111 protein-coding genes, 1 tRNA gene and 5 pseudogenes (2 of these 117 running past the window's edge) are annotated in these 111,201 nt (G+C 61.1%); 74 read left to right on the plus strand and 43 right to left on the minus strand.

From position 1 onward, the window contains the following. Together AAEQ75_RS00830 and rpoE are read right to left on the minus strand one after the other, a co-directional pair. Nucleotides 1-283, minus strand: the beginning of a protein-coding gene (locus AAEQ75_RS00830) for a sigma-E factor negative regulatory protein (protein WP_179576046.1). 290 nt of this gene lie to the left of the window's left edge; the window shows 283 of its 573 coding nt (coding positions 1-283); the start codon lies at nt 281-283; the stop codon falls past the left edge of the window. Between the two features lie 30 nt (nt 284-313). Next, the gene (gene rpoE, locus AAEQ75_RS00835) at nt 314-895 is read right to left on the minus strand and encodes an RNA polymerase sigma factor RpoE (RefSeq protein ID WP_017677768.1); all 582 of its coding nucleotides are present in this window, start codon (nt 893-895) and stop codon (nt 314-316) included. Between the two features lie 367 nt (nt 896-1,262). Between rpoE and nadB the strand changes: the two genes are divergently transcribed. Continuing rightward, nucleotides 1,263-2,894, plus strand: coding sequence for an L-aspartate oxidase (gene nadB, locus AAEQ75_RS00840; protein WP_125835665.1), 1,632 nt, complete (start codon nt 1,263-1,265; stop codon nt 2,892-2,894). Here nadB and AAEQ75_RS00845 read toward each other — a convergent pair. Together AAEQ75_RS00845 and AAEQ75_RS00850 are read right to left on the minus strand one after the other, a co-directional pair. Next, nucleotides 2,848-3,315 carry a protein YgfX gene (locus tag AAEQ75_RS00845; protein ID WP_343350594.1) on the minus strand — a complete coding sequence of 156 codons (468 nt, stop codon included), beginning with the start codon at nt 3,313-3,315 and terminating at the stop codon, nt 2,848-2,850. The genes nadB and AAEQ75_RS00845 overlap by 47 nt on opposite strands. Next, the gene (locus tag AAEQ75_RS00850; protein ID WP_343350595.1) at nt 3,299-3,553 is read right to left on the minus strand and encodes a succinate dehydrogenase assembly factor 2; all 255 of its coding nucleotides are present in this window, start codon (nt 3,551-3,553) and stop codon (nt 3,299-3,301) included. Before AAEQ75_RS00850 ends, AAEQ75_RS00845 begins: the two co-directional genes overlap by 17 nt. 145 nt (nt 3,554-3,698) lie before the next feature. Here AAEQ75_RS00850 and AAEQ75_RS00855 point away from each other — a divergent pair, with 145 nt between their 5' ends. The 4 genes from AAEQ75_RS00855 to AAEQ75_RS00870 all read left to right on the plus strand — a co-directional run bounded on the left by AAEQ75_RS00855 (nt 3,699) and on the right by AAEQ75_RS00870 (nt 6,418). Then, nucleotides 3,699-4,640, plus strand: a complete 942-nt coding sequence (locus tag AAEQ75_RS00855; RefSeq protein WP_343350596.1) for a YgfZ/GcvT domain-containing protein — start codon at nt 3,699-3,701, stop codon at nt 4,638-4,640. Between the two features lie 46 nt (nt 4,641-4,686). Then, a complete protein-coding gene (locus AAEQ75_RS00860; protein WP_179576044.1) occupies nt 4,687-5,523 on the plus strand; it encodes an HDOD domain-containing protein in 837 nt (278 codons plus the stop codon). A gap of 139 nt (nt 5,524-5,662) precedes the next feature. Beyond that, nucleotides 5,663-6,145 (plus strand): substrate-binding periplasmic protein, encoded by a 483-nt coding sequence (locus AAEQ75_RS00865; protein ID WP_343350598.1) that lies wholly within the window; start codon nt 5,663-5,665, stop codon nt 6,143-6,145. Between the two features lie 30 nt (nt 6,146-6,175). After that, the gene (locus AAEQ75_RS00870) at nt 6,176-6,418 is read left to right on the plus strand and encodes a hypothetical protein (RefSeq protein WP_343350599.1); all 243 of its coding nucleotides are present in this window, start codon (nt 6,176-6,178) and stop codon (nt 6,416-6,418) included. On the opposite strand, the gene AAEQ75_RS00875 is transcribed toward AAEQ75_RS00870, so the two are convergent. Together AAEQ75_RS00875 and AAEQ75_RS00880 are read right to left on the minus strand one after the other, a co-directional pair. Next, nucleotides 6,401-7,798, minus strand: a complete 1,398-nt coding sequence (locus tag AAEQ75_RS00875) for a sensor histidine kinase (RefSeq protein ID WP_343350600.1) — start codon at nt 7,796-7,798, stop codon at nt 6,401-6,403. The two genes, AAEQ75_RS00870 and AAEQ75_RS00875, sit on opposite strands and share 18 nt — an antisense overlap. Beyond that, the gene (locus AAEQ75_RS00880) at nt 7,795-8,466 is read right to left on the minus strand and encodes a response regulator (protein WP_041769705.1); all 672 of its coding nucleotides are present in this window, start codon (nt 8,464-8,466) and stop codon (nt 7,795-7,797) included. The genes AAEQ75_RS00875 and AAEQ75_RS00880 overlap by 4 nt, the downstream gene beginning before the upstream one ends. A 268-nt stretch (nt 8,467-8,734) precedes the next feature. Between AAEQ75_RS00880 and AAEQ75_RS00885 the strand changes: the two genes are divergently transcribed. From AAEQ75_RS00885 to AAEQ75_RS00905, 5 genes are all read left to right on the plus strand, one after another. Next, the gene (locus tag AAEQ75_RS00885; RefSeq protein ID WP_343352480.1) at nt 8,735-10,000 is read left to right on the plus strand and encodes an OprD family porin; all 1,266 of its coding nucleotides are present in this window, start codon (nt 8,735-8,737) and stop codon (nt 9,998-10,000) included. A 32-nt stretch (nt 10,001-10,032) separates the two neighbouring features. Further along, complete coding sequence (locus tag AAEQ75_RS00890; RefSeq protein WP_104727086.1) at nt 10,033-11,013, plus strand: Bug family tripartite tricarboxylate transporter substrate binding protein; 981 nt, start codon at nt 10,033-10,035, stop codon at nt 11,011-11,013. Between the two features lie 91 nt (nt 11,014-11,104). After that, the gene (locus AAEQ75_RS00895) at nt 11,105-11,548 is read left to right on the plus strand and encodes a tripartite tricarboxylate transporter TctB family protein (protein ID WP_343350601.1); all 444 of its coding nucleotides are present in this window, start codon (nt 11,105-11,107) and stop codon (nt 11,546-11,548) included. 1 nt (nt 11,549) lies between these two features. Next, a complete protein-coding gene (locus AAEQ75_RS00900; RefSeq protein ID WP_104727084.1) occupies nt 11,550-13,070 on the plus strand; it encodes a tripartite tricarboxylate transporter permease in 1,521 nt (506 codons plus the stop codon). Beyond that, on the plus strand, nt 13,054-14,076 hold the full coding sequence (locus AAEQ75_RS00905) for an AbrB family transcriptional regulator (RefSeq protein ID WP_343350602.1): 1,023 nt from the start codon (nt 13,054-13,056) through the stop codon (nt 14,074-14,076). Before AAEQ75_RS00900 ends, AAEQ75_RS00905 begins: the two co-directional genes overlap by 17 nt. 215 nt (nt 14,077-14,291) lie before the next feature. Here AAEQ75_RS00905 and AAEQ75_RS00910 read toward each other — a convergent pair whose 3' ends face one another. After that, nucleotides 14,292-15,173 (minus strand): RluA family pseudouridine synthase, encoded by an 882-nt coding sequence (locus AAEQ75_RS00910; RefSeq protein WP_343350603.1) that lies wholly within the window; start codon nt 15,171-15,173, stop codon nt 14,292-14,294. Between the two features lie 256 nt (nt 15,174-15,429). Between AAEQ75_RS00910 and AAEQ75_RS00915 the strand changes: the two genes are divergently transcribed. The 4 genes and pseudogenes from AAEQ75_RS00915 to AAEQ75_RS00930 all read left to right on the plus strand — a co-directional run bounded on the left by AAEQ75_RS00915 (nt 15,430) and on the right by AAEQ75_RS00930 (nt 19,373). Then, nucleotides 15,430-16,101: a COG3650 family protein gene (locus AAEQ75_RS00915; protein ID WP_343350604.1), complete on the plus strand. Its 672-nt coding sequence runs from the start codon at nt 15,430-15,432 to the stop codon at nt 16,099-16,101. A 159-nt stretch (nt 16,102-16,260) separates the two neighbouring features. Beyond that, a pseudogene (locus tag AAEQ75_RS00920) lies at nt 16,261-16,368 on the plus strand (NADP oxidoreductase); the annotation flags it as partial. 68 nt (nt 16,369-16,436) lie between these two features. Continuing rightward, nucleotides 16,437-17,594 carry an MFS transporter gene (locus AAEQ75_RS00925; RefSeq protein ID WP_343350605.1) on the plus strand — a complete coding sequence of 386 codons (1,158 nt, stop codon included), beginning with the start codon at nt 16,437-16,439 and terminating at the stop codon, nt 17,592-17,594. 165 nt (nt 17,595-17,759) lie between these two features. After that, nucleotides 17,760-19,373 carry an NAD(P)/FAD-dependent oxidoreductase gene (locus AAEQ75_RS00930; protein ID WP_343350606.1) on the plus strand — a complete coding sequence of 538 codons (1,614 nt, stop codon included), beginning with the start codon at nt 17,760-17,762 and terminating at the stop codon, nt 19,371-19,373. A gap of 224 nt (nt 19,374-19,597) precedes the next feature. On the opposite strand, the gene AAEQ75_RS00935 is transcribed toward AAEQ75_RS00930, so the two are convergent. The 15 genes from AAEQ75_RS00935 to AAEQ75_RS01005 form a co-directional block, all read right to left on the minus strand. Further along, nucleotides 19,598-20,113, minus strand: a complete 516-nt coding sequence (locus AAEQ75_RS00935) for a GNAT family N-acetyltransferase (protein ID WP_256834966.1) — start codon at nt 20,111-20,113, stop codon at nt 19,598-19,600. A 99-nt stretch (nt 20,114-20,212) separates the two neighbouring features. After that, the gene (locus AAEQ75_RS00940; RefSeq protein WP_041769702.1) at nt 20,213-20,551 is read right to left on the minus strand and encodes a Na+/H+ antiporter subunit G; all 339 of its coding nucleotides are present in this window, start codon (nt 20,549-20,551) and stop codon (nt 20,213-20,215) included. 13 nt (nt 20,552-20,564) lie between these two features. Next, nucleotides 20,565-20,834 carry a K+/H+ antiporter subunit F gene (locus AAEQ75_RS00945; RefSeq protein ID WP_343350608.1) on the minus strand — a complete coding sequence of 90 codons (270 nt, stop codon included), beginning with the start codon at nt 20,832-20,834 and terminating at the stop codon, nt 20,565-20,567. Continuing rightward, the gene (locus AAEQ75_RS00950) at nt 20,819-21,316 is read right to left on the minus strand and encodes a Na+/H+ antiporter subunit E (protein ID WP_143506734.1); all 498 of its coding nucleotides are present in this window, start codon (nt 21,314-21,316) and stop codon (nt 20,819-20,821) included. The genes AAEQ75_RS00945 and AAEQ75_RS00950 overlap by 16 nt, the downstream gene beginning before the upstream one ends. After that, entirely contained in the window at nt 21,313-22,824 is a 1,512-nt protein-coding gene (locus AAEQ75_RS00955; protein WP_343350609.1) for a monovalent cation/H+ antiporter subunit D, read from the minus strand. Before AAEQ75_RS00955 ends, AAEQ75_RS00950 begins: the two co-directional genes overlap by 4 nt. Next, entirely contained in the window at nt 22,821-23,150 is a 330-nt protein-coding gene (locus tag AAEQ75_RS00960) for a Na+/H+ antiporter subunit C (RefSeq protein ID WP_099522068.1), read from the minus strand. Before AAEQ75_RS00960 ends, AAEQ75_RS00955 begins: the two co-directional genes overlap by 4 nt. A gap of 1 nt (nt 23,151) precedes the next feature. Then, entirely contained in the window at nt 23,152-25,944 is a 2,793-nt protein-coding gene (locus AAEQ75_RS00965; RefSeq protein WP_343350610.1) for a monovalent cation/H+ antiporter subunit A, read from the minus strand. A 356-nt stretch (nt 25,945-26,300) separates the two neighbouring features. After that, nucleotides 26,301-26,762 carry a hypothetical protein gene (locus AAEQ75_RS00970; RefSeq protein WP_125835638.1) on the minus strand — a complete coding sequence of 154 codons (462 nt, stop codon included), beginning with the start codon at nt 26,760-26,762 and terminating at the stop codon, nt 26,301-26,303. 114 nt (nt 26,763-26,876) lie between these two features. After that, entirely contained in the window at nt 26,877-28,010 is a 1,134-nt protein-coding gene (locus AAEQ75_RS00975) for a glycerate kinase (protein WP_343350611.1), read from the minus strand. Nucleotides 28,011-28,211: 201 nt separating this feature from the next. Further along, complete coding sequence (locus AAEQ75_RS00980) at nt 28,212-29,579, minus strand: GntP family permease (protein ID WP_343350612.1); 1,368 nt, start codon at nt 29,577-29,579, stop codon at nt 28,212-28,214. A gap of 185 nt (nt 29,580-29,764) precedes the next feature. Further along, entirely contained in the window at nt 29,765-30,895 is a 1,131-nt protein-coding gene (locus AAEQ75_RS00985; RefSeq protein WP_343350613.1) for a sugar diacid recognition domain-containing protein, read from the minus strand. A gap of 100 nt (nt 30,896-30,995) precedes the next feature. After that, on the minus strand, nt 30,996-31,514 hold the full coding sequence (locus AAEQ75_RS00990) for a ProQ/FinO family protein (protein ID WP_106732964.1): 519 nt from the start codon (nt 31,512-31,514) through the stop codon (nt 30,996-30,998). A gap of 104 nt (nt 31,515-31,618) precedes the next feature. After that, nucleotides 31,619-32,266 carry a pyridoxamine 5'-phosphate oxidase gene (gene pdxH / locus AAEQ75_RS00995; RefSeq protein WP_099522075.1) on the minus strand — a complete coding sequence of 216 codons (648 nt, stop codon included), beginning with the start codon at nt 32,264-32,266 and terminating at the stop codon, nt 31,619-31,621. Between the two features lie 80 nt (nt 32,267-32,346). Next, nucleotides 32,347-33,000 (minus strand): OmpA family protein, encoded by a 654-nt coding sequence (locus AAEQ75_RS01000; RefSeq protein ID WP_099522076.1) that lies wholly within the window; start codon nt 32,998-33,000, stop codon nt 32,347-32,349. Nucleotides 33,001-33,242: 242 nt separating this feature from the next. Next, nucleotides 33,243-34,388, minus strand: coding sequence for a serine hydrolase domain-containing protein (locus tag AAEQ75_RS01005; protein WP_343352483.1), 1,146 nt, complete (start codon nt 34,386-34,388; stop codon nt 33,243-33,245). 220 nt (nt 34,389-34,608) lie between these two features. Between AAEQ75_RS01005 and mbhE the strand changes: the two genes are divergently transcribed. From mbhE to mnhG, 6 genes are read left to right on the plus strand one after another with little or no spacing between them, the layout of a single operon-like run. After that, nucleotides 34,609-37,329: a hydrogen gas-evolving membrane-bound hydrogenase subunit E gene (gene mbhE / locus AAEQ75_RS01010; RefSeq protein ID WP_343350614.1), complete on the plus strand. Its 2,721-nt coding sequence runs from the start codon at nt 34,609-34,611 to the stop codon at nt 37,327-37,329. Continuing rightward, nucleotides 37,329-37,733, plus strand: coding sequence for a Na+/H+ antiporter subunit C (locus AAEQ75_RS01015; RefSeq protein ID WP_017677807.1), 405 nt, complete (start codon nt 37,329-37,331; stop codon nt 37,731-37,733). The genes mbhE and AAEQ75_RS01015 overlap by 1 nt, the downstream gene beginning before the upstream one ends. Further along, a complete protein-coding gene (locus tag AAEQ75_RS01020; protein WP_343350615.1) occupies nt 37,730-39,226 on the plus strand; it encodes a proton-conducting transporter membrane subunit in 1,497 nt (498 codons plus the stop codon). Before AAEQ75_RS01015 ends, AAEQ75_RS01020 begins: the two co-directional genes overlap by 4 nt. Further along, nucleotides 39,226-39,723, plus strand: a complete 498-nt coding sequence (locus tag AAEQ75_RS01025) for a Na+/H+ antiporter subunit E (RefSeq protein WP_296232972.1) — start codon at nt 39,226-39,228, stop codon at nt 39,721-39,723. The genes AAEQ75_RS01020 and AAEQ75_RS01025 overlap by 1 nt, the downstream gene beginning before the upstream one ends. Then, entirely contained in the window at nt 39,720-40,031 is a 312-nt protein-coding gene (locus AAEQ75_RS01030) for a monovalent cation/H+ antiporter complex subunit F (RefSeq protein ID WP_004423813.1), read from the plus strand. The genes AAEQ75_RS01025 and AAEQ75_RS01030 overlap by 4 nt, the downstream gene beginning before the upstream one ends. Further along, nucleotides 40,028-40,369 (plus strand): monovalent cation/H(+) antiporter subunit G, encoded by a 342-nt coding sequence (mnhG, locus tag AAEQ75_RS01035; protein ID WP_004423812.1) that lies wholly within the window; start codon nt 40,028-40,030, stop codon nt 40,367-40,369. Before AAEQ75_RS01030 ends, mnhG begins: the two co-directional genes overlap by 4 nt. Nucleotides 40,370-40,374: 5 nt before the next feature. Here the strand turns inward: mnhG and dinG are convergent, their stop codons facing one another. After that, on the minus strand, nt 40,375-42,519 hold the full coding sequence (dinG, locus tag AAEQ75_RS01040; RefSeq protein WP_296232977.1) for an ATP-dependent DNA helicase DinG: 2,145 nt from the start codon (nt 42,517-42,519) through the stop codon (nt 40,375-40,377). Between the two features lie 140 nt (nt 42,520-42,659). Here dinG and AAEQ75_RS01045 point away from each other — a divergent pair, with 140 nt between their 5' ends. Continuing rightward, the gene (locus AAEQ75_RS01045) at nt 42,660-43,124 is read left to right on the plus strand and encodes a CopD family protein (protein WP_256834942.1); all 465 of its coding nucleotides are present in this window, start codon (nt 42,660-42,662) and stop codon (nt 43,122-43,124) included. A gap of 49 nt (nt 43,125-43,173) precedes the next feature. Here the strand turns inward: AAEQ75_RS01045 and AAEQ75_RS01050 are convergent, their stop codons facing one another. From AAEQ75_RS01050 to AAEQ75_RS01060, 3 genes and pseudogenes are all read right to left on the minus strand, one after another. Then, complete coding sequence (locus AAEQ75_RS01050) at nt 43,174-43,935, minus strand: hypothetical protein (RefSeq protein ID WP_099522085.1); 762 nt, start codon at nt 43,933-43,935, stop codon at nt 43,174-43,176. After that, nucleotides 43,928-44,230: a DUF1145 domain-containing protein gene (locus AAEQ75_RS01055; protein WP_279921424.1), complete on the minus strand. Its 303-nt coding sequence runs from the start codon at nt 44,228-44,230 to the stop codon at nt 43,928-43,930. Before AAEQ75_RS01055 ends, AAEQ75_RS01050 begins: the two co-directional genes overlap by 8 nt. A 291-nt stretch (nt 44,231-44,521) precedes the next feature. Continuing rightward, a pseudogene (locus tag AAEQ75_RS01060) lies at nt 44,522-44,875 on the minus strand (OmpA family protein); the annotation flags it as partial. A gap of 439 nt (nt 44,876-45,314) precedes the next feature. Here AAEQ75_RS01060 and AAEQ75_RS01065 point away from each other — a divergent pair. The 6 genes from AAEQ75_RS01065 to AAEQ75_RS01085 all read left to right on the plus strand — a co-directional run bounded on the left by AAEQ75_RS01065 (nt 45,315) and on the right by AAEQ75_RS01085 (nt 49,386). Continuing rightward, nucleotides 45,315-45,812 (plus strand): DUF6231 family protein, encoded by a 498-nt coding sequence (locus tag AAEQ75_RS01065; protein WP_343350620.1) that lies wholly within the window; start codon nt 45,315-45,317, stop codon nt 45,810-45,812. A 227-nt stretch (nt 45,813-46,039) separates the two neighbouring features. After that, nucleotides 46,040-47,323 carry a site-specific integrase gene (locus AAEQ75_RS01070; protein WP_343350622.1) on the plus strand — a complete coding sequence of 428 codons (1,284 nt, stop codon included), beginning with the start codon at nt 46,040-46,042 and terminating at the stop codon, nt 47,321-47,323. Between the two features lie 52 nt (nt 47,324-47,375). Then, nucleotides 47,376-47,768: a hypothetical protein gene (locus AAEQ75_RS01075; protein WP_343350623.1), complete on the plus strand. Its 393-nt coding sequence runs from the start codon at nt 47,376-47,378 to the stop codon at nt 47,766-47,768. Nucleotides 47,769-47,821: 53 nt separating this feature from the next. After that, entirely contained in the window at nt 47,822-48,334 is a 513-nt protein-coding gene (locus AAEQ75_RS21860; RefSeq protein WP_430523436.1) for a BRO-N domain-containing protein, read from the plus strand. Further along, nucleotides 48,261-48,896, plus strand: coding sequence for a hypothetical protein (locus tag AAEQ75_RS01080; protein WP_343350624.1), 636 nt, complete (start codon nt 48,261-48,263; stop codon nt 48,894-48,896). The genes AAEQ75_RS21860 and AAEQ75_RS01080 overlap by 74 nt, the downstream gene beginning before the upstream one ends. A gap of 160 nt (nt 48,897-49,056) precedes the next feature. Next, nucleotides 49,057-49,386, plus strand: a complete 330-nt coding sequence (locus AAEQ75_RS01085; protein WP_343350625.1) for a hypothetical protein — start codon at nt 49,057-49,059, stop codon at nt 49,384-49,386. A 145-nt stretch (nt 49,387-49,531) separates the two neighbouring features. On the opposite strand, the gene AAEQ75_RS01090 is transcribed toward AAEQ75_RS01085, so the two are convergent. Continuing rightward, on the minus strand, nt 49,532-50,263 hold the full coding sequence (locus tag AAEQ75_RS01090) for a hypothetical protein (RefSeq protein ID WP_343350627.1): 732 nt from the start codon (nt 50,261-50,263) through the stop codon (nt 49,532-49,534). Nucleotides 50,264-50,416: 153 nt separating this feature from the next. Between AAEQ75_RS01090 and AAEQ75_RS01095 the strand changes: the two genes are divergently transcribed. The 6 genes from AAEQ75_RS01095 (at nt 50,417) to AAEQ75_RS01120 (ending at nt 56,477) form a co-directional block, all read left to right on the plus strand. Next, entirely contained in the window at nt 50,417-50,782 is a 366-nt protein-coding gene (locus tag AAEQ75_RS01095) for a hypothetical protein (RefSeq protein WP_343350628.1), read from the plus strand. 617 nt (nt 50,783-51,399) lie between these two features. Next, on the plus strand, nt 51,400-51,870 hold the full coding sequence (locus tag AAEQ75_RS01100) for a Rha family transcriptional regulator (RefSeq protein ID WP_343350629.1): 471 nt from the start codon (nt 51,400-51,402) through the stop codon (nt 51,868-51,870). A gap of 389 nt (nt 51,871-52,259) precedes the next feature. Further along, nucleotides 52,260-52,763 (plus strand): YchJ family protein, encoded by a 504-nt coding sequence (locus AAEQ75_RS01105; RefSeq protein WP_343350631.1) that lies wholly within the window; start codon nt 52,260-52,262, stop codon nt 52,761-52,763. A 146-nt stretch (nt 52,764-52,909) separates the two neighbouring features. Continuing rightward, nucleotides 52,910-53,659, plus strand: a complete 750-nt coding sequence (locus AAEQ75_RS01110; protein ID WP_343350632.1) for an OB-fold protein — start codon at nt 52,910-52,912, stop codon at nt 53,657-53,659. A 729-nt stretch (nt 53,660-54,388) separates the two neighbouring features. Further along, on the plus strand, nt 54,389-54,871 hold the full coding sequence (locus AAEQ75_RS01115) for a hypothetical protein (RefSeq protein ID WP_343350633.1): 483 nt from the start codon (nt 54,389-54,391) through the stop codon (nt 54,869-54,871). Between the two features lie 349 nt (nt 54,872-55,220). Beyond that, entirely contained in the window at nt 55,221-56,477 is a 1,257-nt protein-coding gene (locus AAEQ75_RS01120; RefSeq protein WP_343350634.1) for a hypothetical protein, read from the plus strand. Between the two features lie 350 nt (nt 56,478-56,827). Here the strand turns inward: AAEQ75_RS01120 and istB are convergent, their stop codons facing one another. Further along, nucleotides 56,828-57,631 carry an IS21-like element ISPst3 family helper ATPase IstB gene (gene istB, locus AAEQ75_RS01125; protein WP_013983152.1) on the minus strand — a complete coding sequence of 268 codons (804 nt, stop codon included), beginning with the start codon at nt 57,629-57,631 and terminating at the stop codon, nt 56,828-56,830. Next, nucleotides 57,624-59,127, minus strand: a pseudogene (gene istA, locus AAEQ75_RS01130) (IS21-like element ISPst3 family transposase). Before istA ends, istB begins: the two are co-directional and overlap by 8 nt. Nucleotides 59,128-59,304: 177 nt before the next feature. Here istA and AAEQ75_RS01135 point away from each other — a divergent pair. Further along, nucleotides 59,305-60,418 (plus strand): annotated as a pseudogene (locus AAEQ75_RS01135) (hypothetical protein). A 67-nt stretch (nt 60,419-60,485) separates the two neighbouring features. Here AAEQ75_RS01135 and AAEQ75_RS01140 read toward each other — a convergent pair. Next, complete coding sequence (locus tag AAEQ75_RS01140) at nt 60,486-61,040, minus strand: hypothetical protein (RefSeq protein WP_343350635.1); 555 nt, start codon at nt 61,038-61,040, stop codon at nt 60,486-60,488. 192 nt (nt 61,041-61,232) lie between these two features. On the opposite strand from AAEQ75_RS01140, the gene AAEQ75_RS01145 reads away from it, so the two are divergent. The 4 genes from AAEQ75_RS01145 to AAEQ75_RS01160 all read left to right on the plus strand — a co-directional run bounded on the left by AAEQ75_RS01145 (nt 61,233) and on the right by AAEQ75_RS01160 (nt 65,081). After that, nucleotides 61,233-61,730 (plus strand): LEA type 2 family protein, encoded by a 498-nt coding sequence (locus AAEQ75_RS01145; protein ID WP_343350636.1) that lies wholly within the window; start codon nt 61,233-61,235, stop codon nt 61,728-61,730. 17 nt (nt 61,731-61,747) lie between these two features. After that, entirely contained in the window at nt 61,748-61,942 is a 195-nt protein-coding gene (locus AAEQ75_RS01150) for an SEC-C metal-binding domain-containing protein (RefSeq protein WP_039964455.1), read from the plus strand. Between the two features lie 7 nt (nt 61,943-61,949). After that, nucleotides 61,950-62,414, plus strand: a complete 465-nt coding sequence (locus tag AAEQ75_RS01155; protein ID WP_343350637.1) for a DUF2489 domain-containing protein — start codon at nt 61,950-61,952, stop codon at nt 62,412-62,414. Between the two features lie 153 nt (nt 62,415-62,567). Beyond that, nucleotides 62,568-65,081 (plus strand): penicillin acylase family protein, encoded by a 2,514-nt coding sequence (locus AAEQ75_RS01160; RefSeq protein WP_343350638.1) that lies wholly within the window; start codon nt 62,568-62,570, stop codon nt 65,079-65,081. A 265-nt stretch (nt 65,082-65,346) separates the two neighbouring features. Here the strand turns inward: AAEQ75_RS01160 and AAEQ75_RS01165 are convergent, their stop codons facing one another. Then, entirely contained in the window at nt 65,347-66,039 is a 693-nt protein-coding gene (locus AAEQ75_RS01165) for an NUDIX domain-containing protein (protein ID WP_343350639.1), read from the minus strand. Between the two features lie 142 nt (nt 66,040-66,181). Between AAEQ75_RS01165 and AAEQ75_RS01170 the strand changes: the two genes are divergently transcribed. The 3 genes from AAEQ75_RS01170 to nadE are packed head-to-tail and all read left to right on the plus strand — an operon-like array spanning nt 66,182 to nt 68,860. After that, nucleotides 66,182-66,826 (plus strand): nicotinamidase, encoded by a 645-nt coding sequence (locus AAEQ75_RS01170; RefSeq protein WP_343350640.1) that lies wholly within the window; start codon nt 66,182-66,184, stop codon nt 66,824-66,826. Further along, nucleotides 66,823-68,022, plus strand: a complete 1,200-nt coding sequence (pncB, locus tag AAEQ75_RS01175; RefSeq protein WP_256834926.1) for a nicotinate phosphoribosyltransferase — start codon at nt 66,823-66,825, stop codon at nt 68,020-68,022. The genes AAEQ75_RS01170 and pncB overlap by 4 nt, the downstream gene beginning before the upstream one ends. A 10-nt stretch (nt 68,023-68,032) precedes the next feature. Then, on the plus strand, nt 68,033-68,860 hold the full coding sequence (gene nadE / locus AAEQ75_RS01180; RefSeq protein ID WP_343350641.1) for an ammonia-dependent NAD(+) synthetase: 828 nt from the start codon (nt 68,033-68,035) through the stop codon (nt 68,858-68,860). A 62-nt stretch (nt 68,861-68,922) separates the two neighbouring features. Here the strand turns inward: nadE and dcd are convergent, their stop codons facing one another. Further along, nucleotides 68,923-69,489, minus strand: a complete 567-nt coding sequence (gene dcd, locus AAEQ75_RS01185; RefSeq protein WP_343350642.1) for a dCTP deaminase — start codon at nt 69,487-69,489, stop codon at nt 68,923-68,925. A 300-nt stretch (nt 69,490-69,789) separates the two neighbouring features. Here dcd and AAEQ75_RS01190 point away from each other — a divergent pair, with 300 nt between their 5' ends. Continuing rightward, nucleotides 69,790-69,999 carry a cold-shock protein gene (locus AAEQ75_RS01190; protein WP_004423761.1) on the plus strand — a complete coding sequence of 70 codons (210 nt, stop codon included), beginning with the start codon at nt 69,790-69,792 and terminating at the stop codon, nt 69,997-69,999. Nucleotides 70,000-70,397: 398 nt separating this feature from the next. On the opposite strand, the gene apbC is transcribed toward AAEQ75_RS01190, so the two are convergent. Further along, nucleotides 70,398-71,486, minus strand: a complete 1,089-nt coding sequence (apbC, locus tag AAEQ75_RS01195) for an iron-sulfur cluster carrier protein ApbC (protein WP_343350644.1) — start codon at nt 71,484-71,486, stop codon at nt 70,398-70,400. 162 nt (nt 71,487-71,648) lie between these two features. On the opposite strand from apbC, the gene metG reads away from it, so the two are divergent. From metG to AAEQ75_RS01245, 10 genes are all read left to right on the plus strand, one after another. Next, nucleotides 71,649-73,685: a methionine--tRNA ligase gene (gene metG, locus AAEQ75_RS01200; protein WP_343350645.1), complete on the plus strand. Its 2,037-nt coding sequence runs from the start codon at nt 71,649-71,651 to the stop codon at nt 73,683-73,685. A gap of 21 nt (nt 73,686-73,706) precedes the next feature. Beyond that, complete coding sequence (locus tag AAEQ75_RS01205) at nt 73,707-74,474, plus strand: DUF4349 domain-containing protein (protein WP_343350646.1); 768 nt, start codon at nt 73,707-73,709, stop codon at nt 74,472-74,474. 133 nt (nt 74,475-74,607) lie between these two features. Next, complete coding sequence (gene rsxA / locus AAEQ75_RS01210; RefSeq protein ID WP_013714594.1) at nt 74,608-75,192, plus strand: electron transport complex subunit RsxA; 585 nt, start codon at nt 74,608-74,610, stop codon at nt 75,190-75,192. Further along, nucleotides 75,189-75,764 (plus strand): electron transport complex subunit RsxB, encoded by a 576-nt coding sequence (gene rsxB / locus AAEQ75_RS01215; RefSeq protein WP_013714593.1) that lies wholly within the window; start codon nt 75,189-75,191, stop codon nt 75,762-75,764. Before rsxA ends, rsxB begins: the two co-directional genes overlap by 4 nt. After that, on the plus strand, nt 75,761-78,205 hold the full coding sequence (gene rsxC, locus AAEQ75_RS01220) for an electron transport complex subunit RsxC (protein WP_343350647.1): 2,445 nt from the start codon (nt 75,761-75,763) through the stop codon (nt 78,203-78,205). Before rsxB ends, rsxC begins: the two co-directional genes overlap by 4 nt. Nucleotides 78,206-78,346: 141 nt before the next feature. After that, nucleotides 78,347-79,378: an RnfABCDGE type electron transport complex subunit D gene (locus AAEQ75_RS01225; RefSeq protein ID WP_343350648.1), complete on the plus strand. Its 1,032-nt coding sequence runs from the start codon at nt 78,347-78,349 to the stop codon at nt 79,376-79,378. 2 nt (nt 79,379-79,380) lie between these two features. Next, nucleotides 79,381-80,016 (plus strand): electron transport complex subunit RsxG, encoded by a 636-nt coding sequence (rsxG, locus tag AAEQ75_RS01230; RefSeq protein ID WP_343350649.1) that lies wholly within the window; start codon nt 79,381-79,383, stop codon nt 80,014-80,016. Further along, nucleotides 80,013-80,720 carry an electron transport complex subunit E gene (locus tag AAEQ75_RS01235; protein WP_115297867.1) on the plus strand — a complete coding sequence of 236 codons (708 nt, stop codon included), beginning with the start codon at nt 80,013-80,015 and terminating at the stop codon, nt 80,718-80,720. The genes rsxG and AAEQ75_RS01235 overlap by 4 nt, the downstream gene beginning before the upstream one ends. Beyond that, entirely contained in the window at nt 80,717-81,355 is a 639-nt protein-coding gene (gene nth / locus AAEQ75_RS01240) for an endonuclease III (protein ID WP_084341346.1), read from the plus strand. Before AAEQ75_RS01235 ends, nth begins: the two co-directional genes overlap by 4 nt. Before the next feature lie 111 nt (nt 81,356-81,466). Continuing rightward, nucleotides 81,467-81,646, plus strand: a complete 180-nt coding sequence (locus tag AAEQ75_RS01245) for a PA3496 family putative envelope integrity protein (RefSeq protein ID WP_017677837.1) — start codon at nt 81,467-81,469, stop codon at nt 81,644-81,646. 129 nt (nt 81,647-81,775) lie between these two features. Here the strand turns inward: AAEQ75_RS01245 and AAEQ75_RS01250 are convergent. The 4 genes and pseudogenes from AAEQ75_RS01250 to AAEQ75_RS01265 all read right to left on the minus strand — a co-directional run bounded on the left by AAEQ75_RS01250 (nt 81,776) and on the right by AAEQ75_RS01265 (nt 86,045). Further along, a pseudogene (locus AAEQ75_RS01250) lies at nt 81,776-83,197 on the minus strand (IS1182 family transposase). Nucleotides 83,198-83,303: 106 nt separating this feature from the next. After that, nucleotides 83,304-83,696 (minus strand): lactoylglutathione lyase, encoded by a 393-nt coding sequence (gloA, locus tag AAEQ75_RS01255; RefSeq protein WP_106732996.1) that lies wholly within the window; start codon nt 83,694-83,696, stop codon nt 83,304-83,306. 68 nt (nt 83,697-83,764) lie between these two features. Further along, a complete protein-coding gene (locus AAEQ75_RS01260) occupies nt 83,765-84,982 on the minus strand; it encodes an argininosuccinate synthase (protein ID WP_143506765.1) in 1,218 nt (405 codons plus the stop codon). 115 nt (nt 84,983-85,097) lie between these two features. Next, nucleotides 85,098-86,045 carry a flagellar protein MotY gene (locus AAEQ75_RS01265; protein WP_343350650.1) on the minus strand — a complete coding sequence of 316 codons (948 nt, stop codon included), beginning with the start codon at nt 86,043-86,045 and terminating at the stop codon, nt 85,098-85,100. Between the two features lie 153 nt (nt 86,046-86,198). Between AAEQ75_RS01265 and pyrC the strand changes: the two genes are divergently transcribed. The 3 genes from pyrC (at nt 86,199) to AAEQ75_RS01280 (ending at nt 88,311) form a co-directional block, all read left to right on the plus strand. Continuing rightward, on the plus strand, nt 86,199-87,245 hold the full coding sequence (gene pyrC / locus AAEQ75_RS01270) for a dihydroorotase (RefSeq protein WP_343350651.1): 1,047 nt from the start codon (nt 86,199-86,201) through the stop codon (nt 87,243-87,245). Further along, nucleotides 87,242-87,916 (plus strand): ribonuclease T, encoded by a 675-nt coding sequence (gene rnt, locus AAEQ75_RS01275; protein ID WP_099522109.1) that lies wholly within the window; start codon nt 87,242-87,244, stop codon nt 87,914-87,916. The genes pyrC and rnt overlap by 4 nt, the downstream gene beginning before the upstream one ends. A gap of 176 nt (nt 87,917-88,092) precedes the next feature. Continuing rightward, nucleotides 88,093-88,311 carry a bacterioferritin-associated ferredoxin gene (locus AAEQ75_RS01280; protein WP_004423711.1) on the plus strand — a complete coding sequence of 73 codons (219 nt, stop codon included), beginning with the start codon at nt 88,093-88,095 and terminating at the stop codon, nt 88,309-88,311. Between the two features lie 71 nt (nt 88,312-88,382). Here AAEQ75_RS01280 and AAEQ75_RS01285 read toward each other — a convergent pair whose 3' ends face one another. After that, nucleotides 88,383-88,754, minus strand: a complete 372-nt coding sequence (locus tag AAEQ75_RS01285) for a DUF5064 family protein (RefSeq protein WP_343350652.1) — start codon at nt 88,752-88,754, stop codon at nt 88,383-88,385. 90 nt (nt 88,755-88,844) lie between these two features. Beyond that, nucleotides 88,845-89,162 carry a DUF2288 domain-containing protein gene (locus AAEQ75_RS01290; protein WP_343350653.1) on the minus strand — a complete coding sequence of 106 codons (318 nt, stop codon included), beginning with the start codon at nt 89,160-89,162 and terminating at the stop codon, nt 88,845-88,847. Nucleotides 89,163-89,456: 294 nt separating this feature from the next. On the opposite strand from AAEQ75_RS01290, the gene AAEQ75_RS01295 reads away from it, so the two are divergent. The 6 genes from AAEQ75_RS01295 to AAEQ75_RS01320 all read left to right on the plus strand — a co-directional run bounded on the left by AAEQ75_RS01295 (nt 89,457) and on the right by AAEQ75_RS01320 (nt 95,460). After that, nucleotides 89,457-90,575: a branched-chain amino acid ABC transporter substrate-binding protein gene (locus AAEQ75_RS01295; protein WP_143506772.1), complete on the plus strand. Its 1,119-nt coding sequence runs from the start codon at nt 89,457-89,459 to the stop codon at nt 90,573-90,575. Nucleotides 90,576-90,691: 116 nt separating this feature from the next. Then, nucleotides 90,692-91,615: a high-affinity branched-chain amino acid ABC transporter permease LivH gene (livH, locus tag AAEQ75_RS01300; RefSeq protein ID WP_143506773.1), complete on the plus strand. Its 924-nt coding sequence runs from the start codon at nt 90,692-90,694 to the stop codon at nt 91,613-91,615. Continuing rightward, nucleotides 91,612-92,883, plus strand: coding sequence for a high-affinity branched-chain amino acid ABC transporter permease LivM (locus AAEQ75_RS01305; RefSeq protein WP_218893407.1), 1,272 nt, complete (start codon nt 91,612-91,614; stop codon nt 92,881-92,883). The genes livH and AAEQ75_RS01305 overlap by 4 nt, the downstream gene beginning before the upstream one ends. Then, nucleotides 92,880-93,647 (plus strand): high-affinity branched-chain amino acid ABC transporter ATP-binding protein LivG, encoded by a 768-nt coding sequence (livG, locus tag AAEQ75_RS01310; RefSeq protein WP_079784284.1) that lies wholly within the window; start codon nt 92,880-92,882, stop codon nt 93,645-93,647. Before AAEQ75_RS01305 ends, livG begins: the two co-directional genes overlap by 4 nt. A gap of 3 nt (nt 93,648-93,650) precedes the next feature. Then, entirely contained in the window at nt 93,651-94,352 is a 702-nt protein-coding gene (locus AAEQ75_RS01315) for an ABC transporter ATP-binding protein (protein WP_100547400.1), read from the plus strand. A gap of 247 nt (nt 94,353-94,599) precedes the next feature. Continuing rightward, nucleotides 94,600-95,460 carry a DUF6279 family lipoprotein gene (locus AAEQ75_RS01320; protein ID WP_343350656.1) on the plus strand — a complete coding sequence of 287 codons (861 nt, stop codon included), beginning with the start codon at nt 94,600-94,602 and terminating at the stop codon, nt 95,458-95,460. Nucleotides 95,461-95,482: 22 nt separating this feature from the next. On the opposite strand, the gene ung is transcribed toward AAEQ75_RS01320, so the two are convergent. Then, nucleotides 95,483-96,172, minus strand: coding sequence for a uracil-DNA glycosylase (ung, locus tag AAEQ75_RS01325; RefSeq protein WP_099522114.1), 690 nt, complete (start codon nt 96,170-96,172; stop codon nt 95,483-95,485). A 146-nt stretch (nt 96,173-96,318) separates the two neighbouring features. Between ung and AAEQ75_RS01330 the strand changes: the two genes are divergently transcribed. Beyond that, a complete protein-coding gene (locus AAEQ75_RS01330; protein WP_343350657.1) occupies nt 96,319-97,134 on the plus strand; it encodes an HDOD domain-containing protein in 816 nt (271 codons plus the stop codon). 89 nt (nt 97,135-97,223) lie between these two features. Here the strand turns inward: AAEQ75_RS01330 and AAEQ75_RS01335 are convergent, their stop codons facing one another. Then, nucleotides 97,224-98,099, minus strand: coding sequence for an AraC family transcriptional regulator (locus AAEQ75_RS01335; protein WP_430523437.1), 876 nt, complete (start codon nt 98,097-98,099; stop codon nt 97,224-97,226). Between the two features lie 130 nt (nt 98,100-98,229). On the opposite strand from AAEQ75_RS01335, the gene AAEQ75_RS01340 reads away from it, so the two are divergent. From AAEQ75_RS01340 to mmsB, 6 genes are all read left to right on the plus strand, one after another. Beyond that, on the plus strand, nt 98,230-99,726 hold the full coding sequence (locus AAEQ75_RS01340; protein ID WP_343350659.1) for a CoA-acylating methylmalonate-semialdehyde dehydrogenase: 1,497 nt from the start codon (nt 98,230-98,232) through the stop codon (nt 99,724-99,726). A 91-nt stretch (nt 99,727-99,817) separates the two neighbouring features. Beyond that, nucleotides 99,818-101,065 (plus strand): ABC transporter substrate-binding protein, encoded by a 1,248-nt coding sequence (locus AAEQ75_RS01345; protein ID WP_143506779.1) that lies wholly within the window; start codon nt 99,818-99,820, stop codon nt 101,063-101,065. A 6-nt stretch (nt 101,066-101,071) separates the two neighbouring features. Continuing rightward, nucleotides 101,072-102,235 (plus strand): acyl-CoA dehydrogenase family protein, encoded by a 1,164-nt coding sequence (locus tag AAEQ75_RS01350; RefSeq protein ID WP_343350660.1) that lies wholly within the window; start codon nt 101,072-101,074, stop codon nt 102,233-102,235. A 78-nt stretch (nt 102,236-102,313) separates the two neighbouring features. Then, a complete protein-coding gene (locus AAEQ75_RS01355) occupies nt 102,314-103,132 on the plus strand; it encodes an enoyl-CoA hydratase (RefSeq protein ID WP_273257412.1) in 819 nt (272 codons plus the stop codon). A 113-nt stretch (nt 103,133-103,245) separates the two neighbouring features. Further along, nucleotides 103,246-104,349, plus strand: coding sequence for an enoyl-CoA hydratase/isomerase family protein (locus AAEQ75_RS01360; protein WP_343350661.1), 1,104 nt, complete (start codon nt 103,246-103,248; stop codon nt 104,347-104,349). Between the two features lie 96 nt (nt 104,350-104,445). Next, nucleotides 104,446-105,330 (plus strand): 3-hydroxyisobutyrate dehydrogenase, encoded by an 885-nt coding sequence (gene mmsB, locus AAEQ75_RS01365; protein ID WP_343350663.1) that lies wholly within the window; start codon nt 104,446-104,448, stop codon nt 105,328-105,330. A gap of 105 nt (nt 105,331-105,435) precedes the next feature. Here the strand turns inward: mmsB and AAEQ75_RS01370 are convergent, their stop codons facing one another. Next, nucleotides 105,436-105,846 carry a hypothetical protein gene (locus tag AAEQ75_RS01370; protein WP_343350664.1) on the minus strand — a complete coding sequence of 137 codons (411 nt, stop codon included), beginning with the start codon at nt 105,844-105,846 and terminating at the stop codon, nt 105,436-105,438. 333 nt (nt 105,847-106,179) lie between these two features. Between AAEQ75_RS01370 and AAEQ75_RS01375 the strand changes: the two genes are divergently transcribed. From AAEQ75_RS01375 to AAEQ75_RS01400, 6 genes are all read left to right on the plus strand, one after another. Then, complete coding sequence (locus AAEQ75_RS01375; protein ID WP_343350665.1) at nt 106,180-106,434, plus strand: hypothetical protein; 255 nt, start codon at nt 106,180-106,182, stop codon at nt 106,432-106,434. Continuing rightward, the gene (locus AAEQ75_RS01380) at nt 106,434-106,637 is read left to right on the plus strand and encodes a cysteine-rich CWC family protein (protein ID WP_343350666.1); all 204 of its coding nucleotides are present in this window, start codon (nt 106,434-106,436) and stop codon (nt 106,635-106,637) included. Before AAEQ75_RS01375 ends, AAEQ75_RS01380 begins: the two co-directional genes overlap by 1 nt. A gap of 3 nt (nt 106,638-106,640) precedes the next feature. Then, complete coding sequence (locus tag AAEQ75_RS01385) at nt 106,641-107,333, plus strand: pseudouridine synthase (protein WP_106733023.1); 693 nt, start codon at nt 106,641-106,643, stop codon at nt 107,331-107,333. A gap of 391 nt (nt 107,334-107,724) precedes the next feature. Then, the gene (locus AAEQ75_RS01390; RefSeq protein ID WP_343350668.1) at nt 107,725-108,612 is read left to right on the plus strand and encodes an alpha/beta fold hydrolase; all 888 of its coding nucleotides are present in this window, start codon (nt 107,725-107,727) and stop codon (nt 108,610-108,612) included. Nucleotides 108,613-108,697: 85 nt separating this feature from the next. Continuing rightward, nucleotides 108,698-108,771, plus strand: a tRNA-Gly gene (locus AAEQ75_RS01395). 91 nt (nt 108,772-108,862) lie between these two features. Further along, complete coding sequence (locus AAEQ75_RS01400; protein ID WP_343350669.1) at nt 108,863-110,278, plus strand: PIN-like domain-containing protein; 1,416 nt, start codon at nt 108,863-108,865, stop codon at nt 110,276-110,278. 257 nt (nt 110,279-110,535) lie between these two features. On the opposite strand, the gene AAEQ75_RS01405 is transcribed toward AAEQ75_RS01400, so the two are convergent. Continuing rightward, on the minus strand, nt 110,536-111,201 hold the 3' portion of the coding sequence (locus AAEQ75_RS01405; protein WP_343350670.1) for a hypothetical protein. The gene runs 27 nt beyond the window's last position; 666 of the gene's 693 nt are visible here — the last part of the coding sequence; the start codon falls outside the window, past its right edge — the gene reads right to left on this strand; its stop codon occupies nt 110,536-110,538.

Consider the following 111,201-nt stretch of genomic DNA (forward strand, 5'->3'; position numbering starts at 1 on the left):
CAGTCACCGACGCTGCTACGGCTACACGCCCGACGCTACGCCAGATGGGTGCTTTGCGTGTTGGAACTGCTTCGTCGGCCAGCGCCGCAGACACCGCAGATGCGATATCCAGTTGCGGCACCAACAGTTCACGATGCATGGCTGCACGGGCGACCTGGTAACGCGACCAGGTGCCACGTAGCTCGCCATCTTCGCTGGCTGCGAGCACACGCCGCAGTTCCAGTTCGTCCGCTTCGTTATCCATCACCGCGGACAGCGATTCCTGCAGGGTTTCACGACTCATGGCGTTCCTCTCTTGGCTGTCGCCGCTGCCTTAGGTTTCCTGCAGCAGAGGCTGCAGGGACTTATCAATTGCCTCACGTGCACGGAAGATCCGTGAACGCACTGTTCCTACCGGACACTGCATGACACCGGCAATGTCCTCGTAACTCAGACCTTCAAACTCACGCAAGGTCAGAGCCGTGCGTAGGTCATCTGGCAACTGGGCGATGGTTCGATGCACGGTGGCTTCGATCTCGTCGCGCAGCAATGCCCGCTCCGGTGACTCGATGTCCTTGAGGCCGTGATCGCCATCGTAGAACTCCGCGTCATCGCTACTTACATCACTATCCGGTGGCCGCCGACCGCGGGACACCAGATAATTCTTCGCCGTGTTGATGGCGATGCGGTACAGCCACGTATAGAACGCGCTGTCCCCGCGAAAGTTTCCAAGCGCTCGGTAGGCTTTTACGAACGCCTCCTGAGCGACATCCTGAGCCTCGTGGGTGTCGTGCACGAATCGCACGATCAAACCGAGGATCTTGTGCTGATACTTCAGCACCAACAGATCGAAGGCACGCTTGTCACCACGCTGCACTCGCTCGACCAGTTGCTGATCATCTTCCTGGGTTAGCATGCACGCTCCTCATTAGGCTTGGAGGAGGCTTGCGCCCGTAAGCGAATCAGCTTGCCAAGATAGACTCGGGTCTTACGCAAAAGTTCTCCCCTCCAAGCAAGCTTCCCGCAAAGATTACTTTTCTCTGCCGGGAATGGCGCCAGCGGAACCTTTCCGCTCGCGCAAATAATCTTATCGCCGCTCATTTCCCACACCCTCCGCTGACTTCAGATGCAGGCACGCGCAAGCGCTCTCCCTTATATGGGCGACCCTCTATGGAACCTTAATGACTAAGAAAGTTCCCGAGCACCACGGTCGGTCATAAGCCACCTATTGTGCCGCTGCCCCTCTCTATATACTAGGGCTCGCTTTCACGCGGAACTCGGACATGAGCCAACACTTCCAGCACGACGTTCTGGTTATCGGCAGCGGTGCCGCCGGCCTGACCCTCGCCCTTACCCTTCCAACCCACTTGCGCATCGCGGTCTTGAGCAAAGGCAATCTTGCCAACGGCTCGACCTACTGGGCGCAAGGTGGTGTAGCGGCAGTCCTGGACGACACCGACACGGTCGAATCCCATGTCGCCGACACCCTCGACGCAGGCGCCGGCCTGTGCCGCGAAGACGCAGTGCGATTCACGGTAGAACACAGCCGCGAAGCCATCCAGTGGCTGATCGACCAGGGCGTGCCTTTTACCCGCGACGATGAAACCGCGCGCGAGGATGGCGGTTTCGAGTTCCACCTGACCCGCGAAGGTGGCCATAGCCATCGACGCATCATTCACGCAGCCGACGCTACCGGCGCAGCGATCTTCAATACGCTGCTGGAGCAGGCCCGGCAACGCCCGAACATCGAACTACTGGAGCAACGCGTCGCCGTCGACCTGATCACCGAACGCAAACTCGGCCTGGATGGTGAGCGCTGTCTGGGGGCTTACGTACTGGATCGTGCTCGCGGTGAAGTGGACACCTTCAGCGCGCGCTTCGTGATTCTCGCCACCGGCGGCGCAGCCAAGGTCTACCTCTATACCAGCAACCCGGACGGCGCCTGCGGCGACGGCATTGCCATGGCCTGGCGGGCCGGCTGCCGCGTCGGCAATCTGGAGTTCAACCAGTTCCACCCCACCTGCCTGTATCACCCACAAGCCAAGAGCTTCCTGGTCACCGAAGCCGTACGTGGCGAAGGCGGCTTGCTCAAGCTGCCCAATGGCGAACGCTTCATGCAGCGCTTCGACGAACGCGCCGAACTGGCACCGCGCGATATCGTCGCCCGCGCCATCGACCATGAAATGAAGCGTCTGGGTGTCGACTGCGTCTATCTGGACATCAGTCACAAGCCCGCCGAGTTCATCAAGAGTCACTTCCCCACCGTCTACGAGCGCTGCCTGGGCTTTGGCATCGACATCACCAGGCAGGCCATCCCAGTCGTCCCCGCAGCGCATTACACCTGCGGCGGTGTGGTGGTCGATCAGCATGGCCGTACCGACGTACCAGGCTTGTATGCCATCGGCGAAACCAGCTTTACCGGCCTGCATGGCGCCAACCGCATGGCCAGCAATTCGCTGCTCGAATGCTTCGTCTATGCGCGCTCGGCCTGCGCGGATATCACCGAGCAGTTGAACACGATCGAGATGCCCAGCGACCTGCCGGACTGGGACGCCAGCCAGGTGACCGACTCGGACGAGGACGTGATCATCGCCCACAACTGGGACGAGCTGCGCCGCTTCATGTGGGACTACGTCGGCATCGTGCGCACCAACAAGCGCCTGCAGCGCGCGCAACATCGCGTGCGCCTGCTGCAGGACGAGATCGATGAGTTCTACTCCAACTACAAGGTCAGTCGCGACCTGATCGAGCTGCGCAACCTCGCCCTGGTCGCCGAGCTGATGATCAGCTCGGCCATGCAGCGCCATGAGAGCCGCGGGCTGCACTACACCCTCGACTACCCCGAGCAGTTGGCCGAAGCCCGCGACACTATTCTGACGCCGACGCCCCAGGCTCAGCCCAGCGCCGCCGGCTGAACTTCAGACGCAAACGCAGGCGCCGGTGCTGCTCCGGCGCCAACGCGTCACACGGAATGCACGAGCCGCGACTGAAGCACTGGCCTGGCAAGCGATAGCGCAGCACCACGACCAGCGGCAAGGCCAGGCTGTCAGGACGTAGTTGCACCGCCTGCCAGCCAGTTGCAGCGCTGTATAGATGCCAGCCGAATCCATCACGGCGCAGTCCGGTGATGGCCTTCGGCGCCGTCAGCAGAACGTGTCGCGGCAGCACCCAGGCGGCATGCGCAAGGCACGCCACGAATGACAGCAGCTTCGACCAGGTGGGAATGTCGGCCAGCCACGGCGCCAGCAAGGCCAACGCCAGGACCGACAGATAGAGCCTCAGCAGCCAGCGTGATGGCTGCCAACGGCACTCGAAAACATCACTTGGGTTGGACACGGTCCAGGATCATGCGCACGATGTGACGCAGATCGGCATCCTCGGGCTCGCCGCGCTGCATGAACCAGCCGAACATGTCCTGATCCTCGCATTCCAGCAGTTTGCGATAGCGCGCCTGGTTCTCGACATCCAGGCTCGGGTACACCTCCTTGACGAAAGGTACCAGCAGCACATCCAGCTCCAACATGCCACGGCGGCTATGCCAGAACAGGCGATTCAGTTCACTTTGCTCAACCATGCAACGGACTCCTCGAACGAGGCCGGCAGTATAACGGCGAATTGCGTCGCTGTTCACCGCGACGCTGCGCAATTGCGCTGACAAGGCCCTGCCCTGCCCACTATGATGATGCCCCTGACCTTTATTCAGTGACTCGATTTGCATCATGGCCGATAGCGCTTACTTCACCCTCCTCGATCACGAAGGCCTGCTCGCCGTTCGCGGCGCGGACGCAGCCAAGTTCCTGCAGGGCCAAGTGACCTGCAACCTCAATTACCTCAGCGCCAGCCAATCCAGTCTTGGCGCCCGCTGCACGCCCAAGGGCCGCATGTTGTCGAGCTTTCGCATCGTCGCGGTGGAAGACGGCTATCTGCTGGCCATGGCACGCGAACTGATCGAGTCGCAGCAGGCCGATCTGCAGAAATATGCGGTGTTCTCCAAATCCAAGCTCAGCGATGAAAGCGCCGCCTGGGTCCGTTTCGGCCTGGCCGGCGGCGACGCCGTGCTCGGCGAGCTTGGCCTGCAATTGGGCTCTGCCAGCGACTCCATCACCAGCGCTGGACCGTTAATTGCCGTGCGCCTGAGCGATGGCCGTGCCGAGTTGTGGGCTCCGGCCGCCGAAACAGAACAACTGCAAGGCCGCCTGGCCGCCGCGCTGCCGCAGGCGCCGCTGAACGACTGGCTACTGGCTCAGGTTCGTGCCGGCGTGGGCCAGGTGTTCGGCGCCACACGTGAGCTGTTCATTCCGCAGATGATCAACCTGCAGGCCCTCGGCGGCGTAAGCTTCAAGAAGGGCTGCTACACCGGCCAGGAGATCGTCGCGCGCATGCAGTACCTGGGCAAGCTCAAGCGTCGCCTGCAGCGGCTGCGCCTGGTCGGCTCCGAGCTGCCGGCCGTCGGCATCGAATTGTTCTCCCCGGTCCATGGCTCCAGCGTCGGTGAAGTGGTGCTGGCGGCCCAGGCCGGCGACGCCATCGAGTTGCTCGCCGTGCTGCAGGAAGATGCCGTGAACGACGGCCGTATTCACCTCGGCAGCAGTGAGGGCCCGACGCTGACCCTGCTCGATCTGCCTTATCAGCTGGATGCCGACCAGGAAATCCAGCGCTGACTAAACTTCCCCGGCGCCGCATCGGATCGCCTAAGAGAGCTATTTCATGAGCAAGCTTGCCGAAAAAGTCCAACAGGAACTGATCCACGCCATCGAGAACGATGAGCTGGTACTGCCCACCTTGCCCGAGGTGGCATTGCGGGTGCGTGAAGCAGCGGAAGACCCGGATGTGGGCATTCCGCAGATCAGCAAGGTAATCGGTAACGACGCAGCCCTCACCGCGCGCATCATCAAGGTGGTCAACAGCCCGCTGCTGCGCAGCAACAAGGAAATCACCGACCTGCAGATGGCCGTCAGCCGTCTGGGCATCAATTACACCTGCAACCTGGCCACCGGCCTGGCCATGGAGCAGATGTTCCAGGCCACCAGCGACGTGGTCGACCGCAAGATGCGCGAGGTGTGGAACAAGAGCACCGAGATCGCCGGTATCTGTCACGTGTTGTGCCGTCACTACACCCGCCTGATGCCGGACCAGGCCACCCTCGCCGGCCTGGTGCACCAGATCGGCGTGCTGCCGATCCTCACCTATGCCGAAGAACACAACGAACTGCTGGCCGACTCCATCAGCCTCAATCACGTGATCGAGCAGATTCACCCGATCATCGGCGACAAGATCCTGCGTACCTGGGAGTTCCCCGAGCCCATCGCCATCGTGCCGAGCCAGTATCTGGATTTCACCCGCGACTCGGCCAAGGTCGATTACGTCGATATCGTTCAGGTCGCCACGCTGCAAAGCTACCTGGGCAGCGAGCACCCCTACACCCAGCTGGACTGGAGCAAGGTACCGGCATTCTCCAAGCTTGGCCTGGACCCGCAGGTCGACATGCAGGCCGACGAAGACCTCTCCGCCGCCATGGAAGCAGCCATGAGCATGCTGCAGTAAAAGCATCTCGCCATGGATGGCAAAAAATTGTCGGGAGCAATTTTTGACGTCGCTGCGCGACGGCCCGAAGGGTGATCTACAGGGACGCAGATCACAAAATGCCTCTACACTCGAGCCATTCGCTTGAGGAAGTAGAGCCATGCGTTACGCATTTCTCCTGCTCGTCCTGATGCTCAGCAGCGCCCAGGCTGCCGAGCAGGTGCGCCTCACCAACGGCGAATGGCCGCCGTACCTCGGGGAAACCCTGCCCCACCATGGCGTGGCCTCACGCATCGTCGCCGAGGCATTTGCGCTGCAAGGCGTCGAAGTGCAATGGGAATTTCACCCCTGGGCACGCTCGCTGAAAATGGCCGAACAAGGTACGCGCGACGGCAGCGCCGTCTGGCTTGCCAACCCCGAACGTGAACAACACTTTCACATCAGCGAGCCAGTGGTCGAAAGCGGTTACTACCTGTTTCATCGCAAGACCCACGCGTTTGACTGGAACGATGTCGCGGATCTGCGCGGCCTGCGCATTGCGGGTACCCGTGGCTATGACTACGGCGAAGCCTTTCAACGTGCCGAAGCGGCCGGAGAGCTCGAGGTGGTACGCCTGACCGGTGATGAACAGGGCCTGCGCTAGTTGCTGGCCGGGCGCATCGATGTGTTTCCCGTGGACAAGGTGGTGGGCTTCGACCTGCTCTATAAGAAATTCAGCGCTGCCGAACGCCAGCGCCTGAGCTTTCATCGCAAGCCTCTGCGCAGCGACAGCCTGCACCTGCTGCTGTCGCGAGAGGTACCGGGCAACGCCGAGCTGATGCAGCGCTTCAATCGTGGCCTGAATCAATTGCGCGACAGTGGCAAGGTTTCCCAATATCTGCTGGAGATTCAGCAGCCGCTAAGCCTCAGCCACTGACAGAGGAAACTCGACACGCACCCGCAAGCCATGCGGCTGCACCTGATGCAGGCTGATTCGAGCCTGATGGGCGCGACAGATCTCGCCGACGATGGCCAAACCAAGGCCCGCACCATTACCCAGGCTGCTGCGCCGGTAGAAACGCTCGAAAACCTTCTCATGCTCGGCCTCGGGAATACCCGGACCGTCGTCTTCGACCTCAAGCACCGATGGCGTCAGTGCGCGGATGATCAGGTTGCCACCGGCTGGTGTATGCGCCAATGCGTTATCCAGCAGGTTATTCAGCAATTCGTTGAGCAACGTCGGTTCGCCATCGATCCATACCGACTGGTCGGCCTCCAACGCCAGCGCGACGCCACGGGCGTGAGCCAGTGGTGCCATAGCCAGAGCCATTTCACGCGCCAGCTGGCTGAGGTCGATACGCTGCGCGCCGCCTTCAGTAATAGCTCGCGCACCACTCTCGATACGTGCCAGCGACAGCAGTTGATTGGCCAGCAACGTCAGGCGGTCGCCCTGCTGCGCCACCTGCTCCAGCGTGCTACGCCATTGCTCGGGCTGCTCGGCACGCAAGCCTAGAGTGATACGCGCTTTCAGCGCCGCCAGAGGCGTTCTCAATTCATGGGCGGCATCGGCAATGAACTGCGACTGCCGCTCGAACAGTCCCTGCAGGCGCTGGTTAAACTGGTTCAGTGTTTCCACCAGCGGCAGCACCTCACGTGGCAACCCGCCGTCCGGCAGCGGCTGCAGGTCATCGCTGGCCCGCTCAGCCACTTCCCGACGCAGCGCTTCCAGCGGCCGCAGCGCCAGATTCACCGCCAACCACACCAGCAGCAGCGCGCTGACCGACAGCAACCCCATACGCCACAGGGTGCCGATCAGCAGCTCACGAGCCATGCGCTCGCGCGCGCCCTGTGTCTCCGCCACCCGGATTTCAGCGATGCCATTGAGCTGCGGTTCGCTGACTGGCTGCAGCAGGCTGACCACACGCACACCCTGGTTGCGGTACTCGGCGTCGTAGAAGTGCGCCAGCGCCGGATAATCGTCAGTACGTGGCGTGCCCGGCGGCGCTGGCGGCAGGTCCTCATAGCCGGAAACCTGATTACCCTGAAGGTCGAGCACCTGGTAGTAGATGCGTCCGGCGCTGTCGTAGGCGAAGGTATCGAGCGCGACATAGGGAATATTGGCGCGCAACCGGCCGTCCTCGGCATACAGACCATCGGCCACCGCGCGCGCCGATGCAAGCAGCGTACGGTCATAGGCGGTATCAGCTGCGCGGCGCGCACTCCAATAGGCACTGAAGCTGCTCAGCAGCAGGATCAACGACAACAGCAGCGCCAGACGCCGTAGCAGACGCCCACGCAGACTGACACCACGGCTCATGCCTCGACCGCTTCCAACAGGTAGCCGAGACCACGGAAGGTGACGATGCGTACGGCACTGCCCTCGAGCTTCTTGCGCAGGCGGTGGATGTAGATTTCGATGGCATCCGGGCTGGCGTCCTCATCAAGACCGAACACCTGAGCCGCCAGTTGTTCCTTGCTCATCACCCTGCCCGGTCTGGCGATCATAGCTTCCAGCACCGCCTGTTCGCGGGCAGTGAGACTAAGAGCCTCGCCCTCGAGACTGAAACGGCGGGCGCCCAGGTCGTAGACCAGATCGCCACAGCGCTGCAATTGCTCACCACCGAGCACGCTACGCCGCAGCAACGCCTTGACCCGCGCCTCCAGTTCGGTGAGTTCGAAAGGTTTGGCCAGGTAGTCATCAGCACCGAGATTGAGGCCATGGACGCGATCCTTGACCTCGCCACGCGCGGTCAACATCAGTACCGGCAGGGTCTGGCCACGGTCACGCAGGCGCGCAAGCACGGCAAATCCGTCCAGGCGTGGCAGGCCTATATCGAGAATCGCCAGCGCGTAGTCCTCGCTGGACAGTGCCAGATCAGCGGCGACGCCATCATGCAGCACATCCACCGTCCAGCCGGCTCCTTTCAGCGCCTGGGCCACGCTTTCCGCCAATTGCGGATGGTCTTCGACCAGCAGAATCCGCACCGCCACCTCCAGCTGCAGCTTCGTTAAAGGCGCGCAGTGTAGCGCCGCCACGACTGCTGTGAATTGCTCAAATGCCAAAGCAGCATTTGTTTGTTTCCCTGCGTGACCCGCCATGACGTAACAACACACCATCATGAAAATCTTTCGGCTATGAAAGCCTAGTGAAAGCTTGCCCTCATAGCATCGTTTCAAGGTGGCTCGATCCACCTGCTCAAGCGACCTGGCAGTGGTGCCAGGTGGCGACAAGAACAAAAACGGAGACCACATGATGCTCGCAGCCTCACGCCAGGCCCTGCCGCCTGTCCGCCTGCTCTGCCTGGCCATCGCCGCTACCGGCGCTGCCCCCCTCGCCAACGCCGCCTTCATCGAAGACAGCAGCGCCAGCCTCACCGCTACCAACATCTACCTGAACCGCGACTTCCGCCAGTTCGAAGGCCAGAACAAGCGTGAAGAATGGGGCCAGGGCTTTCGCCTCGACCTACAGTCCGGCTTCACCGAAGGCACCGTCGGTTTCGGTGTCGACGCCATGGGCCTGCTCGGTATCAAACTCGACTCCGGTCGCGGCCGCACCGGCACCGATCTGCTGCCGCTACATGACGATGGCCGCTCCGCCGACGAATTCAGCCGCCTGGGCCTGACGGGCAAGGTCAAGGTCTCTGCTACCGAGCTGCGCTACGGCTCGCACGTGCCAGAGTTGCCGGTGGTCAAGGCCAGTGACAGCCGTCTGCTGCCGCAGGTATTCGAGGGCGGTCTGCTGACCTCCTCCGAACTGGAAGGCCTGACCTTCACCGGTGGTCGCCTGGACAAGGTCATCGACCGCGCCTCGACCAACTCCGAGGAGATGGTGCTCAACGCCAAGAACAACCGCTTCGCCTCCGGCATCGAAGCCGACCACCTCGACCTCGCCGGCGTCGACTACAAGTTCGCGCCTGGTTTCACCGGTCGTTACTACTTCGCCGACCTGGATGACATCTATCGCCAGCACTTCTTCGGCCTGCTCAGCAGCCATAAAGTCGGCGCCGGCACCCTGAGCAGCGACGTGCGTTACATCGTCAGCCGTGACAGCGGCGCAGCCAATGCAGGCAAGGTCGACAACCAGGCCTTCAACGCCATGGTCAGCTACGGCCTGGGGGCGCACAAGTTCGGCCTGGGCTTCCAGGACATGAGCGGCGACACCGGCTTCGCCTATATCGATGGCAGCGATCCGTTTCTGGTCAACTTCGTGCAGATCAACGACTTCGCCAACGCCGACGAGCGTTCCTGGCAGGCCCGCTACGATTACAACTTCGCCAGCATCGGGGTTCCCGGCCTGACCTTCATGACCCGCTACATCCGTGGCGATGACGCCCGTGTTGCCGGTTCCGATGACCGTGGCGGCGAATGGGAACGCGACATCGAGTTCAAGTACGTGGTGCAAACCGGCCCGCTCAAGGACCTCTACGTACGCGTGCGCAACGCCAGCTTCCGCTCCGACTTCGCCCGCGACGCGGATGAGAACCGCGTCATCGTCGGCTATACCCTGCCGATTTGGTAAACAACAACAAGACACACGAGGAATCATCCGTCATGAAATCCGTACTGACCCGCGCCGCACTGGCGACTGCCTGCCTGGCCTTCGCCAGCCAACTGCTGGCCGCCGAACCCAAGCGCCCCGAATGCATCGCTCCGGCCAAACCCGGCGGCGGCTTCGACCTGACCTGCAAACTGGCCCAGAGTGGCCTGAAAGACGAAGGCCTGCTCAAGGCGCCAATGCGCGTCACCTACATGCCAGGCGGTGTCGGCGCCGTGGCCTACAACGCCGTGGTCGCCCAGCGCGCCAAGGACCCGGGCACCATCACCGCCTTCTCCTCGGGCTCGCTGCTGAACCTGGCACAGGGCAAATTCGGTCGTTATGACGAAAACGCCGTACGTTGGCTGGCCGCAGTCGGTACCGACTACGGTGCGATCACCGTGCGCGCCGACTCTCCGTACAAGAACCTCGACGATCTGGTTCAGGCCCTGAAGAAAGATCCTTCCAGCATCGTCTTCGGCGCTGGTGCCACCATCGGCGGGCAGGACTGGATGCAGACCGCGCTGATCGCCCGCCTGGCCGGGATCGAGCCGAAGAACCTGCGCTATGTTGCCTTCGAAGGCGGCGGTGAAACTCTCACCGCCATGCTCGGTGGCCATGTACAGGTCACCAGCAGCGGCCTGGGTGAAGTCACCCCGCAGCTGGAAGCGAAGAAAGTACGCATTCTCGCGGTGCTCTCCGATGAGCGCCTGCCGGGCAAGCTGGCCGAGATCCCGACCGCCAAGGAACAGGGCTACGACATCACCTGGCCGGTGATCCGCGGTTTCTACATGGGCCCGGAAGTCAGCGACGAGCAGTTCAACTGGTGGAAACAGCAGTTCGACACCCTGCTGGCCAGCGAAGAGTTCGCCAAGCTGCGTGAACAACGCGACCTGCTGCCATTGTCGGTTACCGGTGATGACCTCGATACCCTGGTGCACAAGCAGGTTGCCGAGTACAAGACCCTGGCCGGTGAATTCGGCCTGATGCAGGAATAAGTGCATCAGCGGGTTCGGCGTCGCCCGACGCCGAACCCGCCATTGAACTGCACCGCCGTTCAATTCTGTCCCTACGCAAGAGACCATTGCTATGTACGTTCGCCTGTTCGCTGCGATCTGGCTGCTGTTGTGCGCCGTTCTCGCAGTCATCGCCTGGGGTTTCCAGGCCCCCTTCGCCTACGACCCTGTCGGCCCAAGGGCCTACCCGCTGTTGCTGCTGGCGCTAATGGCTGCTGGTGCCGCCTGGCTGGTATTCAAGCCAGGCCCGCAGACGGAGACGCTCAGCCGCCAGGCGCTGCAGCGTGCAAGCTTATGCATCCTCACCCTGCTGGCCTATGCCCTGCTCTTCGAGCCCCTGGGCTTCGTCCTCAGCACTGCACTGGCCACCTTCGTCCTGGGCCTGCTGTTCACGGGCCGTGTGCTGCCGTGCCTGATTAGCGGCGTCCTGATGGGCGTGCTGCTGTATGCATTGTTCGATTATGCGCTAGACGTTCCGCTGCCACTGGGCGTGTTCGAAGCGTTGGTGGAGAGCTGAGATGGAAACATTACATTTTCTGATGCAGGGCTTTGACGTCGCCACCCGGCCGACCAACCTGCTGGTTGCCCTGTTCGGTGCCTTCGTTGGCACCATCGTCGGTCTGCTGCCAGGCCTGGGCCCGATCAACGGCGTCGCCCTGCTGCTGCCATTGGCCTTCGCCCTAGGCCTGCCGCCGGAAACCGCACTGATTCTGCTCGCTGCCGTCTATCTGGGCTGCGAATACGGCGGGCGTATTTCCGCCATTCTGCTCAACGTGCCAGGCGACGCCGCCGCGGTGATGACCACCCTCGACGGCTACCCACTGGCACGTCAGGGCAAAGCGGGTATCGCCCTGTCGTTGTCGGCAGTCAGCTCCTTCACCGGCAGCATGATCGCCACCTGCGGCGTGGTGCTGTTCGCGCCGATCCTGGCGAAGTGGGCGGTGGCATTCGGTCCTGCCGAGTACTTCGTGCTGATGATCTTCGCGATTGCCTGCCTCGGCGGCATGGTCGGCGACAAGCCGGTCAAGACCTTGCTCTCGGCCCTGATCGGCCTGGCACTGGCCACGGTAGGGGTCGACTCCACTACCGGGGTCTACCGCTTCACCTTCGACAGCGTCAGCCTGTCCGACGGCATCCAGTTCGTCATCGTGGTGATCGGTTTCTTCAGTGTCAGCGAAATTCTGCTGATGCTGGAAAACACCCACAACGGTCAGAAGGCCGTGAAGGCCAGCGGCCGCGTGCTGTTCAACTTCAAGGAATACTGCTTCACCTTCTGGACCATGATTCGCAGCTCGGTCGCGGGCTTCGTCATTGGCGTACTGCCGGGGGCCGGTGCGACCATCGCCAGCGCCATGACCTACATGACCGAAAAGCGTCTGGCGGGTGACAAGGGCAAGTTCGGTGAGGGCGACCTGCGCGGCCTGGCCGCTCCCGAGTCAGCCAACAACGCTTCGGCCTGCGGCTCGCTTATCCCGATGCTGACCCTTGGCGTACCCGGTTCGGGCACCACCGCGGTGATGATCGGTGCGCTGACTCTGTACAACATCACGCCTGGCCCGCTGCTGTTCGAACAGCAGCCCGACGTGGTCTGGGGCCTGATCGCCTCGCTGTTCATCGGTAACGTCATCCTGCTGGTGATGAACATTCCGTTGGTCGGCCTGTTCTCACGCATGCTCAGCGTGCCGAACTGGGTGCTGGTACCCGCTATTACCGTGATCAGCATGGTCGGTGTCTACGCGGTGCACAGCACCACCTTCGACCTGGTATTGATGATCGCGCTTGGCGTGTTTGGCTATATCCTGCGCAAGCTGGATTTCCCACTCTCGGCCGTGATTCTCGGCTTCGTACTGGGTGAGATGATGGAGGACAACCTGCGTCGCGCGCTGTCCATCTCCGCTGGTGACCTGGGCATCCTCTGGGGCAGCCCGATCACCCTGGTGCTGTGGGCGCTGGTAGCGCTGATGCTGGCCCTACCGGGCATCCGCTGGATGCGTCGCCGCAAGCAGATCAAGGCTGGGGCTGATGCCACTGCCGCGTGATCTTTGGGTAACGCCGCTGGCCGGAGTGGTCGGCGGTTACCTGGCCAGCCTCGCCGGCTGGCCTTTGCCGTGGATGGTCGGTTCCCTGCTGGCGGTCATCGCCGTGCGCTGTCTGGCCGACCGCCCCTTCAGTGAACTGCCCGGCGGGCGCAAGGCCGGCCAGTGGCTGGTGGCCAGCGGCATCGGCCTGCATTTCACCAGCGACGTGCTGGAACAGGTGCTCAGCCACTTGCCCGTTATCGTCATGGGCGCTTTCGGCACGCTTCTGCTCAGCCTGATCGGCATCGCCATCCTGCGCCGTGCCGGCGTAGACCGCGCTACCGCCTTCTTCGCCAGCATGCCTGGCGGCGCCAGCGAGATGGTCAACCTGGCCCTGCGCCACGATGCCCAGCCCGCGCGCGTGGCAGCAGCGCACAGCCTGCGCCTGCTGCTGGTGGTGCTGCTGATTCCAGCGTTGTTCACCTGGGGCCTGCCCGACGTCAGCGCGCCACCTCGTGCACCGGTGGACTGGACCTGGCTGATTGGTCTGCTCGCCGCAGGCGCTGTGCTGGCAATGCTCTGGGGACGTCTGAAACAACCCAACCCCTGGATGCTTGGCCCGCTGACTGCCTGCGCCGTTGCCAGCGCCGGTTTCGATCTGCATCTGGGCCTGCCGCAAGGCCTCGGCCAGCTCGGCCAGTGGCTGATTGGTTGCGCCCTGGGCTGTCACTTCGACCGCGCCTTCTTTCGCAGTGCGCCGGGTTTTCTCGCCCGCGTGCTGCTGTTCACCCTGCTGGCCATGCTGGCGGCTGCCGCACTCGGCGAGGTACTGGGCTGGCTGGCAGGTGAAGACCACCTGTCACTGATGCTCGGCATGATGCCCGGTGGCATCACCGAACTATGCCTGACCGCCGAAGCCTTGCAGCTATCGGTAGCGCTGGTCACTGCCCTGCAGGTGCTACGGCTGTTTCTGGTGATGTTCCTCGCCGAACCCTTATTCAAGCTCTGGAACAGGAACCACGCGTAGGGCAGATCGGAACCCCGACCGCTCGGAGCGCCAGCGAACAGTCCGCCGCTTGGGCTGCGAGCTTGCGCCCCCTGCGGCGTACTGCTTCGCGAGTACGCCCTACGCGACTGTGGAAGACGCTTTCGGCTCTGGCATCCTGCTTCGCTCTGCCTCCTGCATCCATGCAGTCGTAGCGGCGAAAAGCTCGCGGCTGAAGCCCCTCCTACGAGCGGAAGCTACCACTGCAGCTGCAACTCGCTCTCGAACACACGCACTTGACCACTGACCGGATCGACGAAGCGCAAGCCGCGCGCCAGCAGCTTGAGCGGCTTGCCGTAGTCATCCGGCTGATTACGCGACTCCAGCAACTGTGGATAGAAATCGTCGCCGACGATGGGCGCACCGAGCCCGGCCAGATGCACGCGCAGTTGGTGCTTACGCCCGGTTACCGGCGACAAGCCGTAACGCCACAGTTCGCCGCGTCGTTCCAGCACCTCGATTCGGGTTTCGCTGTTGGCCTCGCCAGCGACCTCCTGCATGCGAAAGAACGGCTCACCATCGACCATGCGTGAACGGTGCAGGTAGGGGAACTGCAGCTGCGGCAATGCAGGGGCGATGGCCTCGTAACACTTCTCCACCGCGCGCTGGCGAAACAGTGCCTGATACTGGCCGCGACTGGCCGGGTTGACCGAGAACAGCACCAGGCCGGCCGTCAGCCGGTCGATGCGGTGGATCGGCACCAGGTCGGGATTGCCGGTGCGCTTGATCAGGCGTGCCAGGAGCGTCTGCTCGACGTACTCACCAGCCGGCATCACCGGCAGAAAATGCGGTTTGTCGGCGACGAGCAGGTGCTCGTCATGCCACAGCACCTGCTCGTCGAAGGGAATCGGCGTTTCGTTCGGCACCTCACGGAAATAGCGCACCTTGAGCCCGACGCGATAAGGGTGCGTGGCATCGATAGGCGCACCGGCCGCATCCAGCACCCGACCGCGCGCCATACGTTGCAGCCAGGTGGCGCGGTCGATGGCGGGAAAGTGATCGCACAGGCAATCGAGCACCGTCGCCCAGCGGCCCTGGGGCAAATGAAGCGTGCTGGGACGCATGGCGGGGCTGGGCATTGCAGTAGCTGCTCGACGGTTTATGAAGGGGCGAATTAGGCCGTACTCGTGCGGCTCAGTCAAAGCCGGAGCATGCCGCAACAGCAGCCGAACAATGAAAGCCTGCGTGCTATGCCCCCCTCATCCGGCGCTTCGCGCCACCTTCTCCCAGAGGGAGAAGGACAGCAGGGAGGAAGTCGCTGCGCGACTTTCATGCTAACGGCTTGAGCCAGGGTCGCGCTGTGGCTATGGTGGCCGCTCGTATCTGGAGAGACTCATGTCCATCACCCGCTCCCTGCTTACCAGCGTCGCCCTCCTCCCCCTCCTGGCCGCCTGCCAGGTCTACACCGGCAAGCCGGAAGGCCCACCGCCAGCGACTCGCCTGCAAGGTCAAGTCCAGGTCGAAAATGGTCAACTGGTGTTCACTCCCTGCCAGGAACAGCGTCGCTTCGTGCTGGTCGATGGCGACACCACCGGTATCGAGCGCGAAGTCATGCAACTTGGCAGTGATAGCCAGGCCAGCCTGTTCGCCGATCTGGCCGGGCGCCTGGGCAGCAGCCAGGGCAAGGGCAGCGATGGTCGCTTCGAGGTCAGCCAGATCTATCGCCTGCAAGGTGAAGGACACGGCTGCGACGACCTCAACTTCAAGCGCCTGACGCTGCGCGCCAGCGGCAACGAGCCGTTCTGGCAAGTGGAAGTCGGTAGCAAGGGTCTGGTACTGAACCGCCCTGACCAAGAGCCGTTGGCCCTGCCTTATCTGGAGGAACAGCTGCCGGACGGTCGCCTGAGTTTCAGCAGCGAAGCCAACGGTCAGCGTCTGGATCTGTGGGTTGCACCGCAGCGCTGCGTCGACGGCATGAGCGGCGCGGTCAACCACCTCAGCGCCGAACTGCGCCTCGACGGCCAGGTGCTGCGTGGCTGCGCGCACTTCGGCGCCATGCGTAACTGAGCCGCGCCAATGCCGGTGGCCTCGCCACGTGTCACCGGCATGGATCGCTCAACGGGGTGCTAGCCCAAACTCCCGGCAAAACGCCGCACGTAATCTTCCCGCTCAAAGGCCTCGACCACAAAGTCGATGAAGCTGCGTGTCTTGCCCGACAGCAACTGACGGCTGGGCTTCGCCGCTATCGACCTTGGCGAGCTGGCCGAAGGTGGGCGCCTGATGCAATTCCCCGGTGGGCCGTTGCCCTCGCTCGAACTGTTGCAGTTCGGCTGAGCTAGCGGGAGACGAAAATGAAGGATTCCGTAATGCTCCATACCGATTCATCTGCTGACACCCGATCCATGTCTGCTGCGTGGTGGGCCGTCATCTCTCTTGCCCTGGGCGCCTTCGGCCTGGTCACGGCGGAATTCCTGCCGATCAGCCTGCTGACACCGATGGCCGCGGACCTGGGCGTCTCCAACGGCGCGGTGGGCCAGGCCATCACCGCCACCGCCGTGGTCGCCGCATTCGCCGGACCACTGGTGGTGCTGTTCTCGGGCCGGCTGGATCGGCAGAAGATCGTCTGGGGGTTGATGGCCATGCTGGTGTTCTCCGGCATCCTTTCGGCCTATGCCTCGAATATCACGGTGCTGTTGGTCGCGCGTGGGCTGCTGGGCTTCGCCCTCGGCAGTTTCTGGGCCATGATGGCAGCGCTTGCCCTGCGCCTGGTGCCCGCGGACAAGGTGCCACGGGCCATTTCGATCATCATGATGGGCATCTCGCTCGCCACCATCTTCGCTGCCCCGCTGGGTGCCTACCTGGGGGAACTGTGGGGCTGGCAGGCAACCTTCCTGGCGGCGTCCGGTATTGGCGTGGTGGCGCTGGCGATCCAGATGCTGACCCTGCCCAAACTGCCGGCCGCGGCAGCGCCGGGCCTGGCGTCCTTCAAGGCAGCGCTGACGCGGCGTGCGGTCGTCGTCGGCATCGGCACCGGGCTGCTGGTCATTTCCGGGCACTTCGCCGCGCTGACCTTCATCCGCCCCTTCCTCGAGGAGGTTCCCCGCCTGGATGTCGCGACCGTCTCGCTTGCCTTGCTGGCCTTCGGTGTCAGCGGCTTTTTCGGCAACCTTGCCGGCGGCGCCGTCGCCGCGCGCAGTCCGGCCTGGGCAGTGGCCAGTTGCTCGTTACTGATCGCTGCCGTTGCACTCACGCTGATCCTTTTCGGCACACAGGCCAACATTGCCTTCGTCGCGATTGCGCTATGGGGTTTCGCCTTCGGCGCCTTCCCGGTATCGATCTCGATCTGGAACGCGCGCGCCGCCATCGATCACGCGGAAAGCGCTGGTGCCCTGCTGTCATCGACCTTCCAGGTCGCCATTGCCGCAGGTGCGGTTCTGGGAGGGCTGATCATCGACAGCCTCGACTCGCAAGCCGTGATCGTCTATGCCGCGACAGCGGCCTTCGCGGGCGCTGCCCTGATGTTCATTCGGGGGCGCGCGATCGAACGCCAGCGTGGCTGAGCCCGTACTGGCGCAGCTTTCAAAACATCATTCACCTACGCTCAACGGAGCAAAGCCGTCAGTCGTTCGAGATTGCCGGCCCCCTCCATCCGGGCAGCGAATCCCGTACAATCGCGCCCCTTCTTCACATTGCCGGATCACCACCGGCCAACCAGGACACCGCCCATGCTTCGCCTGACCGAACTGAAACTGCCCCTCGACCATGCCGATGATGCCCTGCGCCCGGCTATCGTCCAGCGCCTGGGCATCGCCGACAATGACCTGCTGACCTTCAGCGTGTTCAAGCGCAGCTACGATGCGCGCAAGAAGTACGGCGACATGCCGTTCATCTACACCATCGACTGCGAGGTGAAAGACGAAGCCGCCCTGCTCGCTCGCCTGAGTGATGACAAGCATGTCGGCCCGGCACCGGACATCGCCTACAAACCAGTGGGCAAAGCTGAAACGCCGCTGGACGAACGCCCGATCGTGGTCGGTTTCGGCCCCTGCGGTATCTTCGCCGCGCTGATCCTGGCGCAGGCAGGCCTGCGCCCTATCGTGCTCGAGCGCGGCAAGGAAGTACGCCAACGCACCAAGGACACCTGGGGCCTCTGGCGCAAGAACCAGCTCAACCCGGAGTCCAACGTGCAGTTCGGCGAAGGCGGCGCAGGCACCTTCTCCGACGGCAAGCTGTACAGCCAGATCAAGGACCCGCATCACCACGGGCGCAAGGTGCTGCAGGAGTTCGTCAAGGCTGGCGCGCCGGACGAGATCCTTTACGTCAGCAAGCCGCATATCGGCACCTTCCGCCTGACTGGCGTGGTCGCCACCATGCGTGAAGAGATCAAGGCTCTCGGCGGCGAAGTGCGTTTCCAGGAGCGTGTCAGCGACCTGCTCATCGAAGACGATCAGCTCACCGGCGTAGTGCTGGAAAGTGGCGAGCAGATCCTCAGCCGCCATGTGGTGCTCGCCCTCGGTCACAGCTCACGTGACACCTTCCGCATGCTGCATGCCCGCGGCGTGTACCTGGAAGCCAAGCCCTTCTCGGTCGGCTTCCGCATCGAACACCCGCAGTCGCTGATCGACCGCGCTCGCCTGGGCAAGTACGCCGGCCACCCGAAACTCGGCGCTGCCGATTACAAGCTGGTGCACCACGCCAGCAATGGTCGCTCGGTCTACAGCTTCTGCATGTGCCCGGGCGGTACTGTGGTCGCCGCCACCTCCGAGCCGGAGCGCGTGGTCACCAACGGCATGAGCCAGTATTCGCGCAACGAGCGCAACGCCAACGCCGGCATCGTCGTCGGCATCACCCCCGAACAGGACTACCCGGGCGGCCCACTGGCCGGCGTGGAACTGCAGGAGCGCCTGGAATCGCACGCCTATGTGCTCGGCGGTCGCAACTACGAGGCGCCCGGGCAACTGGTCGGCGACTTCATCGCTGGCAAGCCGTCGAGTGCGCTGGGTGAAGTACAACCCTCCTACAAGCCTGGCGTAAAGCTGGGCGACCTGGCTCCGTCGCTGCCGGATTTCGCCATCGAGGCCATCCGCGAGGCGCTACCGGCCTTCGGCAAGCAGATCAAGGGTTTCGACCTGGCCGATGCGGTACTCACCGGCATCGAAACGCGCACTTCATCGCCGGTGCGCATCACCCGTGGCGATGATCTGCAGAGTCTGAATCTCAAGGGCCTGTATCCGGCCGGGGAAGGCGCCGGCTACGCTGGTGGCATCCTCTCTGCTGGCGTCGACGGCATTCGTGTGGCCGAAGCAGTGGCCAAGGATATGCTTGGGTTGAATAGCTAAGCCCTATTCGGATCACGCACCCCACAGGGTGGGTTAGCGGCGCCAAGCCTGAGAATGTCCGATCAGCGCCATCGCAGTGCGCCGCGTAACCCACCAGGCGATAGTCCTGCGTTGCGCCAATGGTGGGTTACGGCGCAATGGACCGTGCGGACTCATCAGGATAGGTGACAGGCACCTAACCCACGGATATCTGTCAGTCGCGATAGCGCGCAGCCGTAGAAGCGTCAAAGGCCCTCGCGGCGCAGGCAGCACAGCGTCGAACGCCGCGAGCCATTCGGACGACGCGCCGGGTCGGCATAGGTCAGCAGCTCACTGAAACCGGCCTTGCGCATCATCCCTGCCGATGCGGCATTCTCTTCGTGGCGATCGATATAGACGTCGCACACGTCCCGACGCCATAAGTCCTGCACCGCCTCCGTGAGCAGATGAGCACCAAGTCCGCGACCCGCGCAGTCGCGATGCACCACCGCCTCGCAGATATAGCCATGCAACTGCCCGGCACGCGCCGCAGGTTGATGAGCGGCGAAATCCTGCGTCAAACGATAGCTGACGAACCCCAGCAGTTGCCCCTGCTCCTCGGCCAACACCGCCAGCGTCGCGTTCGTCTCAATATCCTGCAGATGTTGGCGAACTTCGACTTCAGGTAAATGATTCCAGGGATTGGGCCCGTGCTCGAGAATCAACGCGCAGAGCGCTTCGATATCCTTGGCAACGGCCTGACGAATGACCAGCTCGCTCATGCACCCAACGCCCCCTGAACTTGATTTCAGAGCGCAGTCTAGGCCTGGGAATTGCCTGGCGACAGTGACAGCCAGGCACAAGAAGTACCTGACAGTGAATCAGTGATCATCGTCCCACGGCTGACCACGGGTCTGCTCGGACAGCTCGACCTTCTGCTGCATAGCCGCCTTGGACAGGATGTGCGCACTGACCGGCGCAGTGAGGAACAGGAACAGCGTGATCAGCAACTCATGCAGGCTGAGGCTGCCGGTGTGGTGAGCGAAGAACAGCATCGAGGCGATCAGCGTACCGCCGACCCCCAGCGTGGTGGCCTTGGTCGGACCATGCAGACGGGTAAAGAAATCCGGCAGGCGATACAGCCCGATGGCACCGACCAGGGCGAACAGGCTGCCCAGGATCAGGCAAGCGCAAATCAATAGTTCCAGCCAGAACGGCATGGTCATTCCCCCCTTAATCGATGATGTCGCCGTGCAGCAGGTGTTTGCCCACCGCAACCGTACCGACGAAGCCCATCACTGCGATCAGCAGTGCGGCTTCGAAGAACAGGTCCGAGGCCAGCCAGATGCCGAACAGCACTATCAGCGCCAGCGCGTTGATGTACAGGGTATCCAGGGCCAGGACGCGATCCACCACGCTTGGCCCTTCGACCAGACGCGCGACATTGAGCAACATGGCCAGCGTGTGGATGCCCATGCACAGAAAGACTACGTTCTCGAGCATTCGAAAATCTCCAGCAGCGGCTTTTCGTAGCGACTCTTAACCTCGGCGATCAGCTCGTCGCGATCCGGCACGTTGAGCCCGTGCAGCAGCAGTGTCTTGTGGTCAGAGCTGAGGCCGGCAGAGACGGTGCCAGGCGTCAGCGAGATGATGCAGGCCAGGGCCGACAGGACGAACTCGTCCTCTATCTCCACCGGTACCTCGACGAATGCCGGTTCAAGACGCGATTTCGGTCCGAGCACCAGCTTAACCACCTGCAGGTTGGCCACCACGATGTCGTAGAACACCTTGCCAATGAACAGCAGCAGACCCAGGGGCTTGCGCACTTTCGGCACGGTCAGCAGGAAATCGCCGCACAGGTGCACGATCGACCAACCCAGAAACAGCCCGAGCAGGATATGCCCCAGGTTGAGGGTGTTGACCAGCAGCAGCCAGAGCACTGTCAGCACCAGCATCATCCGCGGGTGGGGGAACAAACGCCTCATGCCGCACCTCCGCCAATGATCGACAGATAGGGTTGCAGATCGAGCAACTGCGCGGCGGCAGCCTCCAGATACGCCATTATCGGGGCAGCAGCGATCAGCAGTAGCGGGCTGGCCAGCAACAGGCCCAACGCCGCCAGCAGGCTGATACGATCAGCCGGCTCGGCTTTCGACGGCGACGCATCCGCGCCATGGCCCAGCCAGAACAGGCTGGTACCGGCGCGGCTCAGCGCAACCAAGGTCAACAGACCGCCAATCAGAATCACCGGCCACAGGCTCCAGGCCTGCCAGCCTGGCTCGGCCGCGCGTAGCAGCAGCATCTTGCCGAGGAAACCAGAGAACGGCGGCAACCCGGCCACGGAGATGGAGGCAAAGAAGAACATGCAACCCAGCACCAACGGCTGACGCAGCACACGCTCCTGCTGCAGATCGCCACCGGCGCTGTCACGCTGGGCGACCACCAGGCCGGCCAGCAGGAACAAAGCACCGCTGATCAGCGTGCTATGCACCATGTAATAAAGCGCAGCACTCAATGCCGCGACGTTACCCATGGCGAAGCCAGCCATCAGCGTGCCCACCGAGACCACCACCAGATACGCCAGCAGCGCCTGCAACTGTCGCGCACCCAGAGCACCAATCACACCGAAGGCAATGGTCGGCAGCGCCATCCACCAGAGCAGCTCATGGCCTAGGTTGGCCAGCGGCCCAGCCTCTTCGCCGAACACCAGGGTGAACACGCGGACGATGGCGTAGAAGCCAACCTTGGTCATGATCGCGAACAACGCCGCCACCGAAGCGGGCGCCGCGGCATAGGCGCGTGGCAGCCAGAAACACAACGGCAGCACGGCAGCCTTGAGGCCGAAGACGATCAGCAACAGGTAGGCCGCGGCCTTGATCAACGGTGCATCGGCGACATCGGCGCTGGCTACGCGCGCTGCCAGGTCCGGCATGTTCAGGGTGCCGGTCAGGCCGTACAACAGGCTGACGCCGATCAGGAAGAACGACGAGCCCAGCAGGTTGAGCACTACGTAATGCACGCCGGCCTTGACCTGATTGGCACGGTTGCCATGCAGCAGCAGCGCGTAGGACGAGATCAGCAGGATCTCGAAGAACACGAACAGGTTGAACAGGTCGGCGGTCAGGAACGCACCATTGATGCCCAGCAACTGGAACTGGAACAGCGCATGGAAGTTCGGCCCACGCTCATCATCGCCACGGCAGGCGTAGACCAGGGCAAAGCAAGCCAGCAATGAGGTGAGCAACAACAGCGCAGCGTTGAAACGGTCGAGCAGCAGCATGATGCCGAACGGCGCCACCCAGTTGCCCAACGCATAAACCTGCAACTGCCCCGCACCAGCTAGCAGTACCAGATACAGACACACCGGCAGCAGCGCCAGGCAGCCGATCAGGGAAATACCCCGCTTCACCTCACGCGACCAGCCGTGGCCGACCAGCAACAACGCGCCGAAAAACATCGGCAGCAGAATGGGGAGGATGATGGCGTGACTCATGCGCGCGGCTCCTCGCCATCGACGTGATCGGTTTTCAGCTCACCCATGCCACGTAGGGCCAGCACCACGACGAACGCAGTCATGGCGAAGCCAATGACGATGGCGGTCAGTACCAGCGCCTGCGGCAGCGGGTCGCCGTACTCGGCGCTCTTGCCGATTACCGCCGGCACGCCCGTGCCGAGCCGGCCCATGGCGAAGATGAACAGGTTGACCGCATAGGAGATCAGGGTCAGCCCCATCACCACCGGGAAAATGCGCGCCCGCAGCAGCAGGTAGACGCCGCTGGCAGCCAACACCCCGAGGGTAATTGCGAATACTGCCTCCATATCAGATGACCTCCTTGCACGACTCGTCCTGACTGACATGGCCGATATTGGAAAGGATCAGCAGGGTGGCGCCGACGACGGCCAGATACACCCCGAGATCGAAGAGGATCGCGGTCGCCAGTTCGATTTCGCCAATCAGCGGAATATGGAAATGGCCAAATGCCGAAGTCAGGAACGGCGAGCCGAAGAGCCAACTGCCCAGACCAGTCAGCCCGGCGATCAGCACGCCCCAGCCGGCGGTGGCGTGATAACTGAATTTCAGGCGTTCCTGAGTCCAGGTCACACCATGGGAGATGTACTGCAGAATCAACGCCACCGAGGTGATCAGGCCGGCGATGAAGCCGCCGCCCGGCAGGTTATGCCCGCGCAGGAAGATGAACGCCGAAATCAGCAGCGCCATCGGCAGCATGGCTCGCGCCAGGTTGTCGAGGATCATCGGATGCGCATCGGTCGACCACGGACGACCGTTCTTGTCGTGGGTCGGATGCGGCAGGTGCAGGTCATGCAGCAACGCGTAGATACCGATGGCAGCAATCGCCAGCACGGTGATCTCACCCAGAGTATCGAAGCCGCGGAAGTCCACCAGGATCACGTTGACCACGTTGGTACCGCCGCCCCCGGAAACGCTGTTCTCGAGGAAGAACGAGGAAATGCTCTGGTAAGGACGGGTCAGCACGGCGTAGGTCAGCATCGCCACCATGGTGCCGCTGCCCAGCGCCAGGATCAGATCACGCAGGCCACGCAGGCTGCTGGACTCGGCAGGTGTGCGGTCGGTCATGAAGTACAGGGTGAGCATCAGCAGGATGATGGTCACCACCTCCACCGACAATTGGGTCAACGCCAGATCCGGGGCGGAGAAGCGGGCGAAGGCCAGTGCCACCATCAGACCAGCAGCGCTGAGGATCATCAGCGCCACGAGGCGGCGGCGGTGGAAAAACACGGTGAGCACCGCAGTCACCATCAGAATCAGCATGCCAATGGTTGTCAGCGGATCGATTGGCGTCATTGGCACGCTACCGGTCAACTGCTCAAGCGGCGACAGCGCGATTACCACCAGGGTCAGGGCACTGCCCAGCATCCAGGCCAGGTAGCGCTGCAGCGAACCGCTTTCCAGCAACGCGGTGATACGGACGGACAGACGCGTCATGTAGCGCACCACCTGGTCGAAGGCGTCCTTGGCATCGAGGCTAGGCAGGCCTTCATACCAGCGGAACAGCGGCTTGCGACAGGTGTAGACGATGATCCCGCCGAACAGCGCGACGAAGCTCATCAGCAGCGGCAGGTTGAGACCGTGCCAGACCGCCAGGCTGTACTCAGGCAGTGTGCCACCCAGGGTAGAGGACGCGGCGGCGGCCAGCAGCGGCGCGACCGTATAGGCCGGCACGATACCCACCAGCAGGCAGATGAACACCAGCACCTCGACCGGCACCTTCATATAGCGCGGCGGCTCATGCGGCGGGTATTTGGGCAGGTCGATCGGCTCGCCGTTGAAGAACACGTCGTGAATGAAACGCAGCGAGTAGGCCACCGAGAACACCCCGGCCAAGGTCGCGGCTGCCGGAATCACCCAGTTGAAACCGCCCAGCAGGTGCTGGTGCAGGGTTTCGGTGAAGAACATTTCCTTGCTCAAAAAGCCGTTGAGCAGCGGCACGCCAGCCATGGCCGAGGCCGCCACCATCGCCAGCACCGCCGTATGCGGCATGTACTTCCACAAACCGTTTATCCGCCGCATGTCGCGACTGCCGGTCTCGTGGTCAATGATGCCGGCGGCCATGAACAGCGAGGCCTTGAAGGTCGCATGGTTGATGATGTGGAACACCGCCGCCACGGCGGCCAGCTGAGTATCCAGGCCGAACAACAGCGTGATCAGGCCCAGGTGGCTGATGGTCGAATAAGCCAGCAGGCCTTTGAGGTCATGCTGGAACAGCGCCATGAGCGCTCCCACCAGCAACGTGGCCAGGCCGGTCAGGCTGACCATGTAGAACCACCACTCGGAGCCAGCCAGCGCCGGGTACAGGCGTGCCAGCAGGAACACCCCGGCCTTGACCATGGTCGCCGAGTGCAGATACGCCGATACCGGCGTAGGCGCCGCCATCGCATGCGGCAGCCAGAAGTGGAAAGGGAATTGCGCCGACTTGGTGAACACGCCCAGCAGTACCAGTACCAGCGCCAGCGGATACAGCTCGTGCGCACGGATCGCGTAGCCGGCGGCCAGCACCTGAGACAGCTCAAAACTGCCTGCGATGTGACCGATCAGCAAGATACCGGCGAGCAGCGCCAGACCACCGCCACCGGTGATTGCCAGCGCCATGCGCGCGCCTTTGCGGGCATCGGAGCGTGAGCCCCAGAAACCGATCAGCAGGAACGACGACAGGCTGGTCAGCTCCCAGAACATCAGCATCAGCAGCAGGTTTTCCGACAGCACCACACCGAGCATGGCGCCCATGAACAGCAGCAGGAAGGCGAAGAAGCGCCCCATGGGCTCGGTCTTGGCCAGGTAATAGCGCGCGTAGAGGATGACCAGCAGGCCGATGCCGAGAATCAGCAGGGCGAACAGAAAGCCCAGGCCATCGAGGCGCAGACTGAGGTTCAGACCCAGGTGCGGCAGCCACTCCAGCTTGACCCGCAGCACCTCACCGGCGAAGACCGCCGACTGATAGTTGAACAGCAGCACCAGCGCCACGATGGGTGCCAAAGCCGCAGCTGCGGCGCAGGCCGAGCGTCCGAGCCGGTCGGCCAGCACCGGCAGAAACAACCCAAGAAATGGCAAGGCGACAATCAGCGCAAGCGCCATCGGAAAACCCCTTAAACAGGCACGCCAGGTCAGCTGACCCAACGCCGAGAATTGGAGTCGCAACTCCCTGACGGTGATAGTTCATGCACCACAACGGTTCAGCTAAGTCGTTGTCGGCACAAGCATAACGGCCGATTATCCATAACTATCAACGCAACGTCATGCATTGAATTATCGTTGAACACACTTGGTAACATGCAGGCTGATGCAAGCGCTGCTGACGGCCGACCACCACTATAGCGAGGCCACAAAAAATTGCCGCGAGCGTTTTTGTCCGAGCCTGAGGAGTTGCCGTCAGAGATGGCAGACAACAAAAAGCCGGAGCAACCTAAGTTGCTCCGGCTTGCTTGTCACGATCAGTGGGTAACGCGGCTGGTACCGTTGACCGTCATCACGCGCACACGCTCGCCAACACGGAACACTTGGTTCGGCTCGACTTCCTGGACGTAGGCGCGCATGGTGCCATCGTCCTCACGCACGGTGATCTCAACACCCTGAGTACGGGTTATGCCTTCTTCAGCAGCGGCGCCCAACAGACCGCCAGCGACGGCACCGACCACAGCCAGGACCGCGCTGCCGCGCCCACCACCGAGGCCACTACCACCGATACCGCCAACCACAGCACCTGCACCAGCACCGATCGGAGTCTTGGTCCCTTCGATCTTGACCGGGCGCAGCGATTCGATGGTTCCCATGCGTACTGTTTGCACCGCTCGGGCCTCATCGCGGCTGTAGGTATCGCCAGTCAGGCTGGACTGACAGCCCCCGAGGGCCAACACCGCGGCCAGCGAGGTAATGAGCAGAGTGGGTTTACGCATAGCAATTCCTCCAGAGGTATCTCAATCCATTAGACGCCGGGCGAGCGTAACTGTCACGACGGAGCCTGAACAATAGTTATTTCAGACAGATCAGGTTCAGCGAGGTTCGCCCTATCAGGATCGAGCGAGGCGCCAGAGACGGGCGATATCCGTGGTGCGAGCCTGCAACTCAGCCGCCGCACCGGCCATCGCCTGCTCCAGGGACAACGGCCCCGGTGCCAGGCTGAATGCAGCTTCGATACCAGCGTCGTACAGCGCCTGATAGTTGTCGCCCAGACTACCGGACAAGGCGATGACCGGTACCCCTGCCGCACGCGCCACGCGCGCTACCCCGACCGGGGTCTTGCCATGCAGGGTCTGGGCATCCATACGCCCCTCCCCGGTAATCACCAGATCCGCGTTCTCTACTGCGGCAGCGAGGCCGGACAGCTCGGCCACCAGCGCGATACCGGGGCGGAAGCTTGCCTTGAGGAAGGCACGCGCAGCGAAGCCGAGACCGCCCGCCGCGCCCACACCAGGGAACTCGGCGTGGTCCTCGCCCAGCGTCGCCGCCACGATACGGGCGAAGCGACCGAGCGCCGTATCCAGCTCGGCGACATGCTCAGGCGTCGCCCCCTTCTGCGGACCGAACACCGCAGATGCGCCGCGAGGCCCGCACAAGGGATTGTCGACATCAGCAGCGACCTCGATCTGCACCCTGAGCAGACGCGCGTCGAGCCCACTCAAATCAAGCTGGTCGAGACCGGCCAAAGCCGCGCCACCCGGCGCCAGCTCGCGCCCCTGGACATCGAGAAAGCGCATCCCTAGCGCCTGTAACAAGCCTGCACCGGCGTCATTGGTGGCACTGCCGCCCAGCCCCAGGATGATGCGCGCAGCACCGGCATCCAGCGCCTCGCGGATCAGCTCGCCAGTGCCGAAGCTGCAGGCCAGACGAGCATCGCGCTGTTCACGTGGCACCCAGTGCAAGCCACTGGCAGCAGCCATCTCGATGACTGCCGTGCCCTGCCCCAGCCAACCCCAATGCGCCTTGACCGACTCACCCTGCGGGCCACGCACCTCACACTCGCGGCGCTCGCCGCCGACGGCAGCGAGCAGCGCATCGACCGTGCCTTCGCCGCCATCGGCCATTGGCCTCAGCAAACATTCGGCCTCGGGAAAAACCTGCTGCCAACCGCGGGCGATGGCGGCGGCCACGTCGGGCGCGCTGAGGCTCTCCTTGAAGGAGTCAGGAGCAATGACGATTTTCATGATAGGTACCTCGAAAGGAGGCAGGCGACCTTCTGGTCGCCTGCTGGTTACAGACCGTTGAAAAACGTAGGCGAGGCAGTCAGTGCAAGGCAAAAACAGGCGAAAAAGCGGAGTTTACGAGCTGTAAATGAGCATTTTGAGCCTGTTTTTAACTCAGCAATGGCAACGCAGGTAGTTTTTGAACGGTCTGTTAAAGCGGGATTACAGCAAAACCAGACTCAGCAGCCAGACAGCGGCCATACCGGCGATACCCTGGATCAGGGTCGCCATGGTTTGGGCACGGTAAGCGGTCGCCACTTTCATGCGGCTGAACTGGGTGACGACCCAGAAGAAACTGTCGTTGGCGTGGGAAACGGTCATCGCACCCGCACCAATGGCCATCACCGTCAGCACGCGGCCCATCTCGCTGTCGAGGCCCAGGTTGCCCAGCAGAGGCGCAACCATCGCCGAAGTGGTGACCAGCGCGACGGTGGAGGAGCCTTGGGCACTCTTCAGCGCAGCAGCCACCAGGAACGGCATGAACAAGCCGATACCCAGTGCCGACAGGGTGTCGCCCAAGTAGCCGGTCAGCGCGGTGGCCTTGAGGATGGCACCGAAGGCACCACCGGCACCGGTGATCAGCAAAATCGGCGCCGCCTCTTTCAGGCCATGAGCGACGTAGTCATGGAACTGCTGACGCTTGCCTTCGCCCTTGAGCAGCGAGCACGCCAACACCAGACCGACCAGCAGCGCGGCAACCGGCTGACCGAGGAAACTCAGCACATCGAAGAAAACGCCAGTGCCGAAGGGCTTGCTCGGGAAAGCAGCGACCGAGCCCAGGCAGATCAGGATGATCGGCACGAAGATCGGCGAGAACGCCTGCCAGGCGCTGGGCAGCTTGCCGTAGCGAGCGCGCAGTGCATCAAAATCGACGTTATCGGCGAGCAGCTCGCTTGGCGCTTCTTCCAGCAAGTCGTGATCGTTCTGCTTGAGGAAACGGTTAGCCCACAGCATACCGGCCACGGCGGTGATCGCAGCGACAAGCAGACCGACCAGGATCACCAGACCAAGCGAGGTTTCCAGGCCCAGGTTGCCGGCGGCAGCGATCGGGCCGGGTGTTGGCGGCACGAAGGTATGGGTGGCATACAGGCCGGTAGCCAGGGCCACGCTCATGGCCACCACGGACACCTTCATGCGTGCAGCCAGGGCATTCTTCAGCGAGTTGAGAATGACGTAGCCGGAGTCGCAGAACACCGGAATCGATACCAGGTAACCGATGATCGACATGGTCAGGGTGGGGAAACGCTGGCCCAGCAGACGAATCACCGTCTCGGCCATGGTAATGGCGGCGCCGCTGCGCTCGAGGATCACGCCAATGATGGTACCGAGAACGATGACGATGCCGATGTAACCGAGAATGCCGCCGAAGCCGGCAGTCATGGTCTTGATGATTTCGCCGCTAGGCAGCTGATAGGCAAAGCCGGCGATCAGCGCAGCAGCCAGCAATGCCAGGAAGGGGTGCAATTTCAAACGGGTAGTGGACAGCACGATGAATGCAATCAGTGCCACCAGGATCAGGACCAGGCCCATGACCAGTCTCCTCATTGTTGTTATGGCGGGCGCAAGGCCCGGATGGGAATGCCGACAGGCGCCACATTGTGGCTCAGCCTGCACCAGCATCGCCCTGTGCGCCAGCACCAAAACAACAAGAGCTGAGTGCAATTGGCTGTGCAATCGCACAAAGCCAGCACCCCGTATTCACCAGCGAAGATGAATTACCGAACGCTCAACGGCGCTGTCGCGGCAGGCTCCAGCAAGCCCAGCCCCAAAGATAGCTGCAGGCGCTGATCCAGCCGATTGAGATCCAGACCACTGAGTTCGGCGATGCGCTCCAGGCGGTAGCGCAACGTATTGCGATGAATGCCCAACTCCTGTGCACAGGTTTGCACCTGGCCGTCATGCGCGCACCAGGCTTCCAGCGTGGCCCTTAGCGTGCCTTGCGGGTCCTGCATCAGCACCTGCCGCAACGGCGCCAGCCAGCCCTGCAGTAACCAGCTGTGGCGCTGGGCATAGAGCAGCGTCGGCAGGCGCAATTCGTCCAGGCGTAGCAGGCGACGATCGGGAAAGCGCGCTTGGCCATAGGCCTGAAGATCGCGCAGGACCAGGCTGGCCTGGCGCAGCTCGGTCAGATCATGCAGCGGATCGCTGAGCGCCAGCGACCCTACCCCCCACTCGCGCTCGTCAGCCTGCTGGAGCCAGGCACGATCATCACGGGTGGCGTTGTAGGGCCGGCACCAGAGCAGTTCATGGCGCCCGAGCGGCGCCACCAGATGTTCACTCTTGCCCCCCAATGCGGCGAGCAGACGCGCCTGACGCGGCAGCGGATCGCCCTCACCATCGAGTTGCAGCAGACACATCTGTCGTGGCCAGGTCAGTTGCAGGCCCAGACGTTCGGCATCGACCTCGAGACTGGACAGACGCAGCATGGGATCGAGCAACTGTCGCAACCAGGCCTCCTGCTGGTGCCGCTGCCAATGCCGCTCGGCTTGTAGCACGCGATGCTCGACCAACATTTCCGCTGCCATGCGCACCAGTTCGGCATAGGGCCGCACGATCTCGGGGTCGCCCGTGATACCGAGCACGCCAATCAGGCGCTCGGCATGCAGCAACGGCAGATTGACACCTGGCTTGACACCTCGCAGGCACGCCGCCGCCTGAGCGTCGATCTCCACCACGCGACAATTGGCCAGCACCAATTGCGCCCCCTCATGACGGGTGTGCAGCCGGCTGGGGTCACCGCTGCCGATGATCATGCCCTGGGCATCCATCACATTGATGTTGTGCGGCAGGATGGCCATGGCGCGGTCGACAATGTGCTGCGCCAGGGTAGAGTCGAGTTCGAGCATGAAAAACGGCCTCGCGAATGAGGCCGTCATTGTAGGCGCGCCAGCGACGCTTCACGAGGTATCCCTCGCAGCGCCGGCAAAACCTTCAGCTAGCCAGGATTTACTCCGCAGCAGGTGCTGCAGCGCTCTCCACGGCCTTGTCGTCCGCTGGAGCTTTCGCCTTGGCCTGATTGCGCCGAGCTTCGGCACGGTGCCGCCTGGCCTGCTGCTTGGCATGCAGCGCCTGCGCCGCCGTCACCATACCAACGGGCTGGCCTTGCAGATCCAGACGCGGTGCATTTTCGGTCATGGCAGCCCAGTAACGACCACCGCGGCACCAGGCGGCAATACCCGCTTTGAGCTGCTCAACGGTGATACCGAGCAACTGCAGATGTTGCTCGGCGTCCTTGAGAATGCCTTCCTTCAACGGCACCTTGGGCGCCGGATTGACCGGGAAGGCCAAGGGGAAGTGCTTCTGCAAGCGCCAGATCGCCTCGACGGTAGGATCCTGCTCACGCGCCTTACCTTTGGGCGGCTGCTTGCGTTTTTGCGGCTTCGCGCTTTCGGTCTTTACCTGCTGTACCTGCTGCTTCTCGGCGCGCAGGCGGTCACGTAGCTCGGCTAATTGTTCAAAACCCATCGTTCGGTTCGCAGCGTCCTGGTTGGTTCGTGGCGCAAGGGTATCTTATGTGCTCGTTTCGTACAGCCTTATTGGCGAACAGCATGCTCGACGGTAGCTGATGGTCAGGGCGCCAACCGCTCACGAATCCAGGCTTCACCCTTGAACCGATAGTTGAGGCGGTCATGCAGGCGGCTTGGCCTGCCCTGCCAGAATTCGATGCGCTCGGGCAGCAGGCGGTAGCCGCCCCAGTGCGGTGGACAGTGTGGCGTCTGGTTGAGGAAGCGTCTTTCGGTTTCCGCCAGCAGGTTTTCCAGCTCGGCGCGGTCGCGAATCACCTTGCTCTGCGGCGAAGCCCAGGCGCCGATGCGGCTGCCCAGCGGGCGTACCTGGAAGTAGCCGTCAGATTCGGCCGGGGTGACCTGCTCGACGCGGCCTTCGATGCGCACCTGGCGCTCCAGGCTGGGCCAGAAGAAGGTCATGGCGGCGAACGGGCGCGCCGCGAGCTGGCGGCCCTTGGCGCTGTCGTAGTTGCTGAAGAAGGTGAAGCCGCGTTCGTCGAGCCCCTTGAGCAGTAGCACCCGGCAGTGCGGGCGGCCATCTTCGTCGACAGTGGCCAGGGTCATGGCGTTGGGTTCGACCGGCAGTTGCTCGGTCTTGACCGCGTCATCGAACCACTGACGAAACAGGGCAAAGGGTTCCAACGGGGCCTGGGCTTCGCTCAGGCCATCGCGGGTATAGTCGCGGCGCATATCGGCCAGGGTTTGGGTCATGGCAATTCCTCAGGGCAGGGCCAGAAACCAATCCGTTGGATTCGAGTGCCTGCCCGCTCAGGGTGGAAATGCCCGCAAGCTTACTCCGACTTGCCCACTTTTCCTTGATCTGCAGCAGCTACCTTGGGTGCATCCTTGAGCTCCGCCTTGGCCGGTTGGCTGTACTTGGCGATCAGGCCCTGCATGGTGTCACGCGAGGTCAGGAGGATTTCCACACGGCGGTTGAGCGCACGGCCGGCCGCGCTGTCGTTTGCCGCACGGGGTGCGTCGGAGCCCAGGCCCATGACCTGCAGGCGATTCTGCTTGAGGCCGCTGAGACGAAAAATCGAGGTCACGGCACGCGCGCGCTGCTGACTAAGTTCGCGGTTCTTCGCATCGTCACCGCTGGTGTCGGCATGGCCGAGTACGACCACGGCGACATCCTCGTCGGCTTCCAACAGTTTGGCCACGCGAGTGATCGGGCCCAAGCTGACCGGCAGCAGCATCTGCGGGCGATCCGGATTGAACGAGCCCTGCACCGGAGCGGTGACCACCAGCAGGTTCTCGCGGCGTTCGAACTCGAAGTGGCTGCCCTTGACCGCTTCACGCAGTTTCGGCTCGTACTCGTCGAGCCAGGCGCGAGTCACTTGAGGCGGTGGCATCACTGCCGGCTTGGCGACTTCCTTCTTTTCCGAGCCGGCGCAGCCCGCGATCAGCAGGCAGCAGGTAAAGGCAAAAATCTTGTTGGCACGCATGTAGCCCCCGGGGTCAAACAGATCTAATGGTCGATTCGTTATCAGGCTGTTGAAAAACTACCTGTGTTGCCATTGCTGCGTTAAAAACAGGCTCGTGCGCGAGTCCGATCAAAATGCTCATTTACAACTCGTAAACTGCGCTTTTTCGCCTGTTTTTGCCTTGCACTGGCTACCTCGCCTACGTTTTTCAACGGCCTGTTATGGTTGGTACTGAACGGTTGGCGCAAGTTTAGCCGTTTCAATCAGATACAGTCCGCAATCTGTCGCGCAAGTTTCTGCGCGCGGGGGTCCATCAAGACGAACGGTCCTAGATTGTTGGTAACGAAACCGAATGCCAGGTCTCGTTCCGGGTCGGCAAAACCGCTGGAGCCACCGGCGCCGGGATGGCCGAAGGCTTTTGCCCCCATGCCATAAGTGGCGTTGGCCACATCGGCTTGATCGAGCATGCAACCCAGGCCGAAACGCGTGCGGGTCAGCAAGGTCTTGTCGTCACCGACACTGTGCTCACGGGTCATTTCACCCAGCAGCTCGGCATCGAGCAGGCCGCCGTCGAGCAGACCGGCATAGAAGCCCGCCAGGCTGCGCGCGTTGCCGTGACCATTCGCGGCCGGCTGCTGCATGCGCCGCCACTCCGGCTTGTTGGTACTGGTCATGATCGACGGCGGGTTGGTGAACGAGCGCGTGCTCATGGCTTGGGCGTCACTCATCATCACCTTGAGCAGACGCTGCGCTGCAGCGTCGCCAAGATTGCCCTTGCCGCGAGCGATATGGGCGACGCGATCAAATTCACTGTCAGCCAGGCCGACGTGGAAATCCAGCTCCAGCGGCTTGGCGATGCGCGCAGCGATGCTCTCGCCAGGGCCACGGCCTTCGACACGGCGAATCAGCTCACCGATGAGCCAACCATAGGTAATCGGCGCGTAGCCATGACCATCACCCAGCGGCCACCAAGGCTCTTCAGCCGCCAGCGCATTAGTCATGGTCTGCCAGTCGTATAGCGCCTCGGCGGGCAGTGCCTGGCGCAACGCCGGCAAGCCGGCCTGGTGGCAGAGCAGGTGACGCACGCTGATACGCTGCTTGCCGGCGGCGGCGAACTCAGGCCAGTAGCGCGCCACCGGTGCATCCAGGTCGAGCTTGCCCTCACCCACCAGTTGCAGGGCCACCACAGCAGCGAAGGGCTTGGTGCAGGAGAACAGATTGGCGATGGTGTCGCTGTGCCAGGCCTGCTGGCCGTCCTTGTCCATGACCCCGGCCCACAGGTCGACCACGGTTTCCCCGCCGACCTTCACGCACAGGGCCGCGCCCCGTTCCTGTGTGTCCTCGAACAGAGCGGCAAATGCGTCCCTCACCGCTTCGAAGCGCAAGTCGAAATAGCCCTGAATCTGCACGCTGCTCTCCTGTTTCACCGCTTATCTCAATACTGCCAATGATGGCAGCCACCCATCATGCAATGTTCTGAAACTTCATAAAATAGCGATGTTCGATTGGTTTTTCCTATGATGAAACAAATGCGGCCTGATATGACCAATACGCCCTGAATAGCGCAGCTAAGGTGCGTACGTAGTCGTCAGGCCGCCTTGGATTCGACGCTCGGCACAGGAGAAACGAGTGCTCTACCTACTGTCCCTGATCGCCCTGGCTGCCATCATGGCACCCGGCCTGACGCGCCTGTTGGGTGCTCGCACAGGTTGGCTGCTGATGGTGGCGCCGCTGGCGGCCTTCGTCTGGTTCGTCCAACAGATTCCGCTGATCGCCGACGGTGGCGCGGTGATGCAGAGCCTGAGCTGGATTCCGGCACTGGGCATCAACCTGAGCCTGCGCCTGGACGGCCTCTCGCTGGTTTTTGCCCTCTTGATCAGCGGCATCGGCAGCCTGATCGTGCTCTACGCCGGCAGCTACCTGTCCAGTCATGTCCACCTCGGTCGCTTTCACGCCTACCTGCTGGTGTTCATGCTGGCGATGCTCGGCCTGGTGCTGGCCGACGACCTCGTGGCGATGTTCGTATTCTGGGAGCTGACCAGTATCGCCTCCTTCCTGTTGATCAGCTTCCAACATGAAAAGGCCGTCTCGCGCCGGGCGGCGCTGCAGGCGCTGCTGATCACCGGCGGCGGCGGACTGGCCCTGCTGGCGGGCCTGATCCTGCTCGGCGGCGCCACCGGTAATTGGCAATTCTCCAGCCTCAGCGTCGAGCAGATCGAAGGCCATGTGCTGCTGCCGGCGATCATCGCCCTGGTGCTGCTGGGCTGCTTCACCAAGTCGGCGCAGGTGCCCTTCCACCTGTGGCTGCCCAACGCGATGAACGCACCGACGCCAGTGTCGGCCTACCTGCACTCGGCAACCATGGTAAAAGCCGGCATCTATCTGCTGGCCCGCCTCAACCCGGTGCTCGGCGGCTCCGTCGGCTGGGGCACGCTGCTGATTACCTTCGGCGCGGCCACTGCCGTGCTCGGCGCCTTCCTGGCCTTCCGCCAGACCGACCTCAAGCGCTTGCTGGCGTACACCACGGTCACCGTGCTGGGCCAGCTGACCATGCTGATCGGCACCAACACCAGCTATGGCCTGCAGGCGTTCGTGCTCTATCTGGTGGCGCACTCTCTCTATAAAGGCGCACTGTTCATGGCAGTCGGCGCCATCGACCACGCCACCGGCACCCGTGAACTGGCACGCCTTGGCGGCCTGATCCTCTTCATGCCACTGACGGGTGCGGCGGTGGCCCTGGCGGCGTTTTCCAACGCCGGTCTGCCGCCTTTCTTCGGTTTCATCGCCAAGGAGTTCAAGTACACCGGTCTGATCGAGATGGGTCATATCGGCTGGGCGGTGACGCTGGTGATGATCCTTACCAACGCCCTGCTATTTGCCGCTGCCGGCCTGGTCTTCCTGCAGACGTTCCTCGGCAAGCGTGGCGACTACCCACGCACGCCGCATGAAGTTGGCCTGCCGATGTGGCTGGGGCCGATGCTGCTGGCTATCGGTGGTTTCCTGCTCGGTGCCTGGAATGCCTGGCCGGAAACCTGGCTGGTGAATAATGCGGTACAGGCCGTGGCACGTGGCCCGGTGGATGTGCACCTGTATCTGTGGGGCGGCATCACCCCGGCGCTTGTGGCCAGCTTGCTGACTGTGTCGCTGGGCGTGCTGTTCTATGTGATGCGCGACCGAGTGCGACAAGTGCTCGATCGCGCCAACGCGGCCTGGAACGTCAGCGGCGACCTGATCTGGGATCGCCTGCTCAAGCGCGTATTCCATTTCGCTGGGTTGCTCGCCGCGCGCTTTCAGCATGGCTCGTTGCGCCAGCATCTGGTGCTGCTGGCCCTGGCAGTCGGCGGCCTCTTGGCGGTTGGCCTGTTGCCTGCTCTGCCGCAACTGCTGCGGGGCAGCTACAGCCCCATCTCACCGCTGGGCTTGGCCGGTTGCCTGTTGGCTCTGGCTGGTGGCGTGGCAGCAGCCTTCCTGCCTGGCCGACTGACCTTGCTGGCGGCGTTGGGTGCTTGCGGTCTGGGTCTGGCGCTGGTGTTCGTCTCGGTCAATGCACCGGACGTGGCGATGACCCAGCTGATGGTGGAAACCCTCAGCCTGATCTTCCTCGCCCTGGCGTTTCGCAAGATGCCCACAGTGCCACCCAGCGGCGCACGCGCACCGTGGAAGCGACGCCTGCATGCCAGCGTGGCGATTCTCTTCGGCCTCAGCGTGACCGGCGCCCTGCTGCTGGCGGTAAGCCTGCCACTGCCAGGTGAAATCGCCCAGTGGTATCAGGCCAACAGCTTGCCGGGTGGCCACGGGCACAACGTGGTCAACGTGATCCTGGTGGACTTCCGCGCCTTCGATACCCTGGGCGAAATCCTCGTGGTCGCCCTCTCCGCCCTGGCTGCGGCCAGCCTGCTGGGCACAGGCCGGCGCTTCGGTAACGAGCATAGCGGTGAAGATGCCTTCACCTCGCCGCTGCTACGCCAAGGCCTGCGCCCGCTGGCCTGGTTGATGATGGCCGCGTCGCTGCTGGTGCTGTGGCGCGGTCACAACCTGCCCGGCGGAGGTTTCATTGGCGGCTTGGTGGCGGCCTGCGGCCTGATCCTGCTGGTGCTGACCTACGGCCACGGGCAGATTCGCCAGGTGCTGCCCGTTGCGCCTGCGCAGCTGATCGGTATCGGCCTGGGTTGTGCGGCGGGCGCCGGCATTCTTGGCCTGATCGCAGGCAGCGCCTTTCTTACCGGCCTGTGGACCTTCCCCGGCGGGCTGCCGCTGGGTACGCCCTTGCTCTTCGATATCGGCGTTTTCCTCACCGTGTTCGGCTCCGCCCTGCACATGATCGACAAGCTCACGGGAGTTCGCCAGTAATGGAATGGCTAGCCGCAATTACTACCGGAGGCCTGGCGGGTCTGGGCCTGTGGATGCTCCTGGATCGCAACCTCAAGCGCGTCGTGCTGGGCGTGGTGGTCCTGGGTAATGCAATCAACCTGGGGGTTCTCACCGCTGGGCGCTTCTTCGGCGAACGCCCGGCATTCGTCGAGGCTGGCAACGCAGTCAGCACCGCCAACCCGTTGCCGCAGGCGCTGGTACTGACCGCTATCGTCATCGGTTTCAGCCTGTTCATCTTCGCCCTGGCGCTGCTCAAGCGCACCCGCGAACTGCATGGCGACAAGACCACCGACTCGGTCAGCTCGATCACCGAGCAACCGGCACCGGACTGGCACGACAGCGAGCATGAACACGACGCCCATGGCGCGGAGGCTCGCCGATGAATCACGCGTTACTCGTTGCACCGATTCTCATCCCCCTGTGCAGCCTGCTGCTGGCGATCATCCTGCGCCGCCACCTGCTGGCCGTGCGCGTGCTCAGCCTGAGCGGCGCCGCCCTGCTGCTGGCCGTCGGCCTGGTGCTGGTCTGGCAGGCCGCGCAAGGCGTGGTGCTCAGCGGTCAGGTGGGCAACTGGGAGGCTCCGTTCGGCATCAGCCTGGTGATCGACCGATTGTCGGCGGTGATGATCGCCATCAGCGCCCTAGTGGCGCTAGTCACCCTGCTCTATGGCGTGGCCAAGGACAACGACAGCAAGATCGGCCGCGACTTCCACCTGTTCATCCAGGGGCTGCTGACCGGTATCTGCGGCGCCTTCATTACCGCTGACATCTTCAACCTGTACGTCTGGTTCGAGGTGCTGCTGATCGCCTCCTTCGCCCTGATGGCGCTTGGCGGTGGCAGCCGCCGGCTGGCCGGCAGCATGACCTACGTGGCCCTGAACCTGTTCGCCACACTGATCTTCCTGCTCTCCGCCGGCCTGGTCTACGGCGCCAGCGGCACGCTGAACATGGGCGAGCTGGCGGTGATCATGCGCAGTGGTGAGGCGCCAGCGGGGGTGACGCCGGCACTGCTGCTGATGCTGCTGTCGTTCGCCATCAAGGCTGCGCTGTTCCCGGTGTTCGGTTGGCTGCCGGCGACCTATCACGTCGCCCTGACAGCCGTTTCGGCGATGTTCGCAGGACTCTTGACCAAGGTCGGCGTATACGCGCTGATTCGCCTGGTGACCCTGCTCTGGCCGGAGCATGGCCTGCCGCATCAACTGCTGCTGTGGGTCGCCTGCGCCACCATGCTGGTGGGTGTGCTCGGTGCGGCGGCGCAGACCGAGGTGCGGCGCATCCTGTCGTTCCACATTGTCAGCCAGGTTGGCTACATGATCCTCGGCCTTGCCCTGGCCACCCCGCTGGCGCTGGCCGGCGCGGTGTTCTATCTGATCCACCATATCGTGGTGAAGGCCAACCTGTTCTTCATCGGCGGCCTGGCGGCGCGCATCTGTGGCTCCGAGCGGCTGGCCGACATGGGCGGGCTATATAAGCGCATGCCCTGGCTGGCGCTGCTGTTCGCCATTCCGGCGCTGTCGCTCGCGGGCATTCCACCGCTGTCCGGTTTCTGGGCCAAGTTCCTGCTGGTCAAGGCCAGCCTGGATGCCGCTGCCTGGTGGGCGGCGGGTATTGCCCTGCTGACCGGCGTATTCACCCTGCTGTCGATGAACAAGATCTGGAACGAAGCCTTTCTCAAGCCCCATCCAGGAGGTGAAGAAGCGCTGCAAACGGTTACCGGCATACGCGCGGCCTGGCTGGGCATGAGTGCCCTGGCGCTGCTGACCGTGTTGATAGGCCTGGGCGCCGGTCCGCTGATCGACTATGCCGTGGCAGCCGCCGCGCAGCTCGCCGACCCGCAAGCCTATCTGCAACCCTTCACCGGCGCAGGAGGTATCTGATGCTGTTTGTCATCCATTTGCTGGCCAGCGCTGGCCTGGCATGGAGCCTCGGCGCCGGCCATCTGGGCGGCGGCCTGCTGGCCTTCGCCCTGTTGTACCTGATCGCCCGCCTGCTGGGGTTGGCCTTCCGGCGCCTTGGTCGTTACGCACGCAGCCTGGAACATGGCGTGAGTTTCTGCCTGTGGTTCATCGCCCAGGTATTTCTCGCGACCTACCACGTCGCCATTCTGGTGCTGGCGCGCCGGGTCGACGTGGAACCAGCAGTGCTTGCCTACCCGGTGACCCGCCGCGAAGTGGACAAGGTCACCCTGCTCGGCACGCTGCTGACTCTGACCCCCGGCACCCTGGCCCTGGATTATGACGAGGAGCAAGGCCTGCTCTATATCCACGCACTCGATGCACGTCGCCGTGAAGACGTGACCGAAACCCTCATCGAGCTGGAACGCCGCCTGTTGGCCTGGCTCGATGCCGGCAAAGCCGAAGGAGTAACGCCATGACCCTGCACCTGGCCGGCGCCGCCTGGGTATTGCCCTTGGCTGCAGCCATGCTCGCACTGAGCGGTTTGATCAGCCTCTATCGCCTGCTGCGCGGCCCGAGCCGCCCGGATCGGGCGGTGGCCATCGATGCCCTCACCCTGCTGGCGGTCGCCGCCATGGCACTGCTGTGTCTGATGCGCGGCGAGGCGCTGTTCATCGACGTCGCCGTGCTGCTGGCACTGGTGTCGTTTCTCGGTACGGCAGCCTTTGCCTTCCTGTTCGACGATGCCCACAGCCAGATGCCGGAAAAAAGCGAGGAACGCCCATGAACGAAGTACAGGCCTGGCTGGCCTCGCTGTTGGTGCTGAGCGGCGCGGTGATCTCTCTGCTTGGTGCGATTGGCGTGCTGCGCCTGCCCGACAGCTACAGCCGCATGCACGCCGCGAGCAAGGCCGGCGTGCTCGGCGCCGTCCTGTTACTTGGCGCAGTGGCTCTGGCCAGCAGTGGCGAGCTGGCCCTGGAGGCCTTTATCGGCCTGCTGATTCTGCTGGCCAGCGCACCGCTGGCCGCTCACGCCATCGCCCGCGCCGCGCACCGCGCCGGCATTCGGCCGACGCTGGGGCGGTTGGGCGATGAGCTGGAGCAACGCAACAGGGGCGGTGAATAAGTCAGTCAGTCGATCTGCCGACGGAATGGCGGCAACGCATTGAGAATGGCCTTGCCGTAGCGCTGGGTAACCACACGCCGATCCAGCAGGGTGATGGTGCCGCGGTCGGCCTCGGTGCGCAGCAGGCGACCGCAAGCCTGTACCAGGCGCAGCGAAGCGTCCGGCACGGCGATTTCCATGAACGGATTGCCACCGCGCGCCTCGATCCACTCGGCCAGCGCCGCCTCCACCGGATCATCCGGCACGGCAAAGGGTATCTTGGCGATCACCACGTGCTCGCAGTAGGCACCCGGCAGGTCGACACCTTCGGCGAAACTGGCAAGGCCAAACAGCACGCTTTCCTCACCTGAATCGACGCGTGCCTTGTGCTTGTTCAGGGTCTCCTGTTTGGACAGGTTGCCCTGAATGAACACCCGTTTGCGCCAGTCACGATCCAGGCCATCGAACACGTCCTGCATCTGCTTGCGTGAGGAGAACAGCACCAGCGTTCCGCGACTGCCCGCCACCAGGTCTGGCAGCTCGCGAATAATCGCTGCCGTATGCACTGCAGCCTCGCGCGGGTCGGCCTTGAGATCAGGCACACGCAGCAGGCCGGCATCGGCATGATGGAAGGGGCTCGGCACGATGGCGGCGACCGCCACCTTGGGCAGGCCCGCACGCATGCGATAGCGGTCGAAGGTGCCCAGCGCGGTCAGCGTCGCGGACGTCACCAGGCAGCCATGGGCGACATTCCACAGGTTACGGCGCAGCGTCTCGGCGGCCAGGATCGGGCTGGCGTTGACCTCGATATCGAACAGTGCTCCGCTCTCGGCCAGAGTCAACCAGCGCGCCATCGGCGGGCTTTCTTCAGGGTCTTCGGCGGTGAAAGCCAGCCACAGCTCCCAGTTGCCCTTGGCGCGCGCCATCAGGCTGCCGAACAGCGGGTACCACTCCTCGGCCTGGTGGCTGGCGATGCCCACGGCGCCCTCGCCATCCATAGCCTCCTTGAGCAGCTCGGTAACCCCGGTGAACAGGTCGTTGAGCTTGGAAAAGCCCTTCTTCAACTCCAGCCCCAACTCGGTCAGGTGCTCCGGCACCACGCCGCCGACGAAGCGGTGACGCGGGCGTTCGCGCCCTTCCATGTCCTCGCCGGCCTTGAAGTCGGCAATCTCTTCACAAACAGTGAACATGAATTGCTGCTGGGTCTTCAGCTCGCGGGCCAGCTCCGGCACCTGTTCGATCAGCCGGCCGAGATCCCCCGGCAACGGGTTCTGCGCCAGCAGCTTGGTCAGGTTCTTGTCGATCTGGGTCAGCCAGTCGGCGGTCGAGCGCAAGCGGGTGAAGTGAGCGAAATGGCCGATGGCCTTGTCCGGCAGGTGATGGCCTTCGTCGAATACGTAGATGGTTTCACGCGGGTCGGGCAACACTGCGCCACCGCCGAGGGCCAGATCGGCCAGCACCATGTCGTGGTTGGTGACGATCACATCGACCTTGCCCATGCCCTCGCGCGCCTTGTAGAAGGCGCACTGTTGAAAGTTCGGGCAATGCCGATTGGTGCATTGGCTGTGGTCGGTGGTCAGCTGCGCCCAGCGCACGTCCTCCAGCTCCTCCGGCCAGCTGTCGCGGTCGCCGTCCCATTTGTTGCCGGCGAGCTTTTCGATCATCGCGGTGAACAGCTTCTGGCCCTGTTCATCCACATCGATGCGAAAACCTTCTTCCTCGAACAACTGCGCGGTAGCGCTCTGCGCGGCGCCATCCTGCAGCAGGTGATCAAGCTTGGACAGGCACAGGTAACGGCCACGCCCCTTGGCCAGGGCGAAGCTGAAGTTCAGGCCGCTATTGCGCAAAAGGTCGGGCAGATCCTTGTGCACGATCTGCTCCTGCAGCGCTACGGTGGCGGTGGCAATCACCAGACGCTTGCCGGCGGCCTTGGCCGTGGGAATGGTGGCCAGGCTGTAAGCCACCGTCTTGCCGGTACCGGTGCCCGCCTCGACCGCCACCACGGCAGGATCACCCAGACGCTTGCCCTCGTCATCGGTCTTGATGGTGCCGAGCACCTTGGCGATCTCGGCGATCATCAGCCGCTGGCCGTAACGCGGTTTGAGCGATTTGGCCTCGAGAAAGCGCGAATAGGCGCCCTGGATCTGGGACTTGAGTTCGGTACTGAGCATGGATTCTGAAACGAAAAAGGCTGGATAAATTTTCAGTATTCGCGGAGCGGTCGCTATCATAGCGCGCCTGTCGATCTGGCGCAGACTCGCGTGCCAATCGAATCAACCAAGCTGCCAAACGGACCCTCTGGAGATACCGCATGACACCTTACGCACCGCTCTATGCGCTACACCTGCTGGCCGCCGTCGTCTGGGTCGGCGGCATGTTCTTCGCCTGGATGATTCTGCGCCCGGCAGCTGTGGAAACACTGGAGCCGCCAGCACGCCTGCGCCTGTGGCTGAGTGTGTTCAAACGCTTCTTCGTCTGGGTCTGGCTGGCGGTACTGATCTTGCCTGTGACCGGCATGGGCATGCTGCACATGGGCTACAGCGGCTTCGAAGCAGCGCCGCGCTATGTACACATCATGATGGGCTTGTACCTGGTGATGCTCGCCCTGTTCCTGCGTATTCAAGCACTGCAGCTACCGGAGCTGCGGCGCGCCGTGGAAGCCGAGAATTGGCCGGCAGGCGGCGAGGTGCTGGGGCGAATTCGCAGGATCGTAGGCAGCAATCTGTTGATCGGACTGGCACTGATGACGCTGGTGGCCATGCGGCCGTCATTCTGATCGATGACGCAGCCCTCGCTGACAATGAGCGAACGAGGGCTGGGTCGGGTCAGAAACGAAACACCTGCACGGCGCCACTGCGACCTGCAGCGCCTTCGCGCCCAGGCTGACCGGGCTTGCCATCGGCTGCACCCTCTACGCCATAGACCAGGCAACCCTTGGCGGCCCCGCCACGGCCGGGGCGCCCCGCCGATCCGGCTACACCACCCGCGCCGCCATCTAGCAGCACCTGCATGCGCTCGACCTCGACTTGGTGCGGCACTTCCAGAACCACATTGCCGCCCGGCGCGCCATCATGACCATCGGTACCGTCCTGGCCATCGTAGCCTGCGCTGGCCTGGCCCCAGGTACAACCACCCGGCTGCCCATGCGCGCCATCGAGCCCGGCATAACCCGGTCTGCCTTGCCCACCTCGTACATCCAGAGTCAGCGATTCGAATGTCAGCTTGTGCAGCTTGAGCTTGATCTCCCGCCCAGGAGTGGCCGGCCGGGTGTACGTACCAGCGGCGCCCTTGGCACTGATCCAGGCGCCCGGGCCGATATCGGCATCCTCAACCACCAGACGCAGTGGCTGATCGCTGGGCGCTACGCCAATACGTGCGTCGCGGCCCATCAGCAACTCGCCGATATGCAGCTCGGTCACCGTCGCAGGAATCATCAGGGTGGCCTGATCCGCCACCTCCAGTCGCTCAAGCTGCAGACTGCTGCTGGCGACCGGTAAGCGCATCAAGGTATTGGAAGGCACCTTGACCTGCGTAGCAGCAAGTGAAGTACCCGCGAACAGGCAGAGCAACAGCGTGAAACTACGCATGAGTAGCCTCCTCAAACGCTGCTGCCATGCATTCGGATTTGTGCTCTACCTTCAGCGGGTAGAGGTGGAAAATGCCGAACAGCAGGACCTGCAGACGATCCAGCCAGGGGCTAGCGCGACCGGACAGGAGGTCTGAAAACAGCCACAGTTGCACGCCATGCAGCAACGCAAGAAAGGCCGCGAGCACATAGACGAGTTGTTCGAACGGGGTACCGAAACGCTTGGCCAGCGCCGCCCCGAATACCAGCCAGAAGGCCAAGGCCAGTGCCTTGCCCATCGTCAACAATGTTTTCATCCCCGCCCTCTTGCGCAGCTATTTTCTAATTAGCGCTGCACGTTACCCCCTCGCAACAATGACCACCAGAGCGACGAATATTTTTTAACGACTTTGTTTATCACCCGCGAACGCCAGAGTGCCGCGCTGCATCGGTCATGAGCGCGGCTCACTATCAGCAAGTAAGTGCACGCACAAGGAAGATTCCGCGCAAGCCGCGGTCAGCGGCAGATTCCACACAAGAAAAGGCCCGACCGATGAAAATCGGCCGGGCCTTTTCGGGTGACGCCTTATCCGGTTGAGCGAAGCGCCTTACGGCTGAGCTTCGACCTCGGCTTCTACGCGACGGTTGATGGCACGGCCATCAGCAGTGGCGTTGTCGGCAACCGGGCGGCTCTCGCCATAGCCCACCGCCTGCACACGGCCGGACTCGACACCGTACTGGTTGACCAGAACGTCGCGAACGGCGCTGGCGCGGCGCTCGGACAGACCCTGGTTGTAAGCATCGCTGCCCACGGAGTCGGTGTGACCTTCAACCACAGTGCTGGTCTGCGGATACTGTTTCATGAAGTCGGCCAGGGCTTTGATATCGCCGTAGCTTTCCTGTTTGACCTGAGCCTTGTCGAAGTCGAACTTGACGTCCAGTTCGACACGAACGGCTTCGGCCGGCTCGGCAACGGCAACCTCCTCGACAACGACTTCCTCGACAACGGCAACCTGCTGCGCTTCAGCACCGTGTACCCAGCAATAGGCTGCGGCCATACCGGCACCCACCAGCGCACCACCACCTGCCCAGGTAGAACTTTCGATTGCCCCTAACGCCGCACCACCCACACCGCCTACAGCTGCGCAGGTGGGCCAGTCGGTTTTCTGCAAGCCGGCACAGCCGGTCAGCAGGGTACTAGCCAGAATCAGGGGTACTGCGTTCCTTGTGATACTCATACTTTAGGTCTCCAATGTTCATCGGCCCATAACCGACTCGATAGTAGTAAAGACAGGAGTTGTACAATCCGCCAGCTATAGCAGCTTCTGCGGATAATTTTCTCTCACTCTAGGCCTGATACCGACACCACGTTAGTCTTTGCAGACTTTTCGAGGAAGTTCGATGACCGCCAGCCTTAGCACCCGTACTCCACAGCAAGCCATTGCGGCACTGCTTGCCCGCTATACCCCCGAGAAACTGCTGTTGCTCGGGGCAAGCGAACTACCCGCAGTCAGCGCCTTTCAAAGCGCCCACCCGCAGTGTCAGGTCACCACCGCACCTGCTGCCCCCCTGGCGCCTGAACTGGCCGCACAGCGCTTCGACCTGGCAATTCTGGTCGACTGTCTGGAGCACTTACCCAAACGCGATGGACTGCAACTACTGGGCGGCATCCGCAATCTCAATGCCAGCCGGGTCGCCGTATTGCTCGACCTGAAGGCATGTGGTTGGCAGGAAACCGATCTTTTCGCCCTGGCTTTGCAAGCCAGTGAGCAGTTCCAGCGCGAGGGACAGACCCTGCATCTGTTCACCTATGATCTGCTTGATTACAAGCAAGTTCCCGACTGGTTGAACGCAAAGTTCTGGGCCAACCCGGAAATGTTTGGGAAGTACTGGTGGTAAACCCATGAATATCAAGGGCTTACCTCACTATGAACACCATCCAAGCTATGCCAGAGCAGGGCCAAGTGTCACCAGCCTGTCACCAGCCTTGTCACCAGCGCCCCTTTCAGGCGCTCTCTGTGTGGCACTACAGACGCTCAGGCATCTACTACCTCAGGGTTCGCCCTCGGGGCTGCTCTGCCCGTAGTCTCACCATCTCTCTCCGTTCCACCGATAGGCCAACCGCTATGCAGTTCTCCAAGGACATCCTCAAGACACTGGCTGTCTTCCACCTCGACCGCCCTGAGGCTTCGTGGGAGGACCTCAAGGAGCGCCTAAAGGAGATCGCTGAGGACGCCCTACAGGGCCATAGCGAGGACTCACGGGGCCTCTACATGGAGCTTTACGACCAGATGAGCAACCACCTCGCTGAGGCTGCCTCGGTTGGTCAGTTCAATGTGAGCCAGCAACGGGCCATAGGTACGGGCCAACGAGTGCTCAGGGCTGCTCAGGAAAGGCTGGATGGACGCCCGCAGGAACTCACGGCCATCATTGGGGAGCTATCTTGTAGCACGCCAGTGGCCCCTTCCCTGTCCCTATCTGTATTACCATCCAATGACCCGCTAACCTTCGAGGGCCTCTCTGAGATGTTCCTGAAGGAACGCCAAGGCAACGTATCAGACAAGACTCATGGCACCGTAACGTCGAACTGTAGGACCCTCTCAGGGCTTCTCGGAGACCTCGACATCAGGACCCACACTCGGGCAGACATGGTGGCGCTCAAAGAGAAAGTCGTGGAGGGCCGGAAGCCTCTGACCATCAACAAGCTCCTGGGTCAGCTATCCACGGTCATGGACTGGGCTGTGAACAATGGTCTTATTGAGCGCTCATTCGACAAGGGCCTGAAGATCGAGCGAGGCGCCGAGAGTGACCGCAAGCCGTTCTCTCGGGATCAGATAGCAACCGTTATGGCCCATGCCAATGGTCTGCCAGCGAACGATTGGAAACGCTGGGCAATATCGCTGGGGGTCCTCACGGGGCTTCGCATTGGGGAGCTTTACCAGCTCACTCAGGAGGACGTGAAGCAGGTGGATGGCATCACCGTCATCGACATCAACAAGGATGAGAGCAGCGGCAAGACCCTGAAGAATGACTTCTCCATTCGACAAGTCCCGCTGGTCGATGGGGCCTATGGGTTCTCCCTCGCAGCCTTCCTTGAGTGGGTCGTATCGGAACCCGGTAGGCTGTTCAAGCAGAAGGAACACTACTTCAACAAGCCTCTCAATGAGGCTCTCAGAAATCCTCTGGGGCTGAAGGCTGGCAGTGACTTGTCATTCCACTCGTTGCGACACTCCATCTCCGGGCTAATGTTGGCCGCTGTGACTCCCGACACCATCATGCAGGCCGTCACTGGGCATAGCGGGGGGAACATCACCAAGGACCTCTATGCGAGGACCCAGAGGCTGCCCGTAGGGGTGGTCCATGAGGCGCTCGTGAAGGCGTTCTCACTTGTGAAGGACCATTCAGCATGACATTGAAGTGGCACATAGCTATCATCGACGCCAACTTGAAAGGAGTCTGTCCATGCGTTTTGCGTCCTCTATTTGTCTTGTTGCGAGTGTTGTTCTATCGGGCTGTTCGAGCCACTCATCTAACCTGCAAGTGGGCAATGACCAGTCCTATGCAAGTTTGAGCGACCAGCGTGAAGCAGTACGCTCGATTAAGGTCACACAATCAGTGCCCTCGAATGCTGAAGTTATCGACATCGTATCGGCTGGTCGGTGTCACAGAAGTTTTGTCGAGCAAGCACCGAGCGAGTCCACGGTACTTACTGATTTGAAGATCGCAGCATATGCCAAGGGCGCCGATGGGATCGCGGATGTATCAATCGAAAAAAGCTCTGGCCTGAATCGTAATTGCTGGTATGTGCTCGGTGGAACTGCAAAGGCTTACTTGGTTCCCCAAAAGACTCAGTAGTTGTTCAGCGGTCTACCGCTTGCCGGTAGGCCATCTTTGAAAAGCGCAATTTCATGGGCATCGAGCTGGATGTCCTCGTGGGCCACCCTGAGCATGACCTGCTGTTCGTGGCGACTCAGGTGGCCCGAGCGGCTGGCTTGAAGTCACCACACTACGCCGCCAGTGTCTGTGCATCAACTGTGGGCCACGCTGGGGCAAGGATGGTGGGGTCTTTGGAAATCCCCAAGGGCATCAAACCGAAAGGAATGCAGGGGTCTACTTGGATTTTCCCAGAGAGCACCGTCTACCGGATGCTCATGAGAGGGTCTACGGAAAAAGCAAAGACCTTCCAAAAGTGGCTCGCTGAGGAAGTCCTCCCGACCATCCGCAAGACCGGCCAGTACAACGCTGCTGAGTCGAGCGACCCGATTGCCTTGGGCATCATGGATGCTGGTGACGCAAAACCCCTCACTATGGCTGCACGTTCGCAGCGGCCATCTGAGGACCACTTCCATGACCCTGCTCACCCAACCCGGACCACTACACCGCCACGTCGATCACGAAACCGGAACCATCCTCCACATTAACCCAATCTCTGGCGAGGTCATCCGCCGCAAGGATATGGTTCGACCCGCAAACCTCGAAGCTCAGTATCAGGCATGGGCCGCTGAGCGTCGTGCCGATGAGTCCCTCTTTAAGGACCACCAGAGAGCAGCCAAGGGCCTTGCCAGCGCGCCCGAAGGGGAACCCACCGAGACCCCAAGCGATGAATCCAAGCGAGGCCGTGGCCGTCCTAAGACCACCTTCGTCAATCCCGTCGCAGCCTACATGCACCTCCTTGCGGTTCCCGATCCGTTGTCATGGGTAGACGACATCATTACCGGGTCGATCATCACCAGTGCCGGAGTCACCAACGGGAAGATCAACGTCAAGGCCCGAGCGGTCATCGGTGCGTTGTTCCTTTCGGAGATCACTGCGGACGCCTGCAAGACCAATGAGTATTCCTTGAGAACCGCCCAGAGGATCGCCAAGGCTGCCCGACACGCTGCCCATGGGATCGTTTCGTATGTGGACAGGCACCCAAGCATCAAGGCTGAGATTGTGGCAGAGGTAGGCGCAGAGGCTCTATTTCGGGGCTTGGCGACTTAACGCCGGATATTATAAAGATCATCTCCGAGGCCATCGCTTCGCCTGATTGACCAGCTAATCGACCAGCCCAAGAGGGAGAGGGGTAATTGATATTACACCCCTCATCTCTCATTCATCTCAAAGGGCATCTTAAAGAACATCGCAAAGGAGACCTCCTACCATGTCGAACATCACCTGTCCAGCTAACTCACAACTCACCGATCAGGATATGCCTGTCTTGTCCATGGTCTTCCCTCGACCTGCTCGAATCCAGCTCATCGAGTTACGTCGAATCCTCAATGACCACCGTTCAAGCTTCAGGACCTATAAGGAAGGACAGGTCACTTTCAACATGGATGGTCTGGCCCAACGGGTCCTCGCTAAGTGTCCCGCGAAGACGCTCGACCGTTTGAACCAGCTACTTGAACAAGGGCTGTGTCTTCAAGCTATCGCCTCGACCCACTTGAGGATTCCATTGGGTAGCCCCGAAGGAATTTTGCTTACAGCTTGAAGACATCTGTCAAGACTGTCGCAAGTGCCTTCACTATGGCCAAAGCAGGAAGGTCGGCAACAAAAGTAATTTTCTTTGCCTTCTTTGCGCAGTCGACGCTACAGCCAAACTCAATGATGTCTTCAGGTCCGTCATATCCAGACTGTCATTTGCTGGAGTTAAGCATATCATTTAGTCGCTCAGTGCGGCGGGTAGCAGCATTCCCCTGCATGACTGAGTAATCTCTGAGCTTTAAATCCAAAATAAAACGACTATACCTAATGTGTTGATTTTTTTTGTTGTCAATCCATTTGGTACTGGCACTTGTAATGTAATCGCTAATTAATACGGAGCTGTAATGCAGGAGGTCGCTCCGTGATGGGGAGTCAGAAAAATATATGGATTTGTACTTTTCTTTCTTCATAAAGGTATTTTTAAGTATTGGGGCTATTGAAGCTCCGTACTTCTTTTTCAGATCGGCTTGAACCAGCTCGTATATTTCTTTTGTGTCGGAATAATTTTCTCCAACGTAATCAAAAAGTATTCGGTTGACCTCGTTATTCTCGTTTAAGCATACGGAGGTTTTTAAAATAACGGAGCCAATTTCTCTGTACTTTACAAATGGTAGGCTTTCGCATTCGGTTACGATACTTGCATCCATGCCCTTAATGGGTATTTCATAGCCTTCGGCGTTAAATTTTAAATAGTTTACTCCAAATACTTCCCCTTTTTCATCTTGGAGGTTTAGGTATCGAATCTTGGCCTGTTGTTTGATTTCGTTGACTTGCTTTTCTGTCCATCCATCATAGCCAGGTGCGTAGTGCGTGCACCCGCTTAATGCCATAGAGTGCGCGATTAAAACAAAGCTCGAAGCGAGGAGTTTTTTATGTAAATCCATTTAGGTCGATCTCGTGAGTTAAATGTGCGCTATCTGTTTGGTGTTAAGTATGGCATAAGGCCATTCCGTGGCGCCACCGAGACAAAGCCAACTTACAAGCAGGACATAACCGAAATATTGAAGATGGGCATTAGCCAGACTGTAGGGACCTCGTTGAGTGACTTCGTGATCCTGCTGCCAGTGTCTCTGGTGGCCGTGCTGGAGCGTGCTGCTCAACGGGCTGGTCTGGGTTCTATCGAGGAACTCATTGGCGCAGGCGTTCAGCCGTACAACGGCACCGACCATGGCATCTTCATGTTGCCCAAGCTGTTCACCAGCCTGAGCTACCGTGAGCGCCAAGACGGCAACATCTGGCGCATCGAGGCGATCCGCAACCCGAACGCCCAAGGCTGGGACATCGAGATCATGGCTCTGGTGGACATCATCGCCAATGGCATGGTCCGTGTGACGCTGACTGCTGATGGTCTCCAGACCGAGGCTGTGGCGTTCCCGTTGGTCACCAATGTGAAGCTGACCTAAGGGAATCCCTTAGATGCCCCGTAAGGCCAACCCTGAGAGGGACCGGCAGGGGCATGTTGGGGCCTTGCCGTCACTTCAGGCTGTGTCGTCGGTGTATTTCGGAGGGTGCAATAAGGCTTGTTGGATCACGCTGGGAACCGACTGCGGAGTAATGTTTTTGTTTTTGCAATAGTCAGAATTGATCCAGTCTGACAAGAGCTTTGCCCCCTTGCTGGCATTGCAAGAGACACAGCAAAGAGCAATGTTCTCCCTCGTGATGATTCTCGCGTCATTGGTGATGTGCTCCCACGAGGATTGGGACTTTCTTGTGCCACAAAAGCCGAACTCAATGCCGCAATAAACACAGCACACATCCCGCTTAATGATCTCTCTTTCTAAGCTGTCGGGTATGTTCCATTTGTTCATAGCCAATCATGTCCTGAGTTGATTGGGCATCAGTGTGCCACCACCGACTCACTCTCATCTGAAATTTTCTTGCCCGTCGCTGGGCACACCAACATCAACCGCAGAGTCTTTCTGTTTGCTTCTTCATGCCACCGTCCAGAACCCTTGTCGTGGGTCTCTGCGCTGGGCTGTGGGAGCGAACTTGAGGAAGCAAACAAAAGGAGAAACGACCAATGACCAACACAACAGCAACCATCTTCGAGAGCATCTCCAAGGCCGAAGCGGTTTCACCAACGACCCTCAACGGTCTGCCCGGTATGTCATCCTTGGAGATCGCAGAGATCACCGGCAAGCACCACCGTCACGTCCTTCGGGACATCTCCAAGATGCTCAGTGAGCTGGAGCTGGACGTGAACCCAAATCTGGGCGCACCTCAACACGTAGGCACCCAGTACCGAGATGTTCAAGGGAAGCTCCGTCCACTGACCATCCTCGACAAAGAGCTGACCTTTACGCTGCTCTCCCGGTATTCCTTCAAGTTGTCCAACATGATCGTCAAACGCTGGCTTGAGCTTGAAGGCTCTGGCTTTGAACGTGTGTCGGTACAGGCCGCTGTGGTTCACCTGATCGAGCGTGAGAAGGACAACTATCGAATCGCAATGAGGGACATCAGGGCCGCTGCAAGGCGTCTCAAGGCCCGCTGAGGCCATTACCCACCAATACAAGGAGAACCCCATGGACTACTTACAGGCCATCTTCTGGGCCTGTCTGGTCGTCCGTGTGGCCCTTTGGTTGTGGTCGCGTGGTCGCCGGTAGGTCCTTTGAGAATCTGACAGAAAAATCTGAATGACCACCTATTCAAACATTCCCGCGCAGGTTCCCCCGTGTGCCCTCGCAGGCAGGCGCATGGGCGCGATAAGGACCCCAGTTAATTCGCCCTTGCGGTCTCGCTGTCTGTCACCAACACTGTCACCAGCTTTGTCACCAAATTCCTTGAGGTCCTCTATGAAGCCCGCTACGCTTGGCCTGCCACCATGCCCCTCTCAGTTCTGGGCTAATCCACAAAACTTCGGCAAATACTGGTGGTAGAGCGATGAACCCAATCGATCCCAATTGCCCCTGCGGTAGCGGCAACCTGCTGAGCCAGTGCTGCGGTCGCTATCATGCGGGGGCCCACGCCCCCAGCGCGGAACTGCTGATGCGCTCGCGCTACACCGCTTATGTCCTGGGCCTGGTGGACTATCTGGTCGCCACCACTTTGCCTGCCCAGCAACAGGCGCTCGACCACGACGCGATGGCTGCCTGGAGTGCGCAGAGCACCTGGCTGGGCCTGGAAGTCGAAGGCAGCGAGGTATTCGGCGGCAAGCCGGAACACGCCCAGGTCACCTTCGTCGCCCGCTGGCACGATGACAACGGCGAACATCGTCACCGCGAATGCTCCGCTTTCGTTCAGGTGGACGGACGCTGGTTCTTTCTCGACCCGACGGCGCCACTGAAGGCCGGACGCAATGACCCGTGCCCCTGCCAGGGTGGGCAAAAGTTCAAGAAGTGCTGCAACAATGTACTCCTTTCTGCAATTGCCAAGACCCAGAGCTGACCAAAGCACAAGCCCAATGGTTGGTAACGTAACTAGGTAGAGAGCCTGCATAGTGGGCTTTGTCGCTTTTGGGTAGCCCTAAATGTGGCATCGCCTAGCTTTATCACGGCATACTGCCACTACAAAAATCTGCAAAGGAATGCCCTATGGCTCTCATCCAGTGCTACGAATGCGATAAGACTGTTAGCAATGCTGCGACGGCCTGCCCACACTGTGGTGCTCCTGTTAAAAACGTCACTGGGCAACCCTCGCCGCCTACTCAAGAGCGTTGGAGCGAAGCACCACGAGCAACGAAGTCTCGTAAAGTTAGCCTCGCTTTAATAGTGGGAGTTATATTCGCCCCCTTCATATTTTCGTGGCTGCTGGTTAGAAAAGGATATTCGGTAAATGCCCGAACCGCAGCATTTGTATGGCTGGCGGTCTATATGATTCTGCCTTTTCTTCCTAGCAACCAAACTTCGTATAACTCAACCTCCCCGGAAAGCTTTGCCGCGCGAGAGGCAAGGGACACCGCTAGAAAGAGAGAAGAAGAGGCCAGGCTACTTGCCGCAGCAACAAAACAACGCGAAGAAATATCAGCCCTTAAGCTTTATCACGCAGAAGACCTTGTGCGGGCTTATGAAGAAAACACAGTAGCTGCCGATAAAGTCTTCAAAGCTAGAAAATTTAAAGTTTCCGGCACTGTATCCGATATAAACACGGATTTGTTTGGCGACCCCTACATCACCCTAGAAGCAAGCTCTAGGATATTCGGGAAGCCTCAATTTAAATTCAGCAAAGACCAACTAGATGAGCTGGCCACACTGCGAAGAGGAATGCAGTTAGTGCTTGTGTGCCAGGGCAAAGGTGATGTAGCAAAAACACCCATGGCCGACAAGTGCATGCTCATTAAGTAACCTTTACTTTTTCAGAAATCTAGCCCCGCCTAAGTGCGGGGCTTAACTTTTACAGCAACTGGAAAATATTTAAAAAGCTCTTGACTTTCCGAAACAAAGCTTGACACCATAGATATTCGTGCTATTCTAATAGTGAGGGATAGATTTTTCTCGCAATGAGAAAAAGCAACTTTCTTTACCACTTCCCCTCCTAGCAAAATTCCAGATTTCCAATCGACAGCCCGTCCTCTAACGGTGGTTTGGGAGAGCCCGTGACTGTTGCACACGCTGTCGAATGCAACACTAATTCCCCTGTTCGGGGTCACAGCCTCTCGCCCTGCTGGGCGCACACTGCAAGCGCCTACACCTTTCTTACGGCGAATGGGCAGTGGGGCGAAAGCTGTAGCTCCAACTTATAAACACCTCCTCCTCCTGTGTGTTTACATCGGGCACTTCTGTGCCCTTTGTTTTATCTCATTCCATTGCAGCAATACATGCACCTAATTTTTTAAGGAGACGTACCCCTATGTCCGAAACAATCATTTGCCCAGTCTGTGGCAACCACTTTATCAAGCGTCGTAAGAACCATGTCAGATGCAGCGCGAATTGCAACCTGATCGCCCACAGAGCACGCCAGAAAGCTCTACGCCCTACAGTACCAAGTAACGCAGAGCTGGCGGAAATGCTAGCCGAGCTAACACTGGCAGTACACCAACTAAAAACACAAAACCAAACCACAGGAGTAACACAATGAACCAGACAATCAGCCATGAATTCGACCAAGCAGCACTAGACAAGCTTATCGAAAACCACCTGTCTTTTTATAAGAGCCGAGAAGCTACGCACAGCCAACGCGGTGCAGTGGAGTACGTCAGTGTAGATAACCCGACACAGATGCTACATGCCTACGCCGAAAAGATTAGCGCTGGTTACACACTACACGAAAGCTTCCCGGTAAATGCTCACATGATGAACGGGACGGGGTTTTATTCGTTTTATGTGGTGAAGCCTGCATGCGCTCAGGCCGAGGATATTGCAGCAATCACAGACGCAGTAACTGCCGAGTACAACGAACAGCGTCGTGCAGCTTATGAGGCTCATAAAGCCACTATCGTCGCTGTGTCGTTAGAGATGGCTCGACGTGCAGAAGCCAAGAAAGCCGCAGAAGCTGAAGCGAAGTTGATCGCCAAGCTTGAAAAAGAAGCCGCTCAGGCACTTGGAGATTTTGCTTGATGCTCGCAAACAAGAGACTCAAATGCTTGGGTGAAAACCAATATCTGCACCGCGTGCCGATACAAAGTTGGCACGCCCCTACCCCAGAACACGACGAACGAGAATGTTTGAACTGTTCGAAGCCACATAAAACCGGCACTGAGTTTTGCAGCTATTGGTGCCGAGTAGATTACAAAGCCGCTGCATAAGCGGCCAACCCCAGAGGATAAAGATATGAAAGTTTGCACTTGCCGCAACTGCGGCCATGTCTTCACCGCAACCAAGATTTACCCGTTCTGCTCGGGTGCTTGCCGTCGCGCTTACACATTAATCAATCCAAAACCAACAGTGAACCTAGAAGGAACTGCCAATGTCCACCGAACACAAAACAAAGTTTAAGTACAGCCACAAGTGCCACAACCCACTATGCGGAATTGAGTACGGCACAAACTCAAAGGCAAGCAAAACCTGCTCTGATAAATGTAGACAAGCTTTCAGCCGATCCAAGAAACAATCGCAAGATACCAAACGCCTTTACAGATTTGAAACTTCCCCCTTTGCTCACTTCCTCGCTAAACAATGCATCCGTGCTACCACTGTCCAAGTCGTTCCCCAGTCATTAGAACTACTTCGAGAGCTGCATCATGTTAGTAAGCTGACCAGAAAGGCAGACGGCTACGGCAGTACGGAGCGTTACGCCCTTTGTCACTTGTACCCAGTACGCGGCAAACATGCGGTCGGTACGCTACACCCGAAGAACCTTGTAGTCTCTGATCGTGCATTAAACGCCGAACATAAGAACAGCCTCCCCGCTCAAGGTATTGGCGACTCGATTCTTAGATGCAATCTAGAGCCACGTTGGCAAGTACACCCGGATGCATCCGTGAAAAGCACTATCACTAAGCTGGTGCAGTATCTGGGACAAGATTTCTGTCAACTTGTAGCAGTGAAGTTAAGTTTACAACCTGAAACTCGCACACAGTACTTAGACAAGCTCACCTCACACATGCGTCACCCAATAATGCTGGCCGCAATCGAAGCCGCTGGCTCATTGGAGAAAGTCAAGACTAAACACCTATCACAGATTCTTGTGGCTATCACAGGCAAGAGCACTGGCGGATTCCATGCTGATGATTGGGGCATGAATGTAGGCGAAGTTTTCCTAGCCGAGAGCCAACGCCTAAGCAAGTACTACCCACACCTTGCAGAAGCTCATGACAAGTTTCTCCCATTGCATACACAGCTAATCGAATCCGGCACCTACAACAGCGCTCACTATGTAGACTTAGCCACTCCTGATGATCTTGCCAAAGTTAATCTAGTTTCCCGCCTAACCTTCGATCTTTTCCACGGTGCAACATCGCTGGAAGCCTACTGCCATGCAGTAGGCATGGAAGTGTCACACTCTTTGAAGAGGATACATAGGAGACGTTTACGTCGACACTCCCCACACTGTACTTCCCCCATGTCTATATCCCTGCGTCACGTCATGCGTGACAGCCTCTCTCCCTCTTTAAGGAAAAACATATGTCCACTGAAAACTTTTACGCTGCTGGCCAGCGCCAGTTTCCAACCCTGGAACAACAACAGGCGTGGTACGCCTCTTATAAAGAGACAACCCCGTTAGTACGCCTAGCCGCTGACGATCCTAGCGACGACTGCGAACCAGCTCTCTACGTAGACCAGCTATTTGCGGCTTCAGGGATTGCCCTACGTGGCGAGTACAAGCCGCACATTAGACGCGGCCCAGGAAGGCCCAGAAAACACCCCGTAAAACCATGAGTGTTGGCGCTGATGGAAAATTGACCCACCCTGCCGATTGAAATTTGACCCAGGGCGGATTGCTGATTTTGTTACCAGCAACTGTGGATAAGTCTACCAGCGCAGCTGCTTTTGAACCCACTCCCTCGCTGTCCCAGTTCAGCTGTTGAAGACCTGCCACATGCAGCCATGCAGCAGGCCGTCGTCACCATGAAATCAGAACGACTCATCGTCCTCCGGTTCCTGGCCGCCCTTACGCTTTCGCTCCCGTGATTTGATCTTGGCCTGGGCCGCCAAGCTACTGTGTTGCAGGCGATAGGACTCGTTACCGGTTTCGACGATGTGGCAGTGGTGGGTCAGCCGATCCAGCAGGGCGGTGGTCATCTTGGCGTCGCCGAACACGCTCGACCATTCGGCGAAGCTCAGGTTGGTGGTGATCACCACGCTGGTGTGTTCGTACAGCTTGGACAGCAGGTGAAACAGCAACGCACCGCCAGCCTGGCTGAACGGCAGATAACCCAGTTCGTCGAGGATGACCAGATCCATGCGCAGCAGTGCCTGGGCGATCCGCCCGGCTTTGCCGTCGTGTTTTTCGCGCTCCAGCAGATTGACCAGATCGACCGTGGAGTAGAAGCGCACGCGCTTACCGTGCCGGGTGATGCCGGACACGGCCAGCGCGGTGGCTAGGTGGGTTTTGCCGGTGCCTGGGCCACCGATCAGCACCACGTTCTGCGCGGTGTCGGTAAAGCTCAGGTTGGCCAGCTCGCTGATCAAGCGAGCGTCGGCGCTGGAGGCGCTGAAGTCGAAGCCGGCCAGATCGCGGTGCATCGGCAGCTTGGCCATGTTCATCTGGTGGCTCACCGAGCGCATGGCGCGATCTGTGTGCTCTTGTTCCAGCAGGTGTTCGAGCAGCCACTTGGACGAGGCTGTGTTCGACTCACCCTGTGCAGTTAACTCCGCCCAGGCCGTGGCCATGCCGTGCAGGCGCAGCTCCTTGAGTTCCGCCATCAAATCACGCATGACCGACCCCCTCGGCCTGGCCACGCAGGCGGTCGTAGCGCGCCGTGTTAGCGACGGGGGCTTCCTTGAGCGACAAGTGGGTTTCGACGCTGGGTGGTGGTTCGGATGCTGTCAGCCGTGCCACGACATTGAGGATGTGTTCGGCGCTCAGGCTGCCGCTCTCCAGTACCAGCTCAACGGCTACCAGCACGGCATCGAGTCCGGCGACCGGTACGGCAGCCAGGACTTGCGCCATGATCCGGTCACCGCCGGCATGACGCCCCAGACCGTGCTTAAGCTGACGCAGCGGCGCTGGCAGATCAGCAAAGGGCGCGCCGTTGCGCAGCCAGCGCACCGGGCTTGCGTTCGATCAGCGGGAGGTAGTGCTGCCAGTCATAGCTGACCTGGTCGCGATCCAGCAAGCGGACATGGCTGGCGATCAGCGCGTCGTCAGCCACCACCTCGATTCGCGTCGGATACAAACGGCTGCTGACCCACTTACCCGCGTACTCACATGGCACCGAGTAGCGGTTGCGCCCGACGCTGACCAGGCAGGTGCTGGAGACCCGCGCAGGCCGCTCGACGTAACCGTCGAATGGCGCTGGCACAGGCATCAGTTCAGCGCGCTCCAACTCCAGCACTTCGGCTACACTCAGCCCGCTGTATTGAGGGTGCGTCAGCTCGTTCCAAAGCGCGCGGCAGCGCTGGCCCAGCCAGGCATTGAGTTCCTCGAAGGAGTGAAACTGGCAGTCCTGGGCGTCTAGCCAGATGCGCCTACGGCTGTCTTGCACGTTCTTTTCAACGATGCCCTTTTCCCAACCAGCGGCGACGTTGCAGAAGTCCGGATCGAACAGGTAATGCGCGCACATCACCGCAAAGCGTGCATTCACCGCCCGGCCTTTGCCCTTATTGACCTTGTCGACGGCGGTCTTCATGTTGTCGTAGATGCCCCGGCGCGGCACGCCGCCCAAGGCGCCGAACGAGCGTGTATGGGCGTCAAATAACATCTCATGGCCCTGGCTCGGATACGCCACAAGCCAGAACGCACGGCTGGCACACAGCTTCAGATGTGCCACCTGCATACGCCGGTAAATGCCGCCGACCAGCAAGCCTTCCTCGCTCCAGTCAAACTGAAACGCCTCGCCAAGAGCAAAGGTCAGCGGCACAAAGGCCTGCGACGCCTTGCCCTGTCCCCCTCGCCAGGCACGGATAAACGCGGTGAGCTGGCTGTAGCCACCGTCATAACCTTCGGCTTTGATTTGCGCCAACAGCGCCTTGGCACTGCGCCGCTGTTGCTTGGGGCGCAGCGAATCGGCTTTTAGCGCCTGCTCTAGCGTGGCGTGAAAAGGGCTGAGTTTGTTAAAGATCGCGCGGCGTTGGTACACCGGCTGCTTGGCCTCAGGTGCTCTGACCCACTTGCGAATCGTGTTGCGCGCCAACCCGGTGCGCTTGGCTATCTCATGCAGCGACAGCTTGTCGCGGAAATACATCCGCCGAATTTTGCCCATCATTTCCATACTGATCACCCTGTGTTCTCCTGCTCAAAAATTGAGCAGAAGCAGTTGAACACCTGGGTCAGTTTTCAGTCGGCAGAACAGCCTCTACTGGGTCAGTTTTCGGTCAGCGGCAACAGTTAATCCTGCTTTCTGCTTCAGTTGAAACGCCCCGCGAGGACACTCAACAAGGAGAAAGCCATGCACAAGAAAAGTCGTATCGCTCTTATCCTGGCCGGCCTGCTAGCAGGCTGCGCCAACCAGCCCGGCGGGCTGCAAGGGGAAACGCTGGATCTGGGTGACAGCCAGCGCGTCAGTCGCCTGTTCGCCTACCCGAACAACTGCAGCGTGATTGCTACCGCGACTGGACGCAGGAACAGACGGTTGAACACTACCTGCAACAGAGCCTGACGCGCGATGGTTACCCCCAGGCCAACGTGCGCGTAACACGCAACGGGGAGCGCATTCATGCCATCTTCGACGGCGCGCCAACGGACTACGGCAAGCCGCTGCTGCAATTGCTCGATACCGGTGACCTGGCCTATCAGGGCGCCAGCCAGCTGAATCGTGACGGTAAATGGCAGTACAACTGGTACTTCTTCCTGCCCCTGGGCATGGCCCTGGAGAACCGCAAGAGCGTCGAGTTGCTGCACTTCCCGCCGGACTACTCACTGACCCAGGCTCAGGATTACCTGCGTTCGAGCACCACAGACCGCTGGGCCTCTCTGTTCGGTTTCAATGGTGTACAACCAGAACACACACCCGCTTATCAGACCATCGTCGACTTCGCTCCGATTGCCGCCCCAGCCAGTGCTGGCAGTGTTCTGGAAGGCGTCTATGGCTACTTCACCAGCTATCAACGGCGCATGGTCAGCGAGCTCAGCGTCGGCCCGGGAAATACCAGTCTGCCGATGGTCGCCTTTGGTGCGCCGGTGCGCAGTTGGATCACTCAGCAATACGGAGTGAATCTGCCGGTGCTGGGCCTCGGCCAGATAGAGGCGAGGCCTGGACAGCAGGTCCCCGTGCTCGGCGCCAATCATCCAAGCTATATCTGGTATGCGGCCGATCCTGCCAACAACAAGGGCAGCGAGGCCGCCGCCAACGCAGCAGGGATCAAGGTCATGGGGCAGGATCTGAGCGCCGCCTGCTGGCAGGCCAACATGGGCCGGCAACCGGCAGTTGATCCGCTGCAAACGCTCAATACCTGCACAGAGAAATGGCAGGTGACGGAGAAACTGCAAACCTGCGAGCCGTTCTTCACCAGCGTGCGTAACCTCAAACTGAAGAGGCCGCAGCCAAGTGCAAGGCGGGCTAGCAGCCCTGAGCGCAAAAACGCCGTGGTTGCCTGGGCAGCTCACGGCGCTTGATTGCCTGCAGGACAATCAATCCTGCAGTTTCAGGTGCGAAGTATCCGGCGCAGGAGCGGCAGCTGCAGGCTTGGCTTGCCCCATATCGCTACCGACGGGGGCCAGACTGAACTGCGAAAGATCGACCTGTGGTGCTGCAGCGTCGGGTCTGGCGTCTTGCAGATTGCTGCCCACCGGAGCGATATCGAAATCCGGGGCATCAACATCACTGAACGCGGCCATGTACTCATCTCGTGGAGCGACCTGCAGGCGACCCGGCCTTGTCGCAGCGGGGATGACTACCGGCGCAGGTTCCGACTGTACGGGCGGTGGAGGAGCCAGCTCGATCTCCTCGATCACCACATCCATATCGACGACCTCGACCCGAGCGCCGGCCCGCTCCAGGGTCGCACGGTATTTTTCCGCGGCAGCGGCATCGAGGTTGTTCTTGATCACGATGCGACGCCCAGAGAACAACTGGGCAATGCGCTGAGCATCGGCCTGGAACAACTTGGCCATATTGGCTTTGACCAGCTCGGGCTGGGCGCCCGGCACTAGTTGCCCGGAGAAGGCGATCTCGTAGCGACTCATGGTCACACTCCTGTCCTATTCGCCGCTCAGTATGGCGCAGGTTCCTTTGCCCCGACACTGCAGGCTTCTCATTCATGCTCTCCCGAACCTCGACAGCACCAGACCACCCGACTAACTCATTGAAAATAATGAGTGCTTACCCGTTGCAGCCAAGCGCTTGCTTGTTACACTGAGCCGCAACGGGGGTATGAAATGCTTTCTCAGGCGCAAATGATAAGAATTATCATCCTATTGATGTTTTTTGGCCTGCTTTCAGGCCTGACAGGATGCTCCACCTGGATGACAGGTGGCTTCAAGGACCCGGACGTCCAACTCATCAAAGTTGATGTGGTCAAGGCCAGGCTGCTCGAACAGGAGTTCCGCCTGCGCTTTCGAATCGACAATCCCAACGGCGTCAGCCTGCCGGTGCGTGGGCTGGACTACAACGTCCATCTAAACGGCATCCAACTGGCCGAGGGCTACTCCAACGAGTGGTTCACCGTGCCCGCTCACGGTCGTCACACTTTCGAAGTACCGGTGCGCACCAACCTCTGGCGTCATGTGCGACAGATCGTCAAAGCGCTGGAAAAACCGAACGAGCCAATTCGCTATAGCCTCAAGGGCCAGGTAAAAACCGGTATGTTATTCGGCCGCAGCGTGCACATGGCGCGTAATGGAGAGATAATTCCCGGCGATTTCATCCCCGAATAACCTGCATGAGTAACACCATGAGCAACCAACCCCACGTCCACGGCCCTGACTGCAACCATGACCACGATCATCACGATCACGACCATGTGCACGGCCCGCACTGCAACCACGGCCATCAGGAGCCCGTGCGCAACGCGTTGAAGGATGTCGGCCGTAACGATCCTTGCCCGTGCGGCAGCGAGAAGAAATTCAAGAAGTGCCACGGCGCCTGAACCGCGCATGGATGCTCTGAGCCTCACACTACTCCTGACCGGCCTGCTGCTGATCGCGGCGCTGGCCGCCTATGCCTGGCACCTGTGGCGCCGCGTATGGGCAAACCAGCGCGCGCGCGACGAAGCACAGCAAGAACGCCAACAACGTATCGGCGGCGATCTGAACATTCTCGCCAGCAGCCTGCTCGACGAGCAGTTGCCGCTGATCGAAGGAGCCATCCGCATCAAGGTGCTGCTCGACAACTATGACAGTGCCTTGAGCAATGACAGCCGTTGCCAGGTGTTCCATCTGCTCTTCGAGGCTACCGCCGAGGTCCCCACGCACGCGGGCTGGAAAGCGCTGGACAAGGCCGAACGGCGCCGCTTCGAGAAACGCTTCACCGAGCTGGAACTACAACACAAGGCCGCCGCGCGTGTCGCTGCACGCTGGCTGCTGGATGAAGGGTTGAAGAGGCCTCAGGCGAGCGTCTGAGAGCACTTTCAGCGCAGCATTGCCAGCACACAGCAGACTTTCAACAGTTCTCAGGCCTCTTGCCAGAGAGGCCCCAGCCTCATTACCTTGGCGCCTTTGTGGCCGGTCCCTGCGTGACTGGCCTCGACCGTCCGCACACCAAGGAAATTCGCCATGCGCACGCTGGCCTGCCTGACTCTCGCCGCCTCACTGACCAGCCTTGCCGGCTGCCAGTCCCTGCTCAACAGCCGTTATGCCGACAGCGTGCCACCCACCCGCGGCGTCGAGCGCATTCAGGGCGTGGCAGAAAGTGCATCGGTGCGACGCAATGCTCTCGGCATGCCACTGATCGAATCGAGCAATTTCCACGACGCCCTGTTTACCCTGGGCTACGTGCATGCAGGTGATCGTCTCAGCCAGATGGTCGGCATGCGCCTGCTGGCTCAGGGCCGCCTGGCCGAAATGGCAGGGCCCGGCGTGCTGGAAATGGACCGGTTCATGCGCGCGGTCAACCTGAAAAAGAGTGCGGAAATTCTCTACGCCGACGCCTCGCCACGCTTGAAGCGTTTCTTCGAAGTCTATTCGCGCGGCGTCAACGCCTACCTGTTCCGCTATCGCGATCGCCTGCCGATGGATCTGGCCGAATCCGGCTACCGTCGCGAGTACTGGAAGCCCGAGGACTCGGTGCTGTTGTTCTGCCTGCTCAACTTCGGTCTGGCGGTGAACATGCAGGAAGAGATCGCCGCGCTGACCATGGCCCAGCGCGTGGGCACCGACAAGCTGCCCTGGCTGCTGCCGATCTACCCAGACGAGCCGCTGCCCTTCGCCGAAGCAGAAAAACTCGCCGGTCTCGACCTCAAGGGCCAGCTACCGGGCCTGCAGGCGATTTCCCGCACCGCGGCGCAGATCGCCGAACAGCACATGCTCGGCGTCGCCGCCTCGAACAACTGGGCCATCGCCCCGCAGCGCAGCCGTGGCGGCAAGAGCCTGCTGGCCAATGACACACACCTGCCGCTGAGCATGCCCTCGCTATGGAGCTTCGTGCAGATCCGCTCGCCCAAATACCAGGCCGCGGGCATCTCCCTGGCGGGCGTACCGGCAGTAGTAGCCGGCTACAACGGCAAGCTGGCCTGGGGCATGACTATGGTCATGGGTGACAACCAGGACATTTATCTGGAGCGCATCAAACGCGAAGGCAGCCGCCTGATGTACCAGGCCGACGGCAAATGGCTGCCGGTCGCCGAACGCCAGGAGACCTTCTTCATCAAGGGCCAACGCCCGATTCGCGAAACGCTTTACGAGACCCGTAACGGTCCGCTACTCAACTCGGTGCTGGGCGAACGCAAGCATATGCTGCAGCCCCTGGCTCTGCAGAGCGGTTACGGCCTGGCGCTGAAAACCACGCAGTTCGAACGTGACCAGAGCCTCGACGCCTTCTTCGACCTGTCGCGCGCGCAGTCGGTGGACCAGGCCTTCGAAGCGACGCGGGAAATCCGCGCCATGCCGCTGAACATCGTCTTCGCCGACGCCCAGCACATTGGCTGGCAGGTCACCGGCCGCTACCCGAACCGCCGCGAAGGTCGCGGCCTGCTGCCCTCCCCTGGCTGGGACGAGCGCTACGCCTGGGATGGCTTCGCTGACCCGATGCTCCACCCCTACGATCAGGACCCGCCGCAAGGTTGGCTGGGTACCGCCAATGAGCGCAGCGTGCCGCCCGGCTACGGCATGCAACTGTCCAGCTCCTGGTACTACCCGGAGCGCGCCGAGCGCATTGCCGAGCTGGCCGGCAATGGTCGTCACGATGGCCGCAGCATGATCGCCATGCAGTACGACCAGACCTCGCCCTTCGTCGCCAAATTGCAGGCCATGTTCAACGACCCGGCCATGCACGACTCGTTGCGCCAGGCCATCGCCGCCCTGCCGGCTGGGCAACGCGCACGTGCCGACGAAGCGCTGAAACGCCTGCTGGCGTTCGACGGCAAGCTCGCTGCCAGCTCTGCTGATGCCGCCATCTACGCCGCCTTCCTGCATGAGAGTGCGCGACATATCTTCCTCGACGAACTGGGCCCGGAAGACAGCCCGGCCTGGCAGGCATTGGTGCAAACCGCCAACACCTCCTACTCGGCGCAGGCCGACCATCTGCTCGGCCGCCCCGACAGCCCGTTCTGGAACGACATCCGCACGCCCGAACAGGAAGACAAGCCGACTATCCTTGCCCGCAGCCTGGCCGCCAGCATCACCCTGCTGGAGAACCGCCTCGGCACGGAGCGGCGCAACTGGCAATGGGGCAAGCTGCACACCTACGAGTGGGTGACCGATACCACGCGCATGGCGCCCTACATGAGCGCCAGCCAGCGCACCAGCATCAATGCCTTGAAAGGTTATCTGGATCGCGGCCCCTATCCGGCCGGCGGTGACCACAGCACGCTGAACGTTTCGGCCTACGCCTGGGGCCAGGATTTCAATACCTTCCTGGTCCCGGCGATGCGCATCGTGGTGGATTTCGCCGCCGACGAGCCGTTGGTCGGCGTCAATAGCTCAGGCCAGTCCGGCAACCCGGCCAGCCCGCACTATGCCGACGGCATCGACTCATGGCTCAAGGGCGGCTACATGAGCTTTCCGTTCAAGTCGGAAAACCTGGACAAGGTCTATGGCAACCAGCGCCTGCTGCTGATGCCGGCCAAATGACGACCGTTCGTCGGGGTGCTCTGAACCATTTCTGCGGCCCCCGACTCTGAGTAATCGACTTACTCCATAGATCATCGTTTTAAGGCGCCTCTGGCGCCTTTTCTTTTGCCTGCAAAAAAGATGGCATTTCTACATCACGAAATGAACTTTCTCGCCAGAGCAGGTTCAGAACCTATGCATCGATTGAAATGCTCCCCTGGCGCCTCTGGCGCCTATTTTTTTGCCCGCAGTATTCCCCTGAGTCGCTACGGGTACACGAAGGTTGCTAGGCCAGCAGGTTGCGGTCGAAGACGAACACTTCAGCCGCCAGCGGGCGATGCTCCAAAAGATTTTGTGGCCGCCCCATCTTCGGGTAGTTCTTCTCGCCGGTCTCGCTGATCCAGCCCTGGGTCTTCATCCGTTCCAGCCGTCCGCGCAAGGTGGTGTGCTGTACCGGCTCGCCCAGGCAGGCCTGGAAGGCCCCAAGTGCTTCGGTCACGGTAAAGCGCGGCGCCAGCAGATACAGCGGCAGCGAGCTATAAACCGACTTGCCCCGCAGACGCTCGGCCGCCAGACGCACCAATTGCGAATGATCGAACGGCAATGCCTGCTGCGCGGAAGTGACGGCGGCCAGCTCGACGAACTGCAGATGCTCATCCTGCGGCACGACGTCAGGCGCCAGCAGCGCCAGGTAACAGGTGCTCAGCGACCAGCCACGCGGATCACGCACGCCGTTGCCCACCGTGGTCACCTGTTCCAGGTACTGCGGTTGCAGACGCGCCTTGTCCGCCAGGGCACGAGCGGCGGCGGCATCCAGGCTGGCATCGGCGCGACGACCATTGACCAGCACGCCTGGTAGCGCCCACTGCCCCATATAGGGCTCGCGCTGGCGACGCAGCAGCAGCACCTGCAATCTGCCCTCTTCGCTTAGACGCAAGGCGACGATATCCACCCCGGCCAGCACTTCCACTGCACTCATCCTTCCATTCACCTCCGCCATGGACTTATTTCATCTTGACCAATAATTCGCCTTCTTTCACGTATGAATTGGTAAAAACGCTTGACTACATATTTCATCAGATGAAATATGTAGTCACCCAAGCGCAGTAAGGAGGCGCACCATGAAGATCGCCAGCTTCGACGTCGACGCCCAGAAAGGCTTCACGCCACTTTGTCCCAACGAGCTGCCAGTTCCCGAGGGGGACCTCATCGTCCCCGAGCTCAACCAACTGGCAGAGCGCGCTCAGTTGCGCGTCGGCAGTAAGGATGCCCACAGCCCGCAAGCCGCCTGGGTGGTGCCGGACCACGCACAGATGCTGCAAGCGCTGCCGCTGGCCAATGCCGATCTGACCTGGGTCAGCCATTGCGTCCCCGGCACACCTGGCTTCGAACTGCTCGACGGCTTGCCTGCGCCACTGGACTATGACTACTTCGTGTGGAAGGGCGTGGAGCCCGACCTACATCCTTACGGCGCCTGCTACCACGACCTGGCCGAGAAGCGCAGCACGGGCGTGATCGAATTTCTTCGGCAAAATGGCGTCGACCTTGTATTGGTTGGCGGTCTGGCGCTGGACTACTGCGTCAAGACCACCTCCCTGCAACTGCGCCGCGCCGGCTTCGAGGTAATCGTGTATCTACCGGCCTGCCGAGCCATCGCCAGCGAAACCGCCGAAACTGCCTGTATCGCCATGGGCGAGCACGGCATCACACTTGCCGCCAGCCTGGAACAGCTGGACAGCGTCATAGCCAAGGAGAACCCGCGATGAGCGAGAGCATCTTCGCCGAGCGCACCGTGCAGAACCTGCTGGACACCGACTTCTACAAGCTGACCATGATGCAGGCGGTGCTGCACAACTACCCCAACGCCGAAGTGGAATGGGAGTTCCGCTGCCGCAGCAGCGAGGATCTGACGCCCTACCTGGCCGAGATTCGCTACCAGATCGAACGTCTCAGCGAGCTGAGTCTAAGCGTCGACCAGCTCGCCTTTCTTGACAGCATTCCCTTCATCAAGCCCGACTTCATCCGCTTTCTGAGTTTGTTCCGCTTCAACCTGCGCTACGTGCACACCAGCATCGAAGACGGCCAGTTGAACATCCGCCTGCGCGGTCCCTGGCTGCACGTGATCCTCTTCGAAGTACCGCTGCTGGCCATCGTCAGCGAAGTGCGCAACCGCTATCGTTACCGCGAAGTGCTGCTCGAACAGGCCGCCGAGCGCCTGTACGAGAAGCTCGATTGGCTCAAGGCCGAAGCCTCGCCGAGCGAACTGGCCGGCTTCCAGCTGGCTGATTTCGGTACTCGCCGGCGCTTCTCTTACCGCGTGCAGGAGCAGGCGGTGCATATCCTCAAGCGCGACTTCCCCGGGCGCTTCGTCGGCACCAGCAATGTGCACCTGGCCCGCGAGTTCGACCTCAAACCCATTGGTACCATGGCCCACGAATGGTTGATGGCACACCAGCAACTCGGCCCGCGGCTGATCGACAGCCAGATCGCCGCACTCGACTGCTGGGTGCGCGAATACCGTGGTTTGCTTGGCATCGCCCTGACCGACTGCATCACCATGGATGCCTTCCTGGCCGATTTCGACCTGTACTTCGCCAAGCTCTTCGACGGCCTGCGCCATGACTCCGGCGACCCACTTGTATGGGCGGAAAAAGCTATCGCCCACTACGAGAAACTCGGCATCGACCCCAAAAGCAAGACCCTGGTGTTCTCCGACGGACTCGACCTGCCCAAGTCGCTGCAGCTCTACCGTGCACTTTCCGGGCGAATCCACGTAAGCTTCGGCATCGGCACCAACCTGACCTGCGACATCCCTGGCGTCACTCCGATGAACGTCGTGATCAAGATGACCGCCTGCAATGGTCAGCCGGTGGCGAAGATTTCCGATACGCCTGGCAAGACCCAATGCCGCGACGAGAATTTCGTCAGTTACCTGAAACACGTCTTTCGCGTGACCCAGTGAGGACCCAGACATGAGCAACCGCCAAGCCGAAATCGCCGCCGCCCTCGACGTCGTGCCACCGTTCGCCGACGACGCTGCGTTGAGCGCTGAGATCGAACGGCGCAAGACCTTTATCAAGAACACCCTGAAGAATTCCGGCCTCAAGGTGCTTGTGCTGGGTATCAGCGGTGGCGTCGACTCGACCACGGCCGGGCGTCTGGCTCAGCTCGCGGTCGAGGAATTACGCGCCGAGAGCGGCGATAGCGCCTATCGCTTCATCGCCGTGCGTCTGCCGCACAACACCCAGCATGACGAGCATGACGCACAGGATTCACTGCAATTCATCCGTGCCGACGAGAACACTACAGTCAACATTGCTGATAGCGTCCACGGCCTGGCCCAGCAGGTCAGCCACCTGGAGCAACTAAGCCATGTCCGACGCGACTTCGTACTGGGCAACGTCAAGGCCCGCATTCGCATGGTCGCCCAGTTCGCCATCGCCAACGCCAACAACGGCCTGGTGATCGGCACCGATCATGCCGCCGAGGCAGTGATGGGCTTCTTCACCAAATTCGGTGATGGCGCCTGCGACCTGGCCCCGTTGTCTGGCCTGGTGAAGAAACAGGTACGCGCCATCGCCGCACATCTGGGCGCACCTCAGCATCTGGTGATGAAAACGCCGACTGCCGATCTGGAAGAACTGCGCCCGGGCAAACCGGACGAGGAAGCCCATGGCGTGACCTATGCCGAGATCGACGCCTTCCTGCATGGTGAGACCGTCAGCGTCGAGGCCTATGCCACCATCGTGCGCACCTACGACGCCACCCGCCACAAGCGCGAGCTGCCGCTGGTGCCTTGATCGCAGAGGGCAGAAACGAAGAAGCCGGGCAATGCCCGGCTTCTTCGCATCAGGAGGTTCGATCAGGCCTTGGGCAGGGTTACACCGGTCTGCCCCTGGTACTTGCCACCGCGATCGCGATAGGACACCTCACAGGCCTCGTCGGACTGCAGGAACAGCATCTGCGCCACACCTTCGTTGGCATAGATCTTCGCCGGCAGGTTGGTGGTATTGGAGAACTCCAAGGTCACGTGGCCTTCCCACTCCGGCTCCAGCGGCGTGACGTTGACGATGATGCCGCAACGCGCATAGGTGCTCTTGCCCAGGCAGATGGTCAACACGTCACGCGGAATACGGAAGTATTCGACGGTACGGGCCAGGGCAAAGGAGTTAGGCGGAATGATGCAAACGTCGCTCTTGATGTCGACGAAGCTCTTCTCATCGAAATTCTTCGGGTCGACGATGGCCGAATGGATGTTGGTGAACACCTTGAATTCATCAGCGCAGCGTACGTCGTAGCCGTAGCTGGAAACACCGTAAGAGATGACGCGGCTATCGTCGGCACCGCGTATCTGGCGCTCGACGTAGGGCTCGATCATGCCGTGTTCCTGGGCCATGCGGCGAATCCACTTGTCCGATTTGATGCTCATGGCGAGGTGTCCTGAGTGGGCTATTGCAAGAAAAGTGAGCGCATCTTACCGATGCAGGCGCCACGCTTCAAAGAGCGCAGCCTCCAGCGCCGGAGATTATTTGCAAAAAAGGTGCATCGACTATTCGCACTTGGCGATAAAAACACGTATGGTGTCCCCACTGTGCTGCATGTGTCACCGCGAATCGCTACTTGATGCCTAGATCTCGATCCAAACATCGTCCGACTCCTAGTACTCGTTGCACTCAGTCCCGGCCTGGGCTTTTCCAGGGCTGCTATTACTTTTGTTAGGAGACATCACATGTCCAATCGTCAGACTGGCACCGTTAAGTGGTTCAACGATGAGAAAGGCTACGGCTTCATCACCCCGCAATCCGGTGACGACCTCTTCGTACACTTCAAAGCCATTCAGAGCGATGGTTTCAAGAGCCTGAAAGAAGGCCAGCAAGTGACTTTCGTGGCCACCCGTGGTCAGAAAGGCATGCAAGCTGAGGAAGTTCAGGTTGTCTAACCTGAGCTGACCTGCTTGAAAAGAGCCCCGCCTAGTGCGGGGCTTTTTTATGGGTGTTTGCACGCCCTGTAGGAGCGGATTTATCCGCGATTCGCGGCTGAAGCCGCTCCTGCAAAAGCAGGAAAGGCTGCCAGAGCAGCTTTTCGTAGGAGCCCCGCCCCGGGGCGAAGCTTTTCAAATGTGCGCCGCTCTGATTCGCGGCGGGGCGCCGCTCCTACAAATTCGATACTCCGACGCTTGAACTAAGTCGGGTGGTAGAGCTGCGCAGGATGCCCACGTCGCAGGGCAATTGGAAAGCCAAGCCAGAACCGAGTCGCCTGCATTGCCCTCTCCCGCCCTTCGGGCACCCTCTCCCATAAATGGGAGAGGGTCATCAGAAAGCCGCTGCGCGGCTGCTGTTAATCCTCGCTGATCTCGATGCTCGGCATCGCCGGTTTACCCGCCAGGGCGATACGTGCTCCGACCTTGCGCGCCAGGTCCTGATAGATCATGGCGATCTGGCTTTCAGGGTCGGCCACCGTGGTCGGTTTGCCGTCATCGGCCTGCATGCGAATGGCCATCGACAGCGGCAGCGAGGCCAGCAGCTCGACGCCATATTGCGCAGCCAGCTTCTCACCGCCGCCCTCGCCAAACAGGTGTTCGGCATGGCCGCAGTTGGAGCAGATGTGCACGGCCATGTTTTCCACCACGCCCAACACCGGGATGTGCACCTTGCGGAACATCTCCACGCCTTTCTTGGCATCGAGCAGCGCCAGGTCCTGCGGCGTGGTGACGATCACGCTGCCAGCCACCGGCACCTTCTGCGCCAGGGTCAACTGGATATCGCCGGTGCCCGGCGGCATGTCCACCACCAGGTAATCGAGATCGTTCCAGGCGGTCTGCGTGATCAACTGCAGCAGCGCACCGCTGACCATCGGCCCACGCCAGACCATCGGTGTGTTGTCGTCGGTGAGAAAGGCCATGGACATCACCTGCACGCCATGAGCTTCGAGCGGCACGAACCATTTCTGATCCTTGACCTGCGGGCGCGTGCCTTCGGCGATGCCGAACATGATGCCCTGGCTGGGGCCGTAGATATCGGCATCGAGAATGCCGACCCGCGCGCCTTCACGCGCCAGCGCCAACGCCAGGTTGGCAGCGGTGGTGGACTTGCCCACCCCGCCTTTGCCCGACGCCACGGCGATCACGTTCTTCACACCGGCCAGGGCCGGCACCTGCGCCTGGCCCTGGTGCGAATCGATCACGCAGTCGACCTGCACCCGCGCGCTGTCGACACCATCGAGATTTTCCAGTGCCATCTGCAGCATCTGCGCCCAACCGTTCTTGAACAAACCAGCGGCATAGCCCAGCTCCAGACGTACGGAAACACGCGCGCCCTGGATGTCGATCTCACGCAGGCAACCGGCGCTGACCGGGTCCTGATCGAGATGGGGGTCGGTGAACTGACGCAGACAGGCTTCGACCGCTTCGCGGGTGACGGCACTCATGCATGAACTCCAGAAGGCAGCGGAAAAACAGGCCGGCATCATAGCAGCAGCACCGCACCATGCGCGGCACATCGAGCATGCTTACCTGCAGCAGGTGGCTTGCAGCCTGCCGCTGCTTTATAGTTGCCGACTTCCCTCGTTTTACCAGTGCAGCCGATCACCATGACCGAAGCCCGCAAGATTCTCGTTACCAGCGCCCTCCCCTACGCCAACGGTTCGATCCACCTCGGCCACATGCTCGAGTACGTGCAGACCGACATGTGGGTGCGCTACCAGAAGCTGCGTGGCAACCAGGCCATCTATGTGTGCGCGGACGACGCACACGGTTCGGCCATCATGCTGCGCGCAGAAAAGGAAGGCATCACACCCGAGCAGTTGATCGATGGTGTACGCGCCGAGCACATGGCCGACTTCGCCGACTTCGGTGTGGACTTCGACAATTACCACTCGACCCACTCCGACGAGAACCGCGAGCTGTCGGCGGCCATCTACCTGGCGCTGCGCGACAAGGGGCATATCGCCACCCGCGCCGTGACCCAGTATTTCGACCCCGAGAAAGGCATGTTCCTCGCCGACCGATTCATCAAGGGCACCTGCCCGAAATGCGGCACCGAGGACCAGTACGGCGACAACTGCGAGAAATGCGGCGCGACTTACTCGCCAACCGAGTTGAAGAACCCACGCTCGGCCATCTCCGGCGCGGTACCGGTGCTCAAGGAGTCGCAACACTTCTTCTTCAAGCTGCCGGACTTCGAAGCCATGCTCAAGCAGTGGACGCGCTCCGGCGCGCTGCAGGAAGCGGTGGCCAACAAGATCGCCGAGTGGCTCGACGGTGGCCTGCAGGAGTGGGACATCTCCCGCGACGCCCCCTACTTCGGCTTCGAGATTCCGGACGAGCCGGGCAAGTACTTCTACGTCTGGCTGGACGCGCCGATCGGCTACATGGCCAGCTTCAAGAACCTCTGCAGCAAACGCCCGGAGCTGGACTTCGACGCGTTCTGGGGCAAGGACTCGACCGCTGAGTTGTATCACTTCATCGGCAAGGACATCGTCAACTTCCACGCTCTGTTCTGGCCGGCCATGCTCGAAGGCGCCGGCTACCGTAAGCCCACCGCGGTCAACGTGCACGGCTACCTGACGGTCAACGGCCAGAAAATGTCCAAGTCGCGCGGTACCTTCATCAAGGCGCGCACCTACCTGGACCACCTGAACCCGGAATACCTGCGCTACTACTACGCCTCCAAGCTGAGCCGTGGCGTGGACGACCTCGATCTGAACCTCGAGGACTTCGTGCAGAAGGTCAACTCGGACCTGGTCGGCAAGGTGGTCAACATCGCCAGCCGTTGCGCCGGCTTCATCCACAAGGGCAACGCCGGCCTGCTGGTTGCCGCCAACCCGGAACCCGAGCTGTGGGATGCCTTCCAGGCCGCCGCGCCGAGTATCGCCGATGCCTACGAGGCGCGTGATTTCTCCCGCGCCATGCGCGAAATCATGGCGCTGGCCGACCGCGCCAACGCCTGGATCGCCGACAAGGCGCCCTGGGCACTGAACAAGGTCGAAGGCAAGCAAGCCGAGGTACAGCAGATCTGCGCGCTGGGTATCAACCTGTTCCGCCAACTGGTGATCATGCTCAAGCCGGTGCTGCCGAAGCTGGCCGCCGAGGCAGAAGCGTTCCTCAATGTGAAGCCTCAGTCCTGGGCCGACCTGGCGCTACCGCTGGCCAACCACCAGTTGAATCCGTTCAACCCGCTGCTGACCCGCATCGAGCAACCGAAAATCGAAGCCATGATCGAAGCCTCCAAGGAAGACCTCGCCGCCGAAGCGCCCAAACCACAAGGCAATGGCGAACTGAGCAAGGACCCGCTGGCTGCCGAGATCAATTTCGACGCCTTCGCTGCCGTCGACCTGCGCATCGCCCTGATCGAAAAATGCGAATTCGTCCAAGGCGCCGACAAGCTGCTGCGCCTGTCGCTGGATATCGGCGACGAAAAGCGCAATGTGTTCTCCGGCATCAAGTCCGCCTACCCGGACCCGAGCAAGCTGGAAGGCCGCCTGACCCTGTACGTCGCCAACCTGGCACCGCGCAAGATGAAGTTCGGCGTCAGCGAAGGCATGGTCCTGGCTGCCGGCCCCGGCGGTGAGGAAATCTACCTGCTCAGCCCGGATAGCGGCGCCAAGCCAGGCCAGCGCGTCAAGTAACTCCAGCGCCAGGAGGCAATGATGAAACCATGGATGGTCGTCCCCCTTCTGCTGATTCTGGCGGGTTGCTCCGATCAATCAGGCACACCGCTCGGCGGTGCCCTGCAGGGTGAACGCAACAAGGCCGGTAGCTACCTGGCCTATGAACACCATGTAGGCATCGAGCTGGCTGCAGAGCAGATCGGCGAGCGGATCGCAGCCACCCGCGAAGCCTGCCTGGCGGAGCGTTTCGGCGCCTGCAGTCTGATCGCCGCGCAGCAGAGCAGCGGCCGTGCACCACGTGGCGAGCTGACCCTGCGTATCGCGCCGGATGGTGTCGAGGCCATCACCGCACTGGCCAGCGAGGGTGGCGAGCTGACCAGCCGCACCACCCGCGCCGAAGACCTGGCCCTGGCCGTTGCCGACAACCGTCGCCAGAATGAGCAACTGCTACGCCAGCAACAGACCCTGCAGCAGTTCGAGAAGCGCGATGGTCTGACCGTCGCCGACCTGCTGGCCCTGGCCCGTGAGCAGGCCGCCCTGGAAGTGCAACTGCAGGCACTGGCGCAGGAAGCTGCCCAACAGCAACGCCGCCTGGATACCAACCTGCTGACCCTGAACTTCAGCAGCCCCTACGAAAGCTCGCCGTTGGGCCGCATCGGTGACGCCTTCTCGCGCCTGACGGACAACCTCGCCGAAGGCACCGCCAACCTGATCGAGTTCATCGGCTACAGCCTGCCCTTTCTGATTGTGCTGTTCCCTGTGGCACTGGGTTTGCGCAAGCTGTGGCGGCGCCTCACCAGCCGCTGAAAAGAGCCATACTGCATGTGACGCGAGGTCGCCGAGGGCAGGCAATTCGCCGCATCCGGCTTGTATGGCCGGAGCGGCTTCCCGATAATAGGCGCCCTTTTCCTATGGCCTTTGCGCACTCGACGGCAACCCGATGACCGAACTCGTCCTGATCATGGTCAGCGCCATCCTGGTCAACAATTTCGTGCTGGTGCAGTTCCTCGGCCTGTGCCCGTTCATGGGCGTGTCGAAGAAGATCGAAACCGCGATCGGCCTCTCCCTGGCCACCACCTTCGTGCTCACCCTGGCGGCCATGTGCAGCTACCTGGTGCAGCAGTACGTGCTCAAACCGCTGGACCTGGAATTCCTGCGCACCATCAGCTTCATCCTGGTGATCGCCGTGGTGGTGCAATTCACCGAGATGGTGGTGAACAAGACCAGCCCACTGCTCTATCGCGTCCTGGGCATTTTCCTGCCGCTGATCACCACCAACTGCATCGTTCTTGGCGTCGCCCTGCTCAACGCCAACAAGGCCGAGTTCACCTTCATCACAGCCACCGTCAACGGCTTCGCCGCCGGCCTGGGTTTCTCCTTGGTGCTGGTGTTGTTCGCCGCCATGCGTGAGCGCATCGCCATCGCCGACGTACCCAAATCCTTCCAGGGCGCAGCTATCGGCATGATCACCGCAGGCTTGATGTCGCTGGCGTTCATGGGCTTCTCCGGGCTGATCAAGCTATGAGCCTGGTTCTGGTCGCCGTTCTCGCCCTGCTCGCGCTGTGCCTGATCGCGGGCGCCATCCTCGGTTTTGCCGCGGTGCGCTTCAAGGTCGAGGGTGACCCCATCGCCGAGCAGATCAACGCCCTGCTGCCGCAGACCCAGTGCGGCCAATGCGGCTATCCCGGTTGCAAACCCTACGCCGAGGCCATTGCCGGCGGCGACAAGATCAACAAATGCCCACCCGGCGGCGAAGCCACCATTGCCGCCCTGGCCGATCTGCTCGACGTCGAAGCAGAACCACTGGACGCGGTGGAAGGCGAAAAGCCGCAGATGGTCGCGTTTATCCGCGAAGCCGAGTGCATTGGCTGCACCAAATGCATCCAGGCCTGCCCGGTGGACGCCATCGTCGGCGCGGCGCGGCAGATGCACACGGTGATCGTCAGCGAGTGCACCGGCTGCGACCTATGCGTCGAACCCTGCCCGGTGGACTGCATCGACATGATCGAAGTTGGCAGCAGCGTGCAAAGCTGGAAATGGGACAAGCCGCTGGCACCCGGCCAGTTGATCGCCAGTGACCGGGAGCAGGCGGCATGACCGTGCAGGAAAAGTTCTGGGAAATCCCCGGCGGTATCCATCCTGCCGAGCGCAAGGAGCTGTCCAACCGCACACCGATCCAGCAGGCCCCGCTGCCCAAGCGCCTGCTGTTGCCACTCGGTCAGCATATCGGCGCTGCCGCCGAACCCTGCGTGGCGGTCGGCCAGCGCGTGCTCAAGGGCGAGAAGATCGCCAATGCCAATGGCTTCGTCAGTGTGCCGTTGCATGCGCCGACTTCCGGCAGCATCGCCTTTATCGGTGAGCAGCCTTATCCGCATGCTTCCGGCATGCTGGCGCCGGCCATCGTCATCGACAGCGATGGCCTGGACGAGTGGATCGAGCTGACGCCGCCAGCCGACTACCGCAGCCTTGAGCCAGCCGAACTGCTGACGCTGATCCGCGATGCCGGCATCAACGGCCTGGGCGGCGCCGGCTTCCCCACAGCGGTCAAGCTCACTGCACGACCGACGCAGAAGATCCACACGCTGATCATCAACGGCACCGAATGCGAACCCTATATCACCGCCGATGACGTGCTGATGCGCGAGCGCGCTGCCGAGCTGGTGGCCGGTATCGAGGTACTGGCCCACCTGATTCAGCCGCAGCAGGTGTTGATCGGCATCGAAGACAACAAGCCCGAGGCCATCGACGCAGTACGTGCTGCCTGCGCCGGCCGCGACTATCAGGTGCGAGTGTTCCCGACCAAGTACCCGTCCGGCGGCGAGAAACAGCTGATCCAGATTCTCACCGGCGTCGAGGTACCCAGCGGCGGCCTGCCCGCCGATATCGGCATCCTCTGTCAGAACGTCGGCACCTGCGTGGCCATCCACGACGCCGTGCTGCTGGGCAAACCGTTGATCTCGCGTATCACCACGCTGACCGGCGAAGCGCTGGCGCGCCCCGGCAATGTCGAGGCACTGATCGGCACGCCGGTGGGCGAACTGCTGGCGTTCGCCGGGCTCGACCCGAGCAAGATCAATCGCCTGATCATGGGCGGGCCGATGATGGGCTTTACCCTGCCATCGCTGGACGTGCCCCTGATCAAGACCAGCAACTGCCTGCTGGCCAGCACCGCCGCCGAACTGCCGCCACCACCGCCGGCAATGCCCTGCATCCGCTGCGGCGAATGCGCCGAGGCTTGCCCGGCCAGCCTGTTGCCGCAACAACTGCACTTCTTCGCCCTTGGCCAGGAGCACGAGCAGCTCAAGGCACACAACCTGTTCGACTGCATCGAATGCGGCGCCTGCGCCTACGTCTGCCCGTCGAGCATCCCGCTGGTGCAGTACTACCGTGTGGCCAAGGCGGAAATCCGCGAGCTGGAGCAGAAGCAACTCAAGGCCGAACACTCCAAACAGCGCTTCGAGCAACGCCAGGAACGCCTGCGCCGCGCAGAGGAGCAGAAGGAAGCCGAACGCAAGGCCCGCGCCGAAAAAGCCGCCCGCGCCAAGGCAGCACAGGCTGACGCACCACCTGCTGCCGCAGCGGCGCCGGCCGATGAAGCGCTGAAGAAGCTCAAGATCGAAGCCAGCATGGCCCAGGTCGCGTTGAGGAAGGCAGAGAAACAGCTGGCCGCCCACGACACGCCGGAGCTGCAAGCGCAAGTCAACGAGCTGCGCGCCGCAGCCGAAGCTGCACAGAAGGCCCTGGCCGAGGCCCAGGCGACAGCCCCTGCCCCCGCGCCCAAACCGGCTGGCGATGAAGCGCTGAAGAAGGCCAAGATCGACGCCGCCATGCTCAAGGCGCAATTGCGCAAGCTGGAAAAAATCGAGAACCCGGACGACGAGCAACAGGCCGAAGTCGCCCGCGTGCGCCAGCAACTGGAAGCCGCCGAGAAGGCCCTGGCCGAGCTGGACAGCCAGAAGCCCACAGCCCCTGCCAAACCCGCTGGCGACGAAGCGCTGAAAAAAGCCAAGATCGAAGCCGCCATGCTCAAGGCCCAACTGCGCAAGCTGGAAAAGATCGAAACACCGGACGACGAGCAACAAGCGGAAATCGCCCGTGTAAGCCAGCAGCTCGAAGCCGCCGAGAAAGCCCTGACCGAGTTGCAGAGCCAGGCGCCGGCACCAGCCGCCAAACCCGCCGGCGACGATGCGCTGAAAAGAGCCAAGATCGAACTGGCGATGAAACGCGCCGAACTGAAGAAGGCAGAAAAGGCCGGCAGCGACGACACCGCACTGCAACCGCTGCGCGATGCCCTGGCCGCCGCTGAACAAGCGCTGCACGCCGCCGAAGCGGCCTCGGGCAAACCGGCACCGGATCTGGTGCGCACCGAACGCCCCGGCGTGGATGCTGATCTGAAAGCCTTTAAAACCGAAGTGGCCTTCGCCCGAGCAGACCTGCGCAAGCTGGAACGTGACGACAACACCACTGCCGATGCACTGGAGCAGGCGCGCACACGCTTGAGCGAAGCAGAACGCAAGCTGGCCGAATACCAACCCTGACAGCCGCCCCGGATTGCATCCGGGCTACAAAAAGATACCCCGTCGCGCCGGAGCACCTGGGCGGCACAGACAACCGTAACCCGGATGCAATCCGGGAACCGCGCCCAACAAGGCGCCGCTACAGTAACGACCGGAGCGCCGATGGCCCTGCCCCGCATCACATCGCCCCACGCCACGGGCAGCAACCGTACCCAGCAGGTCATGCTGCAGGTGCTGCTGGCCACCGTGCCGGGCATCCTCGCCCTAACCTGGCTGTTCGGCGCCGGCACCCTGTTCAATCTGGTCTGGGCCAGCCTCTGCGCTCTGGGCTTCGAGGCTGCGCTGCTGGCGGCACGCAAACGCCCGATCGCGTTCTTCCTCAAGGACTACAGCGCCCTGGTCACCGCCGTGCTGCTGGCCCTGGCCCTGCCGCCCTACTCGCCCTGGTGGCTGACGCTGATCGCCTGCGGCTTCGCCATCGGCTTCGGCAAGCAGCTCTATGGTGGCCTCGGGCAGAACCCGTTCAACCCGGCCATGGTCGGCTACGTGGTGGTGCTGATCTCCTTCCCCGTCGACATGACCAGTTGGCCCGCGCCGCATGGTGTCGCTGCACTGGACGGCATCAAGCACATCCTCGGTATCGTCAGCCTGCCGGATGGCTGGGCCCAGGCAACCGCGCTGGACGCGCTGAAGGTGAACAAGAGCCTGACCATCGACGAGCTGCACGCCAGTAACCCGGCCTTCGGCCATTTCGGCGGTGCCGGCAGCGAGGCGGTCAACCTGGCGTTTCTCGCCGGCGGCCTGTATCTGCTGCACAAGCGCCTGATCACCTGGCATGCACCGCTGGGCATGCTCGCCGCGCTGTTCGTCATGAGCCTGCTGTTCTGGAACGGCAGCGGTTCGGATTCCAACGGCTCGCCGCTGTTCCACCTGCTCACCGGCGCCACCATGCTTGGCGCCTTCTTCATCGTCACCGACCCGGTGTCCGGCGCCACCAGCAGTCGCGGGCGTCTGGTGTTCGGCATCGGCGTCGGCGTGCTGGTCTACGTGATCCGCACCTGGGGCGGCTACCCGGATGCGGTGGCATTCGCCGTGCTGCTGATGAACCTGACGGCGCCGACCATCGACTACTACACCCGGCCACGCAGCTACGGCCACCGCAAGCCCAATAGCGGCTTCAAGTTGGGAGAATGAGCATGCTGCCGGAAATCAGCCGCTCGATGCTGAAAAACGCCCTGGTGCTTGGCCTGTTCGCTATCGGCACCGTCGGCACCGTCGCCCTGCTGCAACAGGGCACCGCCGAGCGCATCGCCAATGCCGAACGTGAAGCGCAGGTGCGTGCCCTGGCGGAAATCCTGCCGGCCGGCAGCTACGACAATCACTTGCTGGATAACCGCATCGAGCTCAACGCTCCCGAGCTGGGCCATCGCAGCCCGCAGTCGGCCTACCTGGCACTCAAGGGCGGTGAGCCCAGCGCGCTGATCCTGCCGGTGACCGCTCCGGACGGCTACAGCGGGGCCATCCACCTGCTGGTGGGCATCTTCGCCGATGGCCGCCTGGCTGGCGTGCGCGTGCTCAGCCATAAGGAAACACCTGGACTGGGGGACAAGATCGAACTGGCCAAGAGCGACTGGATACGCGGCTTCGAAGGCAAATCCCTGAAAGACCCTGGCGAAGAGCGCTGGGCGGTGAAAAAGGATCGTGGCGACTTCGACCAGTTCGCCGGCGCCACCATCACCCCGCGCGCTGTGGTCAAGGCCGTGCACGGCGCCCTGCGCTACTTCGACACGCACCGCGCCCAGTTGCTGGGCCAGGTGGAGGATGAACGATGACCAGCTACCGCGAAATCAGCCTCAATGGCCTGTGGAAGAACAATCCCGCACTGGTGCAGTTGCTCGGCCTTTGCCCGCTGCTTGGGGTGAGCAACTCCACCGTCAACGCCTTGGGTCTGGCCCTGGCCAGTGCCGTGGTGCTGGTGTGTTCGAACACCGCCGTGTCGCTGGTACGTGGCGTGGTCAACACGGCTGTGCGTCTGCCGGCCTTCGTCATGATCATCGCCGCGCTGACCACCTGCATCGAACTACTGATGCAGGCCTACACCTACGAGCTGTACCAGATCCTCGGCATCTTCATCCCGCTGATCACCACCAACTGCGTGATCCTCGGTCGCGCCGACGGCTTCGCCGCCAAGCACGACCCGGCCCGCGCCGCCTACGACGGCCTGATGATGGGCCTGGGCTTTGGCACCGTGCTGGTGCTGATCGGCGCCATCCGCGAACTGCTCGGCACTGGCGCACTGTTCGCCAACATGCACCTGCTGTTCGGGCCCATCGCCGCCGATTGGAAACTCACCCTGGTGCACGATTACCGCGGCTTCCTGCTGGCCATCCTGCCACCGGGCGCGTTCATCGTTCTGGGCCTGCTGATCGCCGGCAAGAACCGCATCGATCAGATCGCCGCCGAGCGAGCCAAGGCCGCCGCGCCCGAACTACCCGCCCAAAGCCGCCGCGTTCGCGTTACCGGAGTCATCGAATGAATGCTGCCAAGCGCCAGGAAATCTTCCGCCGCCTGCACGAAGACAACCCCGAGCCGAAAACCGAGCTGGCCTACAGCACCCCCTTCGAGCTGCTGGTAGCCGTGACGCTCTCGGCTCAGGCCACCGACGTCAGCGTCAACAAGGCCACGGCCAAGCTGTTTCCCGTGGCCAACACGCCGGAGGCCATTTATGCCCTGGGCGTTGAGGGTCTTTCCGAGTACATCAAGACCATCGGCCTGTACAACAGCAAGGCGAAGAACGTCATCGAGGCCTGCCGCCTCCTTATCGAGAAGCACGGCAGCGTGGTGCCGGACAACCGCGAAGACCTCGAAGCGCTGCCCGGCGTCGGCCGCAAGACCGCCAACGTGGTGCTCAACACGGCGTTTCGCCAGTTGGCCATGGCCGTGGACACGCATATTTTCCGCGTCAGCAACCGCACTGGCATCGCGCCAGGCAAGAACGTGGTCGAGGTAGAAAAGAAGCTGCTCAAGTTCGTGCCCAAGGATTACCTGCTCGACGCCCACCATTGGTTGATCCTGCACGGGCGCTACGTCTGCACCGCGCGCAAACCGCGTTGTGGCGCCTGCCGCATCGAAGACCTGTGCGAGTACAAGGCGAAAACCTCCGACGATTGATCGACCATAGAATCCGGCGATCTCCTGATTGAAAAAATCTTTTTTACCCGCTCAATTTTTGTCGCTATAAGGTGCGCAAATGGCCCCAGTCACTGGCCTGGAGTGGAATAGATGAGCACTGACAAAGAAGACCTCGAACTGGACGAAGACTTTGTCGCGGAAGAATCGGACGATGCCGAGCCTGCGGTGGAAGTCGCCAAGACCAACCTGACCAAGCGTCGCATCATCGACAACTTCCTCGAAGAGCGTCGCCTGCACAAACAGCTGGCCGAATACGATTTCGATATCTGAGTATCGAGTTGCACAGAAGAAGCCCCGCTGATTCAGAGCGTGTGAAAACGCACTGACGCCAGAAAAATCCAACGCCCCGACTGGTTCGGGGCGTTGGTGTTTTTGATGCTTGGAAATGGAAGGCGGGATTTACCCCAACAGCTCGATCAGCCGACGGGCACCCATCACATTGATGGCACGCTTCAGGTTGTAGGCGTTGACCGCCAGGGCCATTTCCGTCCGAGCGCCCTGCAGTTGTCGGAGCAGGAAGCGACCATTACCCAAAATCCATTGCTTCAGGTTGCCGAAGGGATGTTCGACGATGGATCGGCGCCTGACCATCATCTCTGGATGCGCCTGCATCCGCTGATGCATGCGCTCGAATGCGGCCTCATGGACATGCCGAGTCACGTGTCGACGTTTAGCCTTGGTGCAGCGTGATTTCAATGGACAAGCCGTGCAGTCGCCGCGTAGAGCATAAATGCGCTGTAGGCCGTTTACCTGCTTGAGCGGTAACCATTGGCCTGCAGGGCATTGGTACTGGTCGTTTTCTGCGTCGTAGCTGAAGGCGCTGCGATCGAATAGCGGCGTGTCGTCGCCCTTGTTATTTATGCCCCGATTCTCCGGCACATAGGCCGTAATCCCAGCATCATCACACGCTTGAAACTGCTCACCATTGGAGTAGCCGGCATCGGCTGTAACCGTCAGCTCTTCCTGCGCCAGGATCGCCTGGGCAGCCTTGGCCATAGGTTCCAGTTGTTGGTTATCGCTGCCATCCTGAGTGACAGCATGATGCACGATCAGCCCATGCTCGCCATCCACCGCGTTTTGCACGTTATAAGCCACGCGAGCCCCCTAGTGGGTACGCATCATGCGCGCCTCGCTCTCACCCACGACGAACTGCTCCAGCCCCTGTACCTCCATCAACGCCTGGGCTGTCAGGTTATCGGCATGTCGGCTCTCCAGCTGCTGCAGCGCAGCCTTGACCGCACTGCGATCAACCACTTCAGCGGCCTCACTGCGGTCAGCCTCGTCCAGTTCGGCCAGATAACGGGCGATCTGCGCCTCCAGCTTGCCTTGTTGACGCTTGAGCTTCGTCAGGCTCAGATGCTTGCGTTGCGACGCTACCGCCTGAAACTTGCTGCCATCGATGGCCACGAGTTGCCCGCTGATCAGCCCCACCTGGCGACAGAACCGGACGAAGGTGCGGCAGGTCGCCTGAAAAGCAGCGCTGTTGTCCTTGCGAAAATCAGCAATGGTCTTGAAATCCGGTGCCAATCGGCCCAGCAGCCACATCACCTCGACATTGCGTTGGCACTCAGCTTCCAGGCGCCGGGAGGAGCGGATGCGCTGGAAGTAACCGTACAGATAAAGCTTGAGTAGATCCGCTGGATCATAGCCAGGACGTCCAGTCTTGAGTGGTTCGGCCTTGCTGAAACCCAGAGCCTGCAGATCCAGGCGGGCGACATAGGCCTCGATCACCCGTACCAGGTGATCCTCCGGCACCAGCTCCTCCAATGTGGGAGGAAACAGGCTGCTTTGCTGACGACCTTCGCCCTGGATGTAGCCCATAAACGACAATGCCCCCATCGACTGATGGAGGCATTGTCTTCAGCTTGCTCTCAGACTGCTAGGTTTTCACACAGTCTGTGATTGCGGGGCTTTTCGTATGTCGCGATCAGACGCGGCGAGACGGGGAAAGCAGTTCGATCTTGTAACCGTCCGGGTCCTCGACGAAGGCCAGGATGCTCGTGCCGTGCTTCATCGGGCCCGGCTCGCGGGTGATCTTGCCGCCACGGCCGCGAATATCCTCGCAGGCCTTGTAGACATCCTCGACTTCCAGAGCGATATGGCCGTAGCCGGTGCCGAGCTCGTAGTGCTCGACGCCCCAGTTGTGGGTCAGCTCGATCACGCTGTTGTGCGCCTCGTCGCCGTAGCCGACGAAGGCCAGAGTGAACTGCCCATCCGGATAATCCTTACGGCGCAGCAGGGTCATGCCCAGCACTTCGGTGTAGAAGGCAATGGACTTGTCCAGATCGCCGACGCGCAGCATGGTGTGCAGCAGTCTCATCAGGTTGTACTCCTAAAAAGCAGAACCCCGGCACATGGCCGGGGTTCTTGTGGCGCAGGTGGCTGAGCTTAGACCAGCTTGCGACCCTTGCCTGCAGCAATACGCATACGCAGAGCGTTGAGCTTGATGAAGCCCGCCGCGTCCTGCTGGTTGTAGGCGCCGCCATCTTCCTCGAAGGTCGCGATATTGGCATCGAACAGCGAATCGTCGGACTTGCGGCCGGTGACGATGACGTTGCCTTTGTACAGCTTCAGGCGGACCACGCCGTTCACATTGGCTTGGGAGGCGTCGATCATCTGTTGCAGCATCAGACGCTCCGGGCTCCACCAGAAACCGTTATAGATCAGGCTGGCGTATTTCGGCATCAGCTCGTCTTTCAGGTGAGCCACTTCGCGGTCGAGGGTGATCGACTCGATAGCGCGGTGGGCCTTGAGCATGATGGTGCCGCCGGGGGTCTCATAGCAGCCACGGGATTTCATGCCGACGAAGCGGTTCTCGACGATGTCCAGACGGCCGATGCCGTTCTCGCCGCCGATGCGGTTCAGTTCGGCCAGCACGGTGGCCGGGGTCATGGCTTTGCCGTCGATGGCGACGATGTCACCGGCCTTGTAGGTCAGCTCGATATAGGTGGGGGTGTCCGGCGCCGCTTCCGGCGACTTGGTCCAACGCCACATGTCTTCTTCGTGCTCGGTCCAGGTGTCTTCGAGCACACCACCTTCATAGGAGATATGCAGCAGGTTGGCATCCATGGAGTACGGCGACTTCTTCTTGCCGTGACGCTCGATCGGGATGGCATGCTTCTCGGCGTAGTCCATCAGCTTCTCGCGCGACAGCAGGTCCCACTCGCGCCACGGGGCGATGACTTTCACGCCAGGCTTCAGCGCGTAGGCGCCCAGCTCGAAACGCACCTGGTCGTTGCCCTTGCCGGTAGCACCGTGGGAGATGGCGTCGGCGCCGGTCTCGTTGGCGATTTCGATCAGGCGCTTGGCGATCAGTGGACGGGCGATGGAAGTACCCAGCAGGTACTCGCCTTCATAGACGGTGTTGGCGCGGAACATCGGGTAGACGAAATCGCGGACGAACTCTTCGCGCAGGTCGTCGATGTAGATTTCCTTGACGCCCATTGCCTGAGCCTTGGCGCGGGCCGGCTCGACCTCTTCACCTTGGCCGAGATCGGCGGTGAAGGTCACCACTTCACAGTTGTAGGTATCTTGCAGCCACTTGAGGATCACCGAGGTGTCCAGGCCACCGGAATAGGCCAGAACTACCTTTTTGACGTCCGCCATGCCATCACTCCACGGGTTGTACGGTAAAACCCGTGATTCTACTGGCCTCGCGCCTCAATTTACAGGGGCGCGACAGCTTGTGATGACGAAGCGACGGGAAGAATCGGCTTTTTTGCTAGGAGGGCGTACTTCCGGCCGGGTCAACCGGGGGGCTTGGTGGAGCGGTCTGCGGGGCGCTCTGTACCGGGGCGTCCGACGCTGGCATACGATCCAGGCGCAGGGTCGCACGGCGATTCTTGGCGCGATTGGCTTCGTTGTTGTTCGGCACCAGCGGGTAGCGCTCGCCGTGAAAGCGCATGGTGATCTGCTCGACCGGTATGCCGCCGGCCACCAGATACTCCTGCACGGCCAGCGCGCGGCGGCGTGACAGGTCACGATTGGTCAGGCGATTGCCGCTGTTGTCGGCATGGCCGTCGATCTGGAAGCTGTTGATGGTGGGGTCAGCCTTGACGAAGTCGAGGACGATATCGAGCTTGGCCTTGGCCATCGGATCGAGATCAATGCCGCCACCGGGAAAGCCGATCTGCGCCTGGCGAATCTGATCGAAATTGACCGGCAGCAGCTTGGCGGTACAGGCCTGGTAATCATCATATGCCTTGTGAAACTTGACCGGCAGCAGCCGCACTTCCAGGTTATCGCCGCTATTGAGCGTGCGATGACGCACCACCGGGCTGCGCCCTTCGAGCAAGCCGGTTAGCAGGCGCGAGCCCTGCTCCTGCGAGCTGTTGAACGGCACCTCGCCATTACCGACGCTGACCACCCCCAGGTTGATATCGCCGCGCCCTGGCTGCCAGGGCGCCGCTGCAGCGAGCAAGGTCGCCGACCCCGCGCCCATCCAGCGCTCACGCGCCTTGAGACGAAAAGTGACCTGTTCGCCAGCACGGCGCACGAACTCACCACTGCCGAAATTGCTGATCGGCTGACTCAGGCGACATTCGAACTGATCGCCCTCGACCGTCCACTCCACCTTCTCCAGCCGTGTCTGGAAGCTGATGGCATGCGCTGGCAGGCACAAGGGCATGCCAACCAGCAGGCTGATCAGAAGGAAATTGGGCGCACGCACGACAGGCTCCACGACGGTTCACGGCATTCTCACGGGGTATCGGTCAGGCGCGCGGAAACTTGACACCCTGCGTGCGATTGTCGCGTCGGCGCGAGCGCGAACAGGCGCTTTTCAGTTACCATGCGGCCACGTTTTACCCGCCTGGAAGCCTCCATGTCCGACCGCCTGACTCTCCTGCGTCCCGATGACTGGCACATTCACCTGCGCGATGGCGCGGTGCTGCCACATACCGTCGGCGATGCCGCGCGCACTTTCGGCCGCGCCATCATCATGCCCAACCTGGTACCGCCGGTACGCAATGCCGCAGAGGCCGATGCCTATCGTCAGCGTATTCTCGCTGCACGCCCGGCTGGCAGCCGCTTCGAGCCGCTGATGGTGCTCTACCTCACCGACAACACCAGCCCCGAGGACGTGCGTGCGGCCAAGGCCAGCGGTTTCGTGCATGCCGCCAAGCTCTATCCGGCCGGCGCCACCACCAATTCCGACTCGGGCGTAACCAGCATCGACAAGATCTTCCCGGCCCTCGAAACTATGGCCGAAGTCGGCATGCTGCTGCTGGTACACGGCGAAGTGACTCGCGCCGAGATCGACGTGTTCGACCGCGAGAAAGCCTTCATCGACGAGCACCTCACCCGTGTGGTCGAGCGCTTCCCCACACTGAAGGTAGTGTTCGAGCACATCACCACCCGTGACGCCGTGCAGTTCGTCGAGGCCACCTCGGCCAACGTCGGCGCCACCATCACCGCGCATCACCTGCTGTACAACCGCAACCACATGCTGGTCGGCGGTATTCGCCCACACTTCTATTGCCTGCCGATTCTCAAGCGCACCGTGCACCAGGAGGCCCTGCTCGACGCCGCCACCAGTGGCAACGTCAAATTCTTCCTCGGCACCGACTCGGCACCGCACGTCAAGCATGCCAAGGAAGCCGCCTGCGGCTGCGCCGGCTGCTACACCGCCTATGCGGCCATCGAGCTGTATGCCGAAGCCTTCGAACAGCGCAACGCGCTGGACAAGCTGGAAGCCTTCGCCAGCTTCCACGGCCCGGACTTCTACGGCATGCCGCGCAACAGCGACAGCATCACCCTGGTGCGCGAAGAGTGGACCGTACCGGCCACCCTGCCCCTGGGCGACAACAGCGTCGTGCCGCTGCGCGCTGGCGAAACCCTGCGCTGGAAATTGCTGGAGGCTCAGGCGTGAGCGAAGACAACTACGACGACGAACTCGAGCCGAGCTTGCCGTCCGGCCCGCGCACGCCGATGGCGGCACGCTTTCGCGGCTACCTGCCGGTGGTGGTGGATGTGGAGACCGGCGGTTTCAACTGCGCCACCGATGCCCTGCTGGAAATCGCCGCGACCACCATCGCCATGGACGAGAGCGGCTTCCTCTACCCGGATCACACCCACTTCTTCCGCATCGAACCGTTCGAAGGCGCCAATATCGAACAAGCCGCGCTGGAATTCACCGGCATCAAGCTCGATCACCCGCTGCGCATGGCCGTCAGCGAGGAGCACGCGCTGGGGGAAATCTTCAAGGGCCTGCGCAAGTCGATCAAATCGGCTGGCTGCAAGCGCGCGATCCTGGTCGGCCACAACAGCAGCTTCGACCTGGGTTTCCTCAATGCTGCGGTGGCACGGTGCGGTATCAAGCGCAATCCCTTCCACCCCTTCTCTAGCTTCGACACCGCTACCCTCGCCGGTCTCGCTTATGGCCAGACCGTGCTGGCCAAAGCCTGCCAGACCGCTGGTATCGAGTTCGACGGCAAAGAAGCGCACTCGGCGCGCTACGACACCGAGAAGACCGCTGAGCTGTTCTGCGGCATCGTCAATCGCTGGAAGGAAATGGGCGGCTGGGACGAGTTCGATCAGTAACACGCAATCTCTCGCGTACATTAAAAAACCGGCCCAGGCCGGTTTTTTAATGTCTGGCCAACGGCCGAAAACCGTTCGTCAGGCACTGCGAGCATTCGCAATAGATCTTTGACAAGCATTCTCATTAACATTAGTATCCGACCCATCGAACAGAACCACCAAGACGAGCCTTGCTTATGTACGTCTGCCTCTGTGAAGGTGTCACCGATACTCAAATCCGCGATGCGGTCTACGAGGGCTGCTGCAGCTATCGTGAAGTACGCGGCACACTCGGCATCGCCAGCCAGTGTGGCAAGTGCGCTTGCCTGGCCAAGCAGGTCGTGCGCGAAACCATCGCCGAAGTGCAAAGCAGCCAAGCCTCGCTGGCCTACCCTGCAGGTTTCGTCGCAGCCTGAAACACGCCCCCGAAAATGAAAAAACCGGATCTCAGCATCCGGTTTTTTTTCATCCTCGAACAGCCATAGGATTACGTCAGGCCGTCGCGCTCCAGGTGGTCGAGGTCCACCGCCTCGCCCGGCTTGGCGTGCAGCTTGGCACGAATATCCTCGAAGATCGCGTCGTACTCGGCATGCGCCGACATGATCGGGCTATGGTTGGCGGGCAGACCATGCTTGGCCGTCAGCCGTGAAATCACGCTGGCGAAGTTGAATGCGGTATCGCGATGCATCTCAAAGACTTCTTCGAACGCCTTGCCGTCGATCTCGCCTACCAGGCGCCCGTGCAGCATGGGCCCCTCCTGCGGGTCCTCACGCACTTCATAGTAGAAATCGATGCTGTAACCGGGTTGACCGCTCTGGCCAGGAGGATTGCTGCGATGCAGATGGCCGGGTTCGAACATGGGTTCATTCCTTTGTCTTGATGCTGCGCGCACCCGGACGGGCGTATCCGCAGAGTCTAGCCCGCGACCCGCAGCCCTGCATGCATCATTTCAGTGCAAAGCCGAACTACCTGCCCTCTCCTGTACCAGCACCCAGGGCGCCACCACCACCGCCCACAGTTGCGGATCACGCGTGAGCAGATCTTCGGCACGTGAATCTTCGAACTTGCACAGCAGGCCTTGGTTCATCCATTGCGCAACTCGAACCTGATCGTTCTCGGCCACGGCCTGCGCGACCGCCACCAGATCCTGATTGCCCTCGACCCAGAGCAGCGCGCCACGAGCGAAGAATGGCTGCAGTTCCTGCCAGCGAATCGGCGCTGTCTCGCCGAGCAGCTTGGCATAGAGGGTGCTAGATTGATCCGTCATGGTGTGTCCCGTGTCGATGACTTTGAATGGTGGCGCGCAATGATAGCGCCGGCGGCATCCCAGGCAACCGCACGACGTTCAGCAGCCAGCCCAGGCCACGCCGTATTTCTATACATTCCTTGCAATTTAGCGACACCCCCGTGTTTCGCCTCCAACTGCCGGCTTTTCAAGGCGCAAATGCGCGCTCTACACTGTTCCGGTACAGTTGCCGGAGGCACTACCGGGGTTACAGACCCGGTTCTGCAGCTTCGGCCGCAAGAACTACAACAACGAAAACATAAGAGTGGAGCACTCATGAACAAGGCTAAGCAGATTTCCAAGCTGTTCGCGGCAATGGCACTGGCGGGGGCGGCCAGTTATTCGATGGCAGCCGACAACATCAAGATCGCCCTGGCTGGCCCGGTAACCGGCGCAGTTGCCCAGTACGGCGAAATGCAGTTCATCGGCGCCAAGATGGCCATCGAGCAGATCAACAAGGCTGGCGGCGTGAATGGCGCCCAGCTCGAAGGCGTGGTCTACGACGACGCCTGCGATCCCAAGCAGGCCGTTGCCGTGGCTAACAAGATCGTCAACGACGGCGTCAAGTTCGTGGTTGGCCACCTGTGCTCCAGCTCCACTCAGCCGGCCTCGGACATCTACGAAGACGAAGGCATCCTGATGATCACCGCGGCCTCCACCAGCCCGGACATCACCGCTCGCGGTTACGAACTGGTGTTCCGCACCATCGGCCTGGACAGCCTGCAAGGCCCGACCGCAGGCAACTTCATCGCTGACCACATCAAGCCGAAGACCGTTGCCGTCATCCACGACAAGCAGCAGTACGGTGAAGGCATCGCCACTGCAGTCAAGCAGACCCTGGAAAGCAAAGGCGTGAAGGTTTCCCTGTTCGAAGGCATCAACGCCGGCGACAAGGACTTCTCCGCACTGATCGCCAAGCTCAATCAAGCGGGCGTCGATTTCGTCTACTACGGCGGCTACCACCCGGAACTGGGCCTGCTGCTGCGCCAGACCAAAGAGCGCGGCCTGAACGTCAAGTTCATGGGTCCGGAAGGCGTCGGCAACTCCGAAATCTCCGCCATTGCCGGCCCGGCTTCCGAAGGTCTGCTGGTAACCCTGCCGAAGTCCTTCGACCAGGATCCGAAGAACCAGGCGCTGGTAGAAGCCTTCAAGGCCAAGAACGAAGACTCGAGCGGTCCGTTCGTGTTCCCGGCCTACGCTGCTGTTCAGGTGATCGCCGAAGGCATCGAGAAAGCCGGCGACACCGATACCGCCAAGGTAGCAGCTGCGCTGCGCTCCAACAGCTTCGACACTCCCACCGGCACCCTGGCCTTCGACGAGAAGGGCGACCTGAAGGACTTCAGCTTCGTGGTGTACGAGTGGCACCAGGACGGCACCAAGTCCGAAGCCAAGTAAGCTTCCCGTCTGAGCCAAAGCCCACTGCGCGAGCAGTGGGCTTTGTTTATTAGAAGAATTCCGGCCTCGCGCTGCGCCACAAGCGCCGCTTTACGCAAGCGCCCAGGAGTTAGGCAATGCCTGATCTTTATCACTACCTGCAACAGTTGCTCAATGGCCTGACCATTGGCAGCACCTATGCCCTGATCGCCATCGGCTACACCATGGTCTACGGCATCATCGGCATGATCAACTTCGCCCACGGCGAGGTTTACATGATTGGCTCGTACGTAGCCTTCACCGTTATCGCCGGCCTCGCCATGTTCGGCCTGGAAGCAGTGCCCTTCGTGATGATCGCGGCCTTCGCCGCCACCATGATCGTCACCAGCGCCTACGGTTACAGCATCGAACGGGTGGCCTATCGCCCCCTGCGCGGTGGCAACCGCCTGATCCCACTGATCTCCGCGATCGGTATGTCGATTTTCCTGCAGAACGCCGTGTTGCTTTCGCAGGACTCCAAGGACAAGGCCATCCCCAGCCTGCTGCCGGGCAACTTCATCCTTGGTGAAAGCGCGGCCAACGGCGTGGTGGTGTCCTACATGCAGGTGCTGATCTTCATCGTCACCTTCGTCACCATGATCGCGCTGACCCTGTTCATCTCGCGTTCGCGTCTGGGCCGCGCCTGCCGCGCCTGCGCCGAAGACCTGAAGATGGCCAACCTGCTCGGTATCAATACCAACAACATCATTGCCCTGACCTTCGTCATCGGTGCGGCACTGGCTGCCATCGCCTCTGTACTGCTGGGCATGAACTACGGCGTGATCAACCCGCACCTTGGCTTCCTCGCCGGCATCAAGGCCTTCACCGCTGCGGTACTCGGTGGTATCGGCAGCATTCCTGGCGCGGTGCTCGGCGGCCTGCTGCTGGGCGTGGCTGAAGCCTTCGGCGCCGATATCTTCGGTGATCAATACAAGGACGTCGTGGCATTCAGCCTGCTGGTGCTGGTGCTGCTGTTCCGCCCGACCGGCATCCTCGGCCGTCCTGAGGTGGAAAAAGTATGAGCACCGCCATTACCAAGAATCTCAAATCCGCGATTTTCAGCGCCCTGCTGGTGCTGATCATCTCCTACCCGGTTCTGGGCCTGAAACTCTCCACCGTCGGCATCAGCCTGCGCGTGGAAGGCGCCACCGCCTTCGAACTCTGGTGTATCGGCGGCGCTGCTACGCTGATTTTCCTTTGGCAATTGCTGCGCGACCGGCTGACCCCGGCCTGGGCCAAGCTGCCCAAACTGCCCAGCGGTTCCGGTGAGATCGGTAACTTCCTCACCCTGCCTTCCACCCAGCGCTGGATCATTCTGGCGATGGTCATGGTGGCACTGGTTTGGCCGTTCTTCGCCAGCCGCGGCTCGGTGGATATCGCCACGCTGATCCTGATCTACGTGATGCTCGGCCTCGGCCTGAACATCGTGGTCGGTCTGGCCGGTCTGCTCGACCTGGGTTACGTCGGTTTCTACGCCGTAGGCGCCTACAGCTACGCGATCCTGGCTCACTACTTCGGCCTGGGCTTCTGGATCTGCCTGCCGCTGGCCGGCATGATGGCGGCGCTGTTCGGCTTCCTGCTGGGCTTCCCGGTACTACGCCTGCGCGGTGACTACCTGGCCATCGTGACCCTCGGTTTCGGCGAGATCATCCGTATCCTGCTGCGCAACCTCACCGAGTACACCGGCGGCCCCAACGGCCTGAGCATCGCCAACGAGAACAAACCGACCCTGTTCGGTCTGTCCTTCGAGCGCCGTGTGCCGGCCGATATGCCGACCTTTCATGGCTACTTCGAAATCGCCTACAACTCGCAGTACAAGGTGATCTTCCTCTATCTGATCGCCCTGCTGCTGGTGCTGCTGACCCTGTTTCTGGTCAACCGCCTGCTGCGTATGCCGATCGGCCGTGCCTGGGAAGCGCTGCGTGAAGACGAGATTGCCTGCCGTGCGCTGGGCCTGAACCCGACCGTGATCAAGCTCTCGGCCTTCACCATCGGTGCCAGCTTGGCCGGTTTCGCCGGCAGCTTCTTCGCTGCCCGTCAGGGCCTGGTGACGCCGGAGTCGTTCACCTTCATCGAGTCGGCGATGATCCTCGCTATCGTCGTGCTGGGTGGCATGGGTTCACAGCTGGGCGTGATTCTCGCGGCCATCATCATGGTGATGCTGCAGGAGATGCGTGAGCTGAGCGAGTACCGCATGCTGTTCTTCGGTCTGGTCATGATCTTCATGATGATCTGGCGCCCGCAAGGGTTGCTGCCGATGCAACGTCCCCACCTGGAGCTGAAGCGATGAGCCGCACGATTCTCGAAGTAAGCGGCCTGTCCATGCGTTTCGGCGGCCTGCTGGCCGTCAACGGGGTGGGCCTGAACGTCAAGGAAAAGCAGGTGGTCTCTATGATCGGCCCGAATGGTGCCGGCAAGACCACCGTGTTCAACTGCCTGACCGGCTTCTACCAGCCGAGCTCCGGCAGCATCCGCCTCAATGGCGAAGCGATCGAAGGCCTGCCCGGCCACAAGATCGCCCGCAAAGGTGTGGTACGGACTTTCCAGAACGTACGTCTGTTCAAGGACATGACGGCGGTGGAAAACCTGCTGGTGGCCCAGCATCGCCACCTCAACACCGGCTACCTGGCCGGCCTGTTCAAGACCCCGGGGTTTCGCCGCAGCGAACGCGAGGCCATGGATTTTGCCGCCTACTGGCTGGAGCAGGTCAACCTGGTGGACTTCGCCAACCGTAGCGCCGGCACCCTGGCCTATGGTCAGCAGCGTCGCCTGGAAATCGCCCGCTGCATGATGACGCGCCCGAGCATCCTCATGCTCGACGAGCCGGCCGCCGGTCTCAACCCGCGTGAAACCGAAGACCTGAAAGCGCTGATCAGCGTGCTGCGTGACGAGCACAATGTCACCGTGCTGCTGATCGAGCACGACATGAAGCTGGTGATGAGCATTTCCGACCACATCTACGTGATCAACCAGGGCACTCCCCTGGCCGACGGCACGCCGGACGATATCCGCAACAACCCGGACGTGATCAAAGCCTATCTGGGGGAGGCGTAATCCATGCTCAGCTTCAACAACGTCTCAACCTTCTACGGCAAGATCCAGGCGCTGCACGATGTAAGCATCGAAGTGCAGAAAGGCGAGATCGTCACCCTGATCGGCGCCAACGGTGCCGGCAAGTCGACCCTGCTGATGACCCTGTGCGGCAACCCGCGCGCCACCAGTGGCAGCATCCGTTACATGGGTGAAGAGCTGGTGGGCATGGACACCCCGGAGATCATGCGCAAGAGCATCGCCATCGTGCCGGAAGGCCGTCGCGTGTTCGCCCGTCTGACCGTCGAGGAAAACCTGGCCATGGGCGGCTTCTTCGGTGACAAGGCGGACAATCAGGAGCAACTGGACAAGGTCCTGCACCTGTTCCCGCGCCTGAAGGAACGCTTCGCCCAACGCGCCGGCACCATGAGCGGCGGCGAGCAGCAGATGCTCGCCATCGGCCGTGCCTTGATGAGCAAGCCTAACCTGCTGCTGCTCGACGAGCCGTCGCTGGGTCTGGCGCCGATCATCATCCAGCAGATCTTCGACATCATCGAGCAACTGCGCAAAGACGGCGTGACCGTGTTCCTGGTCGAGCAGAACGCCAACCAGGCGCTGAAGCTGGCCGATCGCGGTTATGTGCTGGAGAACGGCCATATCGTCATGCGCGGTAGCGGCGAAGAGCTGCTCAACGACCCCAAGGTACGCGACGCCTACCTTGGCGGCTAAGCGCACCCTGCGACATCGGAACCGCCCTTCGGGGCGGTTTCTTTTTATCCGTGGGAGTGCCACGGCCCGCATTGACTGGATCGCCCGCAAGCGGGCTCCTACAAACAACAAGACCACCGCCTCCTGTAGGAGCCGGCTTGCCGGCGATCATGGTCTGCTGGCGAACTCTTAAGCGAATATTTCCACCCTCTTGCGTCAAATGTACCGGGTATTAGTCTCAACAACTCTGCCCTCACGAGCCCAGATCATGCGCAAGCCTCTGCTCCTGCTATTGGCCATCACCCTGCTGCTGGGCGCGTGCAGCCGTGTCGGCCTGGCCTATCGCAACCTCGATTGGCTGATCCCGTGGAAGCTGGGCGACTACGTGGCGCTGACCAGCGAGCAGAGCGCCTGGTTCAAACCCCAGCTGCAAGAACATTTGGCCTGGCATTGCAGCGTCGAGCTGCCGCGCTATCTCGACTGGCTGCAACGCAGTCAGCAGGCACTGAGTAGCAGTGACAGCGAGCTGATGGCCAGCCAGTTGGCCGACTTCGAACAAGCCATGCAGCGCATCGCTGTGGAAATAACCCCCAGCACCATCGAGCTGCTGCGCGGCCTCAGCCCGCGTCAGGTCGATCAGCTGTTGGCGGCCATCGACGAGCAAAACGCCAAGCTGCGTGAGGAGTTTCTCGAGCCGTCCGTGCAGGAGCAGATCAGCCGGCGCGCCGAGCGCATGGAGGAGCGCCTGCAACCCTGGTTCGGCACCTTGAACGCCGAGCAGCGCGAGCGGGTGCAGAGCTGGGCACAGGGCCTAGGGGAACAGAACCAGATCTGGCTGGAAAACCGCATGGCCTGGCAACAGGCACTGCGTGAGGCGCTGGAAGTGCGCCGTGGCGACGACTTCGCTGCGCGCATGACTGCCCTGCTGCAACAGCGCGAGCGCTTCTACACCAGCGCCTACCAGGCCAGCTTTGATAAGAATCGTCAGGCCATGGCCGAGATGATCGTCGACCTGGTCGCCCAGGCTGACTCAAAACAGATGGCGCGAGCCGACAAGCGCCTGAAAAGCCTTCATGCCGATCTGGCTGCGCAGCAGTGCAAAGCTGATCAGGCAGTTGCGCGGCGCTAAGCAGGCCTCGTCGGCAGCGGGCTCAGAGCGCCGGCAAGCGCCAGTCGATGGGCGTCATGCCATTCTGGCTGAGGAACTGATTGCAACGGCTGAAGTGGCCGTTACCAATGAAGCCGCGATGCGCCGACAACGGTGACGGGTGCGGCGAGCGCAGCACCAGGTGCTTGGTCGGGTCGATCAGGCGCTGCTTGCCCTGAGCGTGGCTGCCCCAGAGCAGGAACACCAGCTTGTCCTGATGCTCGCTGACCACTTCGATCACCCGGTCGGTAAAGAACTGCCAGCCCTTGCCCGCATGCGAGCCAGCGTTGGCGCGCTCGACGGTCAACGAGGTGTTGAGCAGCAGCACGCCCTGATCGGCCCAGCTCTGCAGGTAACCATGGGCCGGAATGTCGATGTTCAGGTCGCGCTTGAGCTCCTTGTAGATATTCACCAGTGACGGCGGCGTCTGCACGCCCGGCTGCACGGAGAAGCACAGGCCATGGGCCTGACCGGGACCGTGGTACGGGTCCTGGCCGATGATCACCACCTTGACCTGATCCAGCGGCGTGGAATTGAGCGCATTGAAGATCAGTGGGCCCGGCGGATAGATTTCCTTGCCGGCCGCCTTCTCCGCCTGCAGGAACGCACGCAGCTCGCTCATGTAAGGCTTGTCGAACTCCTCACGCAGCGCGTGTTTCCAGCTGGCTTCGAGCTTGATGCGATCGTCGGTCATGCGGTTTTCCTGCAGGGTCAAAACAAGTGCAGGCACGCTAGTGAAGGGGGCCGGGCAAGTCAAGGCAACAGCTGTGCATCGGCTTTAGGCCAAGGCTCTGCTAGCATCTCAATACGCCGCAGCGGTTCCACGGAAGCCCCGCCATCATGTCGCTGTCCCCCGAAGCCATCCGCTTCGCCCTGCTCACCCGCTTTCTCAAAGGTCAGGCCAAAGTGCCGCAAATGCCGGAAGCGGCCATGCGCATTCGCCAACTGCTGGACGACCCACGCACCTCGCTGGAACAACTGGCGCGGGTGATCAACAGTGATCCCCCGCTGGCCGCCTATCTCATGCAGTTCGCCGAAAGCCCGTTGATTCGTGGGGCGCGGCCCTGCGTGTCGATGCGCGACCTGCTCGCCCGAATCGGCACCCGCCAACTTGGCACGCTGATACTGGGGTTCACCGCGCGCAATCTCTTCGCCAGCGAAGAAAAAGCCCTGCAGCAAGCCTTTCGCCAGCGCTGGCGCAAGGCTCGCGAACGTGCCGCGTTCTGTGCCGCCCTGGCGCAGCGCTGCAACCAGCCACTCGATGAAGCCATGCTCGCTGGCCTGCTGCAGGATATCGGCAGCCTGCCATTGCTCGCGGAGCTGGAGCATTGGCCGGATTTCCCGCGTGATGCCGAGCCGTTGGATGGGCTCTGCGATTACCTCTCCGGAGACATCGGTGCGCTGGTGCTGACGCGCTGGCAGGTACCGACCACGCTGATCGAGTGCGCCAGGCAACGTAACAAATGGCTGCACGATCACGACGGCAAAGCCGACCTGACCGACCTGGTGCTGCTGGCCAGCGCGTTGCAGATACAACCGGCGAAGCTGTCCGAGCCCCTGCCCGCGCAGCGCCGACTGGGGCTTGAACAACCACTGGCCAGCCTGCGCGAAGAGCTACTGGCCGAGCAACAGCTGTGGCTGCGCATGCTGGCCTGAGCGCCTATGGCCGATAGATCACGTTGCCTTGAATACCCAGGCGGTACTCATGGCGCCCCTGCCACGAGCGAGATATGCCGGGCCCTCCCCTACCCCTGATGCAGCGCCCGGTAATGACTGGGCGCCATGCCCACCACCTTGCGAAACAGCCGTGAGAAGTAATAGGGATCGTCGTAGCCAAGCTGCTCGGCGACCTGACGCACTTCGGCATCGCCACGGTCGAGCAGGCGACAGGCCAGGGCCATCTTCAACTGAATGAAATCCTGGATCGGCGCATGGCCGGTCAGCGCGCGGTAGGTCTTGGCGAAGTGAAAGCGCGACAGCTTGAACTGTGCAGCCAGCTCATCGAGGTTGAGGCTGCCGTGTAGGTGCTCGCGCATCACCGCCTGCACCGCCTCGATATCCAGCACGCGCCCGGACTTGAGGTTGACCCGCGCCGGTAGCACGGCCAGCGAGCTGAGCATCGCCTGCAAACGGTGCGCAGCATGAATGAAGGGCAAAGCGTTGAGGCCCTGGCGCTGCAAACCCAGCAACGCCTCGAAGTCTCCGATCAGCCGCGGCTGCACGCCGATACGCCGCAGCGTTTGCGTGCCCAGTAGGCGCAGGAAGTCTTCGCCAAAGCTGCCGTCGAAGTGCACCCAGTAGATCGTCCAGGGGTTATGCAGGTCAGCGCCATAGGCATGCGCAGCGTCCTTGGGCAGCAGCAACAAATCGCCAGCAGCGACCTCAAATCGTCCATCCGATGTTTCCAACCACCCCTTGCCCGAGCGGCAGTAGATCAGCAGATGGTCATCCGGTTGCGCGCGGCGCATCTGGTGACCGGTTGCATCGGGGTAGAAGCCGATGGCCAATGGATAGCACCCAGCGCTCAAGGCATGGCGCGCCAGCAGGCGGCGCAGGCGCGGTGGCGTGATGAAGCGTTGCCCACCGACAGGCAACGGCCAATTGGAGGTTTCCACCCGCATTCCCACCACACCACTCCTTGCCAGCCTGATCGAATGACAAGATCGTCCATCCCAAGCCCAAGATCGTCAATCCACAAACGGGCATCCAATGGCTATAAAAGGTCCCATACAAGAACAACAGGAGGCGACCATGCCCCGCACGCTACCGCAACTGATCGACGGCCAATGGCAAACCAGCCAGGCTCGTGAGCTGATCGAAGTCACCGATCCGAATACGCAGGACGTGATCGCCCTCGCCCCCAAGGCCACTGCCGAGGAAATCGAGGCTGCGGTGGCGGGCGCGCAGAAAGCCTTCCTCGCCTGGCGCGAGGTGCCGGTCTCGGAGCGCGCCCGTCTGATGCTGCGCTACCAGCACCTGCTCAAGGAACACCACGACGAGCTGGCGGAGATTCTCGCGGCGGAAACCGGCAAGACCTTCGCCGACGCCAAGGGTGACGTCTGGCGCGGTATCGAAGTGGCCGAACATGCAGCCAATATCGCCAGCCTGATGATGGGCGAGACGGTAGAGAACGTCGCCCGCGAGATCGACACCGCCAGTTGGATCCAGCCGCTGGGCGTGTGCGTCGGCATCACCCCGTTCAACTTCCCGGCGATGATCCCGCTGTGGATGTTTCCGCTGGCCATCGCCTGCGGCAATAGCTTCATTCTCAAACCCTCGGAACAGGACCCGATGACACCCAATCGTCTCGCCGAGCTGTTCCTCGAAGCCGGCGCGCCGGCCGGCGTACTGCAAGTGCTGCATGGCGGGCGTGAGCAGGTCGATGCGCTGCTGGTGCACCCGCTGGTACGCGCGGTGTCCTTCGTCGGCTCAGTCGCGGTGGGCCAACATGTCTACCGCACCGGCACCCAGCACCTGAAGCGTGTGCAGGCCTTCGCCGGGGCCAAGAACCATATGGTGATCATGCCGGATGCACCCAAGGATCAAGTGATCAGCAACCTGCTCGGCGCCAGTTGCGGCGCCGCCGGGCAACGCTGCATGGCCATCAGCGTGGCGGTGTTCGTCGGTGAATCGAAACAATGGATCGATGAGCTGGCCGAACAGATGGCCGCGCTGCGTCCTGGTCATTGGCAGGACAGCGGCGCCGCCTACGGCCCGCTGATCAGCCCACAGGCACGCCAGCGCGTGTTGCACCTGATCGAACAAGGCAAGGACGAAGGCGCCGAGTGTCTGCTCGACGGCTCGCAGTGCACGGTGGAGGGATATCCGAACGGCAACTGGGTCGGGCCGACGCTGTTCCGTGGCGTGACCACGGAGATGGGCCTGTACCGCGAGGAAATCTTCGGCCCAGTACTGGTGTGCATGGAGGTTGCGACCCTGGAAGAGGCCATCGAACTGGTCAACGCCAGCCCCTACGGCAACGGCACCAGCCTGTTCACCAGCTCCGGCGGCGCTGCGCGGCATTTCCAGCACGCGGTTGAAGTCGGCCAGGTGGGTATCAACGTACCGATTCCGGTACCGCTGCCATTCTTTTCCTTCACTGGCTGGAAGGGCTCGTTCTACGGCGACCTGCACGCCTACGGCAAGCAGGCGGTACGTTTCTACACCGAGACCAAGACCGTGACCAGTCGCTGGTTCGACCACACACCGCTTGAGGCCGGGCCGAACATGACCATTCAACTGAAATGAGAACGGCGTTCTTATTAGACGAAAAGACGATCACGAGAACTGGACAAGCGGCGTAAAAAGACTCTGCAGAACAAAAACAAGGAGAACTGCAATGCGCCACCTGTCCGCCATCCTGGCCCTGTGGGCCGGAATCACCGCCTGTGCGCAGGCTGCCGAGCCGATCACCCTCGGCCTCAATTACCCGCGCACCGGCCCGTATAAAGAGGAGGGACTGGCGCAGATGCGTGGAGCCCTGCTGGCCATCGATGAAATCAACGCCGCAGGCGGTGTCCTCGGGCGGCCCTTGCGCCTATCCAGCAAGGACACCGCTTCGCGGCCGGCCAAGGCCGAGAAGAACGTCGACAAGCTGGCCGCCGAAGGTGCGGCGATGCTCTTCGGTGGCGCCTCCAGCGCGGTCGCCATCGCCGCAGGCAAGCGCGCCAAGCAGCACGGCCTGCTGTACTTCGGCACCCTTACCTACTCCAACGACACCACTGGCAAGGATGGCCATCGCTACATGTTTCGCGAGTGCAACAACGCCTGGATGAGCGCCAAGGTACTCGGCCAATACCTGAGCAAGACCCTGCCGAACAAGCGCTACTTCTATGTTACCGCCGACTACACCTGGGGCCACACCAGCGAGGCATCGCTGCGCCAGGCCACCGCCAGCGACAATGCCGCCCAACACGCCAGCGTACGCATCCCCTTCCCGGGCGCGCGCCTGGCCGACTACCAGGACGCGCTGACCCAGGCCGCCGCCAGCAACGCCGAAATCCTTGCTCTGGTGCTGTTCGGCGAGGACCTGGTGCGTGCCATGCGCGTCGCCAAGGACCTGGGCCTGACTGAGCGTATGCAGATCGTCGCGCCGAACCTGACCCAGAGCATGGTCGAACAGGCCGGCCCCAATCTGATGGCAGGCGTGATCGGCACCGAGCCCTGGACCTGGCGCGTACCGGCGCTGGAGAAATCTGCGCGTGGTGAAGCCTTCGTCGAAGCTTTCAAGACCCGCTACGAGATGTACCCATCCAGCTCCGCTGCCTCGGCCTACAGCATCGTCCAGCAGTGGGCCGACGCCGCTACACGAGCCAAGAGCCTCGACAGCGAAACGCTGATCAAGGCACTGGAAGGCCACCGCTACACCTTGCTCAAGGACGAACAGCAATGGCGTGCCTTCGACCACCAGAACCTGCAGACGGTCTACGCCGTGAAGGTCAAGCCGCGCGACGAGGTCCTCAAGGACCCACTCAAACAGGACTACTTCGAAATCGTCGACCGCCTCGACTCCAGCAGCGCGCTGCCCAGCCTCGCCGAGTGGCAGGCCGAGCGCCGCGCCGGCGGCCAACCTCTGACCTTGCAATGAGATGCCATGGACTTCGAACTCAGTGATGAACAACGCCTGCTGACCGACAGCGCCCGCGCCTTCGCCGCGCTGGAGCTGGCGCCCCACGCCGCCGGGTGGGATCGCGAGCAGCACTTCCCGGTCGAGGTGATTCGCCGCGCTGCCGAGCAGGGCTACCTGGCCCTGTATCTGCGCGAAGAGGACGGCGGCCTGGGCCTGTCCAGGCTGTCCAGCTCACTGATATTCGAACAACTGGCGGCCGGCTGCGTCGCCACCACCGCCTACCTTACCATCCACAATATGGCCACCTGGATGCTCGCCAGCTTCGCCGACCAGGCGCTTAAGGATGCCTGGTTGCCGGGGCTGATCAACGGCCAGTCGCTGGCCTCCTACTGCCTGACCGAGCCGGACGCCGGCTCTGACGCCGCCCATCTGCGCACCCGCGCACGGCGCGATGGCGACGACTACGTGATCGACGGCAGCAAGTGCTTTATCTCCGGGGCAGGAAGCACACAGGTGCTGATTGTCATGGCGCGCACCGGTGAGGATGGTGCCAAGGGTATTTCCTGCTTCCTGGTACCTGCCGATGCGCCCGGCGTGCGTTACGGACGCAACGAGGACAAGATGGGCTGGAAGGCGCAGCCGACCCGTACCATCACCTTCGAAGGCGTACGCATTCCCGCCAGCCACCGCATCGGCCCAGAGGGCGAAGGCTTCGTCTATGCCATGAAGGGCCTCGATGGTGGCCGCCTGAATATCGCCAGCTGCTCGCTCGGTGCGGCCCAGGCAGCGCTGCAGCAGAGCCTGCGTTACGTCGAGGAACGCAAGCAGTTCGGCAAGGCGCTCAGCGAATTCCAGGCCCTGCAATTCAAGCTGGCCGACATGCTCACCGCCCTCACCGCCAGCCGGCAGATGGTGCGCCTGGCCGCGCACAAGCTCGACCATGTCCACGGAGAGGCCAGTCTGTACTGCGCCATGGCCAAGCGCTTCGCCACCGACCAGTGCTTCGATGTGTGCAACGAAGCACTGCAACTGCACGGCGGTTACGGCTATCTGAATGACTATCCGCTGGAACGCTGGGTACGCGACGCCCGCGTGCACCAGATACTTGAAGGCACCAACGAAATCATGCGGGTGATCGTCGCCCGCCGCCTGCTTCTGCAGGGCGGCATGCTCGATCGTCTGCTGTAGTAATAACCCCAATTAGGTGCGAGCGATGTTCGCGAGCAGAGCTCGCGCCTACGGCAATGATGAATATCGAGGACGACCATGAGCACTGCACTGGAAACCTACAAACCCGGCATCTTCGACCTGACCCACAAGCTCACCGTGGAAAAACACGGCCATACCGCGCTGATCACCATCAACCATCCGCCGGCCAACACCTGGGACCGCGACTCACTGATCGGCCTCAAGCAAGTGATCGAACATCTCAACCGCGACGACGAGGTGTATGCACTGGTGGTGACCGGCCAGGGGTCGAAATTCTTCTCCGCTGGCGCCGACCTGAACATGTTCGCCGATGGCGACAAAGCCCGCGCTCGTGAGATGGCGCGGCGCTTTGGCGAAGCCTTCGAAACCCTGCGCGATTTCCGCGGTGTATCCATTGCCGCAATCAACGGCTACGCCATGGGCGGCGGCCTGGAGTGTGCACTGGCCTGCGATATCCGCATCGCCGAACGCCAGGCGCAGATGGCCTTGCCGGAAGCATCCGTGGGTCTGTTGCCTTGCGCCGGTGGTACCCAGGCGCTGCCCTGGCTGGTCGGCGAAGGCTGGGCCAAACGCATGATCCTCTGCGGCGAGCGCATCGACGCCGAGACCGCCCTGCGCATCGGCCTGATCGAGCAGGTGGTGGACACCGGCGAAGCACGCGGCACTGCCCTGCTGCTGGCATCCAAGGTGGCGCGACAAAGCCCGGTGGCAGTGCGCACCATCAAACCGCTGATCCAGGGTGCACGCGAGCGTGGCTCCAACACCTGGCTGCCGGAGGAACGCGAGCGCTTCGTCGACCTGTTCGACGCCGATGACACCCGCGAAGGGGTCAACGCCTTCCTGGAGAAACGCGATCCGCAGTGGCGCAACAAATAAACCGTAGGAGCGAGCTCTGCTCGCGAATCAGCTCGTGGACGTCGCCTTTAACGTCCACCACAACACACGCGGTGGATGGATAAAGCGCCATCCACTCTACGCGGGAAACACGCATGAACCTGCAATTCGATGAACGCCCCAGCCTGCATGGCTACCGCATCGGCATCGCCAGCCTCGACGCCGAGAAGAGCCTTAACGCCCTTTCCCTGCCGATGATCGAGGCACTCGACGAGCGCCTCAAGGCCTGGGCCGAGGATCCAACCATCGCCTGCGTCATGCTGCGCGGCAATGGCCCCAAGGCCTTCTGCGCCGGCGGCGACGTGGTACAACTGGTCAATCAGTGTCGTGAACAGCCAGGCGAAGTACCGGCCCTGGCGCGACGTTTCTTCGCCGACGAATACCGCCTCGATCATCGCATCCACACCTTCCCAAAACCCTTCATCTGCTGGGCCCACGGCCATGTGCTGGGCGGCGGCATGGGCCTGATGCAGGGCGCGGGTATCCGTATCGTCACGACAAGCAGTCGACTGGGCATGCCGGAAATCAACATCGGCCTGTACCCGGATGTCGGCGGCAGCTGGTTCCTCGCCCGCCTGCCGGGTCGCCTGGGCCTGTTCCTCGGTCTTACTGCCGCCAGCATCAATGCCCGCGATGCGCTGGACCTGAATCTGGCCGACCGCTTTCTGCGCGATGACCAGCAAGAGGCTCTGCTCGAAGGCCTGGTACAACTGAACTGGCGCGAACAAGCCGACCTGCAACTGCACAGCCTGCTGCGTGCGCTGGAGAACGAAGCCCACGGCGAACTACCGGCTGCCCAGTGGCTAACACGTCGCGAACGTATCGATGAGTTGCTCGACGTTGCCGACCTGCCGGCTGCCGTGCACGCGCTCAGCGCACTGCAAACGGATGACGACGCCCTACTCGCCCGCGCCGCCAAGACCCTGGCCCATGGCTGCCCGCTGACCGCACACCTGGTCTGGGAGCAGATCCGCCGCGCCCGCCATCTGTCGCTGGCCGAGGTATTTCGCATGGAATACGCCATGAGCCTTAACTGCTGCCGCCACCCGGAATTTCCCGAGGGCGTACGCGCCCGCCTGATCGACAAGGACCAGACGCCGAAATGGCATTGGCCGGATGTGGCCGCGATCCCAGACGCAGTGGTCGAGGCGCACTTCGCACCGGCCTGGGAAGGCGAACACCCGTTGGCAGATCTGTAAACCCACTTGCAGGAGCGAGCTCTGCTCGCGAAGTTTCTGTCATCGCCCAAGTTCGCGAGCAGAGCTCGCTCCTACGCCATAAGAAGGAGAGCCGTCATGACCCAGATCGCCTTTATCGGCCTCGGCAACATGGGCCTGCCCATGGCCCGCAACCTGCTCAAGGCGGGTTACCCGCTGAAAGTCTTCGACCTGCAGCGCAGCGCGGTCGACACCCTGGCTGGCGAAGGTGCCGTGGCGGCCGATAGCGCAACCGACGCCATCGATCAGGCAAAGGTGGTGATCAGCATGCTGCCGGCCAGTCGTCATGTGGAAAGCCTGTACCTGGGCGATGACGGCCTGCTTGCGCGGATGCCCGCCGGCACGCTGGTGATCGACTGTTCGACCATCGCCCCAGAGTCCGCGCGCAGGGTGCACGCGGCCGCCCGCGAGCGCGGTATCGCTTTGCTCGATGCGCCGGTCTCCGGTGGTACAGGCGGTGCGGCGGCCGGTACCCTGACCTTCATGGTGGGTGGTGAAGCCCAATCGCTGGAGAAGGCCAGGCCGATGCTCGCCGCCATGGGCAAGAACATCTTCCACGCCGGCCCCGACGGCGCCGGGCAGGTGGCCAAGGTGTGCAACAACCAGGTACTCGCAGTGCAGATGATCGCTACTGCCGAAGCCATGGCCATGGGCGTGGCCAACGGCATGGAGCCGGCGGTGCTGGCCGAGATCATGCGACAGAGCTCGGGCGGCAACTGGACGCTGGAGAAGTACAACCCCTGGCCTGGGGTGATGGAAAACGCGCCAGCATCGAAGGGCTACAGCGGCGGTTTCATGGCCGAACTGATGGCCAAAGACCTCGGCCTGGCCCAGGAAACCGCCAGCCACAATGGCAACAGCGCGCCGATGGGGGCCCTGGCACTGCAGCTGTACCGCCTGCTGCTCAAACAGGGCAAGGGCAAGCAGGACTTTTCGGTGGTGCAGCAGCTGTTCGTGGATTAGCCCACATCGACGCAAATACCGCTTGCACCAAAAGTGTCCTGACACACCTCAGAAAGCTGAGAAACGCCACAGGTGCATGTCGACACACGGCAGTTTGAGGGAGCCTTACCAACGCCGCTCCCCCCTGCTGCGGTGTTCGTCACCGTGGCTACGGCCATTGGAGAAACGCTGCTGGGTCTTGCGCCCGGTGTCCCAGCCACGCTGAATCTGTCCGCTGCGATATTCCTGGCGACGATGATCGCGGCGGTAGTCATGTCGTGGCTGATCGTAGCGTTTGTAGCTGCCACTGTGGCGCTGCTCATGACCGTAATGGCGCGGCGGCGTCGGGTAGTACTGATGCCGGCGATCTTCGTAGTAGTAGCGCGGCGTTACGTAAACCGGTGGCGCATGGTGATCACGGCGGTAGCCGTCATGATAACGATAGCCTTGGTGATAGCCACGCTCGTAACCCTCGCCATAGACGGCACAACCGGACAGCAGCAGGAACAACGCAGACAACAGCATCTTGAAGGGCATGGCGGCCTCCTGTGACCGCTGAGACGACGCCGACCGATGTCGGCCTCCGGGATGAGAATCCCTGAGGCATCTGACAGCATCGCGGGCGAGAGGTGCGACTCACTTCGTCGGTATTAATCATTGGCGCAACATGCAGATGGCACGCCACGCGTTTACCCGCGCAGCAGAGAGTCGCACCAACCGTGCACAGCAGAGTTCATCCGCCCATAACAGCAGCGAGCATGACTACAACTAGCGCGCTCCCCCTCCAGCAAGCTAGCATCACGCCCTACAGGCTGTTGAAAAACCACCTGCCTTTTTCAACAGCCTGCCAACCTGCTGCGGATCCACCCCATGCTCCTGCGCCTCCAACGGCATACGCCCACCTCATCGCCACTACTGCGCCAATCCGGCATGTTCTGCCGGGGCAAAGGCGAGACATTTATTGTGCCGGGGAACAATACCGCCCAGCCAAACGCTACAAACTGGCTGAACAGCAGCGCCGAACAATGCTGTCCACTCACAAGCCAGCACCTGTATCGCCTGCTCAGCCGCATGCTGTCGCACGCCAAGCAGGACGCGCACAGCCGCATCTGCCTCGATCTCTGATGGACAGGCAACACTGCCCGCTATGCGGCAAGAGCAACCAGTGCAGTGTCGCCGCCGGGCGTGACGAGCCCTGCTGGTGCTTCGACGCGCAAATCGACCCGGCCGCGCTGCAACGCCTGACGCCCGAGCAACGCGACCAGGCCTGCCTGTGCCCGGCCTGCGCTGGTGCGCTGAAAGCCACTGAGCCCCGCGAGCGCGATTGAGCCATGCGCCTGGACCGCTTCCTCAGCAACTTCCCGCGCTTCAGCCGCCAGGACAGCCGCCTGCTGATCAGCGCCGGCCGCCTGCGTGTGGACGGTGCGGTGGTTCACGACCCGCGCCATGAGGTGCGCGACTTCCAGCGCGTCGAGCTGGACGACGAGCTGCTGCAAGCCGGACGCAGCGCGCGCTACTGGATGCTGCACAAACCGGTCGGCGTGGTCAGCGCCACCGAGCACGACGAACATCGCACCGTCCTCGATCTGCTCGACGAGCCGGACAAACACGACCTGCACCTGGCCGGGCGCCTCGACCTGAACACCAGCGGCCTGCTGCTGATCACCAACGACGGACGCTGGTCGCGGCGCATCACCCAGCCGCAGCAGCGCAAGCCCAAGGTCTACCACGTAACCACCGAACAGCCGATCACCGCCGAATACGCCGAGGTCTTCGCCCAAGGCCTGTACTTCGCCTTCGAAGACCTCACCACCCTGCCCGCCCAGCTCGACGTACTGAGCAGCCACCAAGCACGGCTGACCCTGTTCGAAGGCCGTTACCATCAGGTCAAGCGCATGTTCGGTCACTTCCGCAATCGTGTCGTCGCCCTGCACCGCGAAAGCATGGGCGAAATTGTCCTCGACCCGCAGCTCGCCCCCGGCCAATACCGCGCACTGACGGATGCGGAAATCGCCAGCGTTTGATTGTCGCCCTGCGCCTGAATCTGACTACCCGACCAACGGCAGCGCCAATCGGCTACAAAGATGTGACTCACCCTTGCGTGGCTGCAAGGCAACTGCTTGAATCGAACCATAAGTCTTCAGGTGACCATTCGGTCACAGAAAGACAGTAATGTGTTTTTCGGTTGATGGCGCTCTGCGCCGACTGGATTCCTGCCTGGTAACACCGCCCTCTCCAAGGCCCTGAAAAGCCTGGAGCGCTCGCCTGTTTCGATCCTAACTGATTGAAATTCCTATACTTATAAAAATCTCCAGCCTGACATCATGCTGTCACGCTCAGGCGCTTTTCTAACTGCTCAATCCAGCGCGAACGGTCGCCCGCTCGCCTTGCTCATTTGCGCCAGGAGGAAACGACATGAGGCCAGAAACCGCAGTCGTCGAGATCAACAGGAAGCACAACGTACACACGGAGTTCTACGGCAATCCGGCAGCAAGCAAGACCATCATCCTGGTCAACGGCTCTCTGGCGACTACCGCCTCGTTCGCGCAAACGATCAAATACCTGCAGCCGCAGTTCAACGTCGTGGCCTTCGACCTGCCCTATGCCGGCCAGTCGAAGCCCTACAACAGCGACTTCACGCCCATCAGCAAGGAAGACGAGGCGGCGATCCTGCTGCACCTGATCGACCTCTACGGTGCCAACTACCTGATGTCCTTCTCCTGGGGCGGCGTCGCCTCCATGCTCGCCTTGGCCCAACGCCCAGCGACGCTGGAGAAGGCCGCCATCTGCTCCTTCTCGCCGATCCTCAACGTGCCGATGCTCGACTACCTGCACAAGGGCCTGCGCTTCCTCAACACCATCGACCGCGACAACGTCGCCCTGCTCGTAAACAGCACCATCGGCAAGCACCTGCCGTCGCTGTTCAAGCGCTTCAACCACAAACACATCAGCACCCTGGATGAGCACGAATACCGGCAGATGTACGCGCACATCAAGCAGGTGCTGAGCATGGAAGCGAACTGCGGCAAGGAATGCCTGCAGGCCATCGACATCCCGCTGCTATTCGTCAACGGCGACCGTGACGAATACACCTCGGTGGAAGACGCCTGCCTGTTCGCCCAGCACATCGACCACGCCCAGTTCGCCGTGATTGACGACGCCGGCCACTTCCTCGACATGGAACACAAGGCCGCCTGGCTGCAGAGCCAACGCGTGCTGCTGGACTTCTTCAACGCCCCCAGCAAACGCCTGCAACTGCCAGTCAAAGGCGACCTGCGCGACCTCCAGGCGATGGCGGTGTGACAGGCACCGAGCGTGGAGCGGATGCGTCTATCGCCCTGCTCCGCGCTTTATTCTCAGGTCGAGTTCCGGTATAAAGGCACCCGCTGCGGGTGTCGTATAATGGTAATACCCTAGCTTCCCAAGCTAGAGCCGTGGGTTCGATTCCCATCACCCGCTCCAGACAGCCAAGCAAAAGCCCCGTCATCACTGACGGGGCTTTTTCGTTTCTGGCGTTTGAAGGGCTTGACCGCAAGGGTTTGAGCCGGGAAAGATGGCGCTTTGCGATCAGGCAGAAAAGGCGCTAGGCAGGAAAAATAAATCTGTCCCCTTTTTTTCCAAGCTCATAGAGCTAGAAATCAAAGCTTTCAAAATAAAAAAGCACAGTGACCATAAAGTGAAAGATAAATTCCCAGGACACTTCATTAAGCCAGCAAAAACCCGCGACGAGTGGGGGGACTGCATCGTCGTACTAGACACAAACATACTACTGAATTTGTACAGATACTCTGACGAAACAAGAGACTCATTCATAAAAACACTAGAAAAACTAAAAGACAGGGTATGGCTACCGTATACAGTAGCAGCAGAATATATAGACAGACGACTAGGCGTGATATTTGATCAACAACAAGAATACGAAAATGCCGTAAACGACATCAACAAATTAAAAAGCAAACTAGAGAATGCAAGGCAGCATCCTTTCATATCTAAAAATACGATGGCCAGCGCCACCAGAAGCTTAGACAAAGTAATTAACGAATTAGAAAACAACAAAAGCATACACACAAAAAGAATAACCTCTGATGAAATACAAGATTTCCTAGCAGAAATGCTAAATGGAAAAATAGGCGATGAAAATACGCCTGAGGAATTAGAGAAAATAATCACCGAAGGCGAAATCAGGTACAAACAGAAAACACCACCTGGCTACAAGGATAGTAAGAAGCAAGGCGACGAAGACACATTGAAAGCCAGATGTAGACCATACGGCGATCTCATAATCTGGAAATCAATCCTCTGGAAAGCCAACAAAGACAAGAAGACTGTCGTATTCGTTACTGACGACGGCAAGGAAGATTGGTGGCTTATATTTAAAGGAAAAACACTCAGCCCAAGACCCGAACTTATAAAAGAGTTCAAAGAAGAAACCGACCAGACGCTACACATGTATCTTCCAGAGAGGTTCTTAGAGCTTGCAATCGAAAAGAATCAGGAAATGCCATCAGAAGCAGTACTCGATGAAATTCGAGACACGAGATTAAAGGAGCTAAACCAACACTTCGAAAACCTCAAGACATTAAACATATCAACAGCGGCAACGGAGAATGCAGCCGAAAGCCTTTCCAGGGCAGTAGATTTTTTCAACAAAAATGTACACAGCAAAAAAACTCACTGGAGCTCAATACTTAAAAACGACATAACTTTCCTAAAAATAAGAATCGCCGAGAACAACGCTAAGTTGAATATGCTTTTCTCTAGACTGGACAGCCTTAAAAAAGCGGCTAGAAATATGGGAGCACACGACACAACCAGTTCAAAAGAAGAGAAGGAACGTCTCGTTCTAATAGAATCAGAACACAAAGACGTAATTATAGAGATTTCTCGGCTTACAAGTGAAAGAGAAGAAATGATGGAGAGGTTAGATTCTCTATCTAGAAGCCTGCCGCCTGACGAGCTAGATGCTTAGCAAGATAAAGGCAAAAAAGGGACAGATTTATTTATAGCGCAGCGCAATCAGCCTGAAAATAAATCTGTCCCTTTTTCGGTAATCACCCGCTCCAGACAGCCAAGCAAAAGCCCCGTCATCACTGACGGGGCTTTTTCGTTTCTGGCGTTTGGGGAAAAGGGGACTGGGGAAAAGGGGAAAAGGGGAAAAGGGGACAGATTTATTTTTAGACCAGTGGCGCTGTACCATAAATAAATCTGTCCCCTTTTCCTTAAAAATTAAGGACAAAGTTGATTGGCTACAGACTTAAGCTCTGAAAGATAAAACTCTAATCTAGTTTGACTTCCACCTCTCGGAGTGCTGTCTAAAAAAGAGCCTACCTTATGCACCTCCTTCAGCCCACGCCTAAATGAAGCTGATAAATTACTATCTGCAAGGGCAGCTTGCATTACCTTTTGAGATGCACCACTTCGATGTGCAAGATAGTTACGAATTGCCTTTGTAGCCTCCAACAAGCTTGAATGCCCAGGGGAAAGGCTGGTGAAATAATTCTTATAAGGCATATCCAGCCACTGACCAGCCTTGGCTTTCAAATCTGCAGACGTAGCAAAAGTAACATTCCAGTCTTTAGGATCAAGAATTTGACGTATTTTTTCTAACGTCAAGTGCGATGCGATATCAACTTGAGCAAATGTAGTTGCGCGCTTGGCATACTCATCAGCAGCAGAGATATCCATTTTATTGGTGAGACTACCAATGAAAGGGCCAGACTTCTTATTTATATAGGCGACAAATATATCACTAATAAAACCCTCCAAAAGAACTGATGCACCCAGAAAAGTATATTCAGCCAGGAGATTTTGATTGCTTATAGGCAGAGATACATTTGAGACATTATTAACCACAGCCTCTACATCAGACAAACCAGCAAGAAAGTCATTTTT

The sequence above is a fragment of the Pseudomonas sediminis genome, from assembly GCF_039555755.1.
GTDB lineage: Bacteria > Pseudomonadota > Gammaproteobacteria > Pseudomonadales > Pseudomonadaceae > Aquipseudomonas > Aquipseudomonas mendocina_D.

Excerpts from the sequence above, each read along its gene's own strand:
- rpoE (WP_017677768.1), bottom strand. The coding sequence starts at position 895 with ATGCTAACCCAGGAAGATGATCAGCAACTGGTCGAGCGAGTGCAGCGT.
- nadB (WP_125835665.1), top strand. The coding sequence starts at position 1,263 with ATGAGCCAACACTTCCAGCACGACGTTCTGGTTATCGGCAGCGGTGCC.
- AAEQ75_RS00850 (WP_343350595.1), bottom strand. The coding sequence starts at position 3,553 with ATGGTTGAGCAAAGTGAACTGAATCGCCTGTTCTGGCATAGCCGCCGT.
- AAEQ75_RS00855 (WP_343350596.1), top strand. The coding sequence starts at position 3,699 with ATGGCCGATAGCGCTTACTTCACCCTCCTCGATCACGAAGGCCTGCTC.
- AAEQ75_RS00860 (WP_179576044.1), top strand. The coding sequence starts at position 4,687 with ATGAGCAAGCTTGCCGAAAAAGTCCAACAGGAACTGATCCACGCCATC.
- AAEQ75_RS00865 (WP_343350598.1), top strand. The coding sequence starts at position 5,663 with ATGCGTTACGCATTTCTCCTGCTCGTCCTGATGCTCAGCAGCGCCCAG.
- AAEQ75_RS00875 (WP_343350600.1), bottom strand. The coding sequence starts at position 7,798 with ATGAGCCGTGGTGTCAGTCTGCGTGGGCGTCTGCTACGGCGTCTGGCG.
- AAEQ75_RS00885 (WP_343352480.1), top strand. The coding sequence starts at position 8,735 with ATGCTCGCAGCCTCACGCCAGGCCCTGCCGCCTGTCCGCCTGCTCTGC.
- AAEQ75_RS00890 (WP_104727086.1), top strand. The coding sequence starts at position 10,033 with ATGAAATCCGTACTGACCCGCGCCGCACTGGCGACTGCCTGCCTGGCC.
- AAEQ75_RS00895 (WP_343350601.1), top strand. The coding sequence starts at position 11,105 with ATGTACGTTCGCCTGTTCGCTGCGATCTGGCTGCTGTTGTGCGCCGTT.
- AAEQ75_RS00900 (WP_104727084.1), top strand. The coding sequence starts at position 11,550 with ATGGAAACATTACATTTTCTGATGCAGGGCTTTGACGTCGCCACCCGG.
- AAEQ75_RS00905 (WP_343350602.1), top strand. The coding sequence starts at position 13,054 with ATGCCACTGCCGCGTGATCTTTGGGTAACGCCGCTGGCCGGAGTGGTC.
- AAEQ75_RS00910 (WP_343350603.1), bottom strand. The coding sequence starts at position 15,173 with ATGCCCAGCCCCGCCATGCGTCCCAGCACGCTTCATTTGCCCCAGGGC.
- AAEQ75_RS00915 (WP_343350604.1), top strand. The coding sequence starts at position 15,430 with ATGTCCATCACCCGCTCCCTGCTTACCAGCGTCGCCCTCCTCCCCCTC.
- AAEQ75_RS00925 (WP_343350605.1), top strand. The coding sequence starts at position 16,437 with ATGTCTGCTGCGTGGTGGGCCGTCATCTCTCTTGCCCTGGGCGCCTTC.
- AAEQ75_RS00930 (WP_343350606.1), top strand. The coding sequence starts at position 17,760 with ATGCTTCGCCTGACCGAACTGAAACTGCCCCTCGACCATGCCGATGAT.
- AAEQ75_RS00935 (WP_256834966.1), bottom strand. The coding sequence starts at position 20,113 with ATGAGCGAGCTGGTCATTCGTCAGGCCGTTGCCAAGGATATCGAAGCG.
- AAEQ75_RS00940 (WP_041769702.1), bottom strand. The coding sequence starts at position 20,551 with ATGCCGTTCTGGCTGGAACTATTGATTTGCGCTTGCCTGATCCTGGGC.
- AAEQ75_RS00945 (WP_343350608.1), bottom strand. The coding sequence starts at position 20,834 with ATGCTCGAGAACGTAGTCTTTCTGTGCATGGGCATCCACACGCTGGCC.
- AAEQ75_RS00950 (WP_143506734.1), bottom strand. The coding sequence starts at position 21,316 with ATGAGGCGTTTGTTCCCCCACCCGCGGATGATGCTGGTGCTGACAGTG.
- AAEQ75_RS00955 (WP_343350609.1), bottom strand. The coding sequence starts at position 22,824 with ATGAGTCACGCCATCATCCTCCCCATTCTGCTGCCGATGTTTTTCGGC.
- AAEQ75_RS00960 (WP_099522068.1), bottom strand. The coding sequence starts at position 23,150 with ATGGAGGCAGTATTCGCAATTACCCTCGGGGTGTTGGCTGCCAGCGGC.
- AAEQ75_RS00965 (WP_343350610.1), bottom strand. The coding sequence starts at position 25,944 with ATGGCGCTTGCGCTGATTGTCGCCTTGCCATTTCTTGGGTTGTTTCTG.
- AAEQ75_RS00970 (WP_125835638.1), bottom strand. The coding sequence starts at position 26,762 with ATGCGTAAACCCACTCTGCTCATTACCTCGCTGGCCGCGGTGTTGGCC.
- AAEQ75_RS00975 (WP_343350611.1), bottom strand. The coding sequence starts at position 28,010 with ATGAAAATCGTCATTGCTCCTGACTCCTTCAAGGAGAGCCTCAGCGCG.
- AAEQ75_RS00980 (WP_343350612.1), bottom strand. The coding sequence starts at position 29,579 with ATGGGCCTGGTCCTGATCCTGGTGGCACTGATTGCATTCATCGTGCTG.
- AAEQ75_RS00985 (WP_343350613.1), bottom strand. The coding sequence starts at position 30,895 with ATGCTCGAACTCGACTCTACCCTGGCGCAGCACATTGTCGACCGCGCC.
- AAEQ75_RS00990 (WP_106732964.1), bottom strand. The coding sequence starts at position 31,514 with ATGGGTTTTGAACAATTAGCCGAGCTACGTGACCGCCTGCGCGCCGAG.
- pdxH (WP_099522075.1), bottom strand. The coding sequence starts at position 32,266 with ATGACCCAAACCCTGGCCGATATGCGCCGCGACTATACCCGCGATGGC.
- AAEQ75_RS01000 (WP_099522076.1), bottom strand. The coding sequence starts at position 33,000 with ATGCGTGCCAACAAGATTTTTGCCTTTACCTGCTGCCTGCTGATCGCG.
- AAEQ75_RS01015 (WP_017677807.1), top strand. The coding sequence starts at position 37,329 with ATGGAATGGCTAGCCGCAATTACTACCGGAGGCCTGGCGGGTCTGGGC.
- AAEQ75_RS01020 (WP_343350615.1), top strand. The coding sequence starts at position 37,730 with ATGAATCACGCGTTACTCGTTGCACCGATTCTCATCCCCCTGTGCAGC.
- AAEQ75_RS01025 (WP_296232972.1), top strand. The coding sequence starts at position 39,226 with ATGCTGTTTGTCATCCATTTGCTGGCCAGCGCTGGCCTGGCATGGAGC.
- AAEQ75_RS01030 (WP_004423813.1), top strand. The coding sequence starts at position 39,720 with ATGACCCTGCACCTGGCCGGCGCCGCCTGGGTATTGCCCTTGGCTGCA.
- mnhG (WP_004423812.1), top strand. The coding sequence starts at position 40,028 with ATGAACGAAGTACAGGCCTGGCTGGCCTCGCTGTTGGTGCTGAGCGGC.
- dinG (WP_296232977.1), bottom strand. The coding sequence starts at position 42,519 with ATGCTCAGTACCGAACTCAAGTCCCAGATCCAGGGCGCCTATTCGCGC.
- AAEQ75_RS01045 (WP_256834942.1), top strand. The coding sequence starts at position 42,660 with ATGACACCTTACGCACCGCTCTATGCGCTACACCTGCTGGCCGCCGTC.
- AAEQ75_RS01050 (WP_099522085.1), bottom strand. The coding sequence starts at position 43,935 with ATGCGTAGTTTCACGCTGTTGCTCTGCCTGTTCGCGGGTACTTCACTT.
- AAEQ75_RS01055 (WP_279921424.1), bottom strand. The coding sequence starts at position 44,230 with ATGAAAACATTGTTGACGATGGGCAAGGCACTGGCCTTGGCCTTCTGG.
- AAEQ75_RS01065 (WP_343350620.1), top strand. The coding sequence starts at position 45,315 with ATGACCGCCAGCCTTAGCACCCGTACTCCACAGCAAGCCATTGCGGCA.
- AAEQ75_RS01070 (WP_343350622.1), top strand. The coding sequence starts at position 46,040 with ATGCAGTTCTCCAAGGACATCCTCAAGACACTGGCTGTCTTCCACCTC.
- AAEQ75_RS01075 (WP_343350623.1), top strand. The coding sequence starts at position 47,376 with ATGCGTTTTGCGTCCTCTATTTGTCTTGTTGCGAGTGTTGTTCTATCG.
- AAEQ75_RS21860 (WP_430523436.1), top strand. The coding sequence starts at position 47,822 with ATGGGCATCGAGCTGGATGTCCTCGTGGGCCACCCTGAGCATGACCTG.
- AAEQ75_RS01080 (WP_343350624.1), top strand. The coding sequence starts at position 48,261 with ATGACCCTGCTCACCCAACCCGGACCACTACACCGCCACGTCGATCAC.
- AAEQ75_RS01085 (WP_343350625.1), top strand. The coding sequence starts at position 49,057 with ATGTCGAACATCACCTGTCCAGCTAACTCACAACTCACCGATCAGGAT.
- AAEQ75_RS01090 (WP_343350627.1), bottom strand. The coding sequence starts at position 50,263 with ATGGATTTACATAAAAAACTCCTCGCTTCGAGCTTTGTTTTAATCGCG.
- AAEQ75_RS01100 (WP_343350629.1), top strand. The coding sequence starts at position 51,400 with ATGACCAACACAACAGCAACCATCTTCGAGAGCATCTCCAAGGCCGAA.
- AAEQ75_RS01105 (WP_343350631.1), top strand. The coding sequence starts at position 52,260 with ATGAACCCAATCGATCCCAATTGCCCCTGCGGTAGCGGCAACCTGCTG.
- AAEQ75_RS01110 (WP_343350632.1), top strand. The coding sequence starts at position 52,910 with ATGGCTCTCATCCAGTGCTACGAATGCGATAAGACTGTTAGCAATGCT.
- AAEQ75_RS01115 (WP_343350633.1), top strand. The coding sequence starts at position 54,389 with ATGAACCAGACAATCAGCCATGAATTCGACCAAGCAGCACTAGACAAG.
- AAEQ75_RS01120 (WP_343350634.1), top strand. The coding sequence starts at position 55,221 with ATGTCCACCGAACACAAAACAAAGTTTAAGTACAGCCACAAGTGCCAC.
- istB (WP_013983152.1), bottom strand. The coding sequence starts at position 57,631 with ATGCGTGATTTGATGGCGGAACTCAAGGAGCTGCGCCTGCACGGCATG.
- AAEQ75_RS01140 (WP_343350635.1), bottom strand. The coding sequence starts at position 61,040 with ATGAGTCGCTACGAGATCGCCTTCTCCGGGCAACTAGTGCCGGGCGCC.
- AAEQ75_RS01145 (WP_343350636.1), top strand. The coding sequence starts at position 61,233 with ATGCTTTCTCAGGCGCAAATGATAAGAATTATCATCCTATTGATGTTT.
- AAEQ75_RS01150 (WP_039964455.1), top strand. The coding sequence starts at position 61,748 with ATGAGCAACCAACCCCACGTCCACGGCCCTGACTGCAACCATGACCAC.
- AAEQ75_RS01155 (WP_343350637.1), top strand. The coding sequence starts at position 61,950 with ATGGATGCTCTGAGCCTCACACTACTCCTGACCGGCCTGCTGCTGATC.
- AAEQ75_RS01160 (WP_343350638.1), top strand. The coding sequence starts at position 62,568 with ATGCGCACGCTGGCCTGCCTGACTCTCGCCGCCTCACTGACCAGCCTT.
- AAEQ75_RS01165 (WP_343350639.1), bottom strand. The coding sequence starts at position 66,039 with ATGAGTGCAGTGGAAGTGCTGGCCGGGGTGGATATCGTCGCCTTGCGT.
- AAEQ75_RS01170 (WP_343350640.1), top strand. The coding sequence starts at position 66,182 with ATGAAGATCGCCAGCTTCGACGTCGACGCCCAGAAAGGCTTCACGCCA.
- pncB (WP_256834926.1), top strand. The coding sequence starts at position 66,823 with ATGAGCGAGAGCATCTTCGCCGAGCGCACCGTGCAGAACCTGCTGGAC.
- nadE (WP_343350641.1), top strand. The coding sequence starts at position 68,033 with ATGAGCAACCGCCAAGCCGAAATCGCCGCCGCCCTCGACGTCGTGCCA.
- dcd (WP_343350642.1), bottom strand. The coding sequence starts at position 69,489 with ATGAGCATCAAATCGGACAAGTGGATTCGCCGCATGGCCCAGGAACAC.
- AAEQ75_RS01190 (WP_004423761.1), top strand. The coding sequence starts at position 69,790 with ATGTCCAATCGTCAGACTGGCACCGTTAAGTGGTTCAACGATGAGAAA.
- apbC (WP_343350644.1), bottom strand. The coding sequence starts at position 71,486 with ATGAGTGCCGTCACCCGCGAAGCGGTCGAAGCCTGTCTGCGTCAGTTC.
- metG (WP_343350645.1), top strand. The coding sequence starts at position 71,649 with ATGACCGAAGCCCGCAAGATTCTCGTTACCAGCGCCCTCCCCTACGCC.
- AAEQ75_RS01205 (WP_343350646.1), top strand. The coding sequence starts at position 73,707 with ATGAAACCATGGATGGTCGTCCCCCTTCTGCTGATTCTGGCGGGTTGC.
- rsxA (WP_013714594.1), top strand. The coding sequence starts at position 74,608 with ATGACCGAACTCGTCCTGATCATGGTCAGCGCCATCCTGGTCAACAAT.
- rsxB (WP_013714593.1), top strand. The coding sequence starts at position 75,189 with ATGAGCCTGGTTCTGGTCGCCGTTCTCGCCCTGCTCGCGCTGTGCCTG.
- rsxC (WP_343350647.1), top strand. The coding sequence starts at position 75,761 with ATGACCGTGCAGGAAAAGTTCTGGGAAATCCCCGGCGGTATCCATCCT.
- AAEQ75_RS01225 (WP_343350648.1), top strand. The coding sequence starts at position 78,347 with ATGGCCCTGCCCCGCATCACATCGCCCCACGCCACGGGCAGCAACCGT.
- rsxG (WP_343350649.1), top strand. The coding sequence starts at position 79,381 with ATGCTGCCGGAAATCAGCCGCTCGATGCTGAAAAACGCCCTGGTGCTT.
- AAEQ75_RS01235 (WP_115297867.1), top strand. The coding sequence starts at position 80,013 with ATGACCAGCTACCGCGAAATCAGCCTCAATGGCCTGTGGAAGAACAAT.
- nth (WP_084341346.1), top strand. The coding sequence starts at position 80,717 with ATGAATGCTGCCAAGCGCCAGGAAATCTTCCGCCGCCTGCACGAAGAC.
- AAEQ75_RS01245 (WP_017677837.1), top strand. The coding sequence starts at position 81,467 with ATGAGCACTGACAAAGAAGACCTCGAACTGGACGAAGACTTTGTCGCG.
- gloA (WP_106732996.1), bottom strand. The coding sequence starts at position 83,696 with ATGAGACTGCTGCACACCATGCTGCGCGTCGGCGATCTGGACAAGTCC.
- AAEQ75_RS01260 (WP_143506765.1), bottom strand. The coding sequence starts at position 84,982 with ATGGCGGACGTCAAAAAGGTAGTTCTGGCCTATTCCGGTGGCCTGGAC.
- pyrC (WP_343350651.1), top strand. The coding sequence starts at position 86,199 with ATGTCCGACCGCCTGACTCTCCTGCGTCCCGATGACTGGCACATTCAC.
- AAEQ75_RS01280 (WP_004423711.1), top strand. The coding sequence starts at position 88,093 with ATGTACGTCTGCCTCTGTGAAGGTGTCACCGATACTCAAATCCGCGAT.
- AAEQ75_RS01285 (WP_343350652.1), bottom strand. The coding sequence starts at position 88,754 with ATGTTCGAACCCGGCCATCTGCATCGCAGCAATCCTCCTGGCCAGAGC.
- AAEQ75_RS01290 (WP_343350653.1), bottom strand. The coding sequence starts at position 89,162 with ATGACGGATCAATCTAGCACCCTCTATGCCAAGCTGCTCGGCGAGACA.
- AAEQ75_RS01295 (WP_143506772.1), top strand. The coding sequence starts at position 89,457 with ATGAACAAGGCTAAGCAGATTTCCAAGCTGTTCGCGGCAATGGCACTG.
- livH (WP_143506773.1), top strand. The coding sequence starts at position 90,692 with ATGCCTGATCTTTATCACTACCTGCAACAGTTGCTCAATGGCCTGACC.
- AAEQ75_RS01305 (WP_218893407.1), top strand. The coding sequence starts at position 91,612 with ATGAGCACCGCCATTACCAAGAATCTCAAATCCGCGATTTTCAGCGCC.
- livG (WP_079784284.1), top strand. The coding sequence starts at position 92,880 with ATGAGCCGCACGATTCTCGAAGTAAGCGGCCTGTCCATGCGTTTCGGC.
- AAEQ75_RS01315 (WP_100547400.1), top strand. The coding sequence starts at position 93,651 with ATGCTCAGCTTCAACAACGTCTCAACCTTCTACGGCAAGATCCAGGCG.
- AAEQ75_RS01320 (WP_343350656.1), top strand. The coding sequence starts at position 94,600 with ATGCGCAAGCCTCTGCTCCTGCTATTGGCCATCACCCTGCTGCTGGGC.
- ung (WP_099522114.1), bottom strand. The coding sequence starts at position 96,172 with ATGACCGACGATCGCATCAAGCTCGAAGCCAGCTGGAAACACGCGCTG.
- AAEQ75_RS01330 (WP_343350657.1), top strand. The coding sequence starts at position 96,319 with ATGTCGCTGTCCCCCGAAGCCATCCGCTTCGCCCTGCTCACCCGCTTT.
- AAEQ75_RS01335 (WP_430523437.1), bottom strand. The coding sequence starts at position 98,099 with ATGCGGGTGGAAACCTCCAATTGGCCGTTGCCTGTCGGTGGGCAACGC.
- AAEQ75_RS01340 (WP_343350659.1), top strand. The coding sequence starts at position 98,230 with ATGCCCCGCACGCTACCGCAACTGATCGACGGCCAATGGCAAACCAGC.
- AAEQ75_RS01345 (WP_143506779.1), top strand. The coding sequence starts at position 99,818 with ATGCGCCACCTGTCCGCCATCCTGGCCCTGTGGGCCGGAATCACCGCC.
- AAEQ75_RS01350 (WP_343350660.1), top strand. The coding sequence starts at position 101,072 with ATGGACTTCGAACTCAGTGATGAACAACGCCTGCTGACCGACAGCGCC.
- AAEQ75_RS01355 (WP_273257412.1), top strand. The coding sequence starts at position 102,314 with ATGAGCACTGCACTGGAAACCTACAAACCCGGCATCTTCGACCTGACC.
- AAEQ75_RS01360 (WP_343350661.1), top strand. The coding sequence starts at position 103,246 with ATGAACCTGCAATTCGATGAACGCCCCAGCCTGCATGGCTACCGCATC.
- mmsB (WP_343350663.1), top strand. The coding sequence starts at position 104,446 with ATGACCCAGATCGCCTTTATCGGCCTCGGCAACATGGGCCTGCCCATG.
- AAEQ75_RS01370 (WP_343350664.1), bottom strand. The coding sequence starts at position 105,846 with ATGCCCTTCAAGATGCTGTTGTCTGCGTTGTTCCTGCTGCTGTCCGGT.
- AAEQ75_RS01375 (WP_343350665.1), top strand. The coding sequence starts at position 106,180 with ATGCTCCTGCGCCTCCAACGGCATACGCCCACCTCATCGCCACTACTG.
- AAEQ75_RS01380 (WP_343350666.1), top strand. The coding sequence starts at position 106,434 with ATGGACAGGCAACACTGCCCGCTATGCGGCAAGAGCAACCAGTGCAGT.
- AAEQ75_RS01385 (WP_106733023.1), top strand. The coding sequence starts at position 106,641 with ATGCGCCTGGACCGCTTCCTCAGCAACTTCCCGCGCTTCAGCCGCCAG.
- AAEQ75_RS01390 (WP_343350668.1), top strand. The coding sequence starts at position 107,725 with ATGAGGCCAGAAACCGCAGTCGTCGAGATCAACAGGAAGCACAACGTA.
- AAEQ75_RS01400 (WP_343350669.1), top strand. The coding sequence starts at position 108,863 with ATGGCGCTTTGCGATCAGGCAGAAAAGGCGCTAGGCAGGAAAAATAAA.